Origin of the sequence: Amorphoplanes friuliensis DSM 7358 (assembly GCF_000494755.1) — a bacterium.
Lineage (GTDB): Bacteria > Actinomycetota > Actinomycetes > Mycobacteriales > Micromonosporaceae > Actinoplanes > Actinoplanes friuliensis.
Genome location: NC_022657.1, coordinates 9153315 through 9266870, shown reverse-complemented (window position 1 = coordinate 9266870; position 113556 = coordinate 9153315). Strand labels below are relative to the sequence as shown.

The 113556-nt window shown below is 68.2% G+C and carries 104 protein-coding genes, 3 tRNA genes and 2 pseudogenes (2 of these 109 running past the window's edge); 47 read left to right on the top strand and 62 right to left on the bottom strand.

Annotation, left to right across the window (positions count from 1 at the left end; genetic code table 11):
* The 8 genes and pseudogenes from AFR_RS42745 to AFR_RS42710 form a co-directional block, all read right to left on the bottom strand.
* Window positions 1-735, bottom strand: partial view of a glycerophosphodiester phosphodiesterase gene (locus AFR_RS42745; protein WP_023563089.1) — the 5' portion only. It extends 54 nt beyond the left edge of the window; 735 of the gene's 789 nt are visible here — the first part of the coding sequence; the start codon lies at window positions 733-735; its stop codon lies off the left edge, out of view.
* Window positions 732-1067: a rhodanese-like domain-containing protein gene (locus AFR_RS42740; RefSeq protein WP_023563088.1), complete on the bottom strand. Its 336-nt coding sequence runs from the start codon at window positions 1065-1067 to the stop codon at window positions 732-734. Before AFR_RS42740 ends, AFR_RS42745 begins: the two co-directional genes overlap by 4 nt.
* 15 nt (window positions 1068-1082) lie before the next feature.
* Window positions 1083-2264: an LCP family protein gene (locus AFR_RS42735; RefSeq protein WP_023563087.1), complete on the bottom strand. Its 1182-nt coding sequence runs from the start codon at window positions 2262-2264 to the stop codon at window positions 1083-1085.
* A gap of 161 nt (window positions 2265-2425) precedes the next feature.
* Complete coding sequence (locus AFR_RS42730; protein ID WP_434062842.1) at window positions 2426-3715, bottom strand: LCP family protein; 1290 nt, start codon at window positions 3713-3715, stop codon at window positions 2426-2428.
* Window positions 3716-3825: 110 nt separating this feature from the next.
* Window positions 3826-4791, bottom strand: coding sequence for an NAD-dependent epimerase/dehydratase family protein (locus tag AFR_RS42725; RefSeq protein ID WP_023563085.1), 966 nt, complete (start codon window positions 4789-4791; stop codon window positions 3826-3828).
* Between the two features lie 71 nt (window positions 4792-4862).
* Window positions 4863-6542, bottom strand: a complete 1680-nt coding sequence (locus AFR_RS42720; protein ID WP_023563084.1) for a monocarboxylic acid transporter — start codon at window positions 6540-6542, stop codon at window positions 4863-4865.
* A 104-nt stretch (window positions 6543-6646) separates the two neighbouring features.
* Window positions 6647-6958 (bottom strand): annotated as a pseudogene (locus AFR_RS42715) (DUF485 domain-containing protein); the annotation flags it as partial.
* Between the two features lie 110 nt (window positions 6959-7068).
* The gene (locus tag AFR_RS42710) at window positions 7069-7608 is read right to left on the bottom strand and encodes a flavin reductase family protein (protein ID WP_041841595.1); all 540 of its coding nucleotides are present in this window, start codon (window positions 7606-7608) and stop codon (window positions 7069-7071) included.
* Between the two features lie 157 nt (window positions 7609-7765).
* On the opposite strand from AFR_RS42710, the gene trpS reads away from it, so the two are divergent.
* Window positions 7766-8791, top strand: a complete 1026-nt coding sequence (gene trpS / locus AFR_RS42705) for a tryptophan--tRNA ligase (RefSeq protein WP_023563081.1) — start codon at window positions 7766-7768, stop codon at window positions 8789-8791.
* Here trpS and AFR_RS42700 read toward each other — a convergent pair.
* From AFR_RS42700 to AFR_RS42645, 12 genes are all read right to left on the bottom strand, one after another.
* Window positions 8785-10383: a hypothetical protein gene (locus tag AFR_RS42700; protein ID WP_023563080.1), complete on the bottom strand. Its 1599-nt coding sequence runs from the start codon at window positions 10381-10383 to the stop codon at window positions 8785-8787. The two genes, trpS and AFR_RS42700, sit on opposite strands and share 7 nt — an antisense overlap.
* A complete protein-coding gene (locus AFR_RS42695) occupies window positions 10374-11150 on the bottom strand; it encodes an ABC transporter ATP-binding protein (protein ID WP_023563079.1) in 777 nt (258 codons plus the stop codon). Before AFR_RS42695 ends, AFR_RS42700 begins: the two co-directional genes overlap by 10 nt.
* Window positions 11151-11240: 90 nt before the next feature.
* Window positions 11241-11879 (bottom strand): SCO2207 family protein, encoded by a 639-nt coding sequence (locus AFR_RS46990; RefSeq protein ID WP_023563078.1) that lies wholly within the window; start codon window positions 11877-11879, stop codon window positions 11241-11243.
* A gap of 94 nt (window positions 11880-11973) precedes the next feature.
* Window positions 11974-13611: a sodium/solute symporter gene (locus tag AFR_RS42685; protein WP_023563077.1), complete on the bottom strand. Its 1638-nt coding sequence runs from the start codon at window positions 13609-13611 to the stop codon at window positions 11974-11976.
* A complete protein-coding gene (locus AFR_RS42680) occupies window positions 13608-13979 on the bottom strand; it encodes a DUF485 domain-containing protein (RefSeq protein ID WP_041841594.1) in 372 nt (123 codons plus the stop codon). The genes AFR_RS42685 and AFR_RS42680 overlap by 4 nt, the downstream gene beginning before the upstream one ends.
* Window positions 13980-14146: 167 nt before the next feature.
* Window positions 14147-15748, bottom strand: coding sequence for a DUF4153 domain-containing protein (locus AFR_RS42675; protein WP_023563075.1), 1602 nt, complete (start codon window positions 15746-15748; stop codon window positions 14147-14149).
* 160 nt (window positions 15749-15908) lie between these two features.
* Complete coding sequence (locus AFR_RS42670; protein ID WP_023563074.1) at window positions 15909-16973, bottom strand: HAMP domain-containing sensor histidine kinase; 1065 nt, start codon at window positions 16971-16973, stop codon at window positions 15909-15911.
* The gene (locus AFR_RS42665; RefSeq protein ID WP_274519473.1) at window positions 16970-17662 is read right to left on the bottom strand and encodes a response regulator transcription factor; all 693 of its coding nucleotides are present in this window, start codon (window positions 17660-17662) and stop codon (window positions 16970-16972) included. Before AFR_RS42665 ends, AFR_RS42670 begins: the two co-directional genes overlap by 4 nt.
* A 159-nt stretch (window positions 17663-17821) precedes the next feature.
* Entirely contained in the window at window positions 17822-18565 is a 744-nt protein-coding gene (locus AFR_RS42660; RefSeq protein ID WP_023563072.1) for a LytR/AlgR family response regulator transcription factor, read from the bottom strand.
* Window positions 18562-19773 (bottom strand): sensor histidine kinase, encoded by a 1212-nt coding sequence (locus tag AFR_RS42655; RefSeq protein ID WP_023563071.1) that lies wholly within the window; start codon window positions 19771-19773, stop codon window positions 18562-18564. Before AFR_RS42655 ends, AFR_RS42660 begins: the two co-directional genes overlap by 4 nt.
* 1101 nt (window positions 19774-20874) lie before the next feature.
* Window positions 20875-22374: a sugar transferase gene (locus AFR_RS42650; RefSeq protein ID WP_023563070.1), complete on the bottom strand. Its 1500-nt coding sequence runs from the start codon at window positions 22372-22374 to the stop codon at window positions 20875-20877.
* Between the two features lie 254 nt (window positions 22375-22628).
* A complete protein-coding gene (locus AFR_RS42645) occupies window positions 22629-23489 on the bottom strand; it encodes an Fpg/Nei family DNA glycosylase (RefSeq protein WP_023563069.1) in 861 nt (286 codons plus the stop codon).
* A gap of 24 nt (window positions 23490-23513) precedes the next feature.
* On the opposite strand from AFR_RS42645, the gene AFR_RS42640 reads away from it, so the two are divergent.
* Together AFR_RS42640 and AFR_RS42635 are read left to right on the top strand one after the other, a co-directional pair.
* Complete coding sequence (locus AFR_RS42640; protein ID WP_041841593.1) at window positions 23514-24704, top strand: glycosyltransferase family 4 protein; 1191 nt, start codon at window positions 23514-23516, stop codon at window positions 24702-24704.
* 30 nt (window positions 24705-24734) lie between these two features.
* The gene (locus AFR_RS42635; protein ID WP_023563067.1) at window positions 24735-26255 is read left to right on the top strand and encodes an arylsulfotransferase family protein; all 1521 of its coding nucleotides are present in this window, start codon (window positions 24735-24737) and stop codon (window positions 26253-26255) included.
* A 990-nt stretch (window positions 26256-27245) separates the two neighbouring features.
* Here the strand turns inward: AFR_RS42635 and AFR_RS42630 are convergent.
* Genes AFR_RS42630 through AFR_RS42620 form a run of 3 tightly spaced genes read right to left on the bottom strand, consistent with a single transcriptional unit; the run spans window position 27246 to window position 29738 of the window.
* A complete protein-coding gene (locus AFR_RS42630) occupies window positions 27246-27983 on the bottom strand; it encodes a CDP-alcohol phosphatidyltransferase family protein (RefSeq protein ID WP_023563066.1) in 738 nt (245 codons plus the stop codon).
* The gene (locus AFR_RS42625) at window positions 27958-29019 is read right to left on the bottom strand and encodes an iron-containing alcohol dehydrogenase family protein (protein WP_023563065.1); all 1062 of its coding nucleotides are present in this window, start codon (window positions 29017-29019) and stop codon (window positions 27958-27960) included. The genes AFR_RS42630 and AFR_RS42625 overlap by 26 nt, the downstream gene beginning before the upstream one ends.
* Complete coding sequence (locus tag AFR_RS42620; RefSeq protein WP_023563064.1) at window positions 29007-29738, bottom strand: phosphocholine cytidylyltransferase family protein; 732 nt, start codon at window positions 29736-29738, stop codon at window positions 29007-29009. Before AFR_RS42620 ends, AFR_RS42625 begins: the two co-directional genes overlap by 13 nt.
* A gap of 220 nt (window positions 29739-29958) precedes the next feature.
* Here AFR_RS42620 and AFR_RS42615 point away from each other — a divergent pair, with 220 nt between their 5' ends.
* The 3 genes from AFR_RS42615 to eccB all read left to right on the top strand — a co-directional run bounded on the left by AFR_RS42615 (window position 29959) and on the right by eccB (window position 34013).
* Complete coding sequence (locus AFR_RS42615) at window positions 29959-31053, top strand: aminotransferase-like domain-containing protein (protein WP_023563063.1); 1095 nt, start codon at window positions 29959-29961, stop codon at window positions 31051-31053.
* A gap of 310 nt (window positions 31054-31363) precedes the next feature.
* Window positions 31364-32503 (top strand): magnesium and cobalt transport protein CorA, encoded by a 1140-nt coding sequence (locus AFR_RS42610; RefSeq protein WP_041841591.1) that lies wholly within the window; start codon window positions 31364-31366, stop codon window positions 32501-32503.
* 64 nt (window positions 32504-32567) lie between these two features.
* Window positions 32568-34013: a type VII secretion protein EccB gene (eccB, locus tag AFR_RS42605; protein ID WP_023563061.1), complete on the top strand. Its 1446-nt coding sequence runs from the start codon at window positions 32568-32570 to the stop codon at window positions 34011-34013.
* 54 nt (window positions 34014-34067) lie between these two features.
* On the opposite strand, the gene AFR_RS42600 is transcribed toward eccB, so the two are convergent.
* Window positions 34068-34733 (bottom strand): hypothetical protein, encoded by a 666-nt coding sequence (locus tag AFR_RS42600; RefSeq protein ID WP_238547212.1) that lies wholly within the window; start codon window positions 34731-34733, stop codon window positions 34068-34070.
* Between the two features lie 180 nt (window positions 34734-34913).
* On the opposite strand from AFR_RS42600, the gene AFR_RS42595 reads away from it, so the two are divergent.
* Both AFR_RS42595 and AFR_RS42590 read left to right on the top strand, forming a co-directional pair.
* A complete protein-coding gene (locus tag AFR_RS42595) occupies window positions 34914-35444 on the top strand; it encodes a peptidylprolyl isomerase (RefSeq protein ID WP_023563059.1) in 531 nt (176 codons plus the stop codon).
* A 26-nt stretch (window positions 35445-35470) separates the two neighbouring features.
* Window positions 35471-36382 carry a rhomboid family intramembrane serine protease gene (locus tag AFR_RS42590; RefSeq protein WP_041841590.1) on the top strand — a complete coding sequence of 304 codons (912 nt, stop codon included), beginning with the start codon at window positions 35471-35473 and terminating at the stop codon, window positions 36380-36382.
* A 6-nt stretch (window positions 36383-36388) separates the two neighbouring features.
* Here AFR_RS42590 and AFR_RS42585 read toward each other — a convergent pair whose 3' ends face one another.
* Window positions 36389-36811 carry a PH domain-containing protein gene (locus AFR_RS42585; RefSeq protein WP_041841589.1) on the bottom strand — a complete coding sequence of 141 codons (423 nt, stop codon included), beginning with the start codon at window positions 36809-36811 and terminating at the stop codon, window positions 36389-36391.
* Between the two features lie 37 nt (window positions 36812-36848).
* Here AFR_RS42585 and AFR_RS42580 point away from each other — a divergent pair, with 37 nt between their 5' ends.
* Together AFR_RS42580 and AFR_RS42575 are read left to right on the top strand one after the other, a co-directional pair.
* Window positions 36849-37979, top strand: coding sequence for an acetyl-CoA C-acyltransferase (locus tag AFR_RS42580; RefSeq protein ID WP_023563056.1), 1131 nt, complete (start codon window positions 36849-36851; stop codon window positions 37977-37979).
* A gap of 58 nt (window positions 37980-38037) precedes the next feature.
* The gene (locus AFR_RS42575; protein ID WP_023563055.1) at window positions 38038-38487 is read left to right on the top strand and encodes a hypothetical protein; all 450 of its coding nucleotides are present in this window, start codon (window positions 38038-38040) and stop codon (window positions 38485-38487) included.
* Here the strand turns inward: AFR_RS42575 and AFR_RS42570 are convergent.
* The 3 genes and pseudogenes from AFR_RS42570 to AFR_RS42560 all read right to left on the bottom strand — a co-directional run bounded on the left by AFR_RS42570 (window position 38484) and on the right by AFR_RS42560 (window position 41124).
* Window positions 38484-39454: pseudogene (locus AFR_RS42570) on the bottom strand (IS481 family transposase). The gene AFR_RS42575 and the pseudogene AFR_RS42570 sit on opposite strands and share 4 nt — an antisense overlap.
* A gap of 105 nt (window positions 39455-39559) precedes the next feature.
* The gene (locus AFR_RS42565; protein ID WP_023563053.1) at window positions 39560-40438 is read right to left on the bottom strand and encodes a transketolase family protein; all 879 of its coding nucleotides are present in this window, start codon (window positions 40436-40438) and stop codon (window positions 39560-39562) included.
* Window positions 40439-40443: 5 nt separating this feature from the next.
* The gene (locus AFR_RS42560) at window positions 40444-41124 is read right to left on the bottom strand and encodes a thiamine pyrophosphate-binding protein (RefSeq protein ID WP_041843439.1); all 681 of its coding nucleotides are present in this window, start codon (window positions 41122-41124) and stop codon (window positions 40444-40446) included.
* A 48-nt stretch (window positions 41125-41172) separates the two neighbouring features.
* Here AFR_RS42560 and soxR (AFR_RS42555) point away from each other — a divergent pair, with 48 nt between their 5' ends.
* Window positions 41173-41613 (top strand): redox-sensitive transcriptional activator SoxR, encoded by a 441-nt coding sequence (soxR, locus tag AFR_RS42555; RefSeq protein WP_023563051.1) that lies wholly within the window; start codon window positions 41173-41175, stop codon window positions 41611-41613.
* Window positions 41610-41840: a hypothetical protein gene (locus AFR_RS42550; RefSeq protein WP_023563050.1), complete on the top strand. Its 231-nt coding sequence runs from the start codon at window positions 41610-41612 to the stop codon at window positions 41838-41840. Before soxR (AFR_RS42555) ends, AFR_RS42550 begins: the two co-directional genes overlap by 4 nt.
* Window positions 41841-41901: 61 nt before the next feature.
* Here the strand turns inward: AFR_RS42550 and AFR_RS42545 are convergent, their stop codons facing one another.
* The 5 genes from AFR_RS42545 to AFR_RS42525 form a co-directional block, all read right to left on the bottom strand.
* Window positions 41902-42549: a hypothetical protein gene (locus AFR_RS42545; RefSeq protein WP_148308230.1), complete on the bottom strand. Its 648-nt coding sequence runs from the start codon at window positions 42547-42549 to the stop codon at window positions 41902-41904.
* A 213-nt stretch (window positions 42550-42762) separates the two neighbouring features.
* Window positions 42763-43422, bottom strand: a complete 660-nt coding sequence (locus tag AFR_RS42540) for a hypothetical protein (RefSeq protein WP_023563048.1) — start codon at window positions 43420-43422, stop codon at window positions 42763-42765.
* 117 nt (window positions 43423-43539) lie between these two features.
* Entirely contained in the window at window positions 43540-44505 is a 966-nt protein-coding gene (locus AFR_RS42535) for an NAD(P)H-quinone oxidoreductase (protein ID WP_023563047.1), read from the bottom strand.
* A 91-nt stretch (window positions 44506-44596) separates the two neighbouring features.
* On the bottom strand, window positions 44597-45985 hold the full coding sequence (locus AFR_RS42530) for a ricin-type beta-trefoil lectin domain protein (RefSeq protein WP_041841587.1): 1389 nt from the start codon (window positions 45983-45985) through the stop codon (window positions 44597-44599).
* Window positions 45982-47835 (bottom strand): ricin-type beta-trefoil lectin domain protein, encoded by a 1854-nt coding sequence (locus AFR_RS42525; RefSeq protein ID WP_023563045.1) that lies wholly within the window; start codon window positions 47833-47835, stop codon window positions 45982-45984. Before AFR_RS42525 ends, AFR_RS42530 begins: the two co-directional genes overlap by 4 nt.
* Window positions 47836-48427: 592 nt before the next feature.
* Here AFR_RS42525 and AFR_RS42520 point away from each other — a divergent pair.
* The 3 genes from AFR_RS42520 (at window position 48428) to AFR_RS45700 (ending at window position 51435) form a co-directional block, all read left to right on the top strand.
* Window positions 48428-49288: a DUF1996 domain-containing protein gene (locus tag AFR_RS42520; RefSeq protein WP_023563044.1), complete on the top strand. Its 861-nt coding sequence runs from the start codon at window positions 48428-48430 to the stop codon at window positions 49286-49288.
* A gap of 119 nt (window positions 49289-49407) precedes the next feature.
* Window positions 49408-49490: transfer RNA gene (locus tag AFR_RS42515), tRNA-Ser, on the top strand.
* Window positions 49491-49857: 367 nt separating this feature from the next.
* Window positions 49858-51435: an ATP-dependent nuclease gene (locus tag AFR_RS45700; protein ID WP_023563043.1), complete on the top strand. Its 1578-nt coding sequence runs from the start codon at window positions 49858-49860 to the stop codon at window positions 51433-51435.
* 299 nt (window positions 51436-51734) lie between these two features.
* Here AFR_RS45700 and AFR_RS46580 read toward each other — a convergent pair whose 3' ends face one another.
* From AFR_RS46580 to soxR (AFR_RS42495), 5 genes are read right to left on the bottom strand one after another with little or no spacing between them, the layout of a single operon-like run.
* Window positions 51735-52268, bottom strand: coding sequence for a hypothetical protein (locus tag AFR_RS46580; protein ID WP_023563042.1), 534 nt, complete (start codon window positions 52266-52268; stop codon window positions 51735-51737).
* A complete protein-coding gene (locus AFR_RS42510; RefSeq protein ID WP_023563041.1) occupies window positions 52265-52612 on the bottom strand; it encodes a PadR family transcriptional regulator in 348 nt (115 codons plus the stop codon). Before AFR_RS42510 ends, AFR_RS46580 begins: the two co-directional genes overlap by 4 nt.
* A gap of 44 nt (window positions 52613-52656) precedes the next feature.
* Window positions 52657-53517, bottom strand: coding sequence for a hypothetical protein (locus AFR_RS42505; protein WP_023563040.1), 861 nt, complete (start codon window positions 53515-53517; stop codon window positions 52657-52659).
* Window positions 53514-53831, bottom strand: a complete 318-nt coding sequence (locus AFR_RS42500) for a PadR family transcriptional regulator (protein ID WP_023563039.1) — start codon at window positions 53829-53831, stop codon at window positions 53514-53516. Before AFR_RS42500 ends, AFR_RS42505 begins: the two co-directional genes overlap by 4 nt.
* Before the next feature lie 28 nt (window positions 53832-53859).
* Window positions 53860-54288: a redox-sensitive transcriptional activator SoxR gene (soxR, locus tag AFR_RS42495; RefSeq protein WP_023563038.1), complete on the bottom strand. Its 429-nt coding sequence runs from the start codon at window positions 54286-54288 to the stop codon at window positions 53860-53862.
* Between the two features lie 99 nt (window positions 54289-54387).
* Between soxR (AFR_RS42495) and AFR_RS42490 the strand changes: the two genes are divergently transcribed.
* Window positions 54388-54900 (top strand): NADPH-dependent FMN reductase, encoded by a 513-nt coding sequence (locus tag AFR_RS42490; RefSeq protein WP_023563037.1) that lies wholly within the window; start codon window positions 54388-54390, stop codon window positions 54898-54900.
* An 11-nt stretch (window positions 54901-54911) separates the two neighbouring features.
* A complete protein-coding gene (locus AFR_RS42485) occupies window positions 54912-55505 on the top strand; it encodes an antibiotic biosynthesis monooxygenase (protein WP_023563036.1) in 594 nt (197 codons plus the stop codon).
* Here the strand turns inward: AFR_RS42485 and AFR_RS42480 are convergent.
* Window positions 55502-56596: an acyl-CoA dehydrogenase family protein gene (locus tag AFR_RS42480; RefSeq protein ID WP_023563035.1), complete on the bottom strand. Its 1095-nt coding sequence runs from the start codon at window positions 56594-56596 to the stop codon at window positions 55502-55504. The genes AFR_RS42485 and AFR_RS42480 overlap by 4 nt on opposite strands.
* Window positions 56597-56651: 55 nt before the next feature.
* Here AFR_RS42480 and AFR_RS42475 point away from each other — a divergent pair, with 55 nt between their 5' ends.
* The gene (locus tag AFR_RS42475) at window positions 56652-57419 is read left to right on the top strand and encodes a TIGR02452 family protein (protein WP_041841584.1); all 768 of its coding nucleotides are present in this window, start codon (window positions 56652-56654) and stop codon (window positions 57417-57419) included.
* Here AFR_RS42475 and AFR_RS42470 read toward each other — a convergent pair.
* Window positions 57403-58644, bottom strand: coding sequence for an RNA polymerase sigma factor (locus AFR_RS42470; protein ID WP_148308229.1), 1242 nt, complete (start codon window positions 58642-58644; stop codon window positions 57403-57405). The two genes, AFR_RS42475 and AFR_RS42470, sit on opposite strands and share 17 nt — an antisense overlap.
* Window positions 58581-58967: a YciI family protein gene (locus AFR_RS42465; RefSeq protein WP_238547211.1), complete on the bottom strand. Its 387-nt coding sequence runs from the start codon at window positions 58965-58967 to the stop codon at window positions 58581-58583. The genes AFR_RS42470 and AFR_RS42465 overlap by 64 nt, the downstream gene beginning before the upstream one ends.
* A gap of 292 nt (window positions 58968-59259) precedes the next feature.
* Here AFR_RS42465 and AFR_RS48305 point away from each other — a divergent pair, with 292 nt between their 5' ends.
* Genes AFR_RS48305 through AFR_RS42450 form a run of 3 tightly spaced genes read left to right on the top strand, consistent with a single transcriptional unit; the run spans window position 59260 to window position 61233 of the window.
* A complete protein-coding gene (locus AFR_RS48305; protein ID WP_023563031.1) occupies window positions 59260-59964 on the top strand; it encodes a C40 family peptidase in 705 nt (234 codons plus the stop codon).
* A gap of 45 nt (window positions 59965-60009) precedes the next feature.
* Window positions 60010-60651 (top strand): GNAT family N-acetyltransferase, encoded by a 642-nt coding sequence (locus AFR_RS42455; protein WP_023563030.1) that lies wholly within the window; start codon window positions 60010-60012, stop codon window positions 60649-60651.
* Between the two features lie 39 nt (window positions 60652-60690).
* Entirely contained in the window at window positions 60691-61233 is a 543-nt protein-coding gene (locus tag AFR_RS42450; RefSeq protein ID WP_023563029.1) for a hypothetical protein, read from the top strand.
* Here the strand turns inward: AFR_RS42450 and AFR_RS42445 are convergent.
* Window positions 61230-62432, bottom strand: coding sequence for a sensor histidine kinase (locus tag AFR_RS42445; protein ID WP_023563028.1), 1203 nt, complete (start codon window positions 62430-62432; stop codon window positions 61230-61232). The two genes, AFR_RS42450 and AFR_RS42445, sit on opposite strands and share 4 nt — an antisense overlap.
* A gap of 363 nt (window positions 62433-62795) precedes the next feature.
* On the opposite strand from AFR_RS42445, the gene AFR_RS42440 reads away from it, so the two are divergent.
* Entirely contained in the window at window positions 62796-63326 is a 531-nt protein-coding gene (locus AFR_RS42440; protein WP_023563027.1) for a YbhB/YbcL family Raf kinase inhibitor-like protein, read from the top strand.
* 70 nt (window positions 63327-63396) lie between these two features.
* Here AFR_RS42440 and AFR_RS42435 read toward each other — a convergent pair whose 3' ends face one another.
* Entirely contained in the window at window positions 63397-64110 is a 714-nt protein-coding gene (locus tag AFR_RS42435; RefSeq protein ID WP_023563026.1) for a class I SAM-dependent methyltransferase, read from the bottom strand.
* A 265-nt stretch (window positions 64111-64375) separates the two neighbouring features.
* On the opposite strand from AFR_RS42435, the gene AFR_RS42430 reads away from it, so the two are divergent.
* The gene (locus AFR_RS42430; RefSeq protein WP_084298302.1) at window positions 64376-66343 is read left to right on the top strand and encodes a DUF6311 domain-containing protein; all 1968 of its coding nucleotides are present in this window, start codon (window positions 64376-64378) and stop codon (window positions 66341-66343) included.
* A 10-nt stretch (window positions 66344-66353) separates the two neighbouring features.
* Here the strand turns inward: AFR_RS42430 and AFR_RS42425 are convergent, their stop codons facing one another.
* On the bottom strand, window positions 66354-67073 hold the full coding sequence (locus AFR_RS42425; RefSeq protein ID WP_052359929.1) for an IucA/IucC family C-terminal-domain containing protein: 720 nt from the start codon (window positions 67071-67073) through the stop codon (window positions 66354-66356).
* 395 nt (window positions 67074-67468) lie between these two features.
* On the opposite strand from AFR_RS42425, the gene AFR_RS42420 reads away from it, so the two are divergent.
* Window positions 67469-69010, top strand: coding sequence for a peptide deformylase (locus AFR_RS42420; RefSeq protein ID WP_023563023.1), 1542 nt, complete (start codon window positions 67469-67471; stop codon window positions 69008-69010).
* Here AFR_RS42420 and AFR_RS42415 read toward each other — a convergent pair.
* The gene (locus AFR_RS42415; protein ID WP_023563022.1) at window positions 69007-70113 is read right to left on the bottom strand and encodes a globin domain-containing protein; all 1107 of its coding nucleotides are present in this window, start codon (window positions 70111-70113) and stop codon (window positions 69007-69009) included. The genes AFR_RS42420 and AFR_RS42415 overlap by 4 nt on opposite strands.
* Window positions 70114-70270: 157 nt before the next feature.
* On the opposite strand from AFR_RS42415, the gene AFR_RS42410 reads away from it, so the two are divergent.
* Window positions 70271-71044 carry a CPBP family intramembrane glutamic endopeptidase gene (locus tag AFR_RS42410; RefSeq protein ID WP_023563021.1) on the top strand — a complete coding sequence of 258 codons (774 nt, stop codon included), beginning with the start codon at window positions 70271-70273 and terminating at the stop codon, window positions 71042-71044.
* Here the strand turns inward: AFR_RS42410 and AFR_RS46575 are convergent.
* Window positions 71031-72443 carry a hypothetical protein gene (locus AFR_RS46575; RefSeq protein WP_148308228.1) on the bottom strand — a complete coding sequence of 471 codons (1413 nt, stop codon included), beginning with the start codon at window positions 72441-72443 and terminating at the stop codon, window positions 71031-71033. The two genes, AFR_RS42410 and AFR_RS46575, sit on opposite strands and share 14 nt — an antisense overlap.
* Window positions 72444-72606: 163 nt before the next feature.
* Here AFR_RS46575 and AFR_RS42395 point away from each other — a divergent pair.
* The 3 genes from AFR_RS42395 (at window position 72607) to AFR_RS42385 (ending at window position 75381) form a co-directional block, all read left to right on the top strand.
* A tRNA-Ser gene (locus AFR_RS42395) sits at window positions 72607-72697 on the top strand.
* Between the two features lie 107 nt (window positions 72698-72804).
* Entirely contained in the window at window positions 72805-75159 is a 2355-nt protein-coding gene (locus AFR_RS42390; protein WP_084298301.1) for an ATP-binding protein, read from the top strand.
* 149 nt (window positions 75160-75308) lie between these two features.
* Window positions 75309-75381, top strand: a tRNA-Arg gene (locus AFR_RS42385).
* Window positions 75382-75445: 64 nt separating this feature from the next.
* Here the strand turns inward: AFR_RS42385 and AFR_RS42380 are convergent.
* The gene (locus tag AFR_RS42380; protein WP_023563018.1) at window positions 75446-76096 is read right to left on the bottom strand and encodes a GOLPH3/VPS74 family protein; all 651 of its coding nucleotides are present in this window, start codon (window positions 76094-76096) and stop codon (window positions 75446-75448) included.
* Window positions 76097-76749: 653 nt separating this feature from the next.
* Between AFR_RS42380 and AFR_RS42375 the strand changes: the two genes are divergently transcribed.
* The 6 genes from AFR_RS42375 to AFR_RS42350 all read left to right on the top strand — a co-directional run bounded on the left by AFR_RS42375 (window position 76750) and on the right by AFR_RS42350 (window position 81245).
* Window positions 76750-77061: a MerR family transcriptional regulator gene (locus AFR_RS42375; RefSeq protein ID WP_041843430.1), complete on the top strand. Its 312-nt coding sequence runs from the start codon at window positions 76750-76752 to the stop codon at window positions 77059-77061.
* A gap of 152 nt (window positions 77062-77213) precedes the next feature.
* Window positions 77214-77603, top strand: coding sequence for a GntR family transcriptional regulator (locus AFR_RS42370; RefSeq protein ID WP_041843429.1), 390 nt, complete (start codon window positions 77214-77216; stop codon window positions 77601-77603).
* Window positions 77600-78481 carry an ABC transporter ATP-binding protein gene (locus tag AFR_RS42365; protein WP_023563015.1) on the top strand — a complete coding sequence of 294 codons (882 nt, stop codon included), beginning with the start codon at window positions 77600-77602 and terminating at the stop codon, window positions 78479-78481. The genes AFR_RS42370 and AFR_RS42365 overlap by 4 nt, the downstream gene beginning before the upstream one ends.
* Complete coding sequence (locus tag AFR_RS42360; RefSeq protein ID WP_023563014.1) at window positions 78478-79494, top strand: ABC-2 membrane transporter-related protein; 1017 nt, start codon at window positions 78478-78480, stop codon at window positions 79492-79494. The genes AFR_RS42365 and AFR_RS42360 overlap by 4 nt, the downstream gene beginning before the upstream one ends.
* A gap of 144 nt (window positions 79495-79638) precedes the next feature.
* A complete protein-coding gene (locus AFR_RS42355; protein ID WP_023563013.1) occupies window positions 79639-80799 on the top strand; it encodes a DUF1996 domain-containing protein in 1161 nt (386 codons plus the stop codon).
* Window positions 80796-81245 carry a hypothetical protein gene (locus AFR_RS42350; RefSeq protein ID WP_041841583.1) on the top strand — a complete coding sequence of 150 codons (450 nt, stop codon included), beginning with the start codon at window positions 80796-80798 and terminating at the stop codon, window positions 81243-81245. Before AFR_RS42355 ends, AFR_RS42350 begins: the two co-directional genes overlap by 4 nt.
* Here the strand turns inward: AFR_RS42350 and AFR_RS42345 are convergent.
* Window positions 81230-82054, bottom strand: a complete 825-nt coding sequence (locus tag AFR_RS42345) for a DUF1206 domain-containing protein (protein ID WP_023563011.1) — start codon at window positions 82052-82054, stop codon at window positions 81230-81232. The genes AFR_RS42350 and AFR_RS42345 overlap by 16 nt on opposite strands.
* An 80-nt stretch (window positions 82055-82134) precedes the next feature.
* The gene (locus AFR_RS42340; RefSeq protein WP_041841582.1) at window positions 82135-86970 is read right to left on the bottom strand and encodes an ExeM/NucH family extracellular endonuclease; all 4836 of its coding nucleotides are present in this window, start codon (window positions 86968-86970) and stop codon (window positions 82135-82137) included.
* 207 nt (window positions 86971-87177) lie between these two features.
* Here AFR_RS42340 and AFR_RS42335 point away from each other — a divergent pair, with 207 nt between their 5' ends.
* Complete coding sequence (locus tag AFR_RS42335; RefSeq protein ID WP_023563009.1) at window positions 87178-88284, top strand: outer membrane protein assembly factor BamB family protein; 1107 nt, start codon at window positions 87178-87180, stop codon at window positions 88282-88284.
* Window positions 88285-88287: 3 nt separating this feature from the next.
* Here AFR_RS42335 and AFR_RS42330 read toward each other — a convergent pair whose 3' ends face one another.
* Complete coding sequence (locus tag AFR_RS42330) at window positions 88288-91365, bottom strand: DEAD/DEAH box helicase (protein ID WP_023563008.1); 3078 nt, start codon at window positions 91363-91365, stop codon at window positions 88288-88290.
* 118 nt (window positions 91366-91483) lie between these two features.
* Between AFR_RS42330 and AFR_RS42325 the strand changes: the two genes are divergently transcribed.
* Window positions 91484-92320, top strand: coding sequence for a phosphoribosylaminoimidazolesuccinocarboxamide synthase (locus AFR_RS42325; protein WP_023563007.1), 837 nt, complete (start codon window positions 91484-91486; stop codon window positions 92318-92320).
* A 3-nt stretch (window positions 92321-92323) separates the two neighbouring features.
* Here AFR_RS42325 and AFR_RS42320 read toward each other — a convergent pair whose 3' ends face one another.
* Together AFR_RS42320 and AFR_RS42315 are read right to left on the bottom strand one after the other, a co-directional pair.
* The gene (locus tag AFR_RS42320; RefSeq protein ID WP_041841581.1) at window positions 92324-92911 is read right to left on the bottom strand and encodes a DUF6518 family protein; all 588 of its coding nucleotides are present in this window, start codon (window positions 92909-92911) and stop codon (window positions 92324-92326) included.
* A gap of 14 nt (window positions 92912-92925) precedes the next feature.
* On the bottom strand, window positions 92926-93813 hold the full coding sequence (locus tag AFR_RS42315; RefSeq protein ID WP_023563005.1) for a LysR family transcriptional regulator: 888 nt from the start codon (window positions 93811-93813) through the stop codon (window positions 92926-92928).
* Between the two features lie 79 nt (window positions 93814-93892).
* On the opposite strand from AFR_RS42315, the gene AFR_RS42310 reads away from it, so the two are divergent.
* Together AFR_RS42310 and AFR_RS42305 are read left to right on the top strand one after the other, a co-directional pair.
* Window positions 93893-94660, top strand: coding sequence for an NAD(P)-dependent oxidoreductase (locus tag AFR_RS42310; protein WP_041843427.1), 768 nt, complete (start codon window positions 93893-93895; stop codon window positions 94658-94660).
* On the top strand, window positions 94657-95049 hold the full coding sequence (locus AFR_RS42305; protein ID WP_023563003.1) for a RidA family protein: 393 nt from the start codon (window positions 94657-94659) through the stop codon (window positions 95047-95049). The genes AFR_RS42310 and AFR_RS42305 overlap by 4 nt, the downstream gene beginning before the upstream one ends.
* On the opposite strand, the gene AFR_RS42300 is transcribed toward AFR_RS42305, so the two are convergent.
* Window positions 95046-95234, bottom strand: coding sequence for a hypothetical protein (locus AFR_RS42300; RefSeq protein WP_023563002.1), 189 nt, complete (start codon window positions 95232-95234; stop codon window positions 95046-95048). The genes AFR_RS42305 and AFR_RS42300 overlap by 4 nt on opposite strands.
* Window positions 95231-95554: a hypothetical protein gene (locus AFR_RS42295; protein WP_023563001.1), complete on the bottom strand. Its 324-nt coding sequence runs from the start codon at window positions 95552-95554 to the stop codon at window positions 95231-95233. The genes AFR_RS42300 and AFR_RS42295 overlap by 4 nt, the downstream gene beginning before the upstream one ends.
* 271 nt (window positions 95555-95825) lie before the next feature.
* On the opposite strand from AFR_RS42295, the gene AFR_RS42290 reads away from it, so the two are divergent.
* The gene (locus tag AFR_RS42290; RefSeq protein WP_023563000.1) at window positions 95826-96716 is read left to right on the top strand and encodes a Sco1979 family transcriptional regulator; all 891 of its coding nucleotides are present in this window, start codon (window positions 95826-95828) and stop codon (window positions 96714-96716) included.
* A 50-nt stretch (window positions 96717-96766) separates the two neighbouring features.
* Here the strand turns inward: AFR_RS42290 and AFR_RS42285 are convergent, their stop codons facing one another.
* Window positions 96767-97003, bottom strand: a complete 237-nt coding sequence (locus tag AFR_RS42285) for a DUF397 domain-containing protein (protein ID WP_023562999.1) — start codon at window positions 97001-97003, stop codon at window positions 96767-96769.
* A 250-nt stretch (window positions 97004-97253) separates the two neighbouring features.
* On the opposite strand from AFR_RS42285, the gene AFR_RS42280 reads away from it, so the two are divergent.
* Window positions 97254-97484 (top strand): hypothetical protein, encoded by a 231-nt coding sequence (locus AFR_RS42280; protein WP_023562998.1) that lies wholly within the window; start codon window positions 97254-97256, stop codon window positions 97482-97484.
* Complete coding sequence (locus AFR_RS42275) at window positions 97462-97824, top strand: hypothetical protein (protein ID WP_023562997.1); 363 nt, start codon at window positions 97462-97464, stop codon at window positions 97822-97824. Before AFR_RS42280 ends, AFR_RS42275 begins: the two co-directional genes overlap by 23 nt.
* A gap of 434 nt (window positions 97825-98258) precedes the next feature.
* On the opposite strand, the gene AFR_RS42270 is transcribed toward AFR_RS42275, so the two are convergent.
* Entirely contained in the window at window positions 98259-99071 is an 813-nt protein-coding gene (locus tag AFR_RS42270) for an SAM-dependent methyltransferase (RefSeq protein ID WP_023562996.1), read from the bottom strand.
* Window positions 99072-99180: 109 nt separating this feature from the next.
* Window positions 99181-100773 carry a GGDEF domain-containing protein gene (locus AFR_RS42265; RefSeq protein WP_023562995.1) on the bottom strand — a complete coding sequence of 531 codons (1593 nt, stop codon included), beginning with the start codon at window positions 100771-100773 and terminating at the stop codon, window positions 99181-99183.
* 195 nt (window positions 100774-100968) lie between these two features.
* Here AFR_RS42265 and AFR_RS42260 point away from each other — a divergent pair, with 195 nt between their 5' ends.
* The 3 genes from AFR_RS42260 (at window position 100969) to AFR_RS42250 (ending at window position 104218) form a co-directional block, all read left to right on the top strand.
* The gene (locus tag AFR_RS42260) at window positions 100969-101640 is read left to right on the top strand and encodes a TetR/AcrR family transcriptional regulator (RefSeq protein ID WP_041843424.1); all 672 of its coding nucleotides are present in this window, start codon (window positions 100969-100971) and stop codon (window positions 101638-101640) included.
* 102 nt (window positions 101641-101742) lie between these two features.
* Window positions 101743-103170 carry a DHA2 family efflux MFS transporter permease subunit gene (locus AFR_RS42255; protein ID WP_238547210.1) on the top strand — a complete coding sequence of 476 codons (1428 nt, stop codon included), beginning with the start codon at window positions 101743-101745 and terminating at the stop codon, window positions 103168-103170.
* 574 nt (window positions 103171-103744) lie between these two features.
* Window positions 103745-104218 (top strand): P-loop nucleotide/nucleoside kinase family protein, encoded by a 474-nt coding sequence (locus AFR_RS42250; protein WP_023562992.1) that lies wholly within the window; start codon window positions 103745-103747, stop codon window positions 104216-104218.
* Between the two features lie 446 nt (window positions 104219-104664).
* On the opposite strand, the gene AFR_RS42245 is transcribed toward AFR_RS42250, so the two are convergent.
* Together AFR_RS42245 and AFR_RS42240 are read right to left on the bottom strand one after the other, a co-directional pair.
* Window positions 104665-106263, bottom strand: a complete 1599-nt coding sequence (locus tag AFR_RS42245) for an MDR family MFS transporter (protein ID WP_041841580.1) — start codon at window positions 106261-106263, stop codon at window positions 104665-104667.
* Window positions 106260-106727, bottom strand: a complete 468-nt coding sequence (locus AFR_RS42240; RefSeq protein WP_023562990.1) for a MarR family winged helix-turn-helix transcriptional regulator — start codon at window positions 106725-106727, stop codon at window positions 106260-106262. The genes AFR_RS42245 and AFR_RS42240 overlap by 4 nt, the downstream gene beginning before the upstream one ends.
* A 105-nt stretch (window positions 106728-106832) precedes the next feature.
* Here AFR_RS42240 and AFR_RS42235 point away from each other — a divergent pair, with 105 nt between their 5' ends.
* Window positions 106833-107435, top strand: coding sequence for a TetR/AcrR family transcriptional regulator (locus tag AFR_RS42235; protein WP_041841579.1), 603 nt, complete (start codon window positions 106833-106835; stop codon window positions 107433-107435).
* Window positions 107436-107523: 88 nt separating this feature from the next.
* Here the strand turns inward: AFR_RS42235 and AFR_RS42230 are convergent, their stop codons facing one another.
* Window positions 107524-108939 (bottom strand): cellulose binding domain-containing protein, encoded by a 1416-nt coding sequence (locus AFR_RS42230; RefSeq protein WP_023562988.1) that lies wholly within the window; start codon window positions 108937-108939, stop codon window positions 107524-107526.
* Window positions 108940-109114: 175 nt separating this feature from the next.
* Here AFR_RS42230 and AFR_RS42225 point away from each other — a divergent pair, with 175 nt between their 5' ends.
* Both AFR_RS42225 and AFR_RS42220 read left to right on the top strand, forming a co-directional pair.
* The gene (locus AFR_RS42225; RefSeq protein WP_023562987.1) at window positions 109115-109867 is read left to right on the top strand and encodes a dienelactone hydrolase family protein; all 753 of its coding nucleotides are present in this window, start codon (window positions 109115-109117) and stop codon (window positions 109865-109867) included.
* Window positions 109868-109945: 78 nt separating this feature from the next.
* Complete coding sequence (locus tag AFR_RS42220; protein WP_023562986.1) at window positions 109946-111694, top strand: DNA-directed RNA polymerase subunit beta family protein; 1749 nt, start codon at window positions 109946-109948, stop codon at window positions 111692-111694.
* 1 nt (window position 111695) lies between these two features.
* Here the strand turns inward: AFR_RS42220 and AFR_RS42215 are convergent, their stop codons facing one another.
* Both AFR_RS42215 and AFR_RS42210 read right to left on the bottom strand, forming a co-directional pair.
* The gene (locus tag AFR_RS42215) at window positions 111696-112061 is read right to left on the bottom strand and encodes a hypothetical protein (RefSeq protein ID WP_023562985.1); all 366 of its coding nucleotides are present in this window, start codon (window positions 112059-112061) and stop codon (window positions 111696-111698) included.
* A 67-nt stretch (window positions 112062-112128) separates the two neighbouring features.
* A protein-coding gene (locus AFR_RS42210) for a DUF2334 domain-containing protein (RefSeq protein WP_023562984.1) crosses the window boundary here: on the bottom strand, window positions 112129-113556 show its 3' portion. The gene runs 210 nt beyond the window's last position; only the last 1428 of its 1638 coding nucleotides appear in the window; its start codon lies beyond the right edge, outside the window; it ends in the stop codon at window positions 112129-112131.

The window sequence follows — 113556 nt, the reverse complement described above, 5'->3', positions numbered from 1 at the left end:
GATGATGCCGTCGACGCCGTGTTTCAGCACGAGGTCGACGTCCTCCTCCGCGTTGACGGTCCAGCAGTAGGCGCCGAGACCGGCTGAGCGCAGGTTGCCGATCAGGTTGGGGCGGGCGCGGACCAGGCCGATCCCCGGACCGGCGATCCGCGCCCCGAACGGCAGCCGCCCGCGACCCACGCCCGGGGGCAGGATCTCCAGGAGGTAGACCGTGGGCAGGGCGGGTGCGAGCGTACGGATCCGGCGCAGGGCCAGCGCCGCGAAGGACATCACCGTCACGGTGACCGGATCACCCGCCACCGGCTCCGCGAGGCCGTACCGGCGCAGCATCTCGACGAGCCGGCGCTCGACGTCCGCGCCGTACCGGGAGGGGTGTTTGGTCTCGATGAGCAACCGGACCGGGCGGCCGCGCTCCCGCAGGGCTTCCAGGAGGCGGTCGAGGGTCAGCAGGCGGGTGTGCTCGACCTGGAGGTCCTCGGTGGCGGCGGCAGGATGCCACGACGCGAAGTCGAGCGCCTCGAGCTGGGCGAGCGTCTTGGCGCTGACCAGCCCGGTGCCGTTGCTCGTGCGGTTGAGCCGCCGGTCGTGCACGCAGACGAGATGCCCGTCCCGCGTGAGCCGCACGTCGCACTCCACGCCGTCGGCACCCTCGTCGAGCGCCCGCAGGTACGCGGCGAGGGTGTGCTCGGGCAGGGCGTCGGCCCCGCCACGATGGGCGAAGACCAGGGGTCTCACAGGACGCGGGGCGGCTGACCGTTCTCGCTGACAACATCGCGACCGTCGCCGGCCCACGCCTGCATGCCGCCGTCGAGGTTGCGCACGTTGTCCCAGCCGTTACCCATCAAGTAGGAGACGACCTGGCCGGAGCGCCCGCCCGAGCGGCACACCACGACCACTTCGCTGTCGTTCGGGATCTCGGCGATACGCGCCGGGACCTCCATCATCGGCATGTGGTGGGCGCCGGGGGCGTGCCCCGCCGTCCACTCGTCGGGCTCCCGCACATCGAGCAGGTAGGCCGAAGCCTCGACCTGCGACGGCGTCACGCTGGGTACCTGAGGTCCGAACACGGAACCAGCGTAGAGCTACTTCTCCTTGGCCACGACGTCCGGGTTGCTCAGGATGAAGTCGGCGAGCTTGTCCTGCTTGACGGCCTTGTACATCTCGCGGCTCTTCTCCGTGATCTGCTCCCGGCCGCTGCCGTTGCCGGCGAAGGTGCCGTTGTTGCTCCGGAGCAGCACGAGGTCGTTCGCGGCGACACCCTTGAGCGTGAAGATGAAGTCGGCGACCGGCACGCCACCGGTGTCGAGCACAAACGCCTTGCCGGCCGACTTGATCAGCCCGTTGATCTTCACCGGGTTGGTCAGGACACCACTCGTGCTGGCCTTCTTGGCCATCGCCTTGATCAGCTGCTGCTGGTGGCGCTGACGGTCGTAGTCGCCGTTGGTCAGGCCGTACCGCTGACGGGCGTAGTCGAGGGCCTCCCAGCCCTCCATCTGCCGGCAGCCCTTCTCGTGGTAGATCGGGGTCTGCGACTTGCCGGTCTTGCGGGCCTCGGCCAGGTACATCGGCTTGCCGCCGACCGTGACCATGTGGTGCGACTTGACCCGCTGGTCGACGCACATCTTGACGCCGTCGAGGCTGTCGATGACGCCCTTGAAGCCGTTGAAGTCGATGATCGCCGCGCCGTCGAAGCTGATGCCCGTCGCGTTCTTCAGCGTCTGCGCCATGAGCTGCGCGCCGCCGGCCCATCCGCCACCGTTCTGGGCGCCGTGGAAGAACGCCTCGGTGGCCTTGGCGGTGCCGCCCGCCCACTTGCTCTTCGCGAACGGCGGCACCTCGACCTCGGTGTCGCGCGGGACCGAGACGAGGTACGCCTGGTCGTGGCTAGCCGGGATGTGCAGGATGATGATCGTGTCGGCGTGCAGGTCGTCGACGGCCCAGCGCTTGCGGGCGTCGACGCCCATCAGCAGCAGGTCGATCGGGCCCTTGAGGCTGTTGCCGCCCTCGGCCGCCGTCTTCTTGGTGTTGCCCAGCAGGTCGTCCTGGGTCACCGCGCTGGTCGCGCTGTTGACCAGATATTTCGTGCCGACGATCCCGGCGCCGCTGCCCATCATCAGGAGCGCGCCCAGGACCACGGTCAGCTTCGCCCAGAGCGGGTCGCGCTTCTTCTTGACCTTCGGAGGGGTCGCTGTGACGGCGCGCTTGGGGGCCGTGACGGCGTCCCGATCCATCGACGAAGCACGCCGGGGGGTCTGGACGGTCATGCGGTCTCCAAGCGTCTCGGGGGCTGAGCGGACATCACTGTACGTTCACTTTCGATCTCTTGCTACGCCTTGTCTGTTTCAGGTCAATGACACGCTGTGTTAACCAACGGCGCGGGCCGACGATTACCGTCGACCCGCGCCGTTTGCCCGATTTCTGAAGATCAGCCGCCGGCCTGGCTCGACGGCGCCGTCTTGTTCTGCGCCATCCACTCATCCATCTTGTCGGCAGCAACCGCCTTGTACATAGCAAGAGCGTTCTCCCGATCGGAGACCACGACGCTCTGCCCGGCGATGGTGTCGCTGCCCAGGTTGGGGCTGGTGAGGAAGGTGAGGTTCTCGCCGCGCAGGCTGCGGAACTGCACCGCCATGTCGGTCAGCGAGAAGTCGTTGTCGGCGGTGATGGCGTTTGTCGTCGCCTTGAGGAAGCTGTTGAGCTTGGCCGGGTTGCTCAGCGTGCCGGAGCTGGCCGCCTTGTCCATGAGCGCCTTCAGGAACTCCTGCTGGTGCTGCATGCGGGCGAAGTCACCCCGGGCGAACTGCTTGCGCTGGCGGATCCAGTCGAGCGCCTGGGCACCGTTCATGTGCATGGTGCCCTTCTTGAACTTGCGGAACGGCTTGTGGATCGAGGTGATGTTCTGCTCGACCTTGAGGTCCACACCGCCGAGCGCGTCGGTGACCTCCTTGAAGCCACCGAAGTCGATCGCCAGCACGTGGTCCAGGTGCACGTCGGTCATGCACTCGACCGTCCGGACCGCGCGGGGCAGGCCACCGAAGGCGAACGCCGCATTGATCTTGGCGCGGCTGCCGCTGCTGCAGTCGGCGGAGTTGCCCGACGGGATCTGCACCCACAGGTCACGCGGGATCGAGATCAGCTGGGCGGACTTGTGGTCGGCCGGGATGTGCATGACGATCAGCGTGTCCGCGCGCCACTGGTTGGTGTCTTCCTTGGTGGCGTCCGGGTCCCGCGAGTCGCTGCCGACCAGCAGGATGTTGAGCGCGCCGTCCACCGTCTTGGCCGGGCGGCCGTTGGTGATGTCGGAGAACGCATCGGTGCGCTTGAGGTCGTCGTTGAGACCGTTGGCGTACCCGTAGAGGGAGATGCCGGCGATCACGCCGCCCAGAGCGAGCACCGCCGCGACCACCAGGGCGATACGGCCCCACTTCGGCTTGCGCTTGCCCTTGTAGGGGCGGCCACCGGGGCGGGTGCCACTGGGTCCCCGAGGCGGGCCGGCCGGTCCGCCGCCGGAGCCCCGCGGGGGCCAGTCGTCGCGGCCGGCGGGACGGTCGTTGTAACCGCCGGGCACGCCCGCGCGCCCCGACGAGGGCCGGCCGCCGCCGACGCGGCCCGGACCGGGCACGGAGGCCCGGCTCATGGAGCCCGGCAGGCTCATCGAACCCGGCACCGAAGCCCGGCCGGCAGAGCTACCCCAAGGGGACGTGGTCGCTGACATGCATTCAGATTACGTACCTCATGCATGGCAAAGCTCGTGTCGGCACCGGGACGGCACGAAGGTAGGAGGCAATTACTGTTCGTAAAACGTTCACTACCGTGGCGAATTGCTCACGCTTTGAAGAACTCGATCGTCCGCTTCAGGCCCTCCTCGGGGCCGACCTGCGGCTCGTAGCCCAGGAGCTTGCGGGCGAGCGTGAGGTCCGGGCGGCGCTTCTCGGGGTCGTCGGCCGTCCGCGGCACCAGGTCGATCGTCGAGTCGCTGTCGCAGAGGCGCACGATCAGCTCGGCCAGCTCAACCATGGTCAGCTCGTGCTCGGTGCCGCAGTTGATCGGGCCGGTCTCGTCCGAGTCGAGCAGCAGCAGGATCCCGCGGACCAGGTCGTCGACGTAGGTGATCGACCGCGTCTGCTCACCGGTGCCGTGCACGGTGATCGGAGCACCGCTCAGCGCCTGACTGATGAACGTGGGGATGGCCCGGCCGTCGTCGGGGCGCATCCGGGGCCCGTACGTGTTGAAGATCCGCACGATGCCGGTCGAGAGCCCGTGGAAACGGTGGTACGCCATCGTTGCGGCCTCGGAGAACCGCTTGGACTCGTCGTAGACCGACCGGATGCCGATCGGGTTGACGTTGCCCCAGTAGCTCTCCGGCTGCGGGTGGACCATCGGGTCGCCGTACGCCTCCGAGGTCGACGCCATCAGGAAGCGGGCCGCGTCCGCGACCGCCCGGTCGAGCAGGGCCATCGTGCCCTGCGAGCCGACCTTGAGGATCTCGATCGGCAGCTTCGCGAAGTCGGTGGGGCTGGCCGGCGACGCCATGTGCAGGATCGCGTCGAACCGCTCGGCCAGGGCCGGGTGCGCGGGCAGGCCCTCGGTGACGTCAGCCTCGATCAGCGTGAAGAGGGGCTCGTCGGCGAGGTGGGCGACGTTCTCCCGGGCACCGGTGATGAAGTTGTCGATGGCGACGACGCTGCAACCGCGTGTGATCAAGGCATCGACGACGTGGGACGGCACAAAACCGGCGCCACCGCTGATGAGAATCCGATGACCGGCGCCGTACCGCTGCTGCACTGACATGGGGGCAACTCTAAGGGAGAGGGGCCGACGCGCAATTTGCCCGTCGGCCCCTCCACGTTCAGTAACCGTTCTCAGTGCGCTCCGTAGCCCGTCATCGCGCGGACCTCGAGCTCGGCGAACTTGTCCTCGTCGGACTCCTTCGAGATCACCGTGCCGATCCAGCCGCACAGGAAGCCGATCGGGATCGAGATGATGCCCGGGTTGGAGAGCGGGAAGAAGTGCCAGTCGCTGTCCGGGAACATCGCGGTGGGCGAGCCGGAGACGACCGGCGAGAAGAACACCAGCAGGACAGCGGAGATCAGACCGCCGTAGATCGCCCACAGTGCGCCGGAAGTGTTGAACTTCTTCCAGAACAGGCTGTAGAGGATCGCGGGCAGATTGCCCGAGGCGGCCACCGCGAACGCGAGCGCCACGAGGAACGCCACGTTCAGGCTCTGCGCGAAGATCGACAGGACGATCGCGATCGCGCCGATGACAAACGCCGAGATCCGGGCGACCCGGACCTCGTCGCGTTCCGAGGCCTGGCCACGCTTCATGACGCTGGCGTAGAAGTCGTGCGCCACGCTCGACGACGACGCCAGGGTCAGGCCGGCCACCACGGCGAGGATCGTGGCGAACGCGACCGCTGCGATGATCGCCAGCAGCACCGCGCCCCCCGTCTCACCGCCCAGGTAGTCGATGCCGAGCGCCTGCGCCAGCTGCGGGGCGGCCGTGTTGCCCGCCTTGTCCTGCGCCGTGATCGCCGCACCGCCCACCAGAGCCGCCGCGCCGAAGCCCAGGGCCAGGGTGAACAGGTAGAAGGTGCCGATGATGCCGATCGCCCAGAGCACACTCTTGCGAGCGATCTTGCTGGTCGGCACCGTGTAGAAGCGGGTCAGGATGTGCGGCAGACCGGCCGTGCCGAGCACCAGGGCGATGCCGAGCGAGAGCAGGTCCATCTTGCTGTAGAACGTCTTCGCCGCGTCGCCCGCGGTCTCGACGCCGTACCGCAGACCTGGTTCGAGGAACGCCGTCCCCTTGCCGGACTGCTGGGCGGCGTCACCGAGCAGGGACGACAGGTTGAACTTGTAGTGCGCCAGCACCAGCAGCGTCATGACCAGGGCGCCCGTCATCAGCAGGAACGCCTTGACGATCTGCACGTACGTGGTGCCCTTCATGCCACCGACGACCACGTAGACGATCATCAGCGCGCCGACCAGGATGATGGTCGCGATCTTCGCCGTGTCGGCGTCCATGCCCAGGAACGTGGTGCCGGGCTTGATGCCGAGCAGCAGGCTGACCAGTGCGCCCGCGCCGACCATCTGCGCGATCAGGTAGAAGATCGACACGACGATGGTGGAGACGGACGCCGCCGTACGCACCGGGCGCTGCCGCATCCGGAACGCGAGCACGTCGGCCATCGTGTAGCGGCCGGAGTTGCGGAGGAACTCGGCCACCAGCAGCAACGCGACGAGCCACGCTACCAGGAAGCCGATCGAGTAGAGGAAGCCGTCGTAGCCGTACAGGGCGATGAGGCCGGCGATGCCGAGGAACGACGCCGCCGACATGTAGTCACCGCCGATCGCCATACCGTTCTGGAAACCGGAGAACGACCGGCCACCGGCGTAGAAGTCGGTCGCCGTCTTGGTCTGCCGGCTGGCCCAGATCGTGATCGCCAGGGTGATCGCGACGAAGACCAGGAACAGCGTGATGGTCAGGGTGCGGCTGGTCGAGGTGCTGGCCTCGGCCGCCAGAAGCGAATGCGGTTCCATTACTTCGCCTCCTCCGGCTCGGGCTTGTCCTCGGTCGGGGTGGCGTCCGCAGTCGCCGTGGTGGTCGTCGTGGTCGCTGAGGTCCGCGCCGCGGCGCCGGCCGTCAGTTCCTCACGGATCTTGTCGGCGATCGGGTCGACCTGCCGCGCCGCGAAGCGCGAGTAGAACCAGGCGATCAGGAACGTCGTGACGAACTGCAGGAGTCCGAACAGCAGCGCGACGTTGATGTTCCCGACGAGCTTCACGGACATGAAGCCCCGGGCGTACGCGGAGAGCAGGACGTAGAGCGCGTACCAGAGGAAGAACGCGACGGTCATGGGGAAGACAAAATTGCGCAGGGTACGACGCAGTCGGGTGAACTCTTCCGACTGCTGGACCTCGAGGTACTTCTCGGTCGGGGTCGTTTCGGTTGTCAACGTGGCTCACCACCTTCGTGGGGGCGGGTCATTTCCCGCACCGTACGAAGCAGTGGTGGTCGTCACTGGTCGCCGGTCGGCGGGTGCGCCGAGCGGCACCCCTGTTGCGCTTACCGGTCGAGGTTCCGGTACTTGCCCCGAAAATGCAGCAAGGGGGCACCGGGAGATTCGTCGACGTTGATCGACTGGATCGTGGCCTCGACGAGCAGGGCCCACCCGTACGGCCGCTCGCCGTCCAGCCGGCACCCCGCCCACGTGCCGGCACCGGCGGGTACGGGCCCGAACTCCGTCTCGATCCAGTCGCCGAGGGCGAAGAGTCCGCCGGGTGCCGGCATCAGGCCCGCGAACCGGTCGGCAAGCTGCTGATCCCCGGTTCCGAGCGGGGTGACGGCGAAGCGACGGGCGACCGACACGGCGTCCCAGAAGTCGCTCTCCTCGTCGACCAGCCCAAGCACCCGCCCCGGCTCGCCGTCGGCGACGAGCATCGAGGAGACGGTGAGCCCGGACGGCCCGGGTGCGGTCCAGAGCGTGACCGGCGCGGCGAGCCGGCCGCGCAGCCGCCGCACCGCGGACTTGTCCCGGTCCGGAGTGGCGAAGGGATCGCTGGCATGGATGCGGGCACCGGGCTCGGCTGGATTCACGTGAAACATTCTGCCTGGGCCGCGGTAAGCTTCGTCCCGTGATCGAAGCGCGACTGCAGGGCTGGTGGCCGTCCTAGAGACGGCTCCTTTCCCCGCGCGCGGGCCGTCCTCCCGGACGGCCCTTTTTTGTTTCCCGGGTCGTCCGTCGACCTTGAAGGAGACAGAGATGACCACCCGGACGCTCACCCTCGAAGACCGCATCAGCGCGCGGCCCGGCGACTTCCGCGTGCTGACCGGCGACCGGCCCACCGGGCCGCTCCACCTCGGCCACTACTTCGGGACCCTGCGCAACCGGGTACGCCTGCAGCAGAGCGGCGTCGACCTGTTTGTGATCGTCGCCGACTATCAGGTCCTGACCGACCGCGACGTCGCCGAACGGCTGCGCGAGACCGTCGACGGACTGATCCTGGACTACCTCGCGGCCGGGCTCGATCCGGAGCGGGCGACGATCTTCACGCACAGTGCCGTGCCCGCGCTCAACCAGCTCGTGCTGCCGTTCCTGAGCCTGGTCAGCGTGCCCGAGCTGCAGCGCAACCCCACGGTGAAGGACGAGATCGTGCACTCGCGGCAGAGCTCGGTCAGTGGGCTGATGTTCACCTACCCCGTGCATCAGGCCGCCGACATCCTCTTCTGCAAGGGGAACCTGGTGCCCGTCGGGCAGGACCAGTTGCCGCACGTCGAGGTCACGCGGACCGTCGCCCGGCGCTTCAACGAGCGGTACGGGCCGGTCTTCCCCGTGCCGGAGGCGCTGCTCGGCGCCGCGCCGCTGCTGCTCGGCACCGACGGCGGCAAGATGAGCAAGAGCCGCGGCAACGCCATCGCGCTGTCCGCGACGGCCGACGAGACCGCTCGCCTGATCAAGGGCGCGACAACGGACGCCGACCGGCACATCACGTACGACCCGGTGGGGCGGCCCGGGGTGTCGGGGCTGGTGCAGCTGGCGGCGCTGTGTCTGGACCGGGATCCGCACGAGGTTGCCGCCGAGATCGGTGACGCGGGTGCCGCAGCGCTCAAACGTACGGTCACCGAGGCCGTGAACGGCTTCCTGGCGCCGTTGCGGGAGCGCCGGGCGGCGTACGAGAAGGACCCTGGCCTGGTCCGGGAGGTGTTGCGGGCGGGGAACGTGCGGGCCAACGCCATCGCCGACCAGACCCTGCAGGAGGTGCGGGAGGCGATGGGCACCTGTTACTGACGGGCGCTGACCGTCGCCAGGAGTTCGGGCATCCGCCTGTCCAGCATCGAGCCGGCCAGGCGGAGACCCAGCAGGACCGCGCCGCCGCCGTAGAGCAGTCCCAGCGGGAGCCCGGCCCAGAGCCAGAAGCCGTCGGCCAGGAACGCGACGAGCTGCAGTGGCACGGTGATGATCACGGCGCCGAAGAGGGCGCCGAAGGTCAGGAGGCCCTTGGCCATGCCGCCACCGGACGAGAGCGCAAACGGGTTGGCAGTGTCCGGCAGCGCGTAGGCGACCCGGACCGAGATCGGTAGCACGATCGCCAGTCCGACCCCGTAGGCCGCGAGGAGCATGCCGATCAGCGACGGCACGGCGGCCGGTTCGCTGACCACGATCCCCACGACGGCGGCGATGATCAGAAAGGCCGGGAGCACGTACACGGAGAAGCCGGTGGCCCGCGCGGCCAGCTCGACGCGGCCGGGGACACCGGCCACGACGTTGGCGGCGTAGGCACTGCCCTCAAAACCGAACTGGTTGGCCAGGCTCACCGCGGCGAGCGCGCCGACGAACACCAGGATGGTGGTCGGCGGACCGGCGGATTCGCTGCTCACGGCGATGAAGACCGGCAGGAAGACGCCGACCACGCCGAAGGTGATCAGGCTGGCCCGCCGTCGTGTCTCCCGCCACCAGTACCGCACCTCGCGGGCGGTCAGGGCACCGAACCGGGTGCGCGGCAGCCAGCGCGGCACGAGCTGGGCGACCGGCTCGCGTGCCGACGCCTTGCGCTCGCGGGGTCCGGACCGGCCGACCGAGCCGAGCATCGCCCGCTCGAGCGTCGTCGACCACCACCACAGCAACAGCAGGATCGTGGCCAGGACCAGCACCAGCTTGATCGGCACGGCCCAGATCCGGCCGGCCACCACGTCCGGACCCATGCTGTACGCCGCACCGAACGGCGTCCACGCGACCACGTCGGCGACCCGCCCGACGCTGCCCCAGTCGGCGTTCTGGGCACCGGCGAGGGCAGCCAGCTGGAGCGGCCCGAGCAGCGCCGCCACCACGGCAAGCAGCATGGTGGCCAGGTCGCGGGCCCGCCGCGACCGCAGTGCGGTGGCAAAGGCGCTGGTCAGCGAGCGGCTGATCGCCGCGCAGAGCAGCAACCCGCAGACGACACCGACCAGCTGGACCACCGCGGCGAAGGGACCGCCGAGCCGGGCCGCCGTGTGGACCATGCCGAGTGTGCCGAGCAGCGTGGCGACCGCCGGGATGCCGGCCAGGGACGCGACGAACAGACCGCCGATCAGCGCGCGCCGGCTGAGCGGCAGCAGCGCGAAGCGGGCCGGGTCGAGCGACTCGTCGACACCGAAGAAGACCAGCGGGAGGAACAGCCAGCCGAGAGTCAGAGCGGCACCGGCCAAGGGCAGGGCGACCTCGGCGGCCCGCTCCTCGCCCAGCAGGCCGGGCAGGGCCAGAAAGACGTAGCCACTGAAGGCGGCGCAGGTCGCGAGCACCGCACCCAGGACAAACAGCGCCACACGCCAGGTCTGACCGCGCAGACCGTTCGCGGTGATGCGGAGCTTCAGCCTGACGAAGTGCCGGACGCCTACAGCCACGCGAGTTCCGAACCGGTGGCGGTGCGGCCGCCGACAACCTCGACGAAGACGTCCTCGAGCGAACGCTCGCCGCGCACCTCGGACAGCGAACCGCGCAGCTTGATCGTGCCCTCGGACAGGATCGCGACGTGGGTGCACAGCCGCTCGACCACAGCCATGACGTGGCTGGAGAAGACCACCGTGCCGCCACCGGAGACGTACCGCTGGAGAATGTCGCGGATCAGGGCGGCCGACACCGGGTCGACGGCCTCGAACGGCTCGTCCAGCACCAGCAGCCGGGGCGCGTGCAACATCGCGCAGGCCAGCCCGATCTTCTTTTTCATGCCGGCGGAGTAGTCGACGACCAGGGTGCGGTTGTCGGCGCCGAGAGCCAGCACGTCCAGCAACTCGGTGGCGCGCTGATCGACGACCTCAGGATCCATTCCGCGCAACAGACCGTGGTACGCCAGCAGCTCGGTGCCGGTCAGCCGGTCGAAGAGGCGGACGCCGTCGGGCAGCACGCCGATGCGGGACTTCGCGGCGACCGGGTCGGCCCAGACGTCGTACCCGAGGACCCGCGCCTGACCCGCGTCGGGCCGCAGCAGGCCGACGGCCATGGACAGGGTCGTGGTCTTGCCGGCGCCGTTCGGACCGAGCAGTCCGAAGAACGAGCCGACAGGAACGTCGAGATCGATGCCGGCAACTGCCACTTTTGTGGCGAATTGCTTGACGAGACCACGCAGCGCGAGCGCCGGTTCCGGGCCTGAGCGCTGCTGGGGAACCGTCATGGGAAGAACTTAACGCTAAGTAAGCGGCCCGGGCCACCCCTGAAGGGCGGTCCGGGCCGCTCGTCACACCAGGAACGGGTGGACCCCCGTTCACCCCACCCGTTCGATCACGGCGCGCCGGATGAGGAACTTGCCCGCCTCGCGGACCTCCTCGAAGGCCGCGTTGTTGAGCAGCACGCAGCTGCCGGAGGGCGTCGCCACCTTCACGGTGATGCTCTTGTTGTTGTCGAGGTTCGTCACCTTGAGGGTCGTCCCGATCGGGAACGTGCCGCTCGACGCGGCGGGCACGCCGGCCTCGCCGGACAGGGTCACGGTCGAGCCCTTGCAGACGACCTCACCGGCACCGCCGGCGGGCGGAGCCGCGGGCGCCTTCGTCGGCGGCTTCGTGGGCGGCCTGGCGGGCGCCTTGGTCGGCGCTTTGGTCGGCGCGGCTGCCGGGGGCTTGGCCTGCACGTTTCCGGTGCAACCGGCCGTCGCGCGGCGCTGGTTGATCAGATCCACCACGGCCTGGCGGTTCGCGATCCGCGCGTCGGAGAGTGCGTCCGGGTTCGCCTTCTGGTCGGCGATGAAGCTCAGGTTGTTCTGCAAAGCGGTGTCGAGGCCGGCGCAGTTCTCGCCCGCGCTGCTCATGCCCGTGCTGACGGCGAACGCACCCGCCGCCAGAGCCGCCGCGGCACCGCCGATCAGCAGCTTCCGAGCCCGGCCAGTGAGCCTGCTTCTCCGGTACATGCACCGCTCCTTCGCGTTCGTCGAGCTGCCCCGTTGCAGCACCGATGTCTACGGAACGGGGGTCACGAAGGGTTCAGATAACTTTCCTAAAAGTTTAGAGACGTAGTGACTCCGGAGCGTGAAGACGCAGCATCGTCGCCCCGATGTCCGTGGGCACACGCCGCTTGGTCAGCAACGATCCGACGACCATGACCAGGAAAGCGAGCGGTACGGTCCAGGCCGCCGGCTGCCCGATGAGCTGGGCGGGCCAGCCCGTCAACGGCGGGCCCAGCACCGTCAGTAACACCGCACCCATCGCGGCGCCGCCGCCGGCCAGCACCCCGGCGATCGCCCCGACGTCGGTCAGGCCCCGCCACCAGATGCCGAGCACGAGCAGCGGGCAGAAACTCGAGGCGGCGACGGCAAACGCGAGCCCGACAACACGCGACACGTCCATGTTCGCCACGTAGAACGACAGAGCCATCGGGACGATCGCCGCGAGCACCGTCGCGACCCGGAAATCCCGGACCGACCCGCCACGATCGGCGTGCAGGATGTCGGTGAAAACCACCCCGGCGACGCTGGTGAGCAGACCCGACGACGTCGAAAGGAACGCTGCAAGCGCACCCGCGGTCACCAGCGCACCCAGGAACTGCCCGAGATGTCCGCTGCCCAGTGCCGCCTCGGGCAGGAGCAGCACCACCGCGTCGGTGTCACCCGTCATCAGGAGCTGCGGTGTGTAGATGCGGCCGAGGACGCCGTACAGGGTCGGAAGGAGATAAAAGAGACCGACCAGCGCGAGCACCACGAGGGTGGTGCGCCGGGCGGAAGCGCCGTCGGGGTTCGTGTAGAAGCGCACGAGCACGTGCGGTAACCCCATCGTCCCCAGGAACGTCGCCAGAATCAGCGAATAGGTGGCGAAGAGCGTCGCGTCGCCGCCGGGCATGAGCCACTCGACACCCCGGCGATCGTCCACCTTGTCCACATCGGGCACCGGCGTGCCCGCGGCGAACGTCCGCTCCTCACCGGCCGCCACCCGGCTCTCCGAACCATCCGGCAACGTGAGGGTCGCGGCCTCCTCGAAACGCACGGTGGTCGTCGCCGAAAAAGCCGGCCCGGCCGGTGGTGTCACCGCCGGGCGCCCGTCCGCCTGCCACTGCAGGATCAGGAAAATCACCGGTACGGCCAGAGCGGTGAGCTTCAGCCAATATTGGAACGCCTGCACGAAGGTGATCGCGCGCATCCCGCCGAGAGCCACGTTGGCGGTGACGACCAGCCCGACCAGCAACGCGCCCCACTCGTAACGGCCGCCGGTGACCGTGGTGAACGTCAGCCCGGCACCCTGCAACTGCGGGACGAGATAGAGGCAGCCGATGAAGACCACAAAAATGGTGGCGAGGCGGCGCAACAGGGGCGACCGCAGCCGGACCTGACAGAAGTCCGGCAGCGTGAAGGCACCCGACCGGCGCAGCGGCGCGGCGACGAAGAGCAGCAGAGCCAGGTAGCCGGCGGCAAAACCCACGGGATACCAGAGGACGTCGACGCCGTACCGCAGGATCAGACCGGCCACACCGAGGAACGACGCCGCCGACAGGTATTCACCACTGATCGCAGCGGCGTTCCAGGTCGGGCTGACCGACCGCGACGCCACCAGAAAATCCGAGGTCGTACGGGCAAAGCGCAGGCCGTACGCGCCGATCGCCACGGTGACCGCCACGACCAGGATCAGGCCGGGAACAACGTACGGATTCACGCTTCCGGCCTGGTGATCACCGCGGTGAAGTCCTGCTCGTTGCGTTCCGCCCAGCGGACGTACGCCCAGCCGACGCCGACCAGGAACGGGAACGACAGCAGCCCCAGCAGGACCCACGGCAGATTCATCCCGGCGACCTTGATCCGCCCCACGCCCGGAGCCACGGCGAAGAGCAGCGGCAGGGCTCCGAGACCGGCCACGACCACCAGCGACAGTCTCAGCGCCAGGGCGAGTTGGGCCCTGACCAGGCCCTTGACCAGGGCTTCGCCGATCGGGGTCTGTTCCGCCAGATCCGCTTCGGGTGGGCGGCGGGCGGCTGCTTCGCCCAGGACCACTCTTGTCCTCGGGGGCTTCGCTTCGCCATCCATGTCCGGGAGTCTGGCTTTCCTCGGGCTGTTGTCAAGCTTTCGGCTGGTTGCAGGGTGGGGCTGGGGGGCGGGGATGACCCACTCCAGGCGGTCAGGCTTGATCCTTCCGTGGGTCATCCCCGCCCCCCCAGCCCGTTGTGGTCCTGGTTGCCTTATCCGTAGCTGCCTTATCTGTAGAGGTCGAGGCAGGGTCTTGTCGGGTACGGGGGGTTGGCTTTCAGGGCTTCTCTGGCCTGGTGGCGGCCGAGGTTCCAGGCTCGCCAGTCGTCGGTGTTGTCGGCGAGGTCGCGGGCGATCGGGATGAGGGTGCAGGTGCGGTCGTCGCCCTTGAGGCGGGTCAGGGCTGGGACGGCGTCCGGTGAGAGGTCGGAGAGGTAGGACCTGTCGATGCGGCCCGTTTGCTCGAAGCGGGTGATGTTGCGGTCGGCGATCAGGTGGTCGGGGTTGGCCACGGCCAGGCTGAGCAGGGACAGGACGCCGAGGGCCACCACTGCTCGGGGGAGCCAGGCGGCTTTGAGGCGGATGCCGGCGATCAGGATCAGGACGAAGGTCAGGCCGAGCCAGAGCTCGCAGACGGCCACGAGGACGCGGAGGCGGGTCAGGCCGTAGGTGTCCGCGTAGAGGTCCATGCGGTGGATCGCCGAGGCGACGATGACCAGCGTCAGGGCGGCCAGGAGGCCCAGGATGCCGCGGATGAGCAGCCGGTCCGTGCTTGTCCCGCGGGGAGCCCAGCGGGCGGCGCCGGCCAGGACCACCAGGGTGAGGCCGGTGACGACGAGGAGTTGCCAGAAGCCGCTGCGGGCGTACTCGGCGTAGGTCAGGCCGTCGGTGTCGAGGACGTGTTTCGAGTCGCCGAAGAGGACCGTCAGCTGGACTGCCACGAACATCGCGAAGAGCAGCACGAGCAGGGTCAGGGGGACGGCCCACTCGAGGCGGGCGACCCGGCGCTTTCCCGGGCTGTCCAGGCCGTCGAGGTTGGGCGGCGCTGCTCGCAGGAAGGCGGCACCGCCCAGGATGAAGGTTGTCAGCAGGAAGACGAAGATCCAGCGGACGATGGTGATCGCGCTGATGTCGGGGACCGCGGCTTCGATCAGGTCGGCGAAGGCCGCGTCCGCGGAGGCGAACAGTGAGCCGAACACCAGGAGCAGGACGAGCGACACCGCGACCGTGGCGGTGATCCGCAGGCCGCTGCCGCCGGCGCGGCCCGCTGTCGCCAGGCCGCGGCGGATCCAGTTCAGGGCACGGAAGCCGGCCAGCGGCGTCATGATCGTGGCCACGCTCATCGACCGCAGAGAGCGCCCGCCGGCGACGGCCAGTGCGCCGGTCAGGATCGCGGTCAGCAGGCAGAGCACAAACAGCCAGCCCGCGGATCGGAACGTGCCGACGCCCAGCAGTGCGACGGTCGCCGCCGACCAGCCGAAACGGGCCCTGGTGAGGGTGTTCCTCGTGCGGGTCACCAGCGGTTTCGGTGCTGTCGGCGAGATGCGGTGCGGTGCCATGCGAGCGGCGGTCAGAGCGGCCACACCGGCGATTGCTGTGATCAGCCAGCCGATGCCTGCGCGGTCGAGGGGGATGCTCAGGGCGGCCATCACTCCGGCGATCAGCAGTGCGGAGATGGCTGCGGGCGCCGGCGGGAGCGCCGGTCCGGGCCAGCGGTGGCCGAAGATCGACGGGTTGGCCCACGGGCCGTGCAGCGGCGCCACCGGCATGCCCGGGCCGGTCTGGGCCGGCTGCGGCCGAGTCGCCAGCGCGGTGGCCCCTTGCGGCACGCCGGCACCGCTCCTCGGTGGCGTGGCTCCCCCTGGTGGCGGCGGGCTCGGTTGTTGCGCGGGGTGGGTCGATGAGTCTGTCGAAGCCGGATGATTAGGCTCGTTTTGAGAGTTTTTGGCAGAGGGGTGTTGCGGAATCGTGGGCATGGAGGGCTCCGGTTCAGGAGAGGGAGACGCGGGGTGGCTGCAGCGGCAGCGTCACGTGGATGTGGCAGCCCGGGCGGTCGCGGGCCGGCGCACTCGCCGGGTCGACGACTGCGATCGTGCCGTCGTGGAGCTGGACGACCCAGCGGGCGATGGCCAGGCCCAGGCCGGTGCCGCCGTCGGTGGCGCGTTCGCCGCGCGTGAAGCGTTCGAAGACGCGGGCACGCTCGGCGGCGGGAATGCCCTCTCCCTCATCGGAGACCGCCAGCAGGACGTGTTCGTCGCGGCGTTCCGCGCGGACCGTGACCGTGCCGCCCGGCGGGCTGTGGCGGGCCGCGTTGTCCAGGAGGTTGGCGAAGACCTGGTGGAGGCGTTCCCGGTCGCCGTCGATCCGGATCTCCGGTGCGGAGACCACAAAGCGCACGTCGTGGCCGGCGCCGTCCGCGTTGACGGTGGCCTCGCGGACCACGTCACCGAGGAACGAGCGGACGTCGATCGGGGCCCGGGACAGCGGGACCACACCCGCGTCCAGGCGGGACAGGTCGAGCAGCTCCGTGACCAGCCGGCCGAGGCGTTCGGTCTGGGTCAGGGCCGTCCGCATCGTCTCGGGCTCGGCCGTGGAGACGCCGTCGACGATGTTCTCCAGCAGGCCCTGAAGCGCGGTGATCGGGGTACGCAGCTCGTGCGAGACGTTGGCGATGAGCTCGCGGCGCTGCCGGTCGGCGGCGGCCAGGTCGCTCGCCATCTGGTTGAACGCGGTGGCCAGCTCGCCCACCTCGTCCCGGGAGGTGGCCCGGACGCGGCGCGTGTAGTCGCCGCGGGCCATCGCCTTGGCCGCGACCGTCATCTCGCGCAGCGGCACGGTCGCACCGTGAGCCATCACCTGCAGCGTGACGAGGCCCAGTGCCACAGCGATGGCAAACCAGGACAGCTCCACACGCATGAAGCCGAGGCTCCACCAGAAGATCAGCAGGCCGACACCGCCGGCCAGGCCGAGCGCCAGCGACAGTTTGGCCTTGATCGAGCGCACCGGGTCGAGCGGGCGCGGCAACCAGCCGAGGATGCGGTGCAGCAGTCTCACCGTTGCACCTCCAGGGCGTACCCGACGCCGTGAACCGTGCGGATCAGGTCCGCACCGAGCTTGCGCCGCAGGCCCTTGATGTGGCTGTCGACCGTGCGGGTGCCGGAGGCGTCCGCCCAGCCCCACACGTCGGCGAGCAGGCGTTCCCGGGGAAGCACCGTCCGCGGGCGGCCGGCCAGGTGAACGAGCAGGTCGAACTCGGTCGGGGTCAGCTTGGCCTCGACCCCGGCCCGCAGCACCCGCCGCTCAGCCAGATTGATCTCCAGGTCGCCGAGGTGCATCGTCGGGCTCGCCACCGCGGTCGCGTCCGGGGCGGCGTTGCGGACGGCCCGGCGCAGCAGGGCGTGCACGCGGGCACTCAGCTCGCGCATCGAGAACGGCTTGGTCAGGTAGTCGTCCGCGCCCACGGCCAGGCCTACCAGCAGGTCGGTCTCGTCGTCGCGGGCGGTGAGCATGAGGACGGGCACCGGGCGCTCGGCCTGGATGCGCCGGCAGACCTCCAGGCCGTCGAAGCCGGGGAGCATGACGTCCAGCACGATCGCGTCGGGCAGCGTCCGGCGGGCCGCGTCGACCGCCGAGGGGCCGTCACCGGCGATCTCGACCTCGAAGCCCTCCGCGCGCAGCCGGGCGGCCACCGCCTCCGCGATGGTGCGCTCGTCCTCGACCACGAGAACCTTGCGTGCTGTCACGTCACCCACCCCCATCCGGTTGCCCTTGCGCTGAGGAGCCTATTGAGCAGTCGTGCGGGTCCGGGGGTGAGCTTGTGGACAACTTGTGAAGATCGAGAGTCTGTGGATAACTCTGGGGATAACCCGGTCCGGGTGTGGATAACGCTGTGGATTGAGCGCTCAGCGGGTCCAGTCGTGCTTGACCGCGCGGATCAGCTTGTCCTTCAGCTCGCGCGTGTGCCGCCGGCTGACCGGGAGCTCCACACCGTCGATCGCGACCACGTACCCCGACTGGGTGAGCCGCAGCTCGGCGACCAGCCGCAGCTGCACCAGGTAGGACCGGTGGATGCGGACGAACCCCGCATCGGCCCAGCGCTCGGCCAGCGTGGCCAGGGAGACGCGGACCAGGTGGGACGCGTCGGAGGTGTGCAGCCGGGCATAGTCACCCTGCGCCTCGACCCAGCGCACCGACGACCGCGGCAGCATCCGGGTCGTGCCGGCCAGCTCGACCGGGATGCTCGGCTCCTCCTCCCGCTTGGCGGGCGCCGGTGGTGGCGCGGCCCGCAGACCGGTGACGCGGCGCAGGGACTCCCCGAGGCGCTCGGCCCGGACCGGCTTGCGCACGTAGTCGGTGACGCCCAGGTCGAACGCGTCCACCGCCCCGTCGTCGTACGCGGTCACGAAGACGATCGCCGGTGGCCGGGCGAAGCGGTGCAGGATGCGGGCGAGCTCCATGCCGTCGAGTCCGGGCATGCGGATGTCGAGGAACACCGCGTCGACCTCGGTGTCCCGCAGCACCCGCAGCGCCTCGGTAGCATCGCCGGCGCGGTGCACAAACGCGACCCGGCCGTCGGCGTTGAGCAGGTAGGCCAGCTCGTCCAGCGCCGGTGGCTCGTCGTCCACGGCCAGCACGACCAGGCTCATGCGCGTACTCCCGGATGGAACTTCGGCACCCGCATGCTCACCTTCGTCCCCGCGCCCGGCGCGGTCTCCACCACCAGTCCGAAAGTTTCACCGAAGACCGACCGCAGGCGCTCATCCACATTGGAGAGGCCGACGTGCTGCCCCGCATCGTCGTCCCGGCCGTTGACCGCCTCGGCAACACCCGCGGCGAGCACCGCAGGATCCATGCCGACGCCGTCATCCTCAACCGTTATGTGGCATTCGGCGCCCGCGTCCCGGGCTTCGATGCTCACCATACCGACGCCCGGCTTCCGGGAAAGCCCGTGCCTCACAGCGTTCTCCACCAGCGGTTGCAGACACAGGAACGGCAACCCGACCGGCAACACCTCCGGCGCGATCTGCAACCGCACCTGCAACCGGTCCCCGAACCGCGCCCGCTCGATGGTCAGATAACGATCGATCGACCGCAGCTCCTCCGCCAGCGTCGTGAAATCGCCGTGCGCCCGGAACGAGTACCGGGTGAACTCCGCAAATTCCAGAATCAACTCCCGGGCCCGTTCCGGATCGGTACGCACGAACGACGCGATCGCGGTCAGCGCGTTGTAGATGAAATGCGGACTGATCTGCGCCCGCAACGCCCGCACCTCGGCCCGCGCCAGCCGCTCCCGCGACGAGTCCAGCTCGGCCAGAGCGAGCTGCGTACCGGCCCACCGTGCGGTCTCCATGGTCGCCTGCACCAGCCCCGGCGCCGGCTGATCATCCGCGATCGCCACCAGCGCGGCCACGGACTTGCCGCCGGCCCCGGTCAGCGGCGCAACCACGGCGCCCCGGACCACGCAGTCCATCCGATCGCAGGGCAGGTCGGCCACCCCCAGCACGATCGACCGGCTCGTCTGCAGAGCCCGGGCGGCGGCCTCGGTGAACTGTGCGCTGTGGTGACTCCCCCGCCCGTCGAACGCCAGACACCGCTCGGCGTCGGCAACGGTCAACCCGGCCGCCCCGACCAGGCGCCGCAGATGCCGTACGGCCTTGGCCGCTGAGGCAGCCGTCAATCCGGTCCTGAGCGGCTCAGCCGCCAGCGAAGCCGTATGCAGAACGTCGTAGGTAGCCCGCTGCCCGGCGGTGGCAATTCCGCGGCGGGCACGTAGGCGCAGAACCGCAATTACGGCCCCGGCCAGCGCAGCAAGCACAGCCAGAACCGCCAGCGCACTCCCCACCCCACCAGCCACGCACGCATCCTGACCCCAACCCCCACGAAACACCAACCCCTGCCCCGCCCTGACTCCAGCCCGTTGATCAAGCCGGCCCTCCGCGTGGCCCACCAAGATCGAGCGCGACGAGTTGCCAACTTCAATGAAGTCGGGCTTTCGCCCGGGAACAGGCGGCGTCGGGCGCTATGGCATCCCGGGGTGCAGCGCAACGGGTCGCCAACTTCAATGAAGTCGGGCTCTGGCGCGGGAGCAGGCGGCGGCCAGCGTGATGGCTTCCTGAGGTGGAGCGCAACGGGTCGCCCAACATCGGTGAAGTTGGGGCTTCGGCGCTGGAACAGGCGGCGGCCGGCGCTGCGGCCCGGCTTATACCCGGCTCCACAGCGATGATTGGCGCCCCGTGATCGGCCGGGTCCGGCTCAGCTAGCCGTTTCCGCAGCCCTGCAGCGCGCAGGCAATCGCCCGACCCAGCCCAACTTCGTTGAAGTTGGGCCTTCAAGTGGCCGATGTTGGCCCAACTTCGCTGATGTTGTGGTGATCATGCGTCCGGCCCGAGCGCGCCGGCCCGAGCTGCCCGCCCGGCCCGAGCCTGCCCGGCCCGCGCCCTGCCGGTCCGAATTGGCGCCCCGCGATCGGCCGGGTCCGGCTCAGCTACCCGTTTCCGCAGCCCTGCAGCGCGCAGGCAATCGCCCGACCCAGCCCAACTTCGTTGAAGTTGGGCCTTCAAGTGGCCGATGTTGGCCCAACTTCGCTGATGTTGTGGTGATCATGCGTCCGGCCCGAGCACGCCGGCCCGAGCACGCCGGCCCGAGCCTGCCCGACCCGCGCCCTGCCGGTCCGAGTCTGCCGGTCCGAGTCCGCTGGCCCGAGTCCGCCGGCTCGAGTCCCTACAACTTTGAGGCGCACATCGGTGAGGGGGGCTTGATCTTGGGGAGCACGGAGCTGGCAGGGTGCGGGGGGCCGGTTACGAGCCGCTGGGCGAGTGGTTGCCCGTGCCCGGTCTCGGCGGGAGCGACGATCAGGGACATGCAACCAGGCACGACATGACCTTGAATCTGACCTTGAATCTGATCTTGAAGTTGACCTGGCGGTTGAGCTCGAACAAATTTCCTGGGCGGCGGATTAATACGCGCCTTTTCGTTTGAGGACTACCCAGATTGTTCGCCAGAGGATGCTCAGGTCGTAGGTGAGGGACCAGTTGTCGACGTAGTAGAGGTCGAGGCGGACGGCCTCGTCCCACGACAGGTCGGAGCGGCCGCTGACCTGCCAGAGGCCGGTGATGCCGGGGCGGACCAGGAGGCGGCGGCGGACGTCGCCCAGGTAGTCGCCGTCGTCGGCGGGGAGGGGGCGGGGGCCGACCAGGGACATCTCGCCCTTGAGGACGTTGATGAGCTGGGGGAGTTCGTCGAGGGACGTGGCGCGGAGTTTGCTGCCGAATTTGAAGATGCGGGGGTCTTCTTTGAGCTTGAAGAGCATGCCGTCGGCTTCGTTGAGCTCTTCGAGGGTGGCTTTGCGTTCTTCGGCGTCGACGTCCATGGTGCGGAACTTCCACACGCGGAAGGTGCGGCCTTCGTGGCCTACGCGGGGCTGGCGGAAGAAGACCGGGCCGGGGCTGGCCAGGCGGATGCCCAGGGCGATGATGCCGAGGACGGGGGTCAGGAAGAGCAGGCCGAAGAAGGCGGCGACCCGGTCGAGGAGGTTTTTTGCCAGCCAGCCGGGGCCGGACAGGGTGGGCTCTTCGACGTGGAGGAGCGGGAGGCCTTCGATCGGGCGGATGTGGACGCGTGGGCCGGCGATGTCGGTGAGCTGGGGGGCGACGACGAGGTCGACGCCGGTGCCTTCGAGGGCCCAGGCCAGGCGGCGGAGCTCACCCGGTTCGGCGCTGGCGGAGCCGCAGACGGCGATAGTGTCGGCGCTGACCTCGCGGACCAGGGCGAGGACGTCCCGGCTGGCGTAGACCGGGACCGGGGTTTCTATGCCGCGGGCGGCGGAATAGCCGTCGGTGAGGTGGATCGCGACGGGGATCAGGCCGGCTGCGGGGCTGCGGGTGACCGCCGTGTAGACCTCGAGGGCCTCGGGGAGTGTGCCCATCAGGATCATCCGGTGGGCGCCGTGGCCGGTGCGTTTGCGGGCTACGTGGAGGACCTGGCGGGCCGAGTAGCGGCAGAACAGGATGAAGATCAGCGCCGCGATCGAGACGTACGCGATCGTCACGCGGGAGAGCTGGGTCTTGGTGGCGAAGGAGAGCAGGGAGACGCAGGCCACGACCGTGACGAAGGCGCGGACCACCCGTTTGAACTCTTCGCTGCCCAGGCCCAGGTAGCGGCGGTCGTAGCTGCCGTTGGCCCAGAGGATGAAGAGCCAGCCGAGGGGCAGGCCGACGAAGGCGACGAAGTAGAAAACTCCCTCGCGGCCTTGGAAGCCGGAGCTGGCCTTCTGGATGAAGGACACGGCCAGGAGGCTGGCCAGCATCGCCGAGACCAGATCCAAGATGATCAGGATCAGGGTGTACGGACGGTGCCAGCGGGACAGACGCTTGTGTGATCGGGTCCAGGCCGACCGGGGCACCCCGCTGCTGCTCTGGGGCGGATCCTGCTGCCACTCGAAGCTGTCGTACGGCATACCGCTCCGGCTCTTGCTCGTTCCCGGGCGTTGGAGGCTCGTGGTCACCTCGCCTACGTCCTCCCGCATCACGTACCGCCCACACCGAGAACATTACGCACTGCCACGACCCTGGGGGCTCCGGCCGGGGCCGCCGGTACCCGCGCGCCGCGGACGGAAGCGTGGGACCGGGCCACTATACCGATGGAACGGCAGAGAAGAAGCGGACGTTGTGGCTGCTTTCCCCCGGGATACGGGTCGAACACTCTGAGTGATCAGCGGATCAGCTTCGAGAGGCGTCGATCGGCGAGGGGCTTGCCGCCGGTCTGGCAGGTCGCGCAGTACTGCAGGCTCTTGTCGGCGAAGGACACCTCACGGACGTTGTCGCCGCAGACCGGGCAGGGCAGACCCGTCCGGGCGTGGACGCGCATGCCGGCCCTTTTTTCGCCTTTGAGCTCGGCGGCCTTCTGGCCCACCGAGCGGGTGACGGCGTCGGTCTCCACCTGCCGCATCGCGTCGAACAGAGTGGTGATCTGCTCGTCGGTGAGCTTGCTCGTCAGCGCGAACGGCGACATCTTCGCCACGTGCAGGATCTCGTCGGAGTAGGCGTTGCCGATGCCGGCGAGCACCTCCTGGTCGGTCAGCACACCCTTGACCTGGCCGCGGCGGCTGCGGAGGCGCTCGGCGAACTCGTCCCGGCTCACCGCCAGCGCGTCCGGCCCCAGCCGGGAGACGCCGGGGACCTCCGCCGGGTCCCTCACCAGGTACGCCGCCAGCGACTTCTGCGTCCCGGCCTCGGTCAGGTCGAACCCGGACCCGTCATCGAGGCGCACCCGGATCGCGATGGGCCCGCTGCCCGGCTTGAGCGGCAGGGGCGACTTGAACGCGTCCCGATAGTGCAGCCAACCCGCCCGGGCCAGGTGCACCACGAGGTGCAGGTCGTCGCCGAAGGTCAGGTCGAGGAACTTCCCGTGGCGGCCGGCGCTGGTGATCACCAGTCCGGCGACCGCGCTCGGCGGCGGATCGTACGTTTTCAGCGCGCTGAACGAGGACACCTCGAAGCGCTCGACGGCGTGGCCGACCGCACGCTCCCGCAGGTAAGCGGCGAGCGCCTCGACCTCGGGAAGCTCGGGCACGCCCTAACGGTAGCGTTTCCCGGCGTGAAGGTCGTCGTTGCGCACAACAGATACCGCGAGGCGATCCCGTCCGGCGAGAACGTCATCGTCGACACGGAGATCGCCCAGCTCACGGCGGCCGGGATCGAGGTGCTCCCGTTCCAGCGGGCCTCCGACTCGATCGGGGACCTGCCGCTCGCCCAGAAGGCGTTGCTGCCGCTGTCACCGATCTACGGCCGGGCTGCCCAGCGTGACCTCTCCGAGCTCCTGCAACGGGAGCGGCCGGACCTGCTGCACCTGCACAACCCGTACCCGCTGCTGTCGCCCTGGGTGGTCCGTACAGCCCACGAGCACGGCGTGCCGGTCGTGCAGACGGTCCACAACTACCGCCAGGTCTGCTCCTCGGGGCTGTACTTCCGGGACGGGCACAACTGCCACGACTGCCGCGGCAAGGCGTTCGGCTGGCCCGCCGTCGTGCACAAGTGCTACCGCGGGTCGGCGGCGCAGAGCGCGCTGATGGCGACGACGCTGGCCGTGCACCGGCCGACGTGGAAGTCCGTGGACCGCTACATCGCCCTCACCGGGCGGATCGCCGCACACCTGCGGGATTACGGCATCCCGGACGAACGCATCGTGATCAAGCCGAACGGCCTCCCCGACCCGGGCGAACCGGCGCCGCTCGGGGACGGCTTCCTCTACGCGGCGCGGCTGTCGCCCGAGAAGGGTCTCGAGCTGCTGCTGGACGCGTGGCGCCGCCATCCGGACGGCTCACTCGGCCCGTTGCGCATCGCCGGCGACGGCGAACTGCGACCGCTCGCCGAGCAGGCCGCGGCCGAACGCGACGACGTGACCTACCTGGGTGCGCTCGACCGTACGGGCATGGAGGCCGCCCGCGACCAGGCCTCGGTGGTCGTGGCCGTTCCGACCTGGAACGACGTGCTGCCGACGGTGATCCTGGAGGCGATGGCGGCGGGCCGGCCCGTCCTCGGCACGGACGTCGGCGGCATCCCCTACCTGCTCGGCATCGACGAGTCCGCCCAGGTCGCGGGCTGGGTGGTCAAGCCCGACGCCGAGACCCTGGCGGCTGCCCTGCCGATCGCCCGCGTCGACGCCGCAGCGGTCGCGCCGAATGCCCGGACGCGGTACCTACAAGCGTTTCATCCCGATGTCGTCACCCGCCGTCTCATCGACGTTTACACGTCTCTCACAGAGAATTCCCACCCCGCACCGAGGTAGATCCCCATCGAAATGGGGAATGCTCGGCCGGTGACGGAAACCAAGATCTCGCGCCGCAATGTCCTGCTGGGCGTGGGTGGTGCCGCGGTGTTCACAGCGGCCGGCGGCGGTGCCGGCTACGCGATCGCCAACACCGACGGCAAATCGCCAGAGGCTTCTGCGGCCGCCGCACCCGCCCCCGCCAAGTTCCGCTCCCGCCCTGACCTGCGGACCCTCCCGGACGTCACCATCACGACGCCGGCCGCCGCGACCGCGCCCGGATACATCTACCTGACGCCCGCGTCCGGCACCGGACTGTGGGGACCGCTGATCGTCGACGACAAAGGCTCACCGGTCTGGTTCCGCAAGGTCCCCGACCCGGCGACGGTGGCGATCGACTTCAAGGTGCAGCAGTACCAGAACAAACCCGTGCTGACCTGGTGGGAAGGAACCATCGGCGGCACCGGCGGCCAGGGCGTCGGTCAGGGCGAGTTCGTCATCACCGACGCGAACTACCGCGAGATCACCCGGGTCCGCGCGGCCGGCTCCGAACAGGCCGACCAGCACGACTTCGTCATCACCCCGAACGACACCGCCCTCTTCTGGATCTACGACCCGATCCCGTACGACCTGACGTCCGCCGGCGGCCCGGCCGACGGCGTCCTCCACGACGGCGTCCTCCAGGAGATCGACATCAGAACGGGCCGGCGCCTCTTCGAGTGGCGCGCCCGTGACCACGTCAGCCTGGCCGAGTCGTACGCACCGCTGCCAGGCGGCGAATCCGCGCACCTGCCTTACGACTACTTCCACGCCAATTCAGTCGGCCTCGACGCCGACGGCAACATCCTCATCTCCGCCCGCCACACCTGGACGACCTACAAAATCAACAAGCGCACCGGCGACGTGATGTGGCGCATCGGTGGCAAAAAATCCGACTTCACCGTCGACGAAAAGTCCAAGTTCAGCTGGCAGCATGACTTCCGCCGGCGGCGCGACGGGTCGTACAGCGTCTTCGACAACGGCGCGGGCGTGACCAAGGAACGCGAGGAATCCCGCGGCCTGATTTTCAAGATCGACGAGACAGCCCGGACCGTTTCGTTCGTCTCCGAATTCCTGCACCCTTCGAAACTGTCGGCGCCGACACAGGGCAGTTTTCGTGAACTCGCCGATGGTGGGTCTTTTATCGGCTGGGGCCAGATGCCCTACTTCACCGAGTACGCCCCGGACGGGACGGTTCGCCTTGATGGGCATCTGCCGCTGGACAACCAGTCTTATCGAGCGTACAAGGCCGAGTGGCCAGGCGTTCCGCTCGACCAGCCCGCCCTTGGCCTCCACGTCGACGGCAGCAATGTGATCGTCAGCGTCAGCTGGAACGGGTCGACAAAGGTCTCCAAATGGCGTGCTCGTGCGGGTGGCCAGCCTGGCGCCCTGACCCAATCCGCTGAAGCCGACCGGACCGGCTTCGAGACAACACTGACGCTTCCGGGGACGCCGGAATACGTTGTCGCTGAAGCGCTCGATGACACTGGCAAGGTGTTGGGTACGTCGTCGGCTATTCCGGTTCGCGTTTGATTTTGAACGAAGGTGACGGCGTCCAGTTCCGGTTCGATCGGGGCCGTTCTGGGCCGGCGGTGTTTGTCTGGTCGTTGTTGTGGCTGGGTGCATGGCGCTGATCGGCGCCCGCTGAGACTGGGGCCGGGCACCAGATGCTTGCCAGGTCCGTGCTTCCCCGAATACAAGGCCCAACTTCTTTGAAGTTGGGCCTTTGTGTAGCCCGCTCAGCCCCGACTTCCGGGGTTTTGGGGTTTCATGGGGTTGTGTGGGCCCTACTTCGCGGATGTTGGGCCTCCGAGGCTGACTGCGGCCGACTTCACGGATGTTGGGGCGTGGTGGCCTGGGGGCCTGACTTCGCGGGCACCTGGGCCTGGCCGCAATCCCTTGGCGGCACGCCCCCAAGAACGTCCCGACCGCCCAAACCAGGCCTCGACCGACCCGCGAAGCCGCGCTCCTCGCCGGTCACGGTTGTTGGGCCTTCGCGGCCCCGTTCAAGCCCGACTTCAAGGGTGTTGGCCCTTCGCGGGGCTGGGTTGGACCCGACTTCAAGGAAGTTGGGCCTTCATGGCGCCTGGCTCGACAAGCAGGCCGAGCAGCACATCGTGGCCGTGGCCCACCCGGATCAGCCCAACCTCAACGATGTTGGGCCTTCGTGGTCCGGGTTAGGCCCAACTTCGCGGATGTTGGGCTTTCGTGGTCTGGGTTAGGCCCAGCTTCGCGGATGTTGGGCTTTCGTGGTCTGGGTTAGGCCCAGCTTCGCGGATGTTGGGCTTTCGCGGTCTGGGTTAGGCCCAGCTTCGCGGATGTTGGGCCTTCGTGGTCCGGTTTAAGCCCAACTTCGCGGATGTTGGGCTTTCGCGGTCTGGGCTAGGCCCAGCTTCCCGGATGTTGGGCCTTTGCGGAAGCCAGGCCGAGCCCACTTCGGTGATGTTGGGCTTGAGGCGAGATGCGGTGAGGCCCCAGCTGCCGGACAGCTGGGGCCTCGTCGGAGCTAGGGCAGGACCTGAGTCAGCCTTTGAGAGCCGCCCGGCCAGAGAAGGCAATACTGGCCGCAAGAAACGCCCCGTTGATCAAGGTGAAGGCGCTGACGAGCCAAACCGTCCACTGTGGCGCAACAGTCAAAACCACACCGGCCACCGCAATCACCGCGCCATAATCCCGGACGAGCTTGGCCACCCGGACCGGCAGCGAGCGGCTGGTGACCATGCTGGCCGCCTGGTCGCCGCCCTGCATCACCGACGTCACCAGGTTGACCATCCAGGTGCCGGCGAAGGCGGCCACGAGCCATGCGGGTGTTTCCGGGACCTGGGCCTCGGCCACCGCGGACAGCGCCGCCACCAGCGCGATCTGCCCGGCGACGTCGCAGAGGACGTCGACGCGACCGCCGGCTGTGCTGGTCTGGCCGGTGACGCGAGCCAGTTGGCCGTCCGAGCAGTCCAGGGCGTACGCGAGTTGCCAGCCGACCAGGGCGAGGAGGCCGATCGGCCAGGCCCAGACGCGGTCGTTGGCGACCGGGCCGGCGGAGGCGACGACCACGAACGACACCAGGCAGCTGAGGCCGAGGTTGGCGACCGTGAGGACCGTGGGCGCCAGTTTGTGTTTGTGGGCGAAGACCGCGATGCGGGCGCCGATGCGCTGGCTCAGGGCTTCGCTGAACAGGCCTCCGCCCCGGTTGACCCGGTAGTAGTCGTCTGGGGTGGGGGGTTTTTCCACGGTTGGGTCAGCGGTCGGCGACGGCGTCGGCATATTCGGTCAGCTTCCTGCGGATCTCGTCCGGGCTCATCGCCAGGTGTTCCAGGATCGTGTACCGGTCGGGGCGGGTTTTCGGGGCGAACTCGACGACCTCCACGAACTGGCTGATGTCGAGGCCGACGTCGGCCGGGGTACGGGGCAGGTTGTGGCGGACGAGGCAGTCGGACATCTGGGCGAAGCGCCGCTCGTCGCCGCGGAGGTAGGTGCAGAAGAGGGCGCCGAGGCCGGCCAGTTCGCCGTGGGAGGCCGTACCCGGGAAGAGCGTGTCCGTCGCGTGGATGATTTCGTGGCAGCCACCGCTGCACGGCCGGCTGCTGCCGCAGACTGCCATGGCGAGGCCGCTGGAGATCAGGGTTTCGGCGAGGACCGTGACGAACGCGTCGTCCTGCATGTCGCCGGGCATCGTGAGGATGGCCTCGGCGCCGACGCGGGACAGGGACGCGGCCAGGCCGTCGACGGGTTCGCCGCGGACCTCGCGGCCCAGGTCCCAGTCGGCCAGCGCGCTGATGTTGCTGATCACGTCGCCGATGCCGGCGCGGTTGACGCGTTCCGGGCCGTTCTCGACGAAGTCCAGGTCGACGATCACGGCGTACGGGATGTGGACGCCGTAGGAGCCTTTGATGCCGTCGTTGATCAGGCTGGCGACGGGGGAGGCGATGCCATCGTTCGCGAGGCTGGTGGCCACCGAGACCATCGGCATGCCCCAGCGGTTCGCGGCGTACTTGGCGGCGTCGATGGTCTTGCCGCCGCCGATGCCGACGACCGCGTCGTACGAGCGGGAGCGCAGCTTGGCGGCGAGCTCGAGCGCGGCGTCGAGGGTGCCGCCGGTGGTCGTGTAGACGTCGGCGGAGCCCAGCGACGGCCGGATCATGTCGGCGATGCGTTCGCCCTGGCCGGGGCCGACGACCACGGCGACGTCGCCGCCGGCGGAGATGCGGCCGTCGGCGAGTATCCGGCCGAGGTCGGCGACCGCGCCGCGCCGGACGTCGATGTGCAGCGGCGTCTGGACGCTACGGGCTAGTAGTGGCATGCGATGTCCCGCGCCTTGGCGAGGTCGTCGTGGTTGTCCACCTCGACCCAGGGGATGTCACCGATGGTCGCGGCGCGGATCTCACCGCCGCGGTTCGCGTACTCCTGGTAGCCGTCCTCGTAGTAGAGGTTGGGGTCGCGCTCCCAGGTGGTCTTGAGGGCGTCGGCGAGGTCGGCGGCGGCCTCGGCCTCGATGATCGTCGCGCCGATATACTCGCCGAACGCCTCGGCCGGGTCCATCAGTTTCGTGATCTTCGTGAGCCGGCCATCTGCGGAGAAGATGGTCTTCATCTCCTCGTCAGCCAGCTTCTTCACATTGTCAACGGCGAGAAGAATGCCGGGGCCGCGGCTGTTGAGGAGGGTGTGCTCCACGCTCACCGGGTGGACGGTGTCGCCGTTGACGAGCAGCGCGCCCTGCGCGAACTGGTCACGGGCCAGCCACAGGGAGTAGGCGTTGTTCCACTCCTCGGCCTTGTCGTTGTGCACGAGCGTGATCTTGACGCCGTACTTCTGCTCGAAGGCGTCCTTGCGTGACTCGACCGCGCCCGCCTGGTAGCCGACGACGATCGTCACGTCGGTCAGGCCCGCGGCCGCGAGGTTACGCAGGGAGATATCCATGATGGTCGTCTCCCCGTCGACGGGGACCAGCGCCTTCGGCAGCGTGTCGGTGTACGGGCGCAGCCTGCGTCCGGCGCCGGCAGCGAGTACAAGACCGATCATGGGATGGTTCCTTCCGAAGTGAGGGGCGTGCCCGACGAGGATAGCGGTGGGTTCACATACCGAGAGTGTGCAGGACCGCGAAGCCGTCTCTGGGCGGAAAAGCTTCCGTGAGGTCGTCCGGAGCTGGAAGAAATCCGGCGGTTGTCGTCCACGGCAAGAGCACCGAGGGCCGAGGGGACACGTCGAAAATTGTATAGAGCCTGCTCGTAAGCTTGCGGGTATGACCGCTGAGCAGTTGATCTCCTTCGCCCGAGGGGCTCCGTCCCTGGACATCGTCGACGTCGAGGGCCTCAAGGCCGCCGCCGCGCGAGCCTTCGATGCCGACCCGGCCGGTGTGACCGCCTACGGCACTTCCGTCGGTTACGTCCCGCTGCGGAAGTGGATCGCCGACAAGCACGGGGTCTCCCCCGACCAGGTCATCGTGACGAACGGTTCGCTGCAGGCCGACGCGTTCCTCTTCAACCACCTGGTGCAGGCCGGCGACGACGTGATCGTGGAGAAGCCGACCTACGACCGCACCCTGCTGAACCTGCAGAACCTGGGCGGCAAGGTGCACCAGGTGACGATCGAGCCGGACGGCATCGACGTCGACGAGCTGCGTGGCCTGCTCGAGAACGGCCTGCGCCCGAAGCTCGCGCACATCATCCCGAACTACCAGAACCCGGCCGGTGTCACGCTCTCCCTGGAGAAGCGTCAGGCGCTGCTGAGCCTGGCCGTCGAGTACGGCTTCACGATCTTCGAGGACGACCCGTACGTCGACATCCGTTTCCGCGGTGAGGCGCTGCCGTCGATGCTGTCGATGGACTCGGAGAACGTCGTCGTCCACGCCTCCAGCTTCACCAAGACCGTGTGCCCGGGTGTCCGGGTCGGGTACCTGGTCGGTCCGGCCGCGCTGATCGACGCGATCGCGAAGAAGGCCACCAACCTCTACATCTCTCCCGGCATGGTGTCCGAGGCGATCGTGCACCAGTTCTGCGTCTCGGGGGACATCGACCGGTCGGTGCAGACCGTGAGCACCGCGCTGGCCGAGCGGGCGCAGGTGCTCGCCGCGTCGCTGCGTGAGCACATTCCGGGTGCGACCTTCACCGAGCCCGACGGTGGCTACTTCCTCTGGGTCGACCTGCCGGAGTCGGTGGACGTCGACAAGCTCTTCCCGGCCGCCATGAAGAAGGGTGTCGCCATCGTCAAGGGCAGCGACTTCCTGCTCGACGGGGGCAAGTCCTCGGTGCGGCTGGCGTTCTCGGCCGTGACCGTCGACCAGATCGACGAGGGTGTGCGCCGGATCGCCGCCGCCATCGCCGAGATCTCCGCCTGATACCTGCCCTACTGTCGGATTCCCGACAGAGAGCCCTCAGCGCCGGTTCCGGGTTAGCCCCGGGACCGGCGTTCGGCTCACAATGCTGCTGCACCGACTGCATGACCATGCGGTCCGGCGCGTCGACACCCACCCCCGCCCCCCGGCGCCGGGCGGGCCGATCGCACCCTTCACCCCCCGAAATGCGGCCGGTCCGTCCGGCGCCACCTTGCCCCCGGGCATGCGGCGCGACAGGTTCGGGCAACCCTGTGGGCGTAGCCTCGTGCAGGCCTCACAGCGAGGGCCGACATCACCTCTGGGGGAGGCAGTCATGAGCGAAGACGTGCGCCGGAACAGGACCACCGGCGTGAACAGGTCCCTGTCGCGGGCGTGGACTGCCCCCGTACGGGCCATGAACCGGTTCCTCGGCACCACGGACGGGGTCCCGGCCGAGCCGGGTCGCGAATTTCACAGCACCGCGGTCGTGGACTGCGGCGTCTACGTGAACGGCAAGCGTGAGCCCGGTGAGTTCACTCCCGACGAGGCTCTGCGCGAGGCCTGCAGCCGTGAGAACACGTTCGTCTGGCTGGGCCTGCACGAGCCCACCCAAGCGGAGATGTCGGCGATCGCGCGCACCTACGACCTGCACGAACTCGCGGTCGAGGACGCGGTCAAGGCCGAGCAGCGGCCCAAGCTGGAGCAGTTCGGCAGCGTCCACTTCCTGGTCCTGCGGACCGCCCGCTACGTGCCGCACCGCGAGCTCACCGAGAATTCCCAGGTCGTCGAGACCGGGCAAATGATGATCTTCGTGGGCGAGCGCTTCGTGATCACGGTCCGGCACGGCGACGCCTCCCGCCTCGCCCCGGTACGCGCGGACCTCGAGTCCCGCGGCGTACTCCTCGAGCAGGGTCCGTGGGCGGTCGCGTACGCCGTGACGGACAAGGTCGTGGACGCGTACGTGGAGGTTGCCGACCAGGTGGAGGCCGACCTCGACATCATCGAGGAGGGTGCGTTCTCCCGGGGGACGGGTGCTCCGGTGCAGCAGATCTACCAGATGAAGCGCGAGATCGTGGAGTTCCGGCGGGCCGTCGTGCCCCTGCAGCGGCCCCTCGCCACGATCACCTCGCCGCAGAGCCGGCTGGTCCCCAAGGAGATCCGGCGCTACTTCCGCGACGTCCAGGACCACCTCACGCGGACGGTCGAGCAGGTCTCCTCGTACGACGACCTGCTGAACTCGATCCTCCAGGCGCGTCTGGCGCAGGTGACCGTCGACCAGAACAACGACATGCGCAAGATCGCCGCGTGGGCCGGTATCGCAACGGTGTGGACGGCGATCGCCGGCGTCGAGGGCATGAACTTCGTGCACATGCCCGAGCAGCGCTGGCCGTACGGCTATCCCGTGGTGTTCCTGCTGATGCTGGGCATCTCGGTGCTGCTCTACCGCGCGTTCCGCCGCAACGGCTGGCTCTGACCCGCCCCCCATCGAGGAGCGCCGACCTTTACAGTGACGGTGTCGCCCTGGGGAGGGAAGTCGCGTGCCGTCACGCCAGGATCAGCTGCACTCGTACCAGTACTCGCAGCAGCGGGTGGTCGCCGCACTGGTCACCCACGACCCCGACCCGCACCGCTCACCATTGCGGCGGGCCGGTAGCGCGGCGCTGATCAGTCTGGTCGTCGCGTGTCTCGCGGTCGGCGGTGCCGCGGTCTACGGCCTGCTCAAGGGCCGCAGCACCGTGCAGCCGCGCAACGAGGCCGTGGTGTTCATGGAAAAGGGCTCAGGCGCCCGGTACGTCTACCTGAAGTCGGACGACCGCATGCACCCGGTGCTCAACTACAGCTCCGGCCTGCTGATCGCCGGCGCACCCGAGCCGACGATGGTCAACGCCTCCTCGGAGAGCCTGGCCAAGGTGCCGCTGGGTGACCCGCTCGGCATTCCGGACGCCCCCGACTCGCTGCCGTCGGCCAAGAAGGGCCTGGTCGACGAGGTGTGGACGGTGTGCTCGCTGGCCACGCAGGGCGCCACGACGCCACAGAGCCTGGTGTCGGTCGGCGACCGGCTCACGGACGGCACGGTGCTGCCGGTCCCCCGCGCCGACACTCCGGCTGCCGAGCTGCGCGGGCTGCTGGTCTCGGACCCGTCCCAGCGCACCTACCTGGTCTACAACAACAAACGCTTCCTGATCCCGGCCGGGCGGCTGCAGCAGACCTCGGTCTACTTCGGCTGGACCCAGCAGCCGTTGCCGGTCGCGACCGCCTGGAGCAACTCCGTGCCGATCGGCCCGGACCTCAAGCCGCCGGCCATCCCCGGCCTCGGTGACCCGTCAGCGAAGATCCCCGGCTTCGAGGTCGGGCAGCTGCTGCAGATCCACAGCGACTCGGGCGGCGACCAGTGGGGCGCCGTGCTGAGCGACGGTGTTGCCGACATCACCGACGTGCAGGCGCGGTTGATGCAGGTCGAGCCCCAGGTCTACCCCCGCCGCGAGATGGACCTCAACCTCTACAGCACCCTGCCGCACTCCGCCACGCAGCTGGTCACCGCCGCGAGCGAGGCCGGTTTCCCGCCGGCGGTCCCGGTGCTCCTCAACGGCCCGCGGCAGGTCTGCCTGACCTCCGACGGTGAGGACAAGGACGTTCCCGAGGTCAGCATCCGCATCGGTCCCACCGTGCCCAAGGGCAGCCCGGTGACCGGCGCCCCGACGGTTCCGGGTGGCGTCCAGGCCGATCTTGTCTACGTTCCCCGGGGCAAAGGCGCGCTGGTGGTGGCCGCGGCGTCGTCGACCGCTCCGGCCGGCAGCGGCACGGTGAGCATCATCACCGACACCGGCCGGCGTTATCCGATCGCCAGCCGCGACGTCCTGCCGCGTCTCGGTTACGGCGGCGTGCAGCCCGACCCGATCCCCGGCCAGCTGGTCGCGCTCCTGCCGCAAGGTCCGGCCCTGGATCCCGTACGAGCTCGGCAGGCGGACGCTACGCAGCAGTAAAGGGCGGACGTCCCGTGGGGAAGCCCGCCCTTTGTGCGTACCGTGACCCGAGGGTCAGTTGTTGTTCTTGCCGCTCGCCAGGCGAGCGACGTTCGGGCTGTGCTGCGTCGACGAGGTCTGGTCCGCACCGTCGTCCACGACGAGCGAGTCCGTCTCGTCGGCCGGCGTGACGAAGCCCGACGGGCCCGACAGGTCGGCCGGCTCGAAAGCAGCGTCGTCAGCACCGGTCACCGGCGAGCTGATCGGGCCGCTGGGGTCGTACTCGTCCCACTGCTCCCGGCGACGCTTGCGAACCACGTAAGCACCCGCAGCACCGACGGCGGCACCGGCCAGCAGCAGACCGCCGAGCTTGAGGCCCGACCGGCTCTTCTGCTTGCGGCCCAGCGCCTTGTTGGTGCGCTTCTCGAGCTTCTTCGCGTTCTTCTTGTTCGACTTGACGGCCTTCTTGCCCGCCTTCGTCGTCGACTTGCCCGTCTGCCGCGCGCTGTCCGTCGCGGCTGCCACCAGCGGAGTCAGCGTCGCGAGGGCGCTCTCCCAGCTGTTGGACGCGGCATCCTTGGCCTTGACGGCCGTCGGCTGCACGCGGTCCTTGGCGGCGTTGAACCTGGGACCCACGGTTGCGCTGGTCTCCTGCGCGGCGATGGATGCCGCACGCTTGAAGTGATCAACGCTCTGCCCGAGCTCGCTCTTCATCTTTGCGCTGCGGTTCTTCCGTCGCATCGTTGCGAACACCAGTGCCCACCTCCTGTGGTTCTCTCCCACGTATACGTCATCGTGCCTCTTCGGGTACCCCCGCGTAGCCGGATCAGACACATGGGGGAGGATCCGAACAGCAAAGAACTGTCCAGCGCCGGCCCCGTTGTAGCGGACCGGCGACCGCGACACATAGGGGGAGTACCCGTGGCCGACACTCTTTACGCCACCCTGCACACCAATCACGGCCCGATCCGGTTGCAGCTGTTCCCGGACCACGCGCCGGCGACCGTGCGCAACTTCGTGGAGCTCGCCGAGGGCACCAAGGATTACGTCGACCCGCGGACCGGCCAGAAGGGCAACGGCCCGTACTACGACGGCACGATCTCGCACCGCGTCATCGCCGGCTTCATGGTCCAGCTGGGCGACCCGACCGGTACGGGCCGCGGCGGCCCGGGCTTCCAGTTCGCCGACGAGTTCCACCCCGAGCTGCAGTTCGACCGCCCGTACGTGCTCGCCATGGCGAACGCGGGCCCGGGCACGAACGGTTCGCAGTTCTTCATCACGGTCGGACCGACCCCGCACCTGAACCGGCGTCACACCATCTTCGGCCAGGTTGCCGACGAGGCGTCCGCCAAGGTCGTGGACTCGATCGCGACGACCCCGACCGGCCCCGGCGACCGTCCCCGCGAGGACGTCGTCGTGGAGCGCGTGGAGATCGAGCGCGCAGCCGGTTAGTTACCCCGTCCGGGTACCGTTGTGGCATGAGTGAGTCTCCGGTGACGGCGCCGGTCTGCTACCGACATCCGTCGAAAGAGACCTACGTGCGCTGCACCCGCTGCGAGCGGCCGATCTGCCCGGACTGCATGAACGAGGCCTCGGTCGGCCACCAGTGCCCGGAATGTGTCGCCGATGGCAGGCGCACCCAGCGGCCGGCGCGCACCGCCTTCGGGGGGAGCGCCGCCGGCCGCTCCGGGACGGCCACGCGGGTCCTCATCGGCATCAACGTCGTCGTGGGGCTGATCTCGATCCTCTCCGGCGGCTCCGGCGCGGTCGCCGGTGGCGGCTGGGGCGGTCTGCTCGGCGGCAGCACCCCGCTGACCGAGTGGGGTGCGGTCCTCGGCTCGGCCCTCTACGGCCCGGCCGGTGATCTCGCCGTCCACGGCATCGCCAACGGCGAGTGGTACCGCCTGTTTACGGCGATGTTCCTCCACTACGGCGTGCTGCATCTCCTGCTGAACATGTACGCCCTGTGGTTCCTCGGCCGCGACATCGAGCGTGTGCTGGGCCCGCTGCGGTTCGTCGGCCTCTACCTGCTGGCGGGCCTCGGCGGCAACGTGGCGGCGTACCTCTTCTCGGCGCCCAACAGCATGACGGCGGGCGCCTCGACCGCGGTCTTCGGTCTGATGGCAGCCATCTTCGTGCTGCTCAAGCGGCTGAACCTCAGCGTCGCCCCGATCCTTCCGGTGATCGTCATCAACGTGATCTTCACCTTCACGATCTCGAACATCTCCATCGCCGGCCACCTCGGCGGCATGGTGATCGGCGGCGCGGTCGCAGCGGTCCTCGCCTACGCCCCCAAGGACAAACGCAACCTCGTCCAGGGCCTCGGCACCGCCGCCATCTTCGTGATCCTCATGGCCCTGGCCGTCTACCGAACGCTCAGCCTGACCTGACCTCGATCAGAGCGGGGCGTTCGAGCGGAGTGCGTTGAGGGCGTCGGCCACCTCTTCCGGCTCGGCGCCGAGCTCGTTGGTGCTGAAGAGGTGCAGGCTGTCGCCGGTGTCGATCTCCAGCAGGCGGCTGCGCAGGCCGCGGCGGTCGCGGCTGTCGACGCGTACCCGCTCGACCTGCGGCCAGGCCACGTGGTGACGGTGGGCAAATCCGGTGAGCATGGTGATGCCGCTCGTGTCCGCGCTCAGCCGGACCGGGGCGATCAGGTCGCGGGCCGCCCAGCCGGCCAGAGCGACGGCAACGCCGGCGGCGATGACCCACTGCACCGGATCGCGGCGTCCGAATGCGAGGACGAGCACCACCACGGCGATCGCACCCAGCAGTTTGGTGATCGGCAGAACGGGCTTCACCCGCCACTGAAGAGGCGACATGGCCACAACTATGGCAGCCCGGCGTACCGTCGGCAGTATGCGAGATGCGGTGATCGTCGGAGCGGTACGGACTCCCGTCGGGCGGCGCAACGGCGGGCTGGCCGAGGTTCACCCGGCTGACCTGTCCGCGACCGTGTTGCGGGCTCTGGCCGAGCGGACGGGCTTCGACCCGGCCGACGTCGAGGACGTCATGTGGGGCTGTGTGTCGCAGGTCGGCGAGCAGTCCTGGAACATCGGGCGCAGCGCCGTCCTGGCCGCCGGATGGCCCGAGTCGGTGCCGGCGACGACGATGGACCGTCAGTGCGGTTCCAGCCAGCAGGCGGTGCACTTCGCCGCGGCGACCGTGCTGTCCGGGCAGGCCGATCTGGTCGTGGCCGGCGGTGTCGAGTCGATGAGCCGGGTGCCGATGGGGTCGAGCGCGGCCGGTGCCGACCCGTACGGCGCGGCGATCGCCGACCGTTACGGCACGTCGGTCTTCAACCAGGGTGTCGGCGCCGAGATGATGGCGGAACGCTGGGGTTTCTCGCGGCAGCAGCTTGATGAATACGCTCTGGCCAGCCACGCCGCGGCCGCCAAGGCGCAGGACGCCGGCGACTTCGACGTCGAGGTGGTGCCGGTCGCTGGTGTCACCCGCGACGAGGGCATCCGGCGCGACACCACGATCGAGAAGCTGGGCGGGCTGAAGACGCCCTTCAAGACCGACGGGGTGGTCACGGCCGGGTCGGCGTCACAGATCTCCGACGGCGCCGCCGCACTGGCTGTCACCACGTCGCGCTGGGCGGCCGCGCACGGCCTGACACCGATCGCGCGGATCCACACCGCGGTGGTCGCCGCCGACGATCCGGTGATCATGCTGACCGCGCCCCTCCCGGCCACCGCAAAAGCGCTGGCCCGGTCGGGTCTCACCCTTGATCAAATCGGAGTGTACGAGGTGAACGAGGCGTTCGCGCCCGTGCCGCTCGCCTGGCTGGCGGAGACCGGTGCCGACCCGGCGCGCCTCAACCCGCGCGGTGGAGCGATCGCTCTCGGTCACCCGCTCGGTGCCTCCGGCGCACGGATCATGACGACGATGCTGCACCACATGCGACAGACCGGCGTGCACTACGGCCTGCAGACCATGTGTGAAGGCGGAGGAATGGCCAACGCCACGGTGGTCGAGCTTCTGTAATCCGATATTCATCGTGTAGTGGCCGCAGCTTCCCCCGGAGCACCGCGTTAAACGCCACATGGACGTGTTCTCCCGTACGTTCCTGCCAGCCGCCGCCGAAGCCGGGGTCGCGATCCCCACCGTGAGCCGGCACATGCCGATCTTCCGCCGCTGTGTGGAACCGGATGACGCCACCGTTCTGGTCACCAGATGTGTGAGCCCGGACCGGCCGCTGGCCGGGGACTTCCTGCTCCTCCTCACCTACCGCCGGCTGGTGATCACCCAGGAGACCCGGGTGCTGCACCGGCTCCGCCTGCACCTGAACGCAAACCTGCGCCACCTGAGCAACGTCACCTGGAACCCGGACCTCCGCACGTCCGCCCTGGATGTCGCGGCAACGGCGGTCGACGGCGTCCGGGAACGCTTCCGGATGCGCCTCGCCGAGCCGGAGCAGGTGTGGCACTTCGACGCGCTGCTCAAGCACGTCTTCCGCGAGCGCCGCACCTCCACCCAGCTGACCGCCGCCTAGCTGTAGCGACCAGGACCGTTGTTGACGCGGGTGATGGGTGGCTTGTCTCCGAGCGCGGTGTGGGCTCGATGGTAGTTGTAGGTGTGGAGCCAGCCGGGTAGGGCGTCGGCGCGGTCCTGGCTGTTGGTGAAGGGCCGGGAGTAGATCCATTCGTCGGCCATGGTGCGGTTGAAGCGTTCGGCTTTGCCGTTGGTTTGTGGTCGGTAGGTGCGGGTGAATCGGGCTTGGGCGCCGAGTTCGGTCAGGGCTTGGTGCCAGGCATGGCCGCGGCGGTAGGCCAGGGCGTTGTCGGTCATGACGCGTTCGATGGTCGGGATGCCGAGGTCGGCGAAGTGTTCGGCGGCGCGGTGCAGGAACGCGGCGCAGGTGCCGGTTTTCTCGTCGGGGTGGATTTCGGCGTAGGCCAGCCGGGTGTGGTCGTCGATCGCGGCGTGGATGTATTCGTAGCCGATACGGGTGCTGGTGCGGGCGCGGCGGTGTTCGAGGCTGTCGCGGCCGTGGACGCGCCATCCGCCGCCGTCACGGAGTCGGCCGATTTTCTTGACGTCGACGTGGATGAGTTCGCCGGGCCGTTCGCGTTCGTAGCGGCGGATGATCTGGCCGGTGGGTCGATCCAGCCAGGTCAGGCGGTGCAGGCCGTGGCGGGTGAGTACGGCGTGGATCGTGGAGGCGGGCATGTCCAGCAGTGCTGCGAGCCGGCGGGGACCGCGTTTGAGTTGCCGGCGTAGCTCGCAGACGTGGGCCTCGGCCGAAGGGCTGGTCTTGCTGGGTAGTCGATGCGCGGTGCTGGGCCGGTCAGCGAGGCCGGGATCACCTTCGGTTCGCCAGCGGGCCAGCCATTTGTAGCCGGTGGCGCGGGAGCAGCCGAGTTCTTCGACCACGTGCGCGACAGGCGGCCATCGGCTACGACACGCTGGATGAGCAGGCGTCGTCCGTGCAGGGTCAGGCGGGCATTACGGTGGGCCATGAAGACCTCCGGTCTCGGTGAAAGCGTCGCAACTTCCACCTCGCCGGAGGTCTTCTCATTGATCAAGCCGCCACGCCGTGTCAACAACGCTCATGGGCACTACACCTAGCTCAGGAAACCGGTGATCGACTCGCGCAGACCCGCGGGGTCGAGGCCGTGCCACCGCGCATGGTCCGCCGGGGTCCCATAACGCCGCTGCTCCGCGCGGCCCACGCCGAGGTGCAGCTCCCGATGAGGTACGTCGGACAGGGCCGCTGCCACCAGCCGGCTCGACGTGCCGGCCAGGTACGGCTCGACCACGACAACCTCGCGGCTCACCAGCTCCCGCAGCCCGCGACCGTCCAGCGGCCGAGGTGTCATCGTGTACGCCACGGTGACGTCCAGGTCCCGCGTCGCGTCGAGCACCGGGTCGAGCATCGGCCCGACCGCAAGCACCACCGGGGCGCCGGCCCAGCCGCGGCGCATCACCTGCAGGTCGCTTGTGGGGGCGTACCCCTGGCTGTTCTGCTGGGTGGAAAGGCGCACGTAGACCCGGTCGTCGTTCGTGGCCGCCGCACGCAGCACCGCCGCCACCTCGTCCGGGTGACCCGGCACGTGCACGGTCCACCCCTCGAGCGTGTCCAGCAGGGCAACGTCCCCGGACGACTGATGGGTGTAACCCTCAGCCGACGCGTCGTAGGAAGCACCGATGCTGACCAGCACCGCCCCGGTGTCCTGATGCCCGAAGTCCAGCTTGATCTGCTCATAGGCCCGATCGATGACAAACGGCGCGTACGAGTGCACGAACGGCCGCAGCCCGGTCAGCGCGAGCCCACCGGCCACCCCGGCCATGAGCTGCTCCCGAATGCCGACGTTGAGCACCCGGTCAGGATGTTTCCGCTGCGCAGGCCGGAACGCGTCCGTGGAGATGTCAGCGAGCACCACGGCGGTCCGCGGATCCTCGTCGAGCAGCGCACTGGTGGTGGCAACGAAGGTCTCCCGCACGGTCCTCAGCCCTTCTTCTCAACAGCGGCAACAACAACATGCGGCCGATCCCGGTCCTTCTCCGACAGGGCATGCTCAATGGCGTCGTGATCACGTCCATCCACGATGGAGGTCGTCCATCCGGGGAACCGGCTCGCGATCCCACCCGGCCAGCCGTGTGTCGAGGACTGGTTGTCGATCACGATGGCCGTGAGCGAACGAATCCTTGCCGCGGCGGCGTAGGCGATAGCTTCGTGATTGGAACCCTCGTCCAGTTCGGCGTCACCGACCAGCACAAACGTCCGCGAATCAAAACCCTGCGCACGCAGCCCCAACGCGGTGCCGACGGCCAGGCCCAGCCCGTGCCCGAGCGACCCGGTGCCGATCTCAACACCGGGAATCAGCACGCGGTCCGGATGATGACCGAGGTGGCTGTCGGCGCCCCCGAGATCGTCGAGCCAGTCGACAGGAATGAACCCGTTGGCGGCGAGGACGGCGTAATAGGCGGCCGGCCCATGCCCCTTGGACAACAGGAACCGGTCCCGGTCCGGCTCGTCCACGGTCTCAGGAGTGACCCGCAAAATGCGGTCGTAGAGCACCCAGAGCACATCAAGCGTCGAAAACGCACTGGGCGCGTGCTTCTCATCGCCGGTCACGCGGGTCAGCAGCGTGCCCAGCAGGTCTGGCCTTACAGCTGTGACGGTCATATTCTCAGACTGCAAGTTAAAGTTCACTTCAACTCAAGGACGTTCGAAGTGGAACTCCTCACCATCGGCGACATGGCCGCCCGCAGCGGCGTGTCCCCATCGGCGCTGCGCTTTTACGAACGCGAAGGGTTGATCCGCTCTACGCGTACCGGAGGGAATCAGCGCCGGTACGAACGGCATGAGCTGCGGCGAATCGCGTTCATCCGGATCGCTCAGCAGGTCGGAGTGTCACTGGAGGAGATCCGTTCCGCGCTCGCAACTCTCCCGGAGAGCCGGACGCCTACGAAGGCGGACTGGGCCCGGCTGTCGGCCCGGTGGCGTCGCAAGCTCGAGGACCGTATCGCCATCATGGAACGGCTCCGCGATCAGCTGACGGGTTGTATCGGCTGCGGCTGCCTCAGCCTGCAACGCTGCAACCTCATCAACCCCGAAGACCGCCTCGCGGAACGCGGAAAGGGCCCTCAGATGATCCTCAACCCTCCGGCATGAAGGAGGGGCTGATCGTCACCGTGCCGTTGGACCCCGAAGAGGGGGCCACGCATGCGTTTGCGCAGGTGGTCGGCTTCCTCCCGGTCGGCGGTGTCCTCGTGGTGCATCCGGAGACGAGTGCCGGCGTCTACGCCCCAGAGGACCTCACCGTGCAGGACCCGAGGTCCGTCCCGCCGGCGATCCTCGCCGCCATCGTGAAACGAACGAGCATCCAACCGCTCGGATGACGGTCGCGAGATGTTTTCGGGCGGGCCTTTGTCGCGCAGGTCGAAGCAGCAGGCTGGCCCGCTATCGCGGGCGTAGGTCAGCGAGCACTTCGGTGAGCACGGCTGTCAGCTCAGCCGAACGCGCCGTGAGATCCGCCTCGCCGCCGATCACTCCTTCGACAAGCATGCTCACGCTCACGATCGCATTGCCTGAGCAGGCGTAGGTCCGTACGGCTGGGCCATCGGCGCCCTTCTTCACCCGATCAACAATGGCTATGCCACCGTCCGCGACGCCCTGCAATGGCACAACGATGTGGCCGAGCGGTCGAAGCTTGCTCTCGGTCTCTCGCATCTCGGCGCATCTGTTGGCGGTCGGATCAGCGCGGTTGATGTCGACTTCGACGATTCGGATCCTGCCGGTGTAGAGCCAGGCCCGATGGAACCGGGCGGCATCATTGATCCAGTCCTGGCTTTCAAAAGGGCTGTTCGTCCTGTGTACGGCGCCGGAGATCTCAGGCGCTTCACCGGCCACTGAATACCAAGGTGGACCGGCTGCCGCAGGCGAGGACGCCGTGGCAGCCGTGCCGGTCGCCGGACCGCTGGCAACGGCGGATACTGTCGCGTCACCCTCCGGCACCGAAGCAGCATTCGGCCCGCAGCCTCCAACTGCCACCGAAGAGAGCACCCCCACCGCAAGCCAGCGCATTCGTTTCGGCATTTCCGCGATCATGATCGTTACCCAGCTCTGAGTGCAAGGGCGTCATCACGGCGTGAGGCGGGCCGAGCTCCGGCCTTCCGATGCGGCAGCCCGCAGCTGCGCCGCAGCGGCCGGCAGCGCGGTCCGGAAGGTCGGGTACGAACGCCTACCGCTATCCGACCTTCCGGACCGCCTGCGATGCGGTCTTTTATCCTCGCCGCAGACTCGCCTGGTCTTCGTGACCCCTTAGCCGAGGGGCGGCGGGGTGGGGAAGGCCGGCGGGGTGTCCTCCGGGTCGGTGCCGGGGTCGATGGTCGGTGGGGTGATGGTCGGCTGAGTGGTCGGCGGCGGTGTCGGTGGGCCGGTCGTCTCGGTCGGAGGAGCCGTCGGCGACGCGGGGCCGGGCCGCGTCGGGCTGGTAGGCACGGTCGTGGGCGGAACCGCCGCGGCGCCCTTGACCCACACCTGCAGGCTGCTGTTGGCGATGCGGAGCTCGGAGGCGTTGCACTTCACGACCGCGCCGGTGGTGGCTTTGCGGAAGGTGATTGCCATGCTTCGCGTGGTCAGCGCCGCCCCCGCGTCGTAGCGACCGGCGTAGGCGTCATCTTCGTCGACCGTGAACGTTCCGATGGTGCCGAGCGGCGTGAAGCCGACCGTGAGGATTCCCGTGCTCGAGGAGCAGGAGACCGAGCCGAGTCCGCTGCTCTGGAATGTCGCGTTGTTGAGGACACCCCAGCGCTGCGCCGCGGTGTCGTAGCGGACGACGCCGAAACGCTCTTCGACCGGTGGTGGGACAACGACGTCGAGGGCCTTCGGTGGGGTCGAGGAGGCGGCTGCGACCGAGATCGGCACGATGGCGGCCACTCCGACGAGGGCGGTCAGGGGTAGGACGAGGCTTCGCCTCATATGGCGGGCTCCTTCAACAAGATGCGGGTAGGAAGAACGCACGGTAACAACCTGGCCACGACTACACAGTGGACCAATGGGTCGAACCCGTCGCCAATCGGCTTTCCGCCTGGTGGGTCAGGGCAGGAGCAGGATCTTTCCGATGTGGTCGCTGCTCTCCATCAGGCGGTGGGCCTCGGCGGCCTCGCTCATCGCCATGGTGCGGTCGATGATCGGGCGGATGGTGCCCGCGCCGACCAGGGGCCAGATGCGTTCGTGGACGCCGCGGACGATGCGGGCCTTGTCGGGGATCGGGCGGGCGCGGAGGGTCGCGGCGGAGATCGACCCGCGTTTGGTCATCAGGGCGCCGAGGTCGAACTCGCCGCGGCGGCCGCCCTGCATGCCGATGATGGCGATGCGGCCGTCGGGGGCGAGGGCCGCGACGTTCTTGTCGAGGTATCTGGCGCCGATGATGTCGAGGATGACGTTGGCGCCGCGGCCGTCGGTGAAGTCGCGGGTGGCCTCGACGAAGTCGGTGCTGGTGTAGTCGATGGTCAGGTCGGCGCCGAGATCTTTGAGCTGCGCGTGCTTGGACTCGCGGGCGGTGGCGATCACGGTGGCGCCGAGGGCCTTGCCGAGCTGGATGGCGAAGGTGCCGATGCCACCGCCGCCGCCGTGGACCAGCAGGGTTTCGCCCTGGCGGAGGCGGGCGATGTCGACGACGTTGGACCAGACCGTGCAGGCGACCTCGGGCAGGGCGGCCGCCTCCTGCAGGGAGAGCCCTTGCGGGATGGGCAGCAACTGGCCCGCGGGCACTGCGACCTGCTCTGCGTAACCACCGCCGGCAAGCAGGGCACAGACACGCTCGCCCACGTGGTGGCCGGTGACGCCCGGGCCCACAGCGGTGATCACGCCGGAGCATTCGAGGCCCGGGTAGGGCGGGGCGCCCGGGGGCGGTGGGTAATGGCCCTGACGCTGCATCACGTCGGCCCTGTTGACCGCGGAGGCGGTCACCTCGACGACCACCTCACCCTCGGCGGGTGTGGGGTCCGGGACCTCGGCCCAGGTGAAGCTGCCGGGCTGCTCGATCGTGATCGCGTGCATACCGACAGCTTGCCCGACACGTACGACAAAAAACGGGGAAGGCCCGCGGGCGGCACCCACCGCTGCCCGCGGGCCTTCCGATCCGGAGGCGTCAGCCCTTGTACGCCGAAATGATCTTCGTGAACTCGTACGCGGACTGCGAAACGCCACTGCAGGTGTCGTCGTTCGGGTACGCGCCGGAGCACTGCCGGTCGCGGTTCAGCGACCAGAAGGTGAGCCGGGCGATCTGGTGCTGCTGTGCGTACGCGGTGATGGCCCGCATGTTGTCCAGCGACACGACGGCCTTCTCGTCCGTGATGCCGTTCATGGACGAGATGCCCACGTGCCGGTACGCGTCCGCGTCGCTGTAGCCGTACGCGGTCTTGAGCTTGTTCTTGAGGGCGTCGGCGGCCTGGATCGTGAGGGATCCCTGGTTGCCGGTGGTGTTGCCCCAGTCGAAGGTCATGATGCCCCAGCCGTCGACCTGCAGGCCGGCGCCCGCCGCGCGGTTGATCAGCGAGTTGTCCGGGCCGCTCGTGCCGCTCCCGAGCGTGATGTAGGTCGTGATCCCGGGGTTGTTCGCCTTGACAATCTTCAGGGCGTCGACGGTCTTCTGCTGGTCCGCCGGCGTGTTGTAGGGCGTGCCCTCGATGTCGATGTCGATCGCCTTGAGGCCATAAGCGTTGATGACCTTCTGGTACGCCCCGGCGAGCGCCGTCGCGCTGGTGCAGTAGTGCTCGAGCCACGGCCCGGCCGCGCCGCCGAAGGAAATGACGACGTCACCGCCGTTCGCGCGAATGGTGTTGATCGCGGTCTGGTCGGCACCGCCGGTCAAAGGGCGGCTGCCGTCCCATTTCGGGTCGCAATTACCGCTGTTGAGCATGAACGCCATCGTGAACCAGGTGACGCCCGTTGCGTTCTTGACGGTGGTGAGGTTCGGCGGGTTGCCCCAGCCGGTGTAGTAGTACGGCGCGACCGCCTTGGCACCCGGGCCACCAGTCGTGGGAGGAGGCGTTGTGCCACCACCGCCACCACCAGCAGCTGTTGTCCACTTCTGGTTTGCCGCACCCGTACAGGACCAGATCTGGAGTTTGGCGCCGTTGGCCGTGCTGTTGTCCTTGACGTCGAGGCATTTGCCCGACGCGGTGTTGACCAGGGCGCCGTTGCTGACGGTCCACTTCTGGCTGGCCACGGTGTCGTAGCAGTCCCAGAGGTGCACGGTTCCGCCGTCTGCCGTGGAATTGTTCGCCACGTCGAGGCATTTGCCGCGGCCCTGGATCGAGCCGTTGTCGGCAATCGTCCAGGACTGGTTCGGGCCGCCCGAACAGGTCCAGAGCTGCGGCAGATTGCCGTTGGCGGTCGAACCGTCGGTCACGTCGAGGCATTTGCCACCGAGACCGGTGATCGTGCCGGTCGTCGCAGCCATGGCATTGGTGACGCCGGCGACGCCCAGAGCGCCGACCACTCCGGCTATGGCGAGAAAAGCTGTCCGGCGCTTCATGCGGGCACGTTCCACTTCTGGTTGGCGGCACCGGTGCAGGTCCAGATCTGCAGCTTGGCGCCGTTCGCGGTGTTGCTGTCCTTGACGTCCAGGCACTTGCCGGACGCGGTGTTCACCAGGGTCCCGTTGCTCGCGGTCCACTTCTGGCTGGCGACGGTGTCGATGCAATCCCAGAGGTGCACAGCCGCACCGTTCGCGGTCGAATTGCCCGACACGTCGAGGCACTTCCCGAGGCCCCGAATGGTGTTGTCACTGCCGACGGTCCAGGTCTGATTCGGGCCGGCCGTGCAGGTCCAGAGCTGCGGCAGATTGCCGTTGGTGGTCGAGCCGTCGGTCACGTCCAGGCACTTTCCGCCCAGACCCGAGATCGACCCCGTCTTCTGTACGGGCGGAGTAGTGCCACCCTGCGAGCCACCCCAGGTGAACGTGGCCGAAGTTTTCGTCGGCAGGCTGTACACAAAGGACTGCCCGCCCCAGTTCACCTTCACGGTCTGCGCACTGCCACTGGTGTTGTACGCGATCAGCGCCTTCGACCCGTCGGTGTTCTTCCACGCGACGTTCTTCACGGTCGAATTGGCGGTGGAATCGACCCGCACCGCACCCGGCTTCACGAACTTCGTCAGGTGCCCCATCGTGTAGTACTCGATGGTGTAGTCGACCTGTCCGCTGCGCCCGTCCCCGTTGTGCACGGTGACCAGGCCGGTGCAGGTGCCGCAGCCGCCGTTGTGCGGACCCATGTTCTGGTCGACGGCAAGACTCCACTTGGTCCACGACCGGGCCCAGTTCCGCGTGTAGTCGATGAGGTTGTTCATGTCCTCGGCCTGCTGATTGCCGACCCAGGTGCCACCGGAGTGCTCGGTGAAATACTGGTTCATGGACGGGTACTGGTTGCGTACCGTGGTGGCCTTGGAAGGATCGCCGCCGTAACCGTGCCAGCCGACCCCGCCGAAATTGGGGTGGTTCCGGATCGCGGCGTCGTTGACGAGCGGCGCGCCCCAGGTGTCGTAATCGCTGTAATTCCAGTCGTGCACCAGCAGCTTCGTGCTGAGACCGGCCGCCTGCAAAGCCGGGAGCAGGTCATTCTTGGCGAACGACTGCAGGCCCGAAACACTCCACTGCATGGACGGATAACCGGGACAGCAACCCGGCTCGTTCTGCTCGGTGACGTAATTGATGCGTACGCCCTGAGCCTCGTACCCCTGGATGTACTTCACGAAGTACTGCGCGTACGCCTTGTAGTACTCGGCTTTGAGGTACCCCTGGTCGTAGCTGTTGTTGTCCTTCATCCAGGACGGCGCCGACCAGGGCGAGCCCATGACGAGCAGGTTCGGATTGAGGCTCTTCGCCTGCTTGGTCAGAGCCATCACGTCGACATCCCGGCTCAGCGAGAAGTCGTTGACGTCACAGCACGTGCCGTCGTAGGAGTAGCTGGACCGGGCGAGATCCGACGAACCCATGACGTTGCGGGTCGCGCTGACGCCGATGCCGGCGGTCGGACTGAACAGCTTCGTCATGACTTCGTTGCGCGTGGCCGCCGACAGCGCGCCGCTGCCGTTGATGAGCCAGGCCGCGGTGTCAGTGAACGAGGCGCCCGCACCCTCGAACGTCTGGTACGTGGTGTTCTCGTTCACGGTGATCGTCTGGTTGGCGCTGCCGCTGCTGCCCGCGAAGTTGATCGGGGTCTGCTGCTGCAGGCCACGGGTGACGGTTCGGCCGCCCCCGTCACTGGTGGTGGTCAGATAGACGTTGACCTGCTCGTTCGCGGCAAACGCACTCGGGGCGAGCACGATGCCGGCACCGACGCCGACCAGGGCGGCAGTGACAAGGGCGGCTTTTCTACGGGTGGACAAAGTGGGGACTCCCTTGACCGAAGGTGGGGGCCTGGCCGGGATAGGTAAGGCAGCGAACAATAAACACCGCGGTCTATACCGTGTCAACTCTCCGGCCCGCGCTCAGAGGCCCTGTTTCCGCAGCTCAGGCGCCTGTTAAGAGACTTAATATAAGTTTCGCTTAAGCGGCATCAGAGCCGTTGGCCGCATAACACAAATTGGACGCATTTGAGCCGATCGGGCGGCGTTTCTTAGGCCTCGCTTAGAGCCGTTGAGCTGCGCGGACGCGGTTGGGGCGACTGCACCGGCCACCGCCACTGATCTCCGAGAGGACCACTTAATGCAGCACAAGCGACCCTTCCGCTGGCGACGCGTACTCGGGCCGTCCGCGTTCGTCGCGGGTGCTCTGGCGGTGACCGTTGCCGGCTCACTCACCTGGGCATCGGCGTCGGACCGGCCGCACCGCAAGCGGGTCCAGGCCGCGCCTTCGGTGTCGGTCTCCGCTTCTTCGCCTACTTCGAGCCCGACGTCTTCAGCCTCGGCATCCCCGTCCGCTTCCCCGTCAGCTTCTTCGGAGGCCGGCTACATCTTGGCGCCCGAGCCTGTGACCGGGGTGAAGCCCTCGATCGAAGTGCCCGCGCACCGGATGTTGCATGAGTTCCAGGCGAACTGTGCGGTCAGCCGCACCAACCTGCCCGACGACCCGATCGTCTTCCCCAAGCTGCCCGGCGCCTCGCACTCCCACACGTTCATGGGCAACACCACCACGAACGCCGCGACAACCACCGAATCGCTCAGCGCCGGCGACACGAAGTGCCTGGCGGAGGGCGACCTGTCCGCGTACTGGATGCCGACCCTCTACAAGGGCGACGGGGCCATCAACCCGGTCGGCGCGCAGACGATCTACTACAAGACCGGCGTCAACGACTACACGTCCGTCCGGCCGTTCCCCACAGGCCTGCGCTTCGTCGTCGGCAACGCCAAGAACACCGACCCGGCCGCGTTCCTCAAAGCCACGGTCGAAGGCTTCGAATGCGGCGAAAGCTACAAGAACGCCGACTTCCCCGCATCCTGCCCGTCAACGGCCAGCACCCAGCTCAACATCCGATACCAGGCCCCGAGCTGCTGGGACGGCATCCACCTCGACATACCCGACCACCAGAGCCACATGGCGTACCCGACCATCAAAGCCCACCCGATCGGCGCCGCCTGCCCCGACGACCACCCGGTCGCCGTCCCGATGCTGGAGTTCAAAATGGCCTGGCCGGTCAACGGCGACATGTCGAAAGTCCGCTTCGCGAGCGGCGCCGGCTACACCTTCCACTACGACTTCATGAACGCCTGGGACCCCAAAACCCTCGAAGCTCTGGTCAAGGCCTGCATCAACACCGGCCGCCAATGCAACGCCCGCGGCTACGACGAACGCGAGCCGGCGTCCACAGCCGTCCTCAACGAGAACTACCAGCTCCCCTGACCTTGCACCCATCCCCCCACGGGCATGGGGTCTGGCCCGACGCGGGGGCGCGCCGCGCCAGACCCCATGTCCGTTCCGCCCCCCGTGCGCCGGTCTGGCAGACTGACCAAGCCACACCAGGAGGGCTCGCCTAGTGGCCGATGGCGCCGGTCTTGAAAACCGGTAAGGGAAACCTTCGTGGGTTCGAATCCCACGCCCTCCGCTCCGCACCCGAAAGAGGCCCCGCTGACTTGCGGGGCCTTCATCACCGATGGGCGAGTCTCACTGAGTCCCAGGTGAGCTAGCTACGGCTCACTGTTCGCCGCAAATACGCGGCAAAGTTTCGGCCGCGCCTACGTCTCGTCCTCCCTTCACCGCCGGGGCCCCGGCCAGCGCGCCGCCGGATCCTTAATGTGGCGCACTGTTGGTCAGGTGGATTGGGTGCTTTTGGAGGCTGAACAAGGCCTCGATCGGTTAGCTCCAGCATAGAGTTCCTGCTACCCGCTCGTCATCGGCTGGCAAATAAGTGGCGTCGGCTATTGGGAGTCCGGTAGCGTTCTGCAAAATCCCTCCTCCTTGGAAGCTGCGCAATGATTTTCGGTCACGTTACTGTAGAGAACTATCGCTCGATCGAACATTCAGGCGACATTAAACTCGGGCCGATTACCGTGCTCGTGGGGCGAAACAACTCGGGCAAGTCCTCGCTTATACGGGCTATGTATTTGCTCCAGCAGTCTGCTCCGTTTGCGGATAGTGATATTAGGCATGGCAGTGCGGTTATGCACTTAGTTTTGCAGTTGGTCGGCAAGCCTCGACTCAATCTAGCTAGCGGCGAAGAAGTTCCGCACCAGTATGGAGACGGAAAAATCGCCCTTTCAATGACCAATACGGGGCTCTCAAAGTTTGTTGCGGAAGATGATGACGAGAACACGATTGGATTGTCGCTCGCTTCCAGCGCAGAGCCCAACAACCTCATCTTCCCGGTTTTGTCGGGACGCCGACCGCATACGTTGCAGCAGCAGGTAAATCGCGTCAACGCCACCACGGTCGGGCACCAGGACTCATATGTATTCTCAAAGATAGCGGAGCTTCTCGCCAATGACCTTCCAGAATCACGACGCTTTCGCGACATTTGCAAGCGCGCGCTTGGTCTCAACTTCGGCGTAATCAACACTAGTAACAACAACCAGACTCTCGGGGTGAAAATTACTCGATATCAAGAGATTCTGATTGAAGCAATGGGTGCAGGATTGGCCGCGGCGCTGAATCTGATTGCGAGCTTGAGCACGGCAACCGGGCAGCTGTTCCTAATCGAAGAACCTGAGAATGATCTGCACCCGGCTGCCTTAAAGGTACTTCTCCGTGAGATCATCAATTCCAGTGATACTAATCAATTCGTTATCAGCACGCATAGCAATATTGTCCTCTCGGCTCTAGGTTCTATCCCAGATACCTCTGTTGTTGAGGTGACGAGCGACGACGGAGCAATCCCGACGTCTTCGTATACTGCGATCACTGACGCCGAATCCCGATTGCGCGTCTTGCGTGATCTTGGCTATGAACTATCTGACTTCGGACTAGGGCAGGGCTGGCTAATTTTCGAAGAATCTACCGCCGAGCTTTTGATTCGAAACTGGTTCATTCCGGTATTTGCTCCGTCCCTGGCAATCCTCCGTACGGTTGCCGCCTCCGGCGTGTCGCGAATTAGGCCGATGTTCCGCGATATCCAGGAAATGTTTCTTTTTGCCCACCTGGAGAAGATTTACAAGGGGCGTGTCTGGGTGATAGCGGACGGAGACGAGGCAGGCCGCGAAGCGACTGACCAACTCAAGAAGTCGTATAAGACATGGGATCCTAGTCACTTTGCCAATTGGGACAAGGACAACTTTGAGTTTTACTACCCATCCGACTTCGCCGAAGATGTGTCTCGGGTACTTGCGATAGGTGATGGGGTGAAGAAAAAGGCGGCGAAGGGCAAGCTCGTTGAGAAGGTTTGGGCATGGATACGTGCGGACGAAGCCAGAGCCCGGACTGCGTTCGAGTCTTCGGCCGCACCGGTCATCGACACATTGAGAGCGATTGAGAAGCAGATGCATGGTCTTGGAAGCGCGTGGAATCTATCAGAGGCGGTGGAAAAGGATAGCGAGCAAAGCCAGGCTCCTTTTTGAGCATTCCGGCGCTTGATCCTGTAATCTGCGCGTATTTTTCTGCCGCACAAGGGGTCACGTTGCGAACTGACAGCAGTCCACTATTAGGTACAGAGGTCCAGAGGGCGCCCAGCATTGTTGCTTTAATCGACGGTTCCCTAGTGGCGCGCACTTGCCCAGGTCAGCAAGGTTGCCGACCTGGGCAGGGCTGAGGGGACTCAGCACACCCGGCCCACCAATTGTCAGCGGGGTTTGTGCTCGGCTCACCTGTGGCAGGTGGCGAGACCAGACGGGCCTTCCTGCCTAGCGAAGGCTCGTATTCATAGCCATCGTGAAGTCCTCTTGCGAGGGAAGCGCCGCCTGCTTCGGTTGTCCTGTCGCTTCGTCGGAGAGGGGTGCACCTGCGCCATGCCTTGAAGGTGTGGGTGCTTACGGAGGAAACTTCGGTAGTCCGCGCGATTGGCGAATTCGATGGTCATCAAGTCGCCTGGTTTGAGGTTGCGCCCCGGGACAGGACCGGCGGTCGACTCTGTGATCCGGTAGGTCGCTACGAACTCGTTGGTTGCACGTCGACGTGGCTTCCAAGCTCCGATCCGACACCGAGAGGCTTTCCAGGCGGCTCCACTCAGAAAGCCGGCTGCGCGGATCACCTTCGTCAGCTTGCCGGGGCAGTCGGTGATGACCGCTGTCCACTCTTCCTCGTAAGCGGCCGCCACTTCGTGCTCTCCGACGGACCACAGGCGGGCGGCGAGGCGGACCATTAGCGCGGCAAGCCATGGGGCGACGTCGCAGAACTCATTCACCAAGGCGCCGGTGATGATGGAAACGCCGATGCCGATCCAGAAGGTGGTCACAGGTGACCTCCTTCGAGGGCCGGGCGGAGCGTCGCTCGAGTGGTTGCCGGGCGGCGTTCGGCGAGGAGGGCCTTGGCCCGTGTCGCGCCTTCGCCGGTGAGCTTGTAGTAGCGACGCCGCGGCTTGTTCGGCTCCGATGGGTCCGGCTCGGTGGGGAGGTCTTCCCACCGAGCCGTGATCCAGCCCATGCCGGTCAAGCGCTCCAAAATTTTGTAGACGGTAGGACCGCCGCGCTTGCTCTCTTTGATGATGGCCCAACCGTGGAGCTCGTTACCGCCGGCGGCTATGAACGTCGCGAGGACGTCCAGAAGCGGCGCCGTGATGCGCCCTGGCTGCTCGGTCATGGACTGAGTTTACTAGGTGAAACAAACCTAGGTGAAATAAGCAGTCAGAGGCGGGCGTGGCGGCGGGCCGCACCCGCCGAGGCCAGCAGCAACACGACAGGCACCGAAGCAGCAACCGCAACCGACGCCAACGCCGCCGGAATGTTCTGCAATGGCAGCTCCATGGGGATGAACACGAGCTGGATCAAGGCGCCGTTGAGGAGCAGTAGCCCCAACGCCATCGCGACCCGTTCGTCGACGGCCAGCCAGATCAGCCCACCAACAGCAAGACCCAGGAAAGCCCCGAAGCGAAGGATCCCCGCGATGTCGGGCAGCAGCTGGGCCAAACCCTGCTCGATCACAACAAGCAGAACAGGCACCACCGGCGCATACCGGAGCAGCCCCACAACCGGTGGCGGGCGGAGTTTCATCAGCGGCACGAGCAGGACCACCGCCAGCGGGAGCTGCCAGAAGTGGATCAGGTTCGGTATTTCGGCCAGCGCCACCAGGAATGCGACTGCGGCGAACAAACCCGCTGTGCGGTAGCGGCCCCGCAAGGCAGCGATCATGGCGTAAAGAGCGACGGCCAGCGCCGCGAGGATCAGGGCTGCTGGGCGGATGCGGTAGGCGAGGGTGATGGCCAGGTGCATCGTTGTGTCGGCGACGGCGTAGACGAGCAGCATCAGCGCGGCGGCCCGGCATGCGGCCAGCCAGCTCTGGCGGACGCTGCGGTGGGATCCGCGGCCGGCGCGGACGCGGAGGGCGCCCAGGACCAGGGCGAACAGTTCCCGGGGCGCAGGGTGTGCGCGGCCTTCCTCGGCCGAGGACAGCAGTGTGTCGAGGATTTCCGCACCTCGGGCGCGGCGGTATTCGGACGGGTAGAGGTGCAGGAGGCGGCTGTAGCGGAGTTCGAGGTCGTGGGTCATGCGAGGCCTGCCGCGGGGCGGGGGCGGCCGATGACCACGCGGGCTGCTTCGGCCAGGTGGGCGGCTTCAACCTGCAGGGCCGTGCGGCCTGTCGGGGTGAGGGCGTAATAGCGGCGGGCGCGGCCGTTCACGACTTCTTCGTTGGCGACGTGGATGAAGCCTTCTTCGGTCAGCCGGTCCAGGGCGGTGTAGAGGGTTCCCGTGGCCGGCTTGACCCGGCCCTGTGACAGGACCGAGGCCTGTTTGATGATCGCGTAGCCGTGCCGCGGCTCGTCCTGCAGTGCCGCGAGGATGAAGTACGTTGCCTCTCGCATCAGGTGACTATATATGTAGCTCAACTACTTATGCGAGCAGGCGGCGCGGGCCCGGTCCTTCGCGGCCGAGTTTGTCGTTCGGGTTGATCAGGGGGCAGCGGTCGATCGACATGCAGCCGCAGCCCACGCAGCCGGTGAAGTCGTTGCGGAGTTGTTCGAGGTGGCGCATGCGGCGGTCGAGTTCGGCCTGCCAGCATTCCGACACCCGCGCCCAGTCCTCGCGGGTCGGTGTGCGGTTGTCGGGGAGCAGGGCGAGGATCGCGCCGACTTCCTTCAGGGGGATGCCCACACGCTGGGCGATGCGGATGAACGCCACTCGGCGCAGTGTGTCGCGGCGGTAGCGGCGCTGATTGCCGGCGGTCCGGGTGCTCGCGATGAGGCCCTGGCGTTCGAAGAAGTGCAGCGCTGACACGGCGACGCCGCTGCGGGCGGCCAGTTCGCCGACGGACAACTCCATGGGGCGCGCCTTCCGATCGCTTGACCTCAACATTAGTTGGGGTTTTAGCGTTCGGGAAACACCGACCTAGGAGGACTCGTGGTTGCAAAGCCGCTCCGTATGGCCGTCATCGTTGCCAGTACCCGGGAGGGACGGTTTGGGCCGACTGTTGCTGCCTGGTTCGCCGGTGAGGCGCGTGGTCGAAGCGACCTGGAAGTCGACGTTGTCGACCTGGCCGACGAGGAGACCGTCACCGGACGACTCGGGCTCGCCGACGCCTTTGCGGTCGTGACGCCGGAGTACAACCACAGTTACCCCGCGCCGCTCAAGGCTGTGATCGACGCCCATCACAGCGAATGGCATGCCAAACCGGTCGGCTTCGTCTCGTACGGCGGCTTGTCCGGTGGGCTGCGCGCGGTCGAACATCTGCGGCCGGTTTTTGCCGAGCTGCATGCGGTCACCGTGCGCGACACCGTCAGTTTTCACGGCGGGCGGTACTGCTTCGGATCCGACGGGCTGCCCACGGATCCGTCCGAGTGCGGTGCCGCCGCGGGCCGTCTGCTCGACCGGCTGGCCTGGTGGGGAACGACCCTGCGCGAAGCCCGCGAGACCCGCCCCTACGTCACCGCCTGAGGAGAGCGAAGATGCAGCTCACCAGAGACTTTCCCGATCCTGCGCGCAAAGGCGTGGTGCTTTCCAGCGAGTACAGGCAGGAGAAGGTCGAAGAGATCCTCGAGCCCTGGACGAGCGCTCCCTGGCCGGCCGGGCTGCTCTCGTACTCGATCTACCAGGACGCGGACGGTGACCTCATCCGCGACTACTCACAGTGGACCGACGAGGAGGCACTGGACAATTCAGGGCGGGCCGGCGACAGATATCACCTCTACCGCGGCAGTAGATCCGAGGACGGGCGGGTGCCGGGGGCCATGGTTGCCGTCCGTGTCGACACCGACAGTGCGGAGCTCGCCCGTACCTGGGTGGATGCGGTTTTTGAGGCTCTGGAACGGGATCGGAACCTGCCGGCCGGTGGGATCGGGGCCTTTTTCCACATCAGCACCGACGGCCGGCAGGTCCTGAACTACGCCGAGTGGGAGACCGCCGAGGATCACCGCCGGGCTCTCGCGGCGAACAGCGGGTCGGTCTCGGCCGGCCCGCTGTGGGACCGGGTCCGGACCATGCCGGGGGTGCGCCAGGTCAGCGTCATCCGCTACGTCCTGCACGCCACGTTGGCCCCCTAGAGGCGGGCGGTGCTCACGGATTCGCCGAGGAGCACCGCCCCTGCCGTCTCGAGCACGTCGGTGCCGACCATCGCGTGCTGCGTCGCCACGTGCACGTCCCGGAAGTGGCGTTGCAGCGGGCTCGCGGCATAAACCGCACTGCCGCCGGCCGCGCGATAGACCAGGTCGACCGCTTGCGCCGCGTTGCGGGTCGCGGTCAGGACAGCCAGTCGCAGCCGGGCCCGCCGGTCCGGGTCCGTCCCGGTGGTCGCCACCTCTCCTTTCAGGTACGCCCAGCCGGCCCCTCGCAACGCCTCCGCTTCGGCGACCGCTGTGCGTACGGAAGGCTTCGCCGCGATCGCCTCACCCGTCACCGGGTTGCGTTTGCTCCGGGCCAGTTCGGCAAAGTCGTTGATCGCCGCGCGCGCGATCCCGAGCGCCACCGCCCCGATCCCGAGCGCCAGCAACCCCAACGGCGGAAACGTGTAGAGCGCCCCGCCCTGCACGGGTGCCGCCGCCAGCGAGAAGATCCGGTCGCCGGGGACAAACACGTCGACCGCCTCGATGTCGTGGCTGCCGGTGCCCCGCAATCCGGCGACGTCCCACGTGTCGTGAATGGTGAGCTCGCCCGCTGCCATGACAGCCAGCCGGACGTCGCCGGGGGCGACGATCACCCCGCCGACCAGCCAGGTCGCGTGGCGGCAGGCACTCGCGAAGGGCCAGCGGCCGGTGACCCGGAATCCGCCGTCCACGGGTACGGCCCGGCCCATCGGGGCGGCGACACCGGCGATCAGGAAGCGTGGGTCGGTCAGCAGGTCAGCGGCGGTGTCCTGCGGCAGGCGGCCCAGCGCCATCCCGGTCGCGGCGCCGATCATCGCGCACCAGCCCACCGAACCGTCCGCGGCGCCCAGCTCCTCGCAGACGTCGACGAGGTCGGACGGGCCGGCCTCGAGCCCGCCGGCGGCCCGGGGTGCGGCCAGCCGGAAGACCCCCAGGTCGGTGAGCCGTCCGATCAGGTGCGGAGGAACTTCCCGGTCGCGTTCGATCTGCGGGGCCAGTGCCCGGATCTCGGGAGTGAGCTTACGGACATCGTCGAGCAGCGAGAGCGGCATGACGCTCAGTATCTCGCGTGACCTGCACCCCCGAGGTCGCCATCATGGGTGAATCATGAGCAGCAGATTGCGGGCCATCGCCAAGGACACCGTGGAGATCGCCGAGCGGGGCTCGTACATCGACCCCGGCGGCCACCAGGTACGCATCGACGCCGGCCCCGCCATCGCGGGCACTCGCCTGTACCTGCCCGAGGACCCGCTGCCGGAGGGCCGGAGCGCCGGCAGCAACAGGATCGAGGTCACCGGCGAGTCCACGCTGATCGCCGCGCGACGGCTCGGTGGTGACGTCGCCGCGCTCGTATTTGCCTCGGCACGCAACCCCGGTGGTGGTTTCCTCAACGGTGCACAGGCCCAGGAAGAGAGCCTTGCGCGGGCGTCGGCGCTGTACCCGTGCCTGCGCGCAGCCGGTGACTTCTACGCCCATCACCGCGCGCAGACCGAGCTGACCTACACCGACCGCGTCATCTACTCGCCCGCGGTGCCGGTGTTCCGCGACGACAAGGGGACGCTGCTCACGGAGGCGTACCCGGTCACGTTTCTGACCTCGGCCGCCCCGAACCTGGGGGCGATCCGGCGCAGTCAGCCGCACCTGGCCGCGGACGTTCCGGCGATCTTGCATCGTCGTGCGGTGCGAGTGCTTGCTGTTGCCGCTGCGCACGGGCATCGGCGGATCGTGCTCGGCGCCTGGGGATGCGGCGTTTTTGCCAACGACCCTGCGACGGTGGCCGAGGCCTTCCGGCTGGCGCTGGAGCAGCAGCCGATGGACGAGGTGGTGTTCGCTGTCCTCGGCCCCAACCGTGACGCCTTCACGAGGGTGTTCTGATCGCGCCGAGCAGGAACGACTTCTCCGCCTCGTTGGCGGTGAGACCGGCAGCGGTCTCGTAGGCGACGCGGGCCTCGTCCGTCCGGTCCAGCCGGCGCAGCAGGTCCGCGCGGATCGCGTGGAACAGGTAGTACCGGTCCAGGTCGAGTCCGTCGACCACCGCGAGCGCAGCGCCCGGGCTCACCACCTCGGCCATCGCCACGGCGCGGTTGAGCGCCACGACCGGTGTGGGCGCGACGAGCAGCAACTGGTCGTAGAGGTGCAGGATCGCGGCCCAGTCGGTCGTCGAGACGTCCCGCGCGGCGCTGTGCACGGCGTTGATCGCGGCCTGCAGCTGGTACGGGCCGGGGCGTCCACGGCGCACGCAGTCGCGTACCAGATCTTGGCCCTCCGCGATCAGCGCGGCATCCCATCGGGACCTGTCCTGGTCCCGCAGCCGCACCATTGCGCCGTCCACAGTGGTGCGTGCTGCCCGGCGCGACAAAATGAGCAGTAGCAACGCAAGCAGACCCTGCACCTCGGGATCGTCCGGCATCATTTCCCGGAGCATTCGTGCGAGTCGCAGCCCTTCCGCGCACAGATCGTCGCGGACGAGTGCGGCGCCGGAACTGGCGGCGTACCCCTCATTGAAGATCAGGTAGACGACGGCCAGGACCGGCCGCAAACGGTCCGGGAGTTCGGCCGGGCCTGGGACCCGGTACGGGATCCCGGCGTCCCGGATCTTGCCCTTGGCACGGACGATGCGCTGCGCGATGGTCGGCTCCGGCACCAGGAACGCGCGGGCGATCTCCGGGGTGGTGAGCCCGCCGAGCAGCCGCAGCGTCAGCGCGACCTGCGCCGGCTGCCCGAGTGCGGGATGGCAGCACGTGAAGATCAGCCGGAGCCGGTCGACCGGGTCCTCGACCGGTTCGGCGGAGAACAGCAGCGCCGCCTGCGCCTCCTTGGCACCACGAGCCGACTCGCGTCGCAGCCGATCGACCGCCCTGTTCCGGGCCGTGGTGATGATCCATCCGGCCGGGCTGGGTGGCACACCGTCGGCCGTCCAGCGCTCGGTCGCCACCACGAACGCCTCCTGGACGGCGTCCTCGGCCAGGTCGAGGTCACCGAGGACGCGGGTCAGCACCGCCACGGCCCGGCCGTACTCGGAGCGGAAAACGTCGGTCAGGCGTGAAATGGCCGTACCTCGATCGGGAGGGAGGTCACCGCCGCCATCCGCTCGCCCCATTTCAGGGCGGTGGCCAGGTCGGGAGCGGTGATCACCGTGAAGCCGCCGAGATGCTCCTTGCCCTCCAGGAACGGTCCGTCGGTCAGCAGGAAGCCGTCGCCGGAGGCCCGGACCACCCGGGCCGTGCCCGGCGTGTCGAGTCCGGCGGAAAACACGAACGCGCCGGTGTCCTCGAGTTCCTGGTTCAAAGCGTCAAGATCGCGCATGATCGGTTCCAGTTGTTCCGGCGGGGGTGGCGGCCCGTCCGGTTGAAAGATGCTGATCAGGTACGTCTTCAAGGAGGATCCTCTCGAGGAAAATTCACTTGTCGTGCGGCGGATCACGCCGGGGCCGGAGCATTTTTTTCTGTTCCGCACAACGGCACGGCGAATGTGTGTTGGCATGGTCGACGGAATTACCAATATTGCCTGGGTTCCCATTGTCGCCGCTCAACGGGTGACAACCGGCACGGCAGCACCACGGGCCGCACCGAATTGGGATTCGCGCGAGAGCCCCGGGCCGAACTCGGAGGCTTCGCTGTCCCGTCCGTCCACCGGCCGTGTCCTGGCCGCCGGCGCCCTCGCGCTTGCCGTGAGCACGCCGGTTCTCGAATCCGTCGAACCTCCTCCCACTACCGTGCAGACCCCCGTTCCGGTCGCCGCACCCGCGGTGGCCGTCCAGCAGCCGAGCCTGGACCAGCGTTCCGTGCAGCGGAGCTCCCGCTCCGCGGCACGCCGATCCGCGACCCGGCCGGCAGCCGTCGTCCTGCGTGCGGCGCAGCGCTCCGCAGCACGGCAAACCGCCAAGATCTTGACCGTACGACGGGAGGCTCAGGCGCGCCGGGTGGCAGCCCAGCGCCGGGCCGCAGCCCAGCGCGCGATCGCCGCCCGCCGGGCCGCCGCGAGCCGTCCCGCCGCGGTCGCCACCAGATCGCGTGCGGCGGTGAAGCCACGGGCCGCCGTCAAACGCCGGGCCGCGGTCACCCGGCACCGCACATTCGGCCGGACCTCGGTACGGATGACGTCGGTCATCGCGTACGCCCGTTCGCAGGTCGGTAAGAACTATCGGCGTGGCGGAGAAGGACCGAATTCGTTCGACTGCTCCGGATTCACGAAACGTGCGTACGCTCGCGCGGGTCTGCGGCTGCCGCATTCCTCGGGTGCTCAGGCGGCCCGGGCGCGTGTCGTTTCCCGGGCGGCCGCACGACCGGGTGACCTGGTCGTCGGACCCGGTCACGTCGGGATCTACATGGGCGGCGGAATGATGATCGACGCGGGGAACTCGCGTACCGGTGTGGTTTACCGCCGTCTCTACGACGGTCTGCACATCGAGCGCTTCTGAAAAACGGGTCGGCGCGCGGTGGTCGTACGGGCGAGAATGCTCCGCATGATCACCGAGCATTGGCCACTGTTCGGGCTGCGGCTGTTCACGCCGCGGCTCGAACTGCGCGTTCCGAGCCTTGACGACCTGGGGCAACTCGCCGGGGTCGCCGCCACCGGGGTGCACGATCCGGACCGGCAGCCGTTTGTGGTGCCGTGGACGGACGGAAGCCCCGCGGAGCGTGCCCGGGGCACGCTGCAGTGGCACTGGGGGCAGTGGAGCGCCTGGTCGCCGGCGAAGTGGTCGATCGGGCTGGTCACCGTGCTGGACGGCCGCGTGATCGGTACGCAGGAGATGGACGCCAGGAACTTCGGTGTGCTGCGCGAGGTCGGCACCGGCTCGTGGCTGGGCCGCGAGTTCCACGGCCGGGGGTACGGCACCGAGATGCGGGCCGCCGTTCTCGACCTGGCCTTCACCGGGCTCGGCGCCGAGCAGGCCACCTCGGAGGCCTTCGATGACAACGCCGCCTCGTACGCCGTGTCGCGCAAGCTCGGGTACGCCGACGACGGGATCGCTCGCCACGTGGTCCGTGGCCGGGCGGCGACCGGACGCCGGCTGCGGCTGGACCGGGCCGGCTGGGAGGCGGCCCGGACGGTCGAGGTCAGGATCGAAGGTCTGGAGCCCTGCCTGCCGATGTTCGGCGTCTAGTTCCCTGGCGGATTGCCGAGACCTGCCGATAGGGAGGTCATGAAGGAGAAGTCCGACGAGGGCTTCACCATGATCGACGTGCTGGTCTCGATGAGCGTGATGGTCGTGGTGATGGCCGTCTTCACCGCCAGCATCCTGTCCATGTACCGCTCCGCGGACGCCGTCGACGCCAAATCCGTCGCGCAGGCGCAGCTGGGCCTGGCCCTGCAACGCCTCGACCGGGAGATCCGGTACTCCGAGGGCATCAGCGAGGAGTACCAGGCCGGCAACGACTGGTACGTCGACTTCCTCGCTGTGCAGGGGACCAAGCGGCAGTGCATCCAGCTGCGGCTGTCCGGTGGCCAGCTGGCCCAGCGCACCTGGACCTGGAACCGGGCACCGCTGGACCGCTCGGCGTGGCGGCCGCTCGCCGACGGGATCACGTCGGTGCAGCCGTTCGACTACGTGCCGCCGTCCGATCTCATCGGCTACCAGCGGCTGACCCTCGACCTCCGGACCGGCGATGACGCGAACACTGCCACCTTCACCGCCCTGAACTCCACCCGGACGAGCCGCAACGACTACTGCGTGGCGGGACGTTAGGGCTTCGGCAGGGTGAGGCGGATGGCGGTGCCGATGCCCGGCTCGCTGTCGACGTGAATGCTGCCGTGGTGCGCGTCGATGATCAGGCGGACGATCGACAGACCCAGCCCCGGGCCCTGCACGGCCATCTGATCGGCGGCCGCGCTGCGGAAGAACCGGTCGAAGAGGTGCGGCAGTTCGGCGGCGGGGATACCGACACCCGTGTCCCGGATGATGATCTCCGGCTCGTCGCCCTCCGTACCGCAGATGGTGATCTCACCGCCGGGCGAGGTGAACTTGATCGCGTTGACGATCAGGTGGTTCAGCGCCTGCCCGAGCCGGCGGGCATCACCGCGGGCCAGGATCGGACGTTCCGTGCTGTTCAGCAGGGTGATCTCGCGGTGCTCGGCGAGCGGCCGGCAGGACGTCGTGACCTGGTGCGCGAGCTCGGCCAGGTCCAGCTCGACGACGTCGAGGTCCACACCCTCGCCGTTGAGGCGGGCGACACTCAGCAGGTCGTCGATCAGCCGCAGCAGGCGGTCCGAGTTGCGTTGCATCACCGACAGAAAGCGTTGCGAGGTGTCCGGGTCGAAGTCGTCCTCGAGCAGCATCTCGAGATAACCGCGGATCGACGCGAGCGGCGTCCGCAGCTCGTGACTGACTCCGGCCAGGAACGAGTCCTTCATCCGGTCCAGCTGGCGCATCCGGTCGGCGATGTCGCCGGCGTGCCGGGCGTACCGGCGCAGTTCGAGCTGGACCGACGCGTGCCGGGCCAGGCTGCGCAGCGCTCGGCGCTGGCCGGTGGACAGCTCCCGGGGCACATGGTCGACGACACACACCGTGCCGACCGAGTGGGTGCCGTCCAGGACGACCGGCGCGCCGGCGTAGAAGCGGACGTTGTCGTCGCCCAGGACGAGCGGGTTGTCGGCGAACCGGGCGTCGGCCAGGGCGTCCGGCACCTCGAACAGGTCGTGGCCGGTCACCGCGTGCGCGCAGAACGACATGTCGCGGTGCATCTCGTCGACCTCGAGCCCGACCTTGGCCTTGAACCACTGCCGGTCGGTGTCGACCAGGCTCACCAGCCCCATCGGCGTGCCGCAGATCTCGGAGGCCAGCAAGGCGATGTCGTCGAAATCGTCCTCCGGAAGGGTGTCGAGCACCCGGGTGTCGTGCAGCGCCGCGACGCGGTCGTTCTCGTCGGTCGGCAGGGGCGCTCTCACCGTTCGATGCTCTCACCGGGCCCCGCCGGCGGTGGCCGATTCGGCCTCCTGGCTGCGATTACACCCCATACAGCAGTCGGCACCCGCCGTGGGGCGGGTGCCGACTTGCTGGACGCCTTCCGGCGGCCTATCACCACCGAGCACGGGGATCTCTGCCCTGCGCACCCGGTCGGATGTCTGACATAACTATCGCCCGGCGCAAGCGGAGGAGCGCGCACCACCTGTGCGTTTTCTGAGAATCGACGAAGCCCCTGGTCATCGGCAGGAAAGATGGCTGACACCTGCGTGGTTACGCTCGCTGATCGGGGGAACACGGCATGCGGCGCCGCTACGGCGCCTCACGATCGGGAAGGACGACCGAGCATGAGCCTGGAGAGAGCCGAAGCTCCGGATCCGTACGACATCCTGCCGCCGGTCCCGGCCTTCACTGTGACGAGCACGGACGTCGCCGACGGCCGGCCGCTCGACGAGCTGTACGCCCACACCAGCGTCGGCGGCAAGAACCTGTCGCCGCAGCTGTCCTGGTCCGGCTTCCCCGCCGAGACCCGTGGTTTCGTGGTGACCTGTTTCGACCCGGACGCTCCCACGGGCAGCGGCTTCTGGCACTGGGTGGCGGTGAACCTCCCGGCCTCGGTCACCGAGCTGGAGTGCGGCGCCGACCCGTTGCCCGAGGGCGCGTTCTCCGTGCGCAACGACTACGGCGACACGGGATACGGCGGTGCTGCGCCGCCGCCCGGCGACCGCCCGCACCGTTATGTCTTCGCAGTGCATGCCCTGGACGTCGACAGCCTCGAGGTGGGTGCCGACGCGACACCGGCCTACGTCGGGTTCAACCTCGCGTTCCACACGCTGGCCCGGGCGACCATCCGGCCGACGTACCAGGTCCGCGGCTGACCGTTTTCACGACGAAGCCCGCCAGGTCGTCTCGACCGGCGGGCTTCGGTTTGTCCGTGTGGTGGCTGGATCAGCCGGGGACCTTCGCGACGACGAAGACCGACTGGCCGAACGGCGGCTTCACGATGCTCTCGGCGGCCTTGGTGACCGGCAGCACGACGCTGTCGTAGACCTTGACCATCGGGCCTTCCTTCGGCGCCAGCTTGAAGATGCTGGTCGCGCCGTAGTAGCCGATGAGGCCGAGTGCGTTCGCGTAGTGCAGCTTCTCGATGGTGAGGCCCGCCTCGGTCATCGCGGCGCGCATCGTCTTCTTGGTGTAGCGGCGGATGTGACCGGTCGCGATGTCGACCTGGCTCATGGCGAACATGAAGGCCGGCACGATGAGGATGATCCGGCCACCGGGGCGGACCAGCTCGGCCATGCTGCGCAGGGCGCCGACGTGGTCCTCGATGTGCTCGAGGACGTTGTAGGAGACGGCGGAGCTGTACTCACCGCTGGCGTCCGCGGCGGGCAGCAGCATCTGCCGCACGTCGATGTTGGTGTGGTCGGCCAGGCGCTCCTTGAGCTGCACCAGCCGGTCGGGGTCGGCCTCGGTCGCGGTGAAGCGGGGCACCCGTTCGGCCCACTCGAGTGCGTAGTCGCCCAGACCACTCCCGATCTCGATCGGGTTGTCGCCGAGGTACGGGAGCGCGAGCTCCACGAACCAACGACGGTGGTTCACGGCCGTGGCGAGGCCTTCGAGCACTTCGGACTGGATCCGCTGGTCTCCAGTGATGTCTGCCATAAGTAAGGTTCCCTCGTCTTGCCGATCCGAGCTGACAGCGGGACCGGAAGAGTTAACCATCCGCTGCGCGCAACCGAAAGTTGAGCGGGGGGTGGCCGCTCATTTTTTGCCTGATTGAGACATTGAGCCGTGGGTACCCACAGTCCTTACCCATCATGCACGGGCGACGCCATGCACCGCTAATACACGGTTACATATCGGCTCGATCACGCCTGCGCCGCCCGTCACAACACTGTTACCAACCTCGGTTAGGCTCGCCGATGCTATGACGATTACGGGTATTGACTCGACAGGCCAGTCGGCCGGTGGGAACGTTCTGCCGCCCAACCGCGAGGCCGACGCCGACGACCTGGACGCCGAGCTGCTCGCCCTGGAGACAGAGGTCGCGGCCGCGCCCATCTCGGTCATACCCGCAGCTGATGCCGGTGCGGAGAGTGAGCCGGCGACGGCTCCCCGTCCCCGCTGGTGGCGTTCTCTCACCTGGCGAGATGTTCTCGCTATCTTCACCTTCATTGCGGTAGCGCTCTTCATCACCGCGCCGTTGTGGCTCAATCTTGATCATGAGTTGCGGGACGATCCGCAGGATCAAGCATTCTTTGAGTGGATGTTGGCGCACGGTGCCCGCGTGCTCACGGATGGCGCTTATCCGTTCTTCTCGGATCGCATGAATTACCCCGATGGGGTGAACATGATGGCCAACACCTCGGTGTTGGCCGTTTCGCTGCCGATGACGCCGATCACTGTGCTGTTCGGCCCGCATGTGTCGTTCAACGCGTTTCTTACTCTCGCGTTGGCAGTCACCGGCATCTCGTGGTATTTGGTCTTGTCCCGCAAGTTCGTCAGCTCGCGACTGGCCGCCTGGGTCGGCGCACTGTTCGCCACCTTCGCGCCGAGCATGATCGCGCACGCCGGTGGACACCCGAACATCGTCTCGCAGTTCCTGGTGCCGCTGATCATCTGGCGCACGCTGGCGCTGCGGACACCGGGCCGCGCGATCCGCGGCGGACTGATCCTGGCGGGGCTGCTCGTCTGGCAGGCGTTCATCAACCTCGAGATCCTCTTCATGACCGCGGTCGGTCTCGGCATCTTCTGCGCGGTCATGGCGATCTCCCGGCGCAAGGCCAAGCCGGCCGAGATCAAGACGTTCCTGCGCGGCCTGGGCATCGCGGCCGCCGTGACGCTGGCGGTGCTGGCGTACCCGCTCTGCGTGCAGTTCTTCGGACCGCAGAGCTACCACGGGCTGCCGGAGTTCGTCCGGTACTTCGGTGCCGACCTCGGCTCCTTCACCGCGTACGCGCAGAGGTCCGTGGCCGGTAACAGCATCACCGCGGGGCGCCTCGCCCAGAATGCCGCCGAGGAGAACGCGTTCTTCGGCTGGGGTCTGGTCATTCTCTTCTTCGGCCTGGTCGTCTGGATGCGCCGCAGCGTCGCCGTGGTGACGCTGGCCGGCGTCGCACTGTTCTTCGGCGCGATGTCGCTCGGCCCGAGCATCCGGCTGAACGGCGTCGACACCGGCGTTCCCGGTCTCTGGGCGCTGCTGCACAGCGTCCCGGTCCTCAACTCGGCCGTGCCGACCCGCTGGGCGATGGCGATCGCTCCGATCGTCGGCATCCTGCTGGCCCTCGGTTGCCAGCGTGCCTCGGATCTGATGAAGGCCCAGCCGGCCGCCCGTGGCCCGGTGCGCGTCGCGATGATCACCGCCGTGGCGATGGCGCTGGTGCCGCTCGTCCCGACGCCGCTGCGCATCGCGCCGATGGACCCGGTCCCGGACTTCGTCACCACCGGCGCCTGGAAGCAGTACGTGGACGACAACCACACGCTGGTCGCCCTGCCGCTGCCGGACAGTTCGTATCCGGACCCGATGCGCTGGAGTGCCTACACGGGCCAGGACATGCGCATCGCCAGCGGTTACGCCCTGCTGCCCAACCAGAACCCGCTCGACCCGACCGACCGTTCGGCCCTGTTCGCGCCGCCGTGGCGGCCGACGAGTGGCCTGATGTCGTCGATCAAGCAGGGCAACCCGATCCCGGAGATCACCGAGACCCGTCGCGAGATGACGCTGGCCGACCTGCGGTACTGGAAGGCCGGCGTGGTCGTGCTGACGCCGCAGGTGCGGGACATCGAAATGCTGCGGGCGATGACCGAGCTGCTCGGCTTCCAGCCCACCTGGACAGGCGGCGCCTGGATCTGGGACGTCCGCAACCTGGTGGACGCCGAGAAGGTCAACCAGTAAAAGCCGGGCCTTACTGCTTGATGCAGCAGCCCATGCAGACCTTGGGCTTCGGCAGCGTGAAGGCGAGGCAGCAGGTCTTGCGCTGCACGTCCAGCTTGCCGTTGCGGCCCGGGACGAGCTCGATCAGGTCGTCGACACCGAGGGTGCCCAGCAGAGCCGCGATGCTCTCCGCGGACGAACCCGGCAGCACGTCGGCCGAGCGCAGCACGGCGTAGGCCACACCCGAGGCGAGTGAGCCCAGCAGCGTGCGACTGCCCAGCCGCACCTTGGTGTGGATGGCGTCCAGCAGCGGGGTCAGGTGCTCGTCAAGTAGCGACCGGCGCAGCTCCTCGAGCAGCGCTGCCTCGTCGGCGACAACCCGCACCTGGGGCAGGCCGCTCACCGCCAGCGGGTCGGAGGGCAGCACGGCCACCGTGATGTCGTGACGCAGGCCGATCGTGACCAGGGGCCGCGGGTCGGAGAAGTGCATCAGCACGTCGGTGCCGGTCAGCAGCGGCACCCGGCGGGCCGAGGCCCAGCCCAGCACGGCCGGCAGGGTCAGCCAGTAGGTGTAGGCCTTCCAGGCGAGCGCCGCCGCGGCGTGCGGCTGGGCCTGCCAGCGCTGCCGGGACGAGTCGAGCAGGGTGTCGAGGCTCGCGCCGGCGAGGTCGGAGGTCGGCAGCCAGCCGGTCGGGTCCTGGACCAGCAGGTCCGGCGCCAGGCCCGGCAGCTCGGTGCTGGTGCCGAACATCGCCCGCAGGGTGGCGGTCACCGGCGCCAGCGGCTGCTGGGCGTAATCGGAGGCGAGAGCACGATCGAGGGCCGCGGTCACCGGAGGCCGCCGCTCAGGCCGCGGTAACGCGGCTTCGTCTGCCGGATCACCACTGTCACCTCGCCACGTGTCGTCGGTCTTCAGGACGGCCCACCGTACCTTGTTAAGGCTAACCTAACCACGCGAGCACAATGCCTGGTTACCCGCCCCCGGACAGGTGTTCTTGGGATAAATACCCCCTGCGAGGGTGACCTGACGCAGCGTTGCGGCGTTGCCGGTTTCGTCAAGGTATCTGTCGGCAACGCGCTACTAGCCCCATGCGGACACCCCATGACATGGACACTGAAATTCCTGTCGCAAAGGGGACATCCGTGATGACCACCTCGCCTGTCGAGAGGGCTGCCGACCACTTCGTGTCGGCGCTCGCGCAATGGCGGGTCGAGCGCGGCATGACGAAGAAGCAGCTCGCTGCGCGCATGGGCTTCGATCCGTCCTACGTCAGTCACGTCGAGGGACGCCGGCACAAACCGACCGAGGACTTCGCGCGGCGCGCGGAGGCGGTCCTGGCCGCCGGCGGGGCGATCTGGCAGCGCTTCCAGGAGTACGACGAACTGCGGCACGCCCGCGGCCCCGTCCTCCACCGCGACCCGCCCGTTCCGGCGCAGTGGATGCCGCCCGGCACCGGCCTCATCGTGGAGCAGGAGATCGCCGAGCTCACGTACACCGAGGGCGCCTACCGGTGTGTGATCCGCCGGGCCCTCTACAACGCGGGCATCGAGCCGGTCACGCGGTACCTCGTGAAGATCGCGGTCGACCGGTACCCGCACGACCCGCAGGGGTCGAACAGGCACCACCGGCAGCACCCGCTCAGCTTCGAGGAGATGGACCTGCGGGCGGTCGCCGGTGAGGGCGAGGCCACCGAGCGGATGCAGTGGCGGCTCAAGCTCGACCGGGACGCCGCGAAGGAGGTCTGGCTGCTCTTCCAGAACGAGCACGGTCAGTTCCCCCTCTACCCCGGCGAACGGACCACCATCGAGTACGCCTACAGCGTCGGCGAGGAGAAGTGGGGGCAGTGGTTCCAGCGAGCCGTCCGGCTCCCCACCCGCAATCTCACCGTCCGTCTCGACTTCCCCGTCGAGTTCGAGCCTCAGGTCTGGGGCGTCGAGACGTCGCTTGCTGCTGAAGTACCCGTCCGTACGCCTCTTGAACGCCACAGCGACGCGCGTCGTGCGGTCTTCGAGTGGTCGACGGACGCACCGCTGCTCAACGCCCGTTACCGCCTCGAATGGCGGTTCCGCGGCCAGGCGGCACCCACCACGCCGGACGAAGGAGTCCCCAAGCCCGAACACAACGGCCACGAGCTGAGAGCGAGCCAGCGGATGCGCGGAATAGGCATCGTGCAGCGGGGTGCGGACCTGCTCCGGCAGCGCGCCCGGCACTTCCAGCTGCCCCGGGAGGAGCCGGCTGCCCGTGACGCGGTCGCCGGTCTCCGCATGATCCTCGACCGGCTCGAGGGCCTGCACGACTTCAGCAAGGGTGTCGGACTGGCCGCGCCGCAGATCGGCCTGGCGGTTGCCGCCGCCGTGGTACGCCCACCGGAGCGCGGCGCGGAGCCCGTGATCCTCCTGAACCCGCGGGTCGTCGACGAGTCGAGCGAGACCGACGAGCAGTACGAAGGTTGTCTCTCCTTCTTCGACTACCGGGGTCTGGTGGTCCGGCCGTTGCGGGTCGACGTGGAGCACGCCCGCTTCGACGGGACCCGGATGATCACCTCCTTCGAGCGGGCCATGGCCCGCCTGGTCAGCCACGAGATCGATCATCTCGAGGGCCGGTTGTACGTGGACCGGATGGTGCCCGGTGCCAACCTCGTGCCGGTCGACGAGTACCGCCAGACCGGCCGCCCGTGGAGTTACTAGGAGAAGCTGTCGTACTTGATCCGGACGGACGGGACCTGCAGCTCGGCGAGGGTCCGCATCGTCGCCTTGACCATCGGGCCGGAGCCGGAGACAAAAAAGTCGTGCTCGTTCCACGGGCCGTACCGCGCCACGACGTCGGAGATGTTGCCCTGCTCGCCGGGGAACGTCGGGTCGTCACTGCAGGCGGTCACCACGGACAGCCACGGGTAACGCGCGGCGAGACGGTTGAGCTCGGCCAGGTCGTAGAGGTCGTCCCGGGTCCGCGCCCCGAAGAAGACGTGCACCCAGCGCGTCCGGTTGTAACGGGTCAGCTCCTCGAGCAGTGACTTGATCGGTGCCAGCCCGGTGCCACCGGCGACGAAGACCGCGTCCCGGGTCGACCGCCGGTCCAGGTTCATCGAGCCCATCGGTGCGGCCAGCCGGATCATGTCGCCGACCTCGAGCCGGCGGACCAGCGCGCTGGAGACCCAGCCGGCGCCCACGGCCCGCACGTGGAACTCCAGCGTGTTGTCGCGGCGGGGTGCGTTCGCCGGTGAGTAGGTTCGCCAGAGCCGGGGCTGGAAGCGTGGGCACTCGACGCTCAGGTACTGCCCGGCCCGGAACTCCAGCGGCTGCATCGGCGTGACCGTGAAGACGGCGATGTCGTTGGCGCGACGCTCGTGGGACGTCACTTCGGCGTACCAGTAGGGCGGGTTGGTGTCCGCCTCGGCGCCGGCCAGCATCTTGGAGGCGATCACCGCGTACGCGTCGGCCCACGCCTGGTCGTACTCGATGCCCCAGTGCTCGCCGGCGAACTGCCGCATGGCTTCGATCAAGGCGCCTCCGACAACCTCGTAGTGCTCCGGTTCCACGTGGAACTTGCGGTGGTCGCGGCCCAGCGCACGCAGGTAGTCGTCGAACTTCTCCGGGTCCTCCAGCGTCTGCACCGCGGTGATGATCGCGTTCAGCAGCCGGGAGCGCTGCACGTCCATGTGGACGGGGAAGAGGTCGCGCAGATCCGGGTGCGACAGGAAGATCCGCGCATAGAAATAGCCGGCGACCTTGTCCTGATGCTCCTCGACGAGGCTCCAGCTCTCCTTGAGCAAACGCGCGAGGTCTCCCATGCCTTTCAGCGTGGGCAGATCCAGCAGTGACGCATCGCACGGAAAGTGCGATCCACGCCGCATAATTGCCGACACTCGGCGCGTCGCTTGCCCCGATTGGTCCGAATGTGCCTAGTCGCTGTCACTCGAAGGGTGGAAGCACTTCTAGAGTGGGCGGGTGACGGCAGCTCTTGATCGCCCCCAGGCCACCCGCAAGCAGCTCCACTGGGAGATAACCCTGGTCCTGCTGCTGTCGCTGGGAAGCTCCGCCGTTTACGCCGTGGTGTCACTGATCGCGAAGCTGACGGCGGGTCCGCCGCTCTCCCAGCAGGCGGCGGTGCTGAACAGGTCCCAGTCGCCCCGGGTCTACCTCGACCTGACGTACCAGCTGCTCGGGATCTTCTTTGCGCTCGTACCGGTGCTGCTGGTCCTCTATCTGCTCAACCGCGACCGGCTGGACCCCGCCCGCACGCTCGGGATCGACTTCCGCAAACCCGGCAAGGACCTCGGCTGGGGCACTGCACTGGCCGCGGCCATCGGCCTCCCCGGCCTCCTCCTCGTGTACGCCGCAGCGCAGCTCGGCCTCAACGCCCAGATCGTGCCGGCCGCCCTCAACCCGGTCTGGTGGGCGGTGCCGGTGCTCATCCTCTCGGCCGCACAGAACGCGATCCTCGAAGAAGTGATCGTCGTCGGCTACCTCGTCACCCGGCTCCGCGAACTCGGCTGGCGCCTCGGGTACGTGGTGGCGGCCAGCGCCGTGCTCCGCGGCTCCTACCACCTCTACCAGGGCTTCGGCGCCTTCGTCGGCAACGCGGTGATGGGGGTGGTGTTCTCGCTCTTCTTCCTGAAGAAGGGCCGGGTGATGCCGCTGATCGTCGCGCACACCCTGCTGGACGTCGCGGCGTTCGTCGGTTACACCCTGCTGCCGCCGAGCTGGCTCAGCTGGCTCTGATCCCCGCCCGGCTCTGGTCGCGATAGAAGATCGTCGCTCGGGCGGCCATGGCGCGCGCGGCACCACGGCTGGTCAGCGTCGCCGTCAGCAGGCTGGTGCCCGGGAAGAAGCGGTTGATCAGCCGGATCGCGGCCCAGCCACCGGCCTGCGCGGCGAGCATCCGGCCCAGCCGCCAGGTGGCGTCGGTCAGCCCGGTGTTGTCGTAACTGTGCTCCTGCGCCGTGGCGATCGCGGCCTCGGCATCCTCCCGCGCGGGATGCACCCGCGTGAGCAGCAGCAGGTCGGCGGCGCGGGCCCGGTCGGTCGGGTCCAGGCCGTACGCCGCGGCCACGTGCAGGGCCAGCTCGGCGTGGGTGAACGCCGCCGCCCCGAGCAGCGCGATCGGCGCGTAGGACCCGGCCACTGCTGCGAAGACGCTGCTCACGCTGCCGAAACGGGTGAACTGGCTGATCGCCAGCCGGGCCAGGCCGTCGGGTGTCGCAGCCGGATAGTCGGCCCGCGTGCGGCGTGCCCACTCCTTGGCGCGAGGGCCGATCGTCTGCGTGGCGGCCACTGCGAGCAACTCCGGCGCGTACGCGGGATCGGCAATGATCGCTGCCCAGGCCTCGGTCCGCGGACCGGACAGGCTGTCCGTCACCGGGGTGGCGGGTCGCGGCAGGGTCGGTTCAGCGGGGACGACAGCCCCCGGCTGCCCCGGGGCCGTAGCCGGGGGCTCGGCAGCCGGGGATGTCGTCGCGCTTCTCTCCTGTACTGGGGTGGGCGTGATCGCCGTCGGCTGCTCGTCGGGGACGGTGGTCATGTCCGGCTTGACGACGGCCGGGGCGACCTCGGCGGCTGCCGCCTTGACCGTCGCTGCTGCCCTCTTCGCCGGTCCGGCAGCCCTCTTCGCCGGCGCGGCCTTCTGCGGTGCAGCCGCCTTCTGCGGTCCAGCCGCCTTCTGCGGTCCAGCGGCCTTCTGCGGTGACGCGGCTTCTTGCGGTGCGGCGGCTTTCTGGGGTGCGGCGGCCTTCTTGGCTACGGCTTTTGCTGGGGCGGCCTTTCGCGGGGTCGCTTTTTGAGGCGCGGCCTTTGTGGCCTTTTCCGGAGCGGCCTTCTTCGCGGGCGGCTCAGCGGGCGCGGGTGGCCCAGCGGGCGCGGGTCGCTCCGGTGGCGGGGGCGTGGACGCCTCGACCCGCGGCGACTGCGCAGCTTTGGCCGCGGGCTGGGTCCTCGGCCGCGCCGCCTTCTTCGCCGGTGGGGACTGGCGTGCTGCGGGCGTACCGGAGTCGTCCGACGGTGGCTGGAAGGTCACCGCCGGCGGGGCCTTCGCGGGTTTGGTCTGGGGAGTTGGCTGCTCAGGCGTGCTGAACGCGGGGTTCGGCGTCCGTGGACGACGCTGCGACGGCTCGTTCTCCTCCATGCCGACGCAGCCTAGTCCGACAGCGGGCATTTCACCTGTTGGAAGACGGTAGGGTCCGTCGATTCCTCAGGTTTTGACACCCTCGGCGTGGCTGGGGGGCACCTCTTTGCCGGGCCGCGAGGCGGTCCGGTATCCTCAACGATCGGTAGCCACAAGCTGCCGGGGAGACTTCGCCTAGTCCGGTCTATGGCGCCGCACTGCTAATGCGGTTGGGGTTTTATAGCCCCTCCCGGGTTCGAATCCCGGAGTCTCCGCTCTTTTCGAGCGGGTTCAGTTGCACGGGTTTTATGTTGCACGGTTCGGCCTCGACGACGGCCGGACCTCCGCCTAAGGTGATCGATCGGCTCACCGGAGGGCGACGATGACACTGGGCGATCGACTTGCCGCTCTCCGCGTGTCGCGGGGTCTGTCGCAGGAGCAGCTGTCCGAGCAGACCGGGCTCGGTCTGCGCACGATCGGCGACATCGAACGTGGCGTCACCCGCCGCCCGCACCGCGAAACCCTCCGCGCGCTGCTCGACGGGCTCTCACCCGACGCCACCGAGCGGGCCGCGCTGCACCGGCTCGCCCGCACCGCGCCGCCGCCGTCCACCAAGCTCTCGCCCGCCCGTCGCCCGGCTCTGCCGGCGCCGACCACACCGCTGGTCGGGCGGGCCGACGACCTCGCCCAGCTGACCGGCCTGCTTCAGGACCCGGTGGTACGCCTGGTCACGGTCACCGGTCCCGGCGGGGTCGGGAAGAGCCGCCTCGCGTCGGAGGCGGCGTGGCGGCTCGCCGGTCGGTTCGAGCGGGTCGCCGGCCTGGACCTGAGTTCCCTGAACGACCCGGACGACGTGGCGCAGTCGCTGGCCAACACCCTCGGCGCTCGGATGTCCGGACCGGACCCGGCCGACGCGGTCGCAACGCTGATCGGGGACGGGCGCTGGCTCCTGGTGCTGGACAGCTTCGAGCACGTCAGTGCGGCCGCGCGCGGCCTGGCCGATCTGCTCGGCCGGTGCTCACGCCTGACGGTGCTCGTCACCAGCCGCGCGCCGCTGCGCTTGCGGGCCGAGCACCTCCAGCCCTTGCCGCCGCTGCCCCTGCCGACGACCACCGCGACGGGCCTCGACGAGCTGAGCGCGAGCCCGGCGATCACGCTGCTCGTGCAGCGGACCGCCGCCGTACGCCCGGGTTTTGCCCTGACCATCGCGAACGCCGAAGCCCTCACTGCCCTGTGCCGGCGGCTGGACGGGCTGCCCCTGGCGATCGAGCTCGCGGCCGCGCAGCTGTCGACCCTGGACCCGCAGCGTCTCCTCACCGAGCTGTCGGCGCGGCTGCCGGACCTGCCGGGCGCGGTGGACATGCCGGACCGGCACCAGACGCTCCGGCTGACGGTCGAGTGGAGCACCGAGCGCCTGGCCGACGCCGAGCGGCAGCTGCTGGGAGTGCTGGCGGCGTTCGCGGGAGGCGCGGCGCCGGCGGCCGTCGAGTCCATCCTCGACACCGCGGGCGTGAAGGTGCCGAACACGCACGGCTCGGTCGCGCAACTGGCGGCCGGCAGCCTGATCGGCATCGTGGACCGCAACGGTGAAGCCCGGATCACCATGCTCGACACCATCCGCGAGGTCGCCGCCGACCGCCTGGTCCTCCCCGAGGTCCGCGGCGCGCACTCCGCCTACTTCCTCGAGCTCCTGCGAACAGGCTCCGACCAGGCCGACGCCGAACGCGACAACGTCCGTGCCGGGGTGAGCTGGGCGGTGACACAGCAACCGGAACTGCTGGACGTCGCCCTGGCCCGCAGGCTGGCCGGGTACCACCTCGCCCGCGCACAGTTCGGCGAAGCGAACCGCACGCTCCGCGCGATCGCCGGCGCCACCTCGGACGACACCGTCCGGGCCTGGGCGCTGCACGGCGCGTCGGTGGCCTCGAACGAGTCCGGAGACTCCGCGGAGGCCCTGCGAACCGCCGAGGAGTGCGCCGCCCTCTTCGACAAGCTCGGCGACGCACTCGGCCAGTGCACCGCCCTGACCGTGGCCGGCAACGCGCAGAAGTTCCTCGGCCGCTACGCCGAAGCCCGCGAAAGCCACCAGGCCAGCCTCGCCCTGGCCCGAAAGACCGCCGACCAGCGCCGGGTGACGATCTCGCTGAACAACCTGGGCACGCTCGCCCACGACAGCGGCGAGTACGACACGGCACAAGAGCACTACCTGGCGAGCCTCGCCATCAAGGAAGAACTCGGCGACGTCCGCGGCAGTGCGGTGACACGCATGAACCTGGCCGGGGTGGAGAACGACCTCGGCGCGTACGAGCTGTCGCACGACCACCTGCAGTCGGCCGTTGCGGCGTTCCGGGGGCTGAACGACACGTCTCCTACGGCGTACGCGCTGGGGATGTTGTCCGAGGCCCAGCTCGGACTCGGCCAGGAGGCGGAGGCCCAGGCCTCGGCCACCGAGGCGCTGGACATGGCCCGCGACGCGGAATACCGGCCCGGGATCGGACTCGCGCTGGCCCGGCTCGGTGACCTGGCACTGGCCCGCGGCAACCACGCCGAGGCGGCCACTCTGCTGCTGCAGGCACTCGACCACGCAAACGGCCGCCCGGAACAGGCACGCACCCTGGAACGCCTCGCCGCGGCACGCTCGGTGACCGCGCCGGCCGAGGCCGCACAATTCCGGGAACGCGCCCAGCAGCTGCGCTGGACGTTCGACCTCCCCGTCCCGCCGATCGACCAGCGCTAGGCCGAGGCCGGTTTGGAGGCCGGATCGGCCGACATGCTAGAGTCGTCGTCTAGCGGGTCAGGCAGCACCACAAAGCCTGGACCTGCGGAAACACAACCGCGACCCTCCCGGTGCTTCATCACGCGCCGACCCGGACCGCAGTTGAGCAAGCGCCCGTAGCTCAATGGATAGAGCATCTGACTACGGATCAGAAGGTTAGGGGTTCGAGTCCCTTCGGGCGCACTTAACAATCAAGACCCTGAACAGCGACAACGCTGCTCAGGGTCTTTTTGTAGGTAGCCGGCCGTCAAGCGCCCCGGCGCAGCGCGATGGCGTAGGACAGGGCCTTGCGCAGGCCCGGCAGCTCCTGGTCGACCCGATCCGCGAGGGCGCGGATGGCGCGCTTGTGCGTTCTCATTTCGCGCCACCGGAACATCGTGCCCACCAGTCCGTCGACCGCCAGGGTGGCGAGCGTGGCCTCCTCGAGGGATACCGATCCGGAGTCTGAACGCACCGCGTCGCGTACGCGGTTGCGGAGCGCCTTGACCTGCGCGGGATCGGCGGCGACGAGCGCCTTTCGCCGGATCGGGCCGAAGACCTGGCGGCGCTCGATCGTGATGTGGCCCGCGGCGGCCAGGTGATCACGAACGGCACCCTCGGCCTTGGCCCATCGGCTCTCCAGCACCTTGAACCAGCTTGGTGATCGGCTCGGCGGCACGTCACCGAGCACCTCCACCAGGAACGGATCGAGCGTCGGTGGTGCAGGGGTGTTCGTTCGCTCGGCCTTTCCGTCACGGTCGTGCAGCAGCCCAGCGATGCAAAGCTCAGCGACCGCGGCGGCGCTGAGCAGCGATCCACGAACCGGTTCGCTGTCGTCGTCGAGCCGGGCCTTTTCGGGGTTGAGGCTGAGCAGGAAGAGCTGGTGCGGCAGTGGCAGGGCGTCGACCGTCGGCCTCATGGGAAGTCCTCACCGGGGGTGGTTTCGCCCAGTACAGACCCGGTTCCCGGAACACGGTCAAGGTGCTTGCCGTGACGACCCAGAAAAACTATGTCCGAGATACTAGACATGCTCGCGGCGAGGGGTTAACGTTCTTCTGGTCGAGAACGAAGCAACACTAAAGACGCAGACGAAGCACCGCCCAGCAGTGGCGAAGCAGCCGGACCGACAACGACCCGGCTCGTGCAGTTGACAGTGAGGTTCGGCAAGACCCCGGGATCGTTCCGGGTGTTCCAGGTGGCGAGGCCGATGTTCGTCCGGGGCTTCGCTGCGAGCAGGAGAGTTCGTCGCACGTGCTCGGGGCCATGAAGTCGCGTGGGGTTCCGGCGCCGGCGGACATGTTCGACAGATAAGGAAGTCAGAGGAAAGGGAGGGTCTTACACCGTTGGATCGCCCGCTGCCCCTCGCAAGTGGGCTGGGCGCGGACACCGCAGTTTCCATCGAACGAGAGGTGGTCTCCGGTCACGCATATGCGGTCCTCACACCCGAAACCCTTACACAGGGCTGGTGTTGATACGACAATCCGACGTTCCTGTCGGTAGATGGTGTTTAGTCCCGTAACCCTTGGGCCCCGGCGCTTCCACAGCGCTGGGGCCCTCGTTCTGGAGGTGTACATGGCCCAACCCGACGACATGCTCGACGATGAGGATTACCCCGCCTACACGATGGGCCGGGCCGCGGAAATCATCGGTTGCACACCGGATTTCCTGCGCCGGCTCGGTGAGGCAAAACTGATCGACCCGTTCCGTTCCGGGGGTGGGCACCGCCGCTACTCCCGATACCAGATCCGCCTGGCCGCGCGGGCCCGCGAGATGTGTGACCAAGGTACGGACATGGCCTCGGCCTGCCGCATCATCATCCTCGAGGACCAGCTCGAAGAAGCCCTGCGCCAGAACCAGAGCCACCAGAGCAGCCAGAACCCCTGAGCCACCGACACCCCTGAACCGACGCCGACACTGCGGTCCCACCCGTGAGGGTAGGGACCGTTCGTCGTTTCGGGCCTGCCGGTCGACCGGGGTAGCGGGACCTTGACGTCTGCTCCTATTCTGCTAGGCAACTAGTGGAATGGGGTGGCGAGGTGATCGAGTTTCACCTGGACTCGCGGTCCGGGGTGGCGCCTTACCTGCAGCTCGTCCGGCAGGTTCGGCACGCGCTCCGGCTCGGTTATCTGAAGGAGGGCGACAAGCTGCCCACCGTGAAAGACGTGGTGGCCCGGATCGCCATCAACCCGAACACCGTCTCCAAGGCGTACCGCGAGCTCGAATACGAGGGCCTGGTCACAGCCCGGCCGGGTCTGGGCACGTTTGTCACCGGCACTTTGGGCAGCGATTCGCTGAGCAAGCACGAACCGCTCCGGCAGGACCTGGCGCGCTGGCTGACCTCGGCTCGGGAGGCGGGCCTGGACGACGAGAGCATCGAAGCGCTGATCTTCAGCAGTCTGCGTGCGTTCTCGGAGGCCCGTCGATGACCAGTGCGCTGATCGCGGACGGTCTGACCAAACGATACGGGCGGCGTACCGCCCTCAAGGACTGCACGCTGGACATCCCGGCCGGTCATGTCACGGGCCTGGTCGGGCCGAACGGCGCCGGCAAGTCCACCTTGCTGCAGCTGGCCTGCGGGCTGCTCGATCCGACCGCGGGGCGGATCGAGGTGCTCGGCCGACGGCCGGTCAGCGGGTCGCCGAAGGTCGGGTTCGTCGCGCAGGACACCCCGGTCTACGCCGGCCTGACCGTGGCGGACCACCTGCGGATGGGTGCGCACCTCAATCCGACCTGGGACAGCGCGCTGGCCGAGCAGCGGATCGCGCAGGTCGGCCTGGAGCCGGCGCTGAAGGCGGGGAAGCTCTCCGGCGGTCAACGGGCCCAGCTGGCCCTGACGATCGCCGCTGCGAAGCGTCCCGATCTGCTGTTGCTCGACGAGCCCGTGGCAGCACTCGATCCGCTCGCCCGGCGCAACTTCCTGCAGGGGCTGATGGAGCTGACCGCCGAGCAGGGCATGAGCGTCGTGATGTCCTCGCACCTCGTCGCCGACCTGGAACGGGTCTGCGACTACCTGATCGTGCTGGTCGACTCCCGGGTGCAGGTGGCCGGCGAGGTGGAGGACCTGCTGGCCGGTCACCACCGCCTGGTCGGGCAGCGGTGCGACACGACTGACCTGGGTGCGGGGCGATTCCTGGTGGATCAGAGTCACACCGACGTGCAGTCGACCCTGGTCGTACGCAGCACCGCTCCGATCGACGACCCGTCGTGGCAGGTCGACGGGCTGAACCTGGAGGACATCGTGCTGGCGTACATGGGCGGAGCCGTCGGCAAGCAGCCGGACGCCGTGCTGAGGGGGAATCGATGATCTGGATGACCTGGCGGCAGTTCCGGACAAGCGCGCTGACCACCGGCGCCGTGGTGCTGGTGTTCCTGGCCGGCCTCGCACTGAGCTGGGCGGAGGTCAGGGAACTGGCCACGCAGACCGGCTTCACCGGCTGCCAGGGCGACGGCTGCCGCGACGCCGGTGAGGCATTTCTGCGGGCGCTGCAACCGAGCTGGATGAGCGAGTTCCACATCGCTACCATCGGGGCGGTCTACCTGCTGCCTGCTCTGGTGGGCATCTTCTGGGGTGCACCGCTGGTGGCCCGGGAGCTGGAGTCCGGCACGTACCGGATGGTCTTCAGCCAGTCCGTCAGTCGCGGCCGCTGGCTGCTGGCCAAGCTGGCGATGGGTGGGGGAGCGGCCGTTCTCGGCGCCGGCCTGCTCAGCCTGATGCTGACCGTGTGGGCGCAGCCCATCGACGGGGCGTCGGCGGACCGGATGAACCCCCTCGTGTTCGCGGCCCGGGGAATCGTGCCGATCGGCTACGCGGCGCTGGCCTTCGTGGTGGGTGCCACCGCCGGGCTGCTGCTCCGGCGCAGTGTCGCCGCGATGGCGGTGACCCTGCTGGTGATCGTCAGCATCCAGGTCGCCATGCCGTTCGTGGTGCGCCCCTGGCTCGCTCAACCGGTCACGACGACTGCCCCGCTGCAGGTGGAGGGGGATTTCGGGATCTCGATGAACCCCGACACCCGGGAGATGACGATTGAGGTCGAGCCCGACCTCAGGGGTGACTGGATCGTGTCGAGCACCACGCTGACCTCGACCGGAGCGGAGTTCAAAGGGCCGGCCGACCTGACCCAGTGTGGTCCCGACGCCCCGCGTGACCGCGAGACGTGCCCGAGGTGGTTGGAGGGGCAGGGACTCGAGTTGGAGGTGGTTTCCGTGCCGGCCTCGAAGTTCTGGACCCTGCAGTGGCGGGAGTTCGGCGCTCTGTTCGTGCTGACCGCCGCACTGGCTCTGTTCTCCCTCTGGTGGATCCGGCGGCGGCTGGTCTGACAGCGATAACAACAATTCCGGAGAACTGGCCGCTCGGGTAAATAACGGCGCCGGGCCTTTAGCTCGGTCTTAAGTTCGGAACGGATGCGGCCGGTGAGCACCTAGCATCGGTCGCTGTTGCGAGTTCTGAATGGGGAGTGACCGGTGTCGAAGCACGCGTCCCGTAAGCAGGGTCTGACCGTTGTCGGTGCCTGTCTGGCCGTCGGGGTGATCGCTGTCGCGGGTGCCGCCGTCTACCTGGGGGCCGAGCCTGGGCCGACCAGTGCGGTGGCTCAGTCCGTGCCCTACGCGCCGCCGTCGGCCGGAGGTTCCACGGCGACAACGGCGGCGAGTGCGGTGCCATCGGCGGTGCCTTCCGTGTCGACGACCGCTTCCAAGAAGCCGAAAAAGGCGGCCGCGCCGGTCGTGGAGACGCCCAAGGGTGGTTGGGTGCCCGTCGACCAGGCGGCGTGGAAGGCGCAGGTCTCCGCGTACAAGGGGAGGAAGACCGACCCGGTCCCGGCCGGAGTGGGTAACCTGCCCGAGTTCCGGGCGGACTGCAAATACAGCCACCGGCTGGCGGACGATCCGATCGTCCTGCCCGGGCTGCCGGGCGCCTCGCACATGCATTCGTTCGTCGGCAACAAGGCGCTGGACGCCGACACCAAGGCCGGGGATCTGATGAAGTTCACGGCCACGACCTGCAAGCCGGTCGAGGACCATTCCGCCTACTGGGTGCCGACCCTGTACGACAACGCCACGAACAAGCCGGTCGAGACGACGGGTTTCCGGGTCTACTACCGTTCGCTGCGGAACAATTCGGCGGGTCAGATGCCGATGCCGAACGGCCTGCGCATGGTCGTCGGTGACGCCAAGAAGAAGGTGCCGACGCCGCGGGGTGCGCAGGGACAGTTCTACTGCGCGTTCTACGGGCCGGGTGACCTCGACGGCATCGCCCGCAGCACCAACGGCAACTGGCCCATCTGCGGGCAACCGGCCACGCTGCACTTCATGATGCAGTTCCCGGACTGCTGGGACGGCAAGCACCTGGACAGCCCCAACCACAAGGACCACGTGGTCTTCGGCTCCGACAGCGCCTGCCCGCGCAGCCACCCGGTCCGCATCCCGGCAATCACCTTCGACATCCAGTACGGCGCGAAGGGCACCAAGGCCGGCTATTACCTGTCGTCCGACAAGACAGGCAAGAGCGCCTCCTCGATGCACGGCGACGCCTTTGTCATGTGGGATGCCGACGCCATGAACAAGCGCACGAAAAACTGCATCCTCCAGCGCAAGACGTGCGACAACTACGGGTACTACAAGTGAGAGATGCGTTGGTCGACGATGCCTTTGTGGTCCCCGAGGTGTTCGTCGGTGACGGGTTCAGGCTCGAACTGCTGGGGCCTCAGCACAACGAGGCGGATCACGCGGCCTGGATGTCGAGCATCGAACACATCCGGTCGACGCCGGGTTTCGGCCGCGGGTGGCCGCCCGCGGCCGGGATGACGCCGGCGCAGAACCTGGCTGATCTGGAGAGCCACGCCGAGCGGTCGGCCCGGCGGGTGGACTTCGCGTACTCGGTGATCGAAGACGTGACCGGAGACGTGATCGGCTGTGTCTATCTCAAGCCTGCGGTTGCGCAGGGTGAGGTGGACGTGTCGTCCTGGGTGAGCGCGGCCCGGGCTGAGCTGGACGGGCCGCTGACCCACGTGGTGGCTGCCTGGCTCCGGGAAGCCTGGCCGTTCCGGGCAGTTCACTACACCTTGCGGTAGCGGGCCTGGACGATCGAGAAGAGGCCGTACGCGGCGATGCCCAGGGCGGCGAGGGCCAGCAGCCACGGGCCGTAGCTCTGCTCGGCCAGGACTTTGAGAGTTGCGTCCAGGCCGCGGGCCTTGTCGGCGTCGTACTGGATGGCCGCGGTCAGGAACAGCACGCCGGCGATGCCGTACGCGAGGCCCTTGGCGGTGTAGCCGGCGACGCCGAGGCGGAGGCTGAGCCGGCGCATGCGGGCGTTCATCTGGCTGACCTTGAGGTGCTTCTCGAACTTCTGCTTGATGCCGTAGATGACTAGGCCGATGCCGATGGCGGCGATCACGATGCCGGCGAGCGCGACGGTGATGCGGCCGCCGGTCGACGCCATCAGGTCCTCGCTGGCCTTCTGCTGGGTGTCGGCGCTGGAGGCCTTCTTGCCGCGGAGGACCTTGATGCCCGTCCAGGCGAAGTAGGCGTAGAACGCCGCGCGGAACGCGGAGACGATGCGTTCGTAGACGCGGTGGCGGCCGCGCTCGGAGCGGTGGCCGATCGCTGCCTCGAGGACCTGCCAGATCACCAGAGCGAACATCCCGATGACGATCACGGCGATCAGGAACGTGCCGAACGGCCGCTCGGCGAGCTCGTGCAGGGCGCCGGACTGGTCGCCGTCGGCGCCGGAGCCGTCGAAGGCGATCTGGAGGATGAGCCAGGCGAAGAGCAGATGGATGATCCCGTACCCGACGAGGCCACCGCGGGTGAGCTGTTCCAGCCAGGTGCTGCCGGCGGTACGCGACGCAGCGCCGCGGGCCTGCGAGGAGAGGGAGGGCATGGCTCCCAATGCCCAGCCGGGTTCCGCCAGAAACGGAGAAGGCCCCCACCGCGCACGGTGAGGGCCTTTCCGCGTACGGGTTACTTGGTGATCTTCTGGGTGTGGATCTTCGCCGAGGAGGTGTTGCCGGCCTTGTCGGTCGCCGCGTAGGTGACCTTCAGGGTGCCCTTCTTGACGCCCTTGATGCCGACGCTCCACGTGCCGCGGGCCGTGGGGATCACGGTGATCTCCTTGGCCTGCGCCGACGCCTTGCGCTCCGAGGAGGCCTTCTCCCACTTGCTGCCGCTGTAGAAGTACCACTTGCCGGAGCGCTGCTCGATCAGCTTGACGCGGACCTTGGCCGCGCCGAGGCCCTTGTCGGACACCACGCCGGAGACCTTCGACCAGGACGAGGCCTTGGTCGGGCTGTTCGGCACCTGCAGCGCCACCGCCGGCTTGAACGTGTCCTTGGTGACCTTGATCGACGCGACCGTGACCGGCGCACCGGCACCGGCCGCGTTGGACGGCGTCACCTTGATCTTGAAGGTGCCGGCCTTGGTGTAGCTGTGCGCCGCGGAGGTGACGTTCGGCGACATCGTCGTGATGGCACCGTCACCCCAGGCCACCTCGACCTTGGTGGCACCGGTCAGGCCGGTCAGGCTGAGCTTCACCGATTGGGTCGCCCAGATCGAGGTCCGGTCCACGGTGTAACGACCCGGCTGAGCAGCCACGACAACCGTCGCAGAGCTCAAGGTCGCCGGCCCGGTGTTGCCGGCCTCGTCGGTCAGCGCGACCGAGACCTGATAGCTACCCACCTTCGCGTACGCGTGAGCAGCACTCGTGGCACCGGCGGCGAGGGTCTGCGGCGCGCTGCCGTCACCCCAGGTGATGACCCGGCGGATGCCCGCAGGGGTGCTCACGTTGTCGGCCAGGGCGGTCTGGGTCAGCTGGACCGACTGCCCGGGCCAGATCGCCGCGGTGTTCAGGGCGAAGGTGCCCGTCGGCGCCGTGCCGTCCAGCACGCCCGCCGTGGAGCGCGGTGCCGGGTCGGCCGTGACCGGGGAGTGCGCGGCGAAGTAGTTGACCAGCATGGTGAGGTCGTTGTCGCCGGTGGTCTTCCGGTCCGTTCCGGTGCCCAGGGTGGTGAAGTTGTCGCCACCCGAGGCGAGGAACGAGTTCGACGTCACGCGGTAGGTGCCCGTCGGGTTCAGCGTGACCCCGTTGAGCTCGAGCGACGACGCGATGATCCGCTGACCCCGCGGCTGCGCGGCGTCGTAGGAGTAGGTGAGCCCCTTCGACACACCGAGGTGCAGCACCGGCCGGGAAGCCCCGTCCGGCTGCCACTGCTCCTCGAGCACCTGCTTGATCTTGGCGCCGGTGAGCGTCTGTGTCACCACGTCGTTGGCGAACGGCTGGACCGAGAACGCGTCCGCGTAGGTGACCGTGCCGTCGGTCCCGTACACAAGATCGGCCCGGAGACCGCCGGGGTTCATGAAGGCGATCTGAGCACCTCCGCGACCGGCGGCACTGGTCTGGTCGAGCTGCACGTCGGCGATGAAGTTGCCCATCACCGATTCGATGCCACGGTTCTCGGTGCCACCGGTGTAACCCCGCTTGATGTCCGCGGTGATCTTGCCCAGGGGCTGCTTGCCGAGCTCGGTGGCGTTCGCCTTGGCGGTCGCCACGATGCCGGCGACCGTCGGGTCCGGCGTCGCACCGACAACCGGGAGCAGCTCCGCCGTCGACGCCGTCACCGAGTCGGTGGCGGGGTCGTAGGTGAGCACGGCCTTGCCGAGCTTGACGCCGTAGTCCTCGGCCTGGATCACCGGACGCGTGCGGTCCGTGCCGGGGATCGGCACCTGGAACGCGTACGGCTGGTGGGTGTGGCCGCTGAAGATGGCGTCGATGTCGGCGCTGACCTGGGTGAACTCGCCGAAGACCGGGTCCGCCACCAGGTCGGCCGCGGAGCCGATGTTCTCGGAGGCCGCGCCCTCGTGCGCGAGCAGCACCAGCACGTCGGCCTCGCCGTTCGTGTCGTTGCCGTCGGACAGCTGCGAGGCGACGGTGTTGGCCTCGGCCACCGGGTCACGGAACTGCACACCGGCGATGCCGTCCGGGCTGACCAGCGAACCGGTCTGCTCGGTGACCACACCGATGTAACCCACCCGGACACCGCCCAGGCTCTGCACGACGTATCCGGGCAGCACCCGCTTGTCGTCCTTGTAGACGTTCGCCGCGAGGTACGGGAAGTCGGCCCGGGTCTCGACCCGGCCCAGCAGGTCCGCGAGTCCCTTGTCGAACTCGTGGTTACCGACCGCCGAGACGTTCAGGTGCCCGGCGTTCAGGGCGTCGATCGTCGGGTTGTCGCCGTCGATCGCGGAGATGAACGTAGAGGCGCCGATGTTGTCGCCCGCCGACACCCACGCGGTGTTCGGGTTGGCCGCCCGCAGCTGGTTGACCATCCCGACGAGCTGGGCCGCGCCACCGACGGGCTTGCCGTCGACGGTGGCGGGGGACTCGAGCCGGCCGTGGAAGTCGTTGATGCTGAGCAGCTGCAGATCGACCGGCTTCGGCGCACCGGTGTCGAGACCGACCACGACCGGGTCATGGTCGCTCGCACGGTACGGGCCGGCGTCGTAGAACGGGGCGAACCCGTCGTACTGGAACGCGAACGACTCGACCGAGTTGATGTTCCAGATGTCCACGCCCGTGACCCGCTGCGCCATCGAGGCGGTGGCGAGACCGTGGTCGAGCGAGCCCGTCTCACCGGAGAACACGTACGAGTACTTGCCCTGCGCGTACGTGCTGTGGACGTCGGTGAAGCCCTTGTCGTACAGGGCCTGCAGCGGGTCCTCCTGCGTGTACGCGTTGAAGTCGCCGAGCAGCAGCACCTGGTCGCTGCCGCTGCTGGTCTTCAGGTCGTCCACGAACGTCGCGAGGGACTTCGCCTGCCGGACACGGTCGCCGTTGAACGGGCCCTGTCCGTCACCGGTGTCGACGTTGTCGCCGGTCGGCGTGGTCGACGCACTCTTCGACTTGAAGTGGTTGGCGACGACCGTGAAGGTGATCGACCCGGAGGTGAACGCCTGAGCGATCGGCTCGCGGGCGTTGGACCACACCGTCTCGTCGTTGATCGACCGGGCCGCACCCTTGGGCGTGACCTTGGCCGGCTTGAAGATGATCGCGGTCGTGATGAAGTCCTGCTGGGCGGCGGCGGGCAGCTCGGCCGGGCTGCGCACGTAATCCCACGTGCCCGCGCCGTCAGCCTCGTTCAGGGCTCCGACCAGCGTCTTCAGCGCCTGCTGCGGGTCCTCGGTGTTGAAGCGGACCGAGTTTTCGATCTCCATCAGCGCGACCACGTCGGCGTCCAGCGCCGTGATCGCCGAGACGATCTTCGCCTGCTGCTTGGCCAGCGCCTCGGGAGTCGTCGCACCGCGCGCCTCGCCACCGAAGTGCACGAAGTAGTTCAGCACGTTGAAGCTGGCCAGGCGGATGTCCCCGCCCACGTCGGCCGGTCCGGGCGTACGCGGGTTGGTGTCCTTGAAGGTCGTGCGACCGGTCGCGGGAGTGTCGGCAGCGACCGGGAGGGTCGGCTGCAGGCGCCACTCGCTGAAACCGAAGCCGAGCACGGACGGCGCGAAGGCCTCGACCGTGTCACCGACCCGGACCGGGTCGTCCTTGGACAGGTACGGCGGCGCGAGGCCGGCCGAGGACAGGTTGGTCGTCCGGCCGTCGTCCAGCAGGATGCGGCCGAGCTTGTTGGCCGCCTTGACCTGCGCCGCGGCGTCCGTGCCGGGACGAGCCACATCCGTGGGAACCCGCGCCGGCGCGTTGCCGGCCGCGAGCACGACCTCGCCGAAGCGGTTCGTGTTGAAGACGTCCGACACCGAGTACGCACCGACCGGCGCGACCAGCATGGACTCGGCCGACTCGCGGGCGTCGTCGGCCAGCGGCAGGCTCAGCGCGACGGGCGCCGGCAGCGGCGCGCCGTGCGAGCAGATCTGCACGTCGGCCTTCGCGGCGATGGCCAGCTGGGTGAGGCCGTTGAACTCGGTCGGGGTGCCACTGACCCGCACCAGGTCACCGATCGCGACTGCCGGGTGCACAGCGGCGTCGGTGGTCAGGTAGACAAAAATGCCGTCGGACGCGGTGCCGGCGGCCACGGGGCGATCGCCGCCGCTGCCCGCGGTCTGCACGTAAACGCCGTTGTAGCCACCCGCGCGGTGGTCGGCGGTCACCACACCCTCGACGGTGACACGGGTGCCGGCCAGCTCGGTCGCCGTGCCGGTGCCCTGCACCTGGGCGATCGTGTGATCAGGTGCGGTGGTGCAGCCGACGGGCGGATCCGGGTCCGGGTCCGGGTCGGTCACGACCGCGTTCAGCTTGCCGAAGCTGTTCGCCGCCGGGCCCTTCCAGACCCCGTCGATCTTCTGCAGCGACGAGCCCACCGGGGTGGAGTCCGGCTCCGAGACACCGATGTCCACACCGGTCATCCCGGCCGCAGGACCGCCGGTCGCCGTCATGGGCCCCTCGTACGTGAGGAACTCGGCGACGCCACCGGCCGCGTCCACCAGCGCGACGCCGTCGGGCGGACCGTTCTGAACACCGTTCACCGGGTACGCCTGCACGACAACACCGGCGGCCGGAACCACACCGCTGAGCGTCACGGTGTTGTACGCCGCGCCATTGGATCCGTTGTAGAGAACGATCTGCCAGCCGCTGAGATCAAACCCGGCCGGCGCCTGGATCTCGATCGCCTCGCCGCTGTCCGCACCCGCATTGTCGTAGTGAATTTCACTGATAAACGGTGTTTCGGCGGCTTTCGCGGCAGCGTTCACGGGTCCGGTGAAACTCAAGCCGAGAGCGGTGGCCACCACGGCTGCACCAACGGCGCGCAGTGCCGAGCGGTTGTACCGCTCGCGCATATATCGACGCATTTAGACCTGTCCTCCTGGGAAGTCAATGCGCCGCAGCGTAAGTAAGTCCAATGACGATCGACACTCGTTCAGGTAACGAAAGGGCATAGAGCTTTCATCAAGGGCCTGTTCCGTCGCCTTTCCGTCACTTTTTGCCGTTGTCGCACGAGGCCGGGTTTTCGCGGCTTACGTTACCCCCGCAAAAGCCGCAAACCACTGGAGGACCTCATGCTCGCCCAGCTCGCGACCGCCGCACTCCTGTCCGCCTGGACCGCACCGGGCTACAGCCCCGCCGACACCTACTACAACCCCAGCGAATCAGTGATCAACGCGGGCACCGTCAACGCCCTCGAGAGCCGCTGGACCGCACCCCTGGCCACATCACCATCCTGGTCCTGCTCAGGCCCGTCACAACCACTGGTCTCCGGCGGCCGGGTCTTCGTCACCGAAGCAACCGGCATCGCCGCCTTCCAAGCCGGAACCGGCCGCCTCTCCTGGCGCTACCGCTGGGCCAGCCCCGAAGACGAAAGCACACCCCGATTGGCCGTGGCCGGCGGCCTCCTGATCGCCGCCAACCACGGCTGCCAATCCCAGAGCGACCCGAATGGTGCCGTGCTCGCGCTCCACGTGACATCAGGCAAGGAAGCCTGGTCGGCCGGAACATCATTTCCGGTGGAGACCCTTGTCGTGGACAAGGGCATCGCCGCGGTGAGCGGCTCCTCAGAATCGGACACCCCGGAAGTGACCGGCCTCCGCGTAACCGACGGAACAGAACGCTGGACCCTCCTCAACTACAAGTCCTCCGGCGTATCCGCAAACGGCCGCCTAATGATCAACGGCGCGGGCACCCGCACGATTTCGATCACCACCGGAAAGGCACTCTGGAGCAAACGCGTGACCTGGAACGCTCAGGCCGCCACCCCGGCGGGCGACCGCTTCTACGTCACCGATCCGTCCCGCGCCCTGATCGCCGTAAACGCAGCAACCGGCGCAACGGCCTGGACGGCGCCGCGCAAGGCCAGCACACAGATCGCCGCGGATGGCCGCCGCGTCTACCGCGTCATTCCTCGCGGCATCGAAGCCCTGAACGCCCGGACAGCCCGCCCCGAATGGACGGCCACCTTCCGCGGCAACACCAGCCAGCCGGTTAGGGCGGGCGGGCTGCTCTACACAGCGGTGGACGCCGGCCAGCCCCTGGGCATCCTCCACGCCGCAACCGGCAAACGCGCCTCCACCGGCCATCAGATCGGCACCCTCAACCCCGGCCCAGTCACCGTCACCGGCGGCCGCCTCTACCTCACCCGCTCCAACGCCGTCTGGGCGTACGCACCCTGACGGCTAGGCAGCCATCACTCGCGCCGAGTGGAAGATGTCCGCCGGCAGGGCATGGTCGAGCAGCCACTGGATGCGCATCGGCCGATCCCCGGTGTGGCTCACGTAGGTCATGGGGCCGGCGTAGAGGTAGGGCTGCACCCCCAGATCGCCGTCCGCATCCTTGACGTCGCGGACAAAGAGGTGGACCGATGAGCCACCACGCACGTGATTGATGTATCGCTGACCGGTGGGAGACGCGGAGGACGTCGTGCTCTGCGACTCCCACTGGAACAGCGATTCGGTGATCGCCCTGTCCTGATACATCGTGGTGGGCGAGTAATGCTCCTCAGTCTTCGTCAGCGTGACGAAGAAGATGTCGGCGTTCTCGTCGGGCAGCCACTTGACGCCTTCGCGGATGTTGGCGGGATCAGCGATTCCAAACGCCGCCCCGATCTCGTTGCGCGAGTACCGAGCATGGATGCGCAGCGGGTTGACGCCGTTGGGATCCACCGGAACGGTGACACGCTCGATGCGGGACTCCAGCACATCGGCGATCTGATGCAACTCGGCTCGACGCTTGGGATAGTCAGCGAGGCGCTGAGCGCTGTCTTCTCGGGGGTTGCCCCAGAGGGACTGGCTCAGCATCGATCCGAGCCGACCGCGGACGACGTGGCCGTCGGCGAGCTGGCGCAGCGCGCGAAGTCGATCGGTGTCGTCGATGTGCAGCATCCGACCAAAGGCCGCGCTGAGAGCCTGGTCGTCAACCGTCCCCGGCGTCTCCAGGCCGGCGTCCTCGCGGAGGCCGGTCCAGCCGCGGCCACTCTTCCTCCGATAGAGGTCCTCAATTTCGAGGCCCGTCTCTTCGAGGAACTTGGCGAGCGTGACGGGCTCCAGGTGCCGGAGCTCAGCGATGAAGTCTTTACGCTGCAGCCGCAGCGCGGCGCGGATGTTGTCCAGCACGATCTTCTTGGCCACCCGGTCGAGCTCGATGTGGCAGCCGGCGGGCAGGGTGGGGAAGTCATGCTCGACGTCGTGGGCCAGAGTGCGTCGCGTGGCGCCGGTCAGAGCTCGGTAACGTAGGTCGAAGCGGAACTGGCCGTTCTGGCCACCGATGAAGTCAAGAACCGTGAGACAAGCTTTGTCGTCCGACAGGCGCAGCCCGCGGCCGAGCTGCTGAAGGAAGATGGTCGCGCTCTCAGTCGGACGCAACATGAGGATGGTGTCGACCTTCGGCAGGTCGATGCCTTCGTTGAAGAGGTCAACGGTGAACAGCATGCTCAGGCTGCCGTGTTCGAGCTGCCGGACGGCCTCGCGCTGTGTGGCACTGTCAACTCCCGAGTGGAGGGCGCGTGCCGGGATCCCCACTCGGTTGAAGCGCTCGGCCATGAAGTCGGCGTGTTTGATGCTGACGCAGAACCCGAGCCCGCGCATCCGCGCGACGTCGACCTTCTTGTTGACCGCCTCGATGACAAGACGGACGCGAGCGTCGTCGCCGGTGTAGACGTTCTCCAGCTGACTGATGTCGTAGCCGCGACCTCGTTTCCATCGGAGGCTCGACAGGTTCACTTCGTCGTGGACACCGAAGTATTGGAACGGCGCCAGCAATTGCCGTTCGAGCGCCTCCCACAGCCGCAGTTCCACCGCGGTATGGCCATCGAACCAATGCCTGATGTCTTGCCCGTCGGCGCGCTCCGGCGTGGCCGTCAGCCCCAGCAGGATTTTGGGCTGCAGCCTCTGAAGCAGGCGCTTGTAGGTTGCCGCCTCGGCGTGGTGGAACTCGTCAACGATGACCATGTCGAAGCGATCGGCATCGAGCTCATCGACGATCTGGTGAAGCGACTGCACCGACGCGAACACGTGCCGCCACTCCTGGGGGCGTTGGCCGCCGACAAAGAGCTCCCCGAAAGTGCCGTCTCGGAGCACTTGGCGAAACACTGCCTGGCTCTGCTGGAGGATCCGCTCCTGATGGGCGACAAAGAGCAGCGAATCCACGCCCTTCTGCCGTAGGCGGCGATAGTCCAAGCCCGCAACAACCGTCTTCCCGGTGCCGGTCGCCATGACCACCAGATTGTGGTGACGGTTGTGGACTTCTCGTTCGGCGTCGAGCCGCTCGAGAATTTCCTGCTGGTAGGGATAGGGCCGCACGTCGATACTCGTGATGTCGATCGGCAGGTCGCCCGGCGCTGGGCCTGCGGCCCTGGTCAGAGCCTGAGCGAGCCGGTCCCGATCGTCGGCATCACGCGGGTCGTAGGGCTCGAAGGCCGGATCGTGCCAATATTCGACGAAGGTGGCTCTGATCGTCTCAACGACCGCATCTTGCTGAAGCTGCGAGAGGCGTACGTTCCACTCCAGGCCATCGATCAGCGCGCTCTTGGAAAGGTTCGAGGAGCCAACATAGGCGGTGCTGGCCCCGCTATGGCGAAGGAACATCCACGACTTGGCGTGCAACCGCGTCGTCCGCGTCTCGTAAGAGATTCGGATCTCAGCGCCCAACTCGGCCAGCCTGTCCAAGGCTCGCTGCTCGGTGGCGCCCATGTAGGTCGTTGTGATGATGCTGAGCCGGCCGCCCCGGGCGATGAGCTGACGAACGGCGTCCTCGATCAGGCGAACGCCATGCCACTTGATGAAGGCGCACAGCAGCTGGACCTCGTCAGCGGAGGCCATCTCCTTGTTGACCTCGGTGCCGATGCGCGGCTGCCCGCGGCCATTGGTCAGGAGAGCGCCGGAAGCGAACGGCGTTTCTGGACGGACCGGGAAGACCACCTCGGCGGGAGCGGGCGGACGCGGAACGATCGCCGTCAGCAGTTCGGCCGGTGCGCTCAGCAGATCGTCAGGCTGAACCGCTCGTGGCGCTGCAGCCTGGATCGCTTCGGCGATCTGGTTGGCCAGATCCAGCTGCGCCTGCAGACGGGCCGCACCCTGCCCCGTCACACCCTTCAGGGCGCGTTCAGCGATGGCGGCAAGATGCCTGCCGAGCACCTCGTGAGAATCGGCAGGGTCAAGCTCGAGCCTGTCGACGAGATCTTTGTCGAAGGCAGCCAGCTGTCGCTCGAGGCCACGCGTGATGATGCGCTCGTACGCGCCTGCAGAAAGGTCCGTCACGTCGGCAACATAGCGTGAGGGTCGGACATCATCCCGTGGTTTGTGGCCGTCGTCAGGCTGGTGAGGGTGCGTCCGATAGCGTGAGCTGGGTTGGATCCGTTGCTGCTGAGGGGTACTCGTGGAGCTGTTGCACTCGGGGAAGGTTCGGGATGTTTACGCCGATGGCGATGACATCCTGCTGGTGGCTTCTGATCGGGTCTCGATCTACGACGTGGTGCTGCCGACCGCGATCCCCGACAAGGGCAAGATCCTCACGCAGCTGTCGCTGTGGTGGTTCGAGCAGTTGGCGGATGTGGTGCCCAACCACATCATTTCGGCGACCGATGTTCCCGCGGAGTGGGCCGGGCGGGCTGTTCGGTGTGAGCGGCTCGAGATGGTCATGGTCGAGTGCATTGCTCGGGGCTACCTGGCTGGGTCGGGGCTGAAGGAGTACGAGAAAGACAGTGCTGTTTCCGGTGTTGAGCTGCCGCCGGGGCTGATCGAGGGGTCGAAGCTGGCCGAGCCGATTTTCACCCCGACGACGAAGGTTGCTCCTGGGGAGGGGCACGACGAGTTCATGACCTACGCCGATGTTGAGGCTTCGGTCGGGGCTGATGTGGCGGCTGAGCTGCGGAGGATCACGCTCGAGGTGTACCGGCGGGGGTCTGAGGTGGCGGCCGCCAAGGGGATCATCATTGCGGATACGAAGATTGAGCTCGGGTTGGCCGGGGGGTCTTTGAAGCTTGGGGACGAGCTGCTGACGCCGGATTCGTCGCGGTTCTGGGCTGCTGACGAGTGGAAGCCGGGCGGTACGCAGCGGTATCTCGACAAGCAGTTCCTGCGGGACTGGTCGTCGTCGCTGACCGGGTGGGATCGGACCGCGCCGGGGCCGGAGATTCCGGACGAGGTTGTCGAGGCTACGCGGAACCGGTACGTCGAGGTCTACGAGCGTCTGACCGGCGACGCCTGGCGGTAGGACTCAGGCGAATCCGGCCAGTTCGAAGCCGAGGAACCCGATCGCGGCCAGCGGCAGTGCCGCCGCCAGAGCTAGAAGCCGGACACGGTTGGACCGGCCGACGATGACGATCAGCGCGAGGCCGAGGGCGGCTTCGATGACCGCGGTCGCGATCAAGTTGCGGTTGAGCAGGCGTGCCGCTTCAGCGAGCAGGACCGCTGCCGGTAGGGCTGTGCCGGCGATCTGGTGCCATCCCGAGCTGCGGGCCCAGACGCCGGCCGGTCCGAACACCACGCCGGCCAGGACGCCGAAGAACATCCACAGCAGGGATGTGGGTGCCCACGCGTTCGAGAGGTTGTCCTGCTGGATGAGGGTTGCGGCCAGGTAGTAGCTCGGCACCGCGATCACCAGGAGGGTCACCGCGGCGGCTGCGGCGCGCAGGAGACCCGTGCGGACCCAGCAGCCGAGGGCGAACGCTGCGACCGCCCACACCGCCGACGAGTTGGCCAGGTTGGCCCACGGGTACGGCAGGATCTTCTGCAGGATGAAGTCGACGACGCCGAGCGCCACACCCCCGAGGCAGGCGACGAGGGCTAGCTTGCGGGCAGGCACGAACCCATACTGCCTTACAAGATCAAGGCAGCTTCACGTAACAGCTCGAGCATGTGGATGACGTTCGGTGCGGGCCGGCGGGCGGTGGCTGCGAAGACCTGGCGCACCGAGGCGTCGTCGGGGTGCAGGCGGAGCAGGACCAGGTCGGCCGGTGTGGCGCGGACCGCCAGGGCGGGCACCAGGGCGACGCCGAGGCCCGCCGCGACGCAGCCCAGCTTGCCGGTCCACTCGGCCGCCACGATGTCGATCTTCGGGCGGAAGCCGCCGGGCAGGGCGGCCCGCAGCAGCGTTTCCTCGGCGGTGGCCGAGCCGGCGATGAACGAGTCGTCCGCCAGTTCGGCCAGCCGAACCGTGCGTCGCCCGGCCAGCCGATGGTCGGACGGGACCGCGACCAGCAGGCGTTCGTCGAGCAGGTGGTGCAGATCGAACCGGGTGGCGTCGAGCGGCCGGTCCGGCGGCGCGCTCACCACGGCCAGGTCGGCGTCACCCGCCGCGAGCCGGTCCAGCAGCCCGGGTGTCAGGCCTTCGACCAGAGACAAGTTCGCCTTCGGGTACGCCGTCCGAAAAGCAGCGAGCGCCCGCGGTACGAGCGCGGCAACCGCAGTCGGGAACGCACCGACCCGCAGTCGTCCCCCGCCGACCTCGCGTAACGCGTCGAGGTCGTGCTGTGCCGTGGTCAGCCGGGCGAGCATCGCGGTGGCGTGGGGCAGCAGCGACCGGCCCTGCTCGGTGAGTTCGACGCCGCGGGCGAGCCGGTCGAAGAGGTCGGCGTCCAGGTCCTTCTCCAGGGCGGCGATCTGGCGGGAGACGGCCGACTGCGTGTAGCCGAGCGCGCGGGCAGCAGCCGTGAACGAGCGTCGCTGGGCCACCGCCACAAAAACCTCGAACCCCTGGATCTGCATCCACTCATGCTAGTTGCGCATCGCTTGCATGCCGAACATTCGCTGGTGGCATGGCTGGGGGCTCAATAGCGTGGGAGTCATGACACAGATCGCTGTACTCGGGACGGGGCGCATGGGCGCCGCCATCACCCGTCGACTGCTCAGCCGCGGGCACGAAGTGACCGTCTGGAACCGTACCGAGGAAAGGATGAAACCGCTGGTGGCCGCAGGTGCGAAGGCGGCCTCGGCGCCGGCTGACGTGGACGCCGACGTGGTCATCACCATGCTGACGGACGCGGCCGCTGTCCGCGACGTCGTGGCAGCGACGTCTCTCCGGCCCGGCACCGTGCTCGTGGAGATGTCGACCATCGGGCCGGAGGCCGTACGCGAGCTGCGGGTGCCCGAGGGCGTGGACCTGGTCGACGCCCCGGTGCTCGGCAGTGTTGGCGCCGCCGAGGCCGGGCAGCTGAACATTCTGGCCGGCGGAGCGGTCGATCACGCCCGGCCGGTGCTCGAAGCGCTCGGTGAAGTGCACGACTGCGGCCCGCTCGGCAGCGGTGCGGCACTCAAGCTTGTGGCGAACACCGCACTGGGCACGGGCCTGGCTGCGCTCGCTGAAACGGTGGCTGTGGCCCGAGCGGCCAATGTGGACATCGACACAGCCTTGTCCGTCCTTGCTCATGGTGCACTTGGGGGTGCGGTCCGACGAGCCCAGCAACCGGACGCCGCGTTCCCGATCTCGCTCGCCGTCAAGGATCTCGACCTGGCTCTCGGCCTCGTCTCGTCACCCTTTGTCGAGGCCGCCGCGGCTGTTCTGCGGGCGGCACCGGATCAATCAGCCGATCTGGGGACGGTGGTCGGAGCGTGAGAGTCACTCTTGACAGTCCGCCGCCGGCGCCGTTCGGGGACCGCTTCGCACACGTAGCACGGCTGGACTTCGGCGGCGGATCGCTGCTCGTCCTGTCCGGTCAGGTCGCCGTGGACGACGCCGGTGCGGTCGTGGCACCCGGAGAGGCCGGTGCGCAGGCGGAACGGATCTTCGCCATCATCGGGGGAGTGCTGGCCGCGCACGGTGCCGGCTTCAGCGACGTGCTTCACGTGCGGACCTTCATGACGAATCTCGACGACCTGCCGCAATACGCCGCCGTACGCGGAAAGATCTTCACCGGTCAGCCGCCGGCCAGCACCACGGTCGAGGTGAGCCGGCTCTTCCTGCCCGGGGCAGTGCTCGAAGTTGAGGTGACAGCCGCGCTCTAACCGGCCAGCGACTCGGTCTCGCGCGTCTTCGGCCAGGCCGCCTTGCTGCCGCATCCTTCGCAGCTCAGCTGGTCGCCGCAGTGCGAGCACCAGTCGTTGGTGCGTCGGAGATACCACCCCAGGGCCACGCCGGCGAGCAGGCTGGCCAGTCCGATGAGGGCGGCGAGCGCCACGGCTCCGGTCACGAGGCGGGTCCACCCATGGCATACGCCCCGTCGCCGCCGAGGCGCGGGCGGCGAACCGCCAGCTTGTCGGCGCTCTGGTCCAAAGTGGGGTCCTTGTCGGCGCGGGACGTCACGTAGGAGGCCGTGAACGTGTCGACGCCGGTGCCGCGGTGCGAACCGGGCCGGTAGGTGACCGTGACAGCGCGGGGTGAGGATGCTTCGATCACGCCCGCCCGCCAGCCGTCGCGGTAGACCCAGACGGGGTCGGCCTTGTGATAGCTGTCAGCCGGCGCGACATCCGCCGGATCTCGTTGCGGTGGGGCGATGGACGGGGTCGACATCGAGAGCCTCCTGGTTCCCGGACTCGGTCCTCGGCGTGACTCGCGAGTTGGTCAAACTTTCAGCACGCTGTGTCAGCAGCCAAGTAACCGCCTGTCAGATATCATGCTCGGGATCAAGTGCGTCCGCAAGGCCGTCTGCACGTGCATCTGCCACGTGCGAGGCGCGGAGGTGGCCGATCGATCGGTTTTCCCCCGAGCGATCTCCCCCTTAGGATGCTCTGGGGCGAAGGGGCTGCAACTTGCATCCCGGGCGACAACCGATAGGAGCAAGGTGAGCGCAGGTTCGCAGGAGGAGTCGCCGAACAGCGGCCCCACCGTGCTGCGCATCCTGCTCGGTGCCCAGCTGAGGCGGCTGCGCGAGGGCAAGGGCATCAGCCGGGAAGACGCGGGCTACGAGATCCGCGCGTCGGGTTCGAAGATCAGCCGCATGGAGTTGGGGCGCGTCAGCTTCAAGGAGCGGGACGTCGCCGACCTGCTCAGCATGTACGGCGTCAAGGATGCCGCCGAGCGGGACGCACTGCTCGGGCTGGCCCGGCAGGCGAACAACCCCGGCTGGTGGCACCACTATGGAGACATCCTGCCGCCGTGGTTCCAGTCCTATCTGGGGCTCGAGGCCGCGGCTTCGCTGATCCGCACGTACGAGATCCAGTTTGTGCCCGGTCTGCTGCAGACGCCGGAATATGCGAGGGCAGTCATCCTGCGCGGTCACGCCGGCGCCAACGCCGACGAGATCGACCGCCGGGTGGAGCTCCGCCGCCAGCGCCAGCAGATCCTCGACCGCATCGAGCCGCCGCAGCTGTGGGCGGTCATCGACGAGGCGGTGCTCCGCCGGCCCATCGGCGGCCCCGAGGTCATGCGCGCGCAGATCGAAGCGCTGATCGAGGCGGCCAAGAAGCCCAACGTCCGGCTCCAGATCATCCCGTTCAACGCCGGTGGCCACGCCGCGGCGGGCGGCCCGTTCGCGATCCTGCGTTTCCCGGAGCCGGAGCTGCCCGACGTGGTCTACGTCGAGCAGCTCACGAGCGCCATCTATCTGGAGAAGCGCGACGACGTCGACCACTACGCGATCGCGATGGAACGCGTGTGCATCGACGCCGAGCCGCCGAACCACACCCAGGAGATCCTGGGCAAACTGCTGCATGAGGTCGGCCGGCTCGGCTGACCGTCAGGTCGCCGCGTCATTACTTTGGGTGAGTCACCCCGAAGAGTGACTCAGCCGAGCAGGTTGTCGAAGTCTCCGTCACGCACGCCGCCGAGGAACGCTTCGATCTCCGCGGGCGTGTAGATGAGCGCCGCTCCCTCCGGGTCGCGTGAGTTCCGCATGGCGACGCTGCCGTCCGGGAGTGCGGCGCACTCGACGCAGTTGCCGCTGGGGTTGCTCCGGCCACTCTTCTGCCAGGTCACACCCTCGAGCTGCCCGGCGGGCATGCCGTTAACAATGCGCGTCATTACTTGGCTCCCTAGCAGTTTGACCGGTCACGAGGACCGGCGATGTGTGTCACGCCGACTACCTGCTGTGCAAATGCACGTGCATTTGGCCTTGCGTTCTCACATGATTGTGAGCATGATAACGCACGAGCCCCACTGAAAGTGGGTCACGGAGGGTGACATCTTTGAGTGACGGGTCGGTCGCGGAACGGCCCCGTCAGCCCTCGACGCGAGGCTCCCTGGCGGGGGCGTCCGAGCGGGAGGAAAAAGCATGACGGTCCCCAACGCCGGCCCGCACCAACCCGAGTCGGCCGAACGCGGCAACCCGGCCCTCGTCTACCGCGACGAGCCGCTCACCGGAGGCATGGCAGCCGCCTCGACCCGAGCCACCACCGTGTCCCACCGATTCGGTGGGGTCCGCTACGCATTGACCCGTTCCGACAACCTTCCCCAGGCGGAGCAGGACCCAAACGACGGCGGTGATCCCGACGCGAGTCACTGAACACGTCCACTGCGCCCGCCGCCGCCGCGCCGGCGCCACCAGAACCTGGTCGCTGGCCGCGCCGATCATCCGCAGTGGACGCATCCAACTGGCCGTCCCCCGCTGGCCGGCCCACGTCTTCGCCGAAACGGACTACTGCTACGGCATCGGCCCGCTCACTCTCCGCGTCGACCGCGTCGAATGGACCAAACCGATCCCCTACGAAGGCGACACCTGGCTCGAAGTCGAAGGCACCGTGATCGACCCCACCGGCCGCGAAGGCAGCCGTCGCCAGGTCCTCGTCCGAGCCCGCCGCCTACCCCACCCGCCGACGCGAAAACGTCCGCGCCTGCGCCCCTAAAACTTCACACCCAGGAGCGACGCCGGCACCAGGGCGTCGCTCCGCAGCGCGCATCAAGCGCGCCGCCCGACTCCGGCCGGGCGGTCCGGTTCCCCCGTGCCGGATCGCTCGGCCGGTTAGGGGCGAGCTTCAGCGAGCCATCTCCTGAAGCCCAAAGGTCAAATTCTGGATTGCCACGGTCCGTCGTAGTTCGGATCGTCGCTCCCGCGGGGACCGGTTCGCTCCGCTCCCCTGCCGGCGGATTGCATGACCCGGCTACCCCAAACCCCTCGCTAACGCTCCCACCCGCGCAGCCTCGAGCTGCCGTGATCGGCACTGGCTTGCCCAACCCTGTGCGGGCCCACGGCGACGCCGGGCGCCGGCGGGTGATGGCTGGACCTGGACAGAATCTGCCGGGCAGCGGGCGCTGCAAGACCAGCGGCGTAGCGGGCCGGTCAGGGTTTGCGGGCTACGCCGGCCCAGTAGTAAGCCGCTTCCGGGTTTTCGACGGGTTCGTCGGGGCGCCAGGCGGAGACCGGGACCAGGCCGGGCTCGAGCATTTCCCAATCGCCGAAGAAGCGTTCGACCTCTTCGCGGGTGCGGGCGACCAAAGTCATCCCTGCGCTGGTTGCGGCGGACACGGCCTCGCCGACTGCTTCGGGGTTGAAGTCGGCGGTCGGGTGAGTGATGCCGAGGATGCTGCCGGAGGGCATGGCGTCGCGGAGCTGGGCGACCAGGGACCACGGGTCGTCGGCGTCCGCGAGGAGCATCAGAATGGCGATGAGGGTCAGGCCGACGGGTTCGGTCAGGTCCAGCGTTTCCGTCAGGACCTGCTCGGTCAGGATCGACTGAGGCTTGCGGATGTCCGCGGAGATGTACTCGCTGCGGCCCTCGTCGGTGCTGATCATCAGGGCGCGGGCGTGCACCAGGACGATCGGGTCGTTGTCGACGTAGACGACGCGGGTTTCGGGGGCGAGCTTCTGGGCGATCTCGTGGAGGTTCGGCCGGGTGGGGATGCCGGTGCCGATGTCCAGGAACTGGCGGATGCCTTCCTTGGCGACGAGGTCGCGGGCGGCGCGGTGGACGAACTTGCGGTTTTCGCCGGCCATGTAGCGCATGGCGGGGATGGCCTTCATCATCGCTTCACCGACCGCGCGGTCGACGGCGAAGTTGTCCTTGCCGCCGAGCCAGTAGTCGTAGATGCGGGCCGAGTGCGGCACGTTGATGTTGACTCCGGGCGGTGCTACCTCCGCACTCTCCTGCGTCACGACCGCCTCCTGATTCGGGCCACCCCTGGCCGTACCGGAAATCTTGGGGGTCAGCCTAGCGGCAGAAGACGAGCTGTCGCTCGATCGAGTTCACCCGGTGCGGCCGGTGTCAGGCTGCGGACGCACCGTCGCGGTAGGACCGGTGGCGGGCGTCGCGGGGTGCGCCCGAGATGACCCGGTCGCGTCCGGCGTGCTTGGCCACGTACAGGTTGCGGTCGGCTGTGGACAGCAGTCCGGCCTGGCTGACGTTGGGGTTTTCGTGGAGGCCGGCCACACCGATGCTCACCGTCACGGGGAGGCCGCGGGTCAACTCGTCCCAGGCGTAGGTGGAGACCGCGCGGCGGATGCTGTCGAGCTGCGTTGTCGCCTCGTGCACGTCCATGCCGGGGAGCACCATCAGGAACTCCTCGCCACCCATCCGGGCGACGAACCCGTCGGGTGAGACGGCCGCCAGCTCGGTCTCGAGCAGCTTTGCTACCAGGACCAGGACCTGGTCGCCGATGTCGTGGGACAGCTGGTCGTTGATCCGCTTGAAGTGGTCCAGGTCGACGATCGCCACGGTCAGCTCTTCGCCGGCTTCGACCAGGTCGGGCAGCTGTTCGTCGAGGTAGCGCCGGTTGCGCAGGCCGGTCAGCGGATCGCGGCGGGCCTGCTCGCGGAAGCGCGCGGCCTCCTGCCGGGCCTCGGTCGTCTCGAACATCGCCTGCCGGGTGCGGGCCTGTGCCTCCCGTTGCGACGAGTGCAGCGCATGGTGAGCGGCAAAAAAGATCTTGTGTACGGCGAAAGCCTCGGCGAACTCGCCCCGGGCCGCGTGCAGCTCCGACTGCTCCTGGTGGACGCGGACGAGAACGTCGCCGAGCCCGCGCTCGACACAGAGCGTGCGGGACGCGTCCAGGCTGACCTGGGCACGGTCGGTTGCCCGCAGGAAGCGCTGGGCCCGGGCGAGCGTCAGCATGAACTCCGCCAGCGCGTCGGCGTCCTCGTAGTCACCACGGTGGTGGCGCCGGACCGCCTCGCGCAGTGTGCGCTCGGCCGCGAGGTAGTTGCCGTTCTCGATCTCGATGGCGCCGATGGTGTCGAGTACCGCGGGGTCGAGCTCGAAGCCGTGACGCTCGGCCACCTGCTGGAGTCGTCGGGCGACCGCCTGGGCGCGGCCGTTCTCGCCGGCGGCGTACTCGGTGTAGGCGTAGTTGTTGAGCATGCCCATGAGCAGGCGGGGCAGGCCGAGTTCGGCGGCGAGCTCTTCGGCCTGGGCGTACCGGAGGCGGGCGGCGTCCATCGACCCGGCGGCGCCGAGGGCGTCGGCGAGCTTGGCCCGGTGCCAGACGTGCATGTGCGGGGTCGCGGCGTCGTCGAGCAGTTCGACGGCGAGCACCGAGTGCTCGAGCGACTGGGATGCGTCGCCCAGGTGCCGGTGGATGTTGGCCCAGACGAGGTGCGTACGCGCCAGGACGATGTTGTCGGTGTGGTCGGTGGCCCACTGGTGGATCTTCCAGATGCGGCGGGCGGCCGCGGCGACCTCACCCTTGCGCATCAGCATGTTGGCCTGGCACAGCCGCGCGCGTGTCACCAGGCGTTCGTCGCCGAGCACGAGCGCCTGCTCCTCGATCGCGATCGACTGGTCGAGAGCGGAGTCGGCGTCCCAGAGGTACTGATCCTCGATCTCCGTGAGGGCGGCCGACAGCCGTTCGGCATCGTTCATGCTTCGCTTCACCGGGCACCCTTTCGTCGTCGTGGCAAATGATCGGCAGTGCGGCGCCGAGTTGAAGAAAAATCGCAAAACTGCGCTGCGTTCCCAAAGGCTAGCCGTGTGTGACCAGTTGATCCCAGCGTGACGGACGTGATCCACCTCGCCGCCACCGGGGGTCGCACCGGGTGTACGTCGTACAGTTGGTGGATGCCCAAGCGGAGCGACACGACCCGGACGCGGCTGAGCCGGGAGTCGATCGTGGCGAGCGCGATCGACCTGGCCGACGCCGAGGGGCTCGAGGCCGTGACCATCCGCCGGCTCGCGCAGCAGCACGGTGTCACGCCGATGGCGATGTACTGGCACTTCAACGACAAGGACAGCCTGCTCGACGGGCTGGCCGAGCATCTGATCGCCGGAGTGGAGCTGCCCGAGCCCGGTGACGGCGCCGCCTGGGACGTGCAGTTGCGCCTCATCCTCGAGCGGTTCCTCGAGGCGATCCGCCCGCATCCCGCCATCGCCGCCCTGGCCATGCGCCAGATCCTCGCGGCCGAGAGCGGTCTGCAGATGGCCGAGCGGGTGCTCGGCCTGTTGCGGCAGGCCGGCTTCTCGGCCGTCAAGGCGGCGGAGGTCGGCACCTTCCTCATGTGCGCGGTCATCACGCTCGTCGCGTCCGACCCGTCGCCGTTCCCGCGGGCCGACGACGAGCCGGGTCAGGCGGTCCGGGACAAGCGGGCCCGGCTCGAGGCGCTGTCGCCGGAGCGGTACCCGAACGTCATCGCGTCCGCGCCGGCCCTCGTCACGTGCCGGGAGCAGGACGGCTACTTCGGCCTGAATCTGGATCTGCTCGTCCAGGGCGTGCGCGGCATCAGCCGCGACTGACCTTCCGCGTTCTTCGTCACACCATCTGCCGCTCCTATACGTCGTACATCTACGGTGTACATGTACGCCGCACAGGGCGGCGCGTGCGTGGAGGTGGAACCGGTGCAACGCAACCCCTGGTCGACCCTGGCGGTGCTGGCGCTGGCGCAGTTCATGGTCGTGCTCGACGTGACGATCGTGAACGTGGCGCTGCCCGACATCCAGCAGGACCTCGGCTTCTCCGCGTCCGGCCTGCAATGGGTCGTCAGCGCGTACACGCTGCTCTTCGGTGGTTTTCTGCTCCTGGGCGGCCGGGCCGCCGACCTCCTCGGCCGCCGCCGGCTCTTCATCATCGGCCTGCTGGTCTTCGGGGTGACCTCGCTGATCGCGGGCCTCGCGCAGAACCCCGAGCAGCTCGTCATCATGCGCGCGGTGCAGGGCCTCGGCGGCGCGCTGCTGTCGCCGGCCGCGTTCGCGATCCTCACGGTGACCTACGCCAAGGGCCGCGAACGCAACATCGCGATGGGCGTCTGGGGTGGCCTCGCCGGCCTCGGCGGCACCCTCGGCGTCATCGCCGGCGGCCTGCTCGTCGACTCCCTGAGCTGGCGCTGGGTCTTCCTGGTCAACGTCCCGATCGCCGTCGCCCTCGCCGTGATCGTCCCGCTCTTCGTCCGCGAATCCAAGATCACTTCCACGGGTACGCGCACCTTCGACGTCGCGGGTGCCCTCCTCAGCACCGCCGGCCTGCTGGCGATCGTGCTCGGCGTCATCCGCGCCGAACCCGAAGGCTGGGCCTCCCTGCAGGTGATCGCGCTGCTGGTCGGCGGCCTGGCCATGCTCGGCGCCTTCATCGGCGTCGAAGCACGCTCGTCGGCGCCGCTGGTGCCGCTCAGCCTCTTCCGCTCGCGGGGCCTGACAACGTCGATCCTGGCTCTCGCCCTCAACGGCGCCGCGTTCCTGGCGATGTTCTTCCTGACCGCGATCTTCCTCCAGCAGGTCCGCGGTCTGACCGCCCTCGAAACCGGCCTCCAATTCCTCCCGATGGGCATCGCCGCAATCACCAGCGCCGTGGTGTCGGCACAGCTGGTGACCCGCTTCGGCACCAAGCCCGTGCAATTCGGTGGGGCCGCCCTCAGTGTCGTCGGCCTCCTCCTGCTCTCCGGCGCCGACGCCACCGGCTCGTACGCCCTGACGATCCTCCCCGGCCTGATCCTCTTCGGCATGGGCATCATCGCCACCGGCACCCCGGCGTCCATCGCCGCTGTCTCCGACGTCGAACACGAGCAGGCAGGCGCGGCTTCGGGCGTGGTCAACGCCGGCTACCAGGTCGGTGGCGCCCTCGGCCTAGCGGCCATCACGACCTTCGCCACGTCCCACGTGGAGGGTCTGCTGACCGGCGGCTCGGCACCGCAGGATGCCCTGGTCGGCGGCTTCGAACGGGGTCTGCTGATCGCGGCGATCTTCGCGGCGGCCAACATCGCGATCGCCCTGGGCGCCCCGCGCCTCCGCCCGACCATCGACGAGGTCGAAAACGCCGCCGTCGCTGCCTGAAACGATCAGGCCGCGCGTGCCCTCCCGGCTTGTGAGCAGGGAGGGCACGCGGGTCTTTCCAGACGAAGTGGGCTGGTGGGAGCTCGTTACGTGGCGCCGCACACATCTTGTGCCCCGGTGTGCGGGTCGAACCGCCGGGGACGGGAGAGCGACCGGGAATTGGTGGGCCTGGGTGGGGTCGGCCGGGAGTTGGGCGAGCGTGGTCGCGTGTAGGCCCGACTTCAACGATGTTGGGCGAGCCTGGTGGGCTTGGGTGGGGTCGGCCGGGAGTTGGGCGAGCCCGTTCGCGTGTAGGCCCGACTTCAACGATGTTGGGCGAGCCTGGCGGGCTTGGGCGGGGTCGGCCGGGAGTTGGGCGATCCTGGTCGCGTGTAGGCCCGACTTCAGGGATATCGGGCGAACCTGGCGGGCCTCGGCCGGGAACTGGTGGGCCCGGGTCGGGTCGGCCGGGGATTGGGCGAGCCCGATCGCGCGTAGGCCCAACTTCAGGGAGGTTGGGCGAACCTGGCGGGCCTGGGCGCGGTCGGCCGGAAACTAGCGGGATTGAGCGGGGCCGGGCGCGTAGTTTGCGGGCATGGCGGACAGTCGGCTGATCATGGTGTGCGGCCTGCCGGGGGCGGGGAAGACGACCCTCTCCCGGGAGCTTGCCGCTGAACTCGGTGCCGTGCGGTTCTGTCCGGACGAGTGGCTCGTCGACCTGGGCATCGATCTCTTCGACATTGCTGCCCGGGATCGCCTCGAACGCAAACTTTGGCAGCTCACGCAGGACCTGCTGCGCGGCGGTCTGACGGTGATCCTCGAATACGGCTTCTGGGGGCGCGCCGAGCGTGAAGAGAAGCGCCTCTTCGCCCGGGAGCTCGGTGTCGCGGTCGAGTTGCGGTTTCTGGACGTGCCGCTCGACGAGCTGGGGCGGCGGGTGGAGGCCCGGAATCAGGCCGGAGGCGCGGGGGCGGTCCCGTTGACCAGGGCGATGATCGAAGAATTTCTGCCGTTGTTCGAGGCTCCCGACGCGGCGGAGCTCGGGCTCTACGACCAGCCGTCGCGCTGACCGGGACCACGCCGAAGACAGCGACGCCCGGCCAGGTCCGGATCCGCCCTGCGCGACGGAACCGAAGAGCTCGGGCCGGGTGAATAGCGCTTGTCCGCCCGCAGCGCTTGTCCGCCCGCAGCGCTTGTCCGCCCGCAGCGCTTGTCCGCCCGCAGCGCTTGTCCGCCCGCAGCGCTTGTCCGCCCGCAGCGCTTGTCCGCCCGCAGGCGGTTGTCCGCCCGCAGGCGGTTGTCCGCCCGCAGGCGGTTGTCCGCCCGCAGGCGGTTGTCCGACCCCGGCGGTTGACCGATCCCCGGCGGTTGCCCGCCCGCGTCGGTTGGCCGCCCGCATCGGTTGGCCGCCCGCCCACCGGTGTGGGGAGCAGCTTCCGGAAGGCCGACGGGTGAAGCGCAAAGCGGCGCCCGGAAGACCGGGCGCCGCTTCGGTGAGGTGGGTGGAGTGGTGGGTTACTTGCTGACTGCTTCGGCGGGGGCGTCGGCCCGCTTGGCGCCCGGGGCGGCGGCCTTGGCCAGGTCGATCGTGGTGCGGAGGGTGATCTGCTTGAAGAGCAGCGCCGCGATCACACCGACCACCGCGATGATCGCCGAGATCAGGAAGATATGACCGGTCGCGTCGCCGTAGGCCGCGCGGACGATGTGCTGGACCGCGGCGGGGAGTTCGGCGAGGTTGAGGCTGCTGGTGTCGCCGCCGCCCGAGCCGGCCGGGACGCCCTGGGCGGCCAGGTCGGTGGTGATCTGGTTGGTCACGCGGTGGGCGAGGACGGCGCCCAGGACGGAGACGCCGATCGTGCCGCCGAGGGAGCGGAAGAAGGCGACCGTGGAGCTGGCTGCGCCGATGTCCTTGAGGGCGACGGTGTTCTGGACGGCGAGGACCAGGTTCTGCATGGACATGCCGACGCCGATGCCGACCAGGGCCATGCCCACTCCCACGTACCAGAGGGGGGTTTCGTGGTCGATGACCGAGAGGGCTGCGAAGCCGGCGACCAGCACGATCGTGCCCGTCACGATGTAGGGCTTGATCTTGCCGGAGTTGCTGATCATGCGGCCGGAGATCGTGGAGGAGACGAGGACGCCGGCCATCAGCGGGATGGTCAGCAAGCCTGCTTCGGTCGGGCTGTAACCGCGGCCGATCTGGAAGTACTGGCCGAGGAAGACCGAGCCGCCGAACATGGCCATGCCGACGGCGAGGCTGGCCAGGATCGACAGGGCCGTGGTCCGCTGGCGGATGATCTGCAGGGGGACGACGGGTTCGGCGGCGCGGGATTCGACCCAGACCGCGAGGGCCAGGAGGACCACGCCGGCGCCGACCATGACACCGGTCTGCCAGGAGATCCAGTCGAAGGAGCTGTCCACGAACGACACCCAGATGAGCAGGACGCTGACGCCGGCCGCGATCAGGGAGGCGCCCGCGTAGTCGATCTTCACGTTGTCGCGGCGGATGGTCGCCAGGTGGAGGGTGCGCTGGAGGACGACCAGGGCGATCACGGCGATCGGGGCTCCGATGAAGAAGCACCAGCGCCAGCCGAGCCAGGACGTGTCGACGATGACGCCGCCGAGGAGCGGGCCGCCGACCGTGGCCAGGGCGAGGACGCCGCCGAGGTAACCGTTGTAGCGGCCGCGTTCGCGGGGCGGGATCATCGCGGCGATCGCGACCTGGACCAGCGCCTGGACGCCGCCCATGCCGATGCCCTGGAACGCGCGGGCGGCGATGAGCTGGCCGGCGCTCTGGGAGAAGCCGGCGACGATCGAGCCGACGATGAACAGCACGATGGCCAGCTGGACCAGCAGCTTCTTGCTGTACAGGTCGGCGAGCTTGCCCCAGATCGGCGTGGTGGCGGTCGCGGTCAGGAGGCTGGCCGTGACGACCCAGGTGTACTGGGTCTGGCTGCCGTTCAGCGATCCGATGATCTTCGGTAGTGCGGTGGAGACGATGGTGGCGCTGGACATCGCGACGAACAGCACGAGCAGGAGACCGCTGAGGGCCTCCAGGATCTCGCGGTGGCTCATCGCGCCCTGTGCGGCGCGCGTTGTTGTGGGTGCGCTCATCGCGCGACCTCCAGGGTCTGGTCGTGGCGGGTCATGAGGTCTGTGGCAAATCGCTGCATCAGCGCGGAGAAGACGGCGATGTCCTCCGGGCTCCAGTCCTTCAGGGCGTCGGCGAGGCGGTCGTCCATCCAGCCGTTGACCTCGTCGAGGGTCCGGCGGCCCTCGGGGGTCAGGGCGAGGACGCTGGCCCGGCCGTCGGCGGGGTCGGCGGAGCGACCGACCAGGCCGGATTTCACCAGCGTGGCGACGGCGCGGCTGACCGTGGACGGGTCGAGCGCGCTGCGGGCCGCGAGGTCCTTGAGGTGGCAGTCGCCGGCCGAGTCGATCATCGCGAGGGCGCCGACGGGCACGGTCGTGTGCTCGACCGGCAGGTCGCTCTTGAACAGGCGTACGGCCTTGAGCATCTCGCGCATGCACGCCATCAGCTCCTGACGCGCCGTGCTGCCGGCGTCGTCATCGACCATGCTCCACCTCCCAAAATGGTTGCCGCATACAACTATCTGACAAACTTTCTCAATGCGCAAGTTTGCTCAGTGGGAAGTGGCTCACACCATCAGTACGCTCGTTGCATGAGCACGTCAACAGCTGAGGTGGGCCTCCGGGAACGGAAGAAGGCCGCCACCCGGCAAGCGCTGCACGAGGCCGCCGTACGCCTCGCCATCACGCACGGCGCCGACCGGATCACGGTCGAGGCGATCGCCGACGAGGTGGGTGTCTCGCGCCGGACGTTCTCCAACTACTTCGCCAGCAAGGAAGAGGCACTGCTGCACGGCGACCAGCAGCGGATGGGCATGCTGTTGGACCTCGTGCGCGCTCGACCGGCCGATGAGTCGCCATGGACCGCGCTTACCCGAGCGGCTCAGGAGTATTACCGACAGGCCGGCGAGCTCGACCCGGCATGGGTGGCGCAGACCCGCCTGGTGCGCACGCTGCCCGCCCTGCTCGCCCAGCAGGTCTCCACCTTCTCGGCGCTCGAGCGCGAGCTGGCGACCGAGGTCGCGGCCCGGGAGATCAAGACCGACCCCTCCCCGGTACGCGCACGCTTGATGGCCGCGACGTTCATGGCGGCGATGCGGGTGGCGATGCACGTCTGGCTCGACGCACCGAACGAGGCGTCGCTGAGCGCCCAGGTGGATCGGGCGCTGGCCGAGGCGGGACGCGGCTTCGGGTGAGGACAAGGGCGCGGCGCCGAGAGTGGGGGCTCTCGACGCCGCGCGGTTGTGCGGAGAATTTCGGGGATCCTCCGGGGGGACGGGGCGGTCAGCCCTTGAAGGTGGCGAAGATCTTGCTGAACTCGAACGGGGCCTGAGCCACGTTCGTGCACTGGAAGAGCGCGCCGGTGCAGGCGTTGCGGTCACGGTTGGTCTCCCAGAAGGAGACGAAGCCGACGTGGTTGGAGTTGGCGAAGGCGACCAGGTCGCGGGCGTCGCTCTGGCTGAAGGTGCCGTTGTCGTCGTTCTTGCCGAGCATCGGCGTCACGCCGACCATCTTGAATGCGGCCGCGTCGCTGTTGCCGTAGATCGCCCTGATCTGGTCCTTGGTCGACTTGACGGCCTGGATGGCCAGGTCGCCGTAGTCCTGGGCCGAGCGGCCGTAGTCCATCGCCATGATGTTGACCAGGTCGAGGTCGACACCGGCGTTCTTGGCCGACTTGACCACGTTCAGGCCGTCGTTCGTGAGGCCTTCCGGCAGCACCGGGAGGGTCAGTGAGATCTTCAGGCCGGGGTTGGCCTTCTGCAGGGCGGCCAGCGCGGTCGAGCGGCGGGCGATCGTGGTCGGGTCGGCCACGGCCGCACCCTCGATGTCCAGGTCGATGTACTTCAGGTTGTACGCCGAGACGACAGCCTGGTACTCGGCCTGGAGCGCCTTCACGTCGGTGCACGCCTGGGCCAGCTCGATGCCGGTCGCGCCGCCGAAGGACACCTTCACGTCACCGCCGGCCGCGCGCAGCGCCGTGATCTGGTCGCCGAACTGCTTGCTGCGCGGGTCGAAGGCGTTGAACCAGCTGGCCTTGCAGCCGGCGCTGGTCACGAAGGCCAGGGTGTAGGACTTCACGTTGCCGCTGGTCGCGAGCTGCGCCAGCGTGGTGCTGCCGTTCGAGAGCAGACCCATGTCCACGTACGGGGCGACGAGCACCGACCCGGAAGGGGCGGGCGGAGCTGTGGTGGTCGGCGGGGCAGTGGTCGGCGGCCGCGTTGTCGGCGCCGTGGTGGGCGGTGCAGTCGGCGGCTTGGAGATGGGTGCGGTGGTCGGGGCAGACCCGCCGCCGCAGACCACGCCGTTGATCGTGCAGCTGGTGGGTGACCCGCTGCCCGCGACGATGAATCCGAACTCCGCGCTGCTCCCGGCGGCGATCGTGGCGTTGTACCCGCGGTCCTTCGCGGTCGAGACACCGCCGGCCGTGGTGACCGCGGCGTCCCAGAAGCTGCCGAGCTTCGCACTGGCCGGCAGGCCGAAGGCGAGTTGCCAGCCCGAGACCGGCGCGCCGCCGGTGTTCTTGATCGTGTAGCGGGCCTGGTAGCCGGAACCCCAGTCGGAGTCCTTACTGAACGTGGCGGTCAGCCCACCCGCCTTGGTGGCCGGTGTTGTCGCCGCGACCGCCGCGACGGCGCCTCCGCCCACGGCGACCAGCGCCGCTGCCACATAGATGGAGAGGCGAAGACGGGTGCGTGCCATGTATTACTCCGATTCGCAGGGGTTGCCGACGGCGTTGATCCTGTCCCCGGGCGGCTTAAAGAAGCAGGCGAAAATCCTTAAGTTTCCCTCAAGCGCCACAGGGTGACGGGGTAACCGCGTCACAGACCGTGAGGAGAGATACGGTTCGGAGAGGTCACCGAGATGGAGGCAGCACATGCGCAAGACGATGGTGGACGTGCCGACCGAGGACGGGGTCGCCGACGCGTACTTCGTGCGCCCGGACGGTGACGGACCGTTCCCCGGGGTGCTGTTCTACATGGACGCCTTCGGTCTGCGCCCGCGTCTCTTCGAGATGGCCGATCGGATCGCCGAGCGGGGTTACGCCGTGCTGGCGCCCAACCTCTTCTACCGCAGCAGCCGGTCCCCGGTGGCGGACCTGTCCGGTCTCGGTGACGCCGAGGAGCGCGGCAAGATCTTCGGTCAGCTGATGCCGATGATGCAGCTGGTCGACACCGCCGCGATCACGCGCGACACCAAGGGCTACCTGGACTTCCTCGCCGCGGAGGGCCAAGCGGGCGGGAAGGTCGCGATCGTCGGTTACTGCATGGGTGGCACGAACGCGCTGAAGGCGATCGAGGCCTATCCGGAGCGGATCGTGGCGCTGGCCAGCTTCCACGGCGCGCGGATGGCGACCGAGGAACCGGACAGCCCTCACCTGCAGGTCGGCAAGATCACCGGTGAGGTCTATTTCGCCCACGCCGACCACGACCACGCGATGCCGCAGGACCAGATCGACCGTCTCGAGGCCGCCCTCGACGCCGCGGACGTCCGCTTCCGGTCCGAGGTCTACGCCGGCGCCGAGCACGGCTTCACCATGTCCGACACGGCGGCCTACTCACCCGAGGGCGAGAAGCGCCACTGGGAGAAGCTCTTCGAGTTGCTGGACAACACGCTGCCCGTGCGCTGAGGCGTATTTGGCTCAAGTCACCGGTGTCCTGGTCGATTGGCGGGTTCGTAGGAGTCCCGACCACGGCCAGGAGGCCACATGCACGCCGGCGTACGCACTCTCGCCGCCCGCTGGCGGCGTCACAGGCACTCCCGTCGTAACGACACCGGTTCGATGCCGCTGGCCCTGCTGGTGACGCTGGTCGGTGTCACGCTGAGCGCCGGCATGTCCGGTATAACCATCGGGCAGTTCAAGGACACCCAGCGCGCTGCCGACCGTGTGGCTGCTGTCAACGCCGCTCAGGCCGGGCTCGACGCGGGTCTCGCGCAGATCCGCTCGGTCTACAAGGCGGTCGGCAACGTGCCCGGCGACCTGAAGTGCCTCGTTCCGACCGTGCCCGTGCTGAACGCCGCCTCCGGCGGCAAGTCCGACTACAAGATCTCGGTCGGCTACTTCCTCACCGACCCGGCGGGCCTGGTCAGCAAGCTGGCTCCGATCGGGGACCTGAACAACATCACCGGTCTGCTCACCGGTGGCCCGAGCGCGGTCAACAACCTGCTGAACACGGTCACCACCACGGTCAACACGGTCACGGCGGCCACCGGTGTCACCGACGCGCTCCAGAGCGCCCTCGGCTGTGTCAACGGCAAGCTCAGCCAGGTGCCGCTCTATGCCCTGCTGCGCGCCGAGGGCACGTCGGGCACGGCGTCCCGGACGCTCTACGCCACGTACACCTTCCACACCACCGAGGACAACATTCCCGGTGGTCGCATCCAGCTCTACAACAACGGTGGCCCCAAGCTCTGCCTCGGTGCCGGCAATGCGGCGCCGAAGCCCGGCGATGAGGTCGTGGCGGTGGCCTGCACCAGCTCCGACCTGCGGACCAAGTTCATCTACCCGAAGAACCTGTCGCTGGTGCTCGAAGGCACCCGCGCGCCGTCGGTCACGAACGCGATCACCGGCGTCCTCACCGGCGCCAAGACCTACCCGTACGGGCTGTGTGTCACCGCCACGACGTTCACGAACGAGGCTCCGGTGAAGCTCCAGGAGTGCGTGACGCCGAAGTCGCCCCTCCAGCAGTGGAGCTACGAGGTCAACGAGCAGACCTACTACGCCACCACCAACGGCACGAGCTCGAACGGCTACTGCCTGAACGCCAAGACGACCGCGGTCAACAGCCCGATCGTGGTGCGGGTGAACTCCGGCACCGCCACGACGAACTGCAAGTCGACCGGCAACCTGATGCACAACTTCTCGCCGGACGCGGCCGTCGGCGCCGGCAGTGCCGGCATCAACACCGGCCAGCTGGTCAACTCCAAGGAGGTCGGACGCTGCCTCGACCTCACGAACGAGGACGTCACCGGCGCCTGGTTCACCAGCCGCAAGCTGGCCCCGGCGCTGATCACCTACCCGTGCAAGCAGACCTTCACCAGCTCGGTCTACTGGAACCACAAGTGGACCGCGCCGACCATCCCGATCGGGCAGTACAAGGTCACCGGGCAGATCTACACCGTGCCGGGCAGCGGCACGTACGCCGGCAAGCTGTACTGCCTGAACAGCCCCGGCCCGGCCGGCGGATATGTCTGGGTGTCGGCCTGCTCCGGTGGCGGCAACGCCCTGCAGTGGACGCTGTACGACCAGGCGCCGAAGTACCAGGACTCGTACCAGATCGTCGACCAGAACGGGCTGTGCCTGATGGCGGCCGGTTCTCTCGGACCGGCGTACCTCTACAGCAACACCGTCTGGAGCGAGGTCATCACGGCCAAGTGCGACGGTGGCGAGCTGCAGAAGTGGAACGTGCCGGCGTACGTGAACCCGAACCCGCTGAAGTCGATGGTGGAGAAGTAGGTCAGTCCTCGTCCAGCAGGCCGGGGAAGTAGCGGCGCAGAGCCACTACGTCGTACACCTGCCGGATCTCGCTGACCGCTCCGTCGGCGACCGTGACGAACTCGGCCATGCGGGCCGTCCCGAAGGGGGCCTCGCAGTCGTAGACGAGGGACGCGCGGTCGCCGGCGCACGTCGTGGAGACGATGGTGACGGAGTCGGCGAACGCCGCGATCCGCTGCAGTGTCTGCACCAGTTCCTCGTCGTCGACCGCCTGGTCCAGGTTCCACTCGATCTCCGCGTCCCCGGCGATCACCCGCCGGACCGCACCCGGGTCGCAGTTGATCCAGGACTGGGCGTAGAACGCGACCACTTCTGCCGTACCGGACATGGGTCTCCTTGAATCGGTACTGCGGCCGCCGCCCGGCAGGGCGACGGCCGCAGTGGCATTTCAGGGGTCAGTTCGCGACGACCGAGTCGCCGCTCACGAACGTGTAACCCTGGGCCTTGACGCCCGCGACCATGTCCTTCAGGTAGTCCGTGCCGAGGTACGGGTGGTAGAAGAAGCTGGCCATCCCGTCGCGGACGACCAGGTTGCGGTCGGCCGAGGCGAGCAGGTCGGAGGGAAGCCGCGCCGGGTGGTTGTTGAACGCCTGCGGCTCGACGTTGCCGATGTTCTCCGGGATGACGACCGAGCCGTAGACGTCACGGACGGCGTACGGGAAGAACTGCCCGAACTGGCGGGTGTAGTCGAACTTCGCACCGGTGAGCACGCCCGGGAAGTACAGGCCGCGGTCGTAGCGCTTGCCCATCACCGAGTTGACCGTTTGGTAGTCGACGGCGCTGCCGGCGTAGTGCGGGAACTCGAACGTGCTCGGCACACCCAGGCCGGCCAGGGCGAACGTCAGGCCCGAGGCGGCGATGCGGCTGGCCGCCCACGCGGCGGAGTCGCCGGCGACCGGGCCGTCGTAGATGACACTGTCGTTCGCGTCGACGTGCGCCGCGTAGAACTCGAAGTCGTTGGCGCTGACACCGTCGTACGGGTTCGCGATGTTGCCGTACTGGTGCGTGTAGCCGTGCATGAGCAGGGTGCCGCCGCGCTGCTGCATGTACTTCAGCGCCGCGATGACCTTCGGGCGCTGCAGCAGCGTGTAGTCCTGGGCCTTGCCGTTGTTCTGCACGCCCTTCGGGTCGCGGTACCGCGGGTAGACGGCGACGCTGAACGGCACCTTCTGGGCGTAGAGGTAGTCGGCGGCGGCGCGGAGGTCGGCCGGGTCGGAGTCGGGGCCGACGTCCTCGAGGCGGACCAGCGCACGGTGGCGCTCGCGGGCGACACCCGTCTCACCGAGCGAGTCGAAGAGCAAATCGGCGAACGCCAGGTAGCGGTCGTCGTGGGTCACGTACGCGAACGGCATCTCGCCGACGTAGGTGAGGTTCGCCGACTGCACGGCCCAGGGGAAGGTGGTGCCGTCCGGGCGTACGGCGGAGGCCAGGGTCTTGACCTTGGAGGGGTCGGTGATCGACAGGTTCATGATGCCGGACTTGTCGGTGGTGTCGCGGGTGAGCTTCTTGCCCTTGTAGTCCACCTGCGCGACCGCGGCGAAGTCGAACGCGCCGCTGGTGAAGCCGTGTGTCGCCGCGAACGTGGGGTCCGCCGCCGCGAGCTGCCAGATGTTGTCGAAGACCCAGGTCACCGGCTTGGTGGTGGCGGTGACGTCGGCCAGGAACGCGGCCGGCAGCGGCTCGTCGTAGGTCGAGCCCAGGTAGACCACCGCGGTGTAGGCGGCCAGGTCGTTCGCCTTGTAGTTCGCCACCGGCGCCGCGGTCCAGGAGCCGAAGTGCGAGGCCAGGTTGGCCGTCTGCGTCGCGTAGACCTCGCCCATCCA

Bases quoted from the DNA above. Each gene is read 5' to 3' on its own strand.
- AFR_RS42280 (WP_023562998.1), top strand. From the start codon at position 97,254: ATGACGGTCCCCAACGCCGGCCCGCACCAACCCGAGTCGGCCGAACGC.
- AFR_RS46990 (WP_023563078.1), bottom strand. From the start codon at position 11,879: ATGTACCGGAGAAGCAGGCTCACTGGCCGGGCTCGGAAGCTGCTGATC.
- AFR_RS42625 (WP_023563065.1), bottom strand. From the start codon at position 29,019: ATGCCACTACTAGCCCGTAGCGTCCAGACGCCGCTGCACATCGACGTC.
- AFR_RS42455 (WP_023563030.1), top strand. From the start codon at position 60,010: ATGATCACCGAGCATTGGCCACTGTTCGGGCTGCGGCTGTTCACGCCG.
- AFR_RS42235 (WP_041841579.1), top strand. From the start codon at position 106,833: ATGAGCACGTCAACAGCTGAGGTGGGCCTCCGGGAACGGAAGAAGGCC.
- AFR_RS42415 (WP_023563022.1), bottom strand. From the start codon at position 70,113: ATGGGAGACCTCGCGCGTTTGCTCAAGGAGAGCTGGAGCCTCGTCGAG.
- AFR_RS42540 (WP_023563048.1), bottom strand. From the start codon at position 43,422: ATGAGGCGAAGCCTCGTCCTACCCCTGACCGCCCTCGTCGGAGTGGCC.
- AFR_RS42340 (WP_041841582.1), bottom strand. From the start codon at position 86,970: ATGCGTCGATATATGCGCGAGCGGTACAACCGCTCGGCACTGCGCGCC.
- AFR_RS42420 (WP_023563023.1), top strand. From the start codon at position 67,469: ATGACCACCTCGCCTGTCGAGAGGGCTGCCGACCACTTCGTGTCGGCG.
- AFR_RS42615 (WP_023563063.1), top strand. From the start codon at position 29,959: ATGACCGCTGAGCAGTTGATCTCCTTCGCCCGAGGGGCTCCGTCCCTG.
- AFR_RS42550 (WP_023563050.1), top strand. From the start codon at position 41,610: ATGAAGGAGGGGCTGATCGTCACCGTGCCGTTGGACCCCGAAGAGGGG.
- AFR_RS42220 (WP_023562986.1), top strand. From the start codon at position 109,946: ATGCACGCCGGCGTACGCACTCTCGCCGCCCGCTGGCGGCGTCACAGG.
- AFR_RS42310 (WP_041843427.1), top strand. From the start codon at position 93,893: ATGACACAGATCGCTGTACTCGGGACGGGGCGCATGGGCGCCGCCATC.
- AFR_RS42475 (WP_041841584.1), top strand. From the start codon at position 56,652: ATGAGCAGCAGATTGCGGGCCATCGCCAAGGACACCGTGGAGATCGCC.
- AFR_RS46575 (WP_148308228.1), bottom strand. From the start codon at position 72,443: ATGGAGGAGAACGAGCCGTCGCAGCGTCGTCCACGGACGCCGAACCCC.
- trpS (WP_023563081.1), top strand. From the start codon at position 7,766: ATGACCACCCGGACGCTCACCCTCGAAGACCGCATCAGCGCGCGGCCC.
- AFR_RS42500 (WP_023563039.1), bottom strand. From the start codon at position 53,831: ATGCGAGAGGCAACGTACTTCATCCTCGCGGCACTGCAGGACGAGCCG.
- AFR_RS42440 (WP_023563027.1), top strand. From the start codon at position 62,796: ATGAGCCTGGAGAGAGCCGAAGCTCCGGATCCGTACGACATCCTGCCG.
- AFR_RS42245 (WP_041841580.1), bottom strand. From the start codon at position 106,263: ATGAGCGCACCCACAACAACGCGCGCCGCACAGGGCGCGATGAGCCAC.
- AFR_RS42510 (WP_023563041.1), bottom strand. From the start codon at position 52,612: ATGACCGAGCAGCCAGGGCGCATCACGGCGCCGCTTCTGGACGTCCTC.
- AFR_RS42335 (WP_023563009.1), top strand. From the start codon at position 87,178: ATGCTCGCCCAGCTCGCGACCGCCGCACTCCTGTCCGCCTGGACCGCA.
- AFR_RS42250 (WP_023562992.1), top strand. From the start codon at position 103,745: ATGGCGGACAGTCGGCTGATCATGGTGTGCGGCCTGCCGGGGGCGGGG.
- AFR_RS42375 (WP_041843430.1), top strand. From the start codon at position 76,750: ATGGCCCAACCCGACGACATGCTCGACGATGAGGATTACCCCGCCTAC.
- AFR_RS42295 (WP_023563001.1), bottom strand. From the start codon at position 95,554: ATGTCGACCCCGTCCATCGCCCCACCGCAACGAGATCCGGCGGATGTC.
- AFR_RS42490 (WP_023563037.1), top strand. From the start codon at position 54,388: ATGGCCGTCATCGTTGCCAGTACCCGGGAGGGACGGTTTGGGCCGACT.
- AFR_RS42530 (WP_041841587.1), bottom strand. From the start codon at position 45,985: ATGAAGCGCCGGACAGCTTTTCTCGCCATAGCCGGAGTGGTCGGCGCT.
- AFR_RS42425 (WP_052359929.1), bottom strand. From the start codon at position 67,073: ATGTTCGGCACCAGCACCGAGCTGCCGGGCCTGGCGCCGGACCTGCTG.
- AFR_RS42725 (WP_023563085.1), bottom strand. From the start codon at position 4,791: ATGTCAGTGCAGCAGCGGTACGGCGCCGGTCATCGGATTCTCATCAGC.
- AFR_RS42585 (WP_041841589.1), bottom strand. From the start codon at position 36,811: ATGTCGCCTCTTCAGTGGCGGGTGAAGCCCGTTCTGCCGATCACCAAA.
- AFR_RS42225 (WP_023562987.1), top strand. From the start codon at position 109,115: ATGCGCAAGACGATGGTGGACGTGCCGACCGAGGACGGGGTCGCCGAC.
- AFR_RS42650 (WP_023563070.1), bottom strand. From the start codon at position 22,374: ATGCCGTACGACAGCTTCGAGTGGCAGCAGGATCCGCCCCAGAGCAGC.
- AFR_RS42580 (WP_023563056.1), top strand. From the start codon at position 36,849: ATGCGAGATGCGGTGATCGTCGGAGCGGTACGGACTCCCGTCGGGCGG.
- AFR_RS42695 (WP_023563079.1), bottom strand. From the start codon at position 11,150: ATGACGGTTCCCCAGCAGCGCTCAGGCCCGGAACCGGCGCTCGCGCTG.
- AFR_RS42215 (WP_023562985.1), bottom strand. From the start codon at position 112,061: ATGTCCGGTACGGCAGAAGTGGTCGCGTTCTACGCCCAGTCCTGGATC.
- AFR_RS42680 (WP_041841594.1), bottom strand. From the start codon at position 13,979: ATGGATGGCGAAGCGAAGCCCCCGAGGACAAGAGTGGTCCTGGGCGAA.
- AFR_RS42560 (WP_041843439.1), bottom strand. From the start codon at position 41,124: ATGACCGTCACAGCTGTAAGGCCAGACCTGCTGGGCACGCTGCTGACC.
- AFR_RS42435 (WP_023563026.1), bottom strand. From the start codon at position 64,110: ATGGCAGACATCACTGGAGACCAGCGGATCCAGTCCGAAGTGCTCGAA.
- AFR_RS42480 (WP_023563035.1), bottom strand. From the start codon at position 56,596: ATGCCGCTCTCGCTGCTCGACGATGTCCGTAAGCTCACTCCCGAGATC.
- AFR_RS42505 (WP_023563040.1), bottom strand. From the start codon at position 53,517: ATGACCCACGACCTCGAACTCCGCTACAGCCGCCTCCTGCACCTCTAC.
- AFR_RS42710 (WP_041841595.1), bottom strand. From the start codon at position 7,608: ATGTTTCACGTGAATCCAGCCGAGCCCGGTGCCCGCATCCATGCCAGC.
- AFR_RS42390 (WP_084298301.1), top strand. From the start codon at position 72,805: ATGACACTGGGCGATCGACTTGCCGCTCTCCGCGTGTCGCGGGGTCTG.
- AFR_RS42345 (WP_023563011.1), bottom strand. From the start codon at position 82,054: ATGCCCTCCCTCTCCTCGCAGGCCCGCGGCGCTGCGTCGCGTACCGCC.
- AFR_RS42575 (WP_023563055.1), top strand. From the start codon at position 38,038: ATGGACGTGTTCTCCCGTACGTTCCTGCCAGCCGCCGCCGAAGCCGGG.
- AFR_RS42365 (WP_023563015.1), top strand. From the start codon at position 77,600: ATGACCAGTGCGCTGATCGCGGACGGTCTGACCAAACGATACGGGCGG.
- AFR_RS42720 (WP_023563084.1), bottom strand. From the start codon at position 6,542: ATGGAACCGCATTCGCTTCTGGCGGCCGAGGCCAGCACCTCGACCAGC.
- AFR_RS45700 (WP_023563043.1), top strand. From the start codon at position 49,858: ATGATTTTCGGTCACGTTACTGTAGAGAACTATCGCTCGATCGAACAT.
- AFR_RS42265 (WP_023562995.1), bottom strand. From the start codon at position 100,773: ATGAACGATGCCGAACGGCTGTCGGCCGCCCTCACGGAGATCGAGGAT.
- AFR_RS42380 (WP_023563018.1), bottom strand. From the start codon at position 76,096: ATGAGGCCGACGGTCGACGCCCTGCCACTGCCGCACCAGCTCTTCCTG.
- AFR_RS42630 (WP_023563066.1), bottom strand. From the start codon at position 27,983: ATGCCGACGCCGTCGCCGACCGCTGACCCAACCGTGGAAAAACCCCCC.
- AFR_RS42535 (WP_023563047.1), bottom strand. From the start codon at position 44,505: ATGCACGCGATCACGATCGAGCAGCCCGGCAGCTTCACCTGGGCCGAG.
- AFR_RS42485 (WP_023563036.1), top strand. From the start codon at position 54,912: ATGCAGCTCACCAGAGACTTTCCCGATCCTGCGCGCAAAGGCGTGGTG.
- AFR_RS42315 (WP_023563005.1), bottom strand. From the start codon at position 93,813: ATGCAGATCCAGGGGTTCGAGGTTTTTGTGGCGGTGGCCCAGCGACGC.
- AFR_RS42660 (WP_023563072.1), bottom strand. From the start codon at position 18,565: ATGAGCCTGGTCGTGCTGGCCGTGGACGACGAGCCACCGGCGCTGGAC.
- AFR_RS42285 (WP_023562999.1), bottom strand. From the start codon at position 97,003: ATGACGCGCATTGTTAACGGCATGCCCGCCGGGCAGCTCGAGGGTGTG.
- AFR_RS42430 (WP_084298302.1), top strand. From the start codon at position 64,376: ATGACGATTACGGGTATTGACTCGACAGGCCAGTCGGCCGGTGGGAAC.
- AFR_RS42230 (WP_023562988.1), bottom strand. From the start codon at position 108,939: ATGGCACGCACCCGTCTTCGCCTCTCCATCTATGTGGCAGCGGCGCTG.
- AFR_RS42730 (WP_434062842.1), bottom strand. From the start codon at position 3,715: ATGTCAGCGACCACGTCCCCTTGGGGTAGCTCTGCCGGCCGGGCTTCG.
- AFR_RS42545 (WP_148308230.1), bottom strand. From the start codon at position 42,549: ATGATCGCGGAAATGCCGAAACGAATGCGCTGGCTTGCGGTGGGGGTG.
- AFR_RS42470 (WP_148308229.1), bottom strand. From the start codon at position 58,644: ATGGGGCGAGCGGATGGCGGCGGTGACCTCCCTCCCGATCGAGGTACG.
- AFR_RS42610 (WP_041841591.1), top strand. From the start codon at position 31,364: ATGAGCGAAGACGTGCGCCGGAACAGGACCACCGGCGTGAACAGGTCC.
- AFR_RS42260 (WP_041843424.1), top strand. From the start codon at position 100,969: ATGCCCAAGCGGAGCGACACGACCCGGACGCGGCTGAGCCGGGAGTCG.
- AFR_RS42620 (WP_023563064.1), bottom strand. From the start codon at position 29,738: ATGATCGGTCTTGTACTCGCTGCCGGCGCCGGACGCAGGCTGCGCCCG.
- AFR_RS42590 (WP_041841590.1), top strand. From the start codon at position 35,471: ATGAGTGAGTCTCCGGTGACGGCGCCGGTCTGCTACCGACATCCGTCG.
- AFR_RS42735 (WP_023563087.1), bottom strand. From the start codon at position 2,264: ATGACCGTCCAGACCCCCCGGCGTGCTTCGTCGATGGATCGGGACGCC.
- AFR_RS42240 (WP_023562990.1), bottom strand. From the start codon at position 106,727: ATGGTCGATGACGACGCCGGCAGCACGGCGCGTCAGGAGCTGATGGCG.
- soxR (WP_023563038.1), bottom strand. From the start codon at position 54,288: ATGGAGTTGTCCGTCGGCGAACTGGCCGCCCGCAGCGGCGTCGCCGTG.
- AFR_RS42360 (WP_023563014.1), top strand. From the start codon at position 78,478: ATGATCTGGATGACCTGGCGGCAGTTCCGGACAAGCGCGCTGACCACC.
- AFR_RS42600 (WP_238547212.1), bottom strand. From the start codon at position 34,733: ATGCGACGGAAGAACCGCAGCGCAAAGATGAAGAGCGAGCTCGGGCAG.
- AFR_RS42450 (WP_023563029.1), top strand. From the start codon at position 60,691: ATGAAGGAGAAGTCCGACGAGGGCTTCACCATGATCGACGTGCTGGTC.